We start from the raw sequence: 115,343 nt of genomic DNA, 5'->3' as shown, positions 1-115,343 counted from the left end.
AATGTTTTTCATCAAGTCATAAGATTCTGCAATCAATTGCATATCGCCATATTCGATGCCGTTATGAACCATTTTGACATAATGACCAGCACCATTAGGACCGATGTAGGTCACACAAGGGGCCCCGTCTTCTGCTTTAGCAGAGATTTGCTCTAAGATTGGCGCAACCAATTCATAGGCTTCTTTTTGCCCTCCAGGCATGATTGAAGGTCCTTTTAAGGCTCCTTCTTCCCCACCTGATACACCTGTGCCGATAAAGTTGATACCAGAGTTAGCTAGTTCTTCATTCCGACGAATCGTGTCTTTGAAGAAAGTATTTCCTCCATCGATTAAAATATCTCCTTTATCTAAATGCGGAAGTAATTCTTGGATGGTTGCATCCGTTGCCGGACCAGCCTTTACCATTAGAAGGATTCGACGTGGTTTTTCGATCGAATCGACAAATTCTTCGATTGAATAAGTTGCTTTAAATTTTTTGTCTGGGTGTTCTTCCACCACAGCAGTTGTCTTTGATCCAGTACGGTTAAAGAGGGCAACTGAATACCCACGACTTTCAATATTAAGGGCTAAGTTTTTACCCATTACGGCCATACCGACAACGCCGATTTGTTGTTTTGACATATGAACTCCTCCTACATATGGGATGTTCTCCCTAATCTCTATCATTATAGCTTAACATGGCGCTATTGCAAACCAAAGAAGCATATATTTTTATGACGTTGTTTCAATATTAATGGACGAGCTAGTAAAGTTTTAAAGTATCACAAAAAAATAAACCTCAAGGCTCCATGGTTAGCCTTGAGGTTTTTACATTTTCTAATTAAAATGTATTAAGCTTCTTTAGACATTACGTCCTTACCATCGTAGTAACCACAATTTGCACATACGTGATGGCTTTTTTTCATTTCACCACAGTTTGCACATTCGTTTAAACCTTTGATTGTCAATTTGTAGTGTGTACGACGTTTTGCTTTTTTAGCTTTTGATGTTCTTCTAGCTGGTACTGCCATTTTGCTACACCTCCTTGTAAAGTCTTGCACCTTAATTGATGCAATATATTCCAATCTTACGCTTTATCATCTTCATTTGATGGTTCATCAAAAAGTTCCGATAATTTTGCAAGACGAGGATCTACTTTTGTCTTGGCATCTTCTGATTTTCTACGCTCATATTCTTCTTCGGAAACGACTTCCCAATCTGTTCCTTTCGGTAGGTCAGTTGCGAGTTCTTCTTCCTCAGTTAATACGCGCATCGGAATTGCCAATAAAATGTTGTCTTCAATTGATTCTGTCAGGTCAAGTTTTGCATCTTCGATTAACAAAATCTCTTCTGCAGACAATTGGTCATCTCTGAGTTGATATTGTTCTTTTGTCATAAACAATTCGTCAACAGCAAAGTCCATCGGTAATTCAACCGGTTCTAAAGAACGCGTAGATGGAACAGTCAGAGTCGTCTGCACAGTGTAATGAACCAGATAGCCTTTTTTATCAACTGAGACTAACCCTTGGACTGCAACAGGCGCAACATCTAGTATTAAATTGTCTCGCTCCATGAGTTCCGCTTTAAGATCAAGGGTCTCATGAAATGTTAACGGTGTCTCTTGGTATTTTCTCAATTCGAGTAAGGACCATTTCATTTTTCATCACTCCTAAGCAACAAAAGCAATTATACAGGGCAAAAAGGTCCTTGTCAATGAAATTTTCTTGACACCTTACACTTCATTAAAAAACATTTTTTTTATTTATTCGTTATGTTGTCTTATTTTTATTTACGAACAAATTTCCATGGCAACTCGCAACAAATAGAGAAGCCATTTTTTTAACTAAACTTTTTCTCTATTACGTGAAAGACTCTCTGTAAATTTTGACTTTTTCTCCTTATTGTTTCGTAAACGATATGTTTACCCCAAAAATTAACTGATGATTTTTAGAATAACATTCGATCATTCCTACAGAAGAACGATTTTTACTAACCAAGAATGATAACTAACGATATAAAAACAGCAGTTTTGATCGTTTATCCGGCTAAATTCTTCTACAAGTTGTTCTGTGGCGTACATACTTGATGGTTTCTATTTGCTCAAGTATTCAAGATGAACTACAATAAACAATATTTATAAGAAAAAGGAGCAGACGCTTGTTATGAACACACGAGATATCGAATATTATGTTCAAATCGTCAAGCAAAAGAATTTTACCAAGGTAGCCAAGTACTTTCAAGTTAGTCAACCGACAATCACTTACGCACTTAAGCGCCTGGAAAAAGAACTTGACGCAGTTCTTATCACGAGAGATCGTTCACACCACGAATTAGTGATTACCCCTGCTGGCAAACAGTTATTTATCCATGCACAATCTATCTTGCAAGAGATCAAGATGGCAAAAGCAGAGATTACGCAATTACAGAAAAAGAAATTACGATTTGGAATGCCACCAATCATTGGCAATGAATATTTTCCGAAATTATCCAGTTATTTTATTAAATCTCAGCTAATGGACCAAATTGAGATTACAGATGGTGGCTCGAGAGATTTGTATGGCATGATCCACCAAGGAAGAATCGATTTAGCGATCCTAGGCTCCACCCAACCAATTATCGATCAAAAATTAGAGATCGAATTACTTTTAGACAAGCGTTTCATGATTGTTGTTGCTCCTACTCATCCTTTCGCTGACCGACAAATGATTTCTTTTAGCGACCTAACAGCTGAACAATTCGTTTTATTGAACGAGCATTACGTTCATCCTGCAGCTTTTAAAAAGTTAGCTAAACAGGCACATATTGAACCTAAAGTTGTTTACCAAAGCAATGACTTAGCCATATTGAAAAGCATGATTCGAGAAAATATCGGGATTGGTTTTTTAACTGAAATTGCTATTCACCCTGAAGATCATCTCGTGTCGATCCCTCTTTCCGATCAGCTCCAGCCGCACTTTCTGATTTCACTCGCTAAGCGTACTCAGCAAATCCCGACTCCTTTACAAGAAAATGTGGTTGAAGTGATCCAGCAATTTATGAAAACTCAAAAGAAGAACAAATCTTAACTTAGTGGCTATTAACAGAAATGAATAAAAATTAACACTTTTGAATAAACAATAAATAATGGTTGTACGGTAGTCTGCTCGTTCCCCTCTAATTGACACTTTAAGTAACATTAGAAAAAGGTCGTTTTAAAAACGTAGCTTAAACACCCCGACGATCATTCTGTTAAAATGAAGGTTGACGCATGATTCATCTAAAAAACAACGAAAAAAAGGATAAGACCTAGGTCTTATCCTTTTTTGATGATCAGCGGAGTCAATTAGATTGCTGTTGTTTCGCCACGGTATACAATACCACGACGTGAGTCTACAGTGACTAACTCGCCATCAGTGATTGTTGAAGTTGCATCTTGTGCACCAACGATTACAGGAATGTCTTGTGCAATTCCTACAACTGCTGCGTGTGAAGTCAATCCGCCTTCTTCAACGATAACTGCTGCTGCTTTTTCAATTGCAGGCATATATTCTTTATCAGTTGTTGGAACAACTAAAACCATGCCGTCTTTTGCTTTTTTGATTGCTTCTTCAGCTGATGAAGCAACAACTGCATTTGCAACGACTGATTTTTGACCAACGCCTTGAGCTTCTAATAATTTTGAACCAATCATTTGAATTTTCATTACGTTAGTTGTTCCACGTTCACCAACTGGTACACCAGCAGTGATCAAGATCAAATCGCCTTCTGAAGCAAAGCCTAAGTCAACCGCTTTTTGAGCAGCTAATTCAAACATTTCATCAGTTGTTGTTGGTTTTTCAGCAACTGTTGGGTAAACACCCCAGTTAAGCATCAAACCACGTTTTGTACGTTCGTCAAAAGTAACAGCCAAGATGTCAGCATCTGGACGGTATTTTGAGATCATTTTAGCTGTATAACCAGATTCAGTTGCAGCTACGATTGTTTTAACGCCTAAGTTTTTAGCAGCGCGTGCTACAGATAGACCGATTGTTTCAGTCACATCAGTTTTATCAAATTCGTTTAATTGGAAAGTACCTAATTCTGATAATGCATTTTCAGCTTGTTGGTCAATACGAGCCATTGTTGCAACAGCTTCTACAGGGTAGTCACCGTTTGCTGATTCTCCTGATAACATTGTTGCATCAGTTCCGTCAAATACGGCATTGGCAACGTCAGAAGCTTCTGCACGTGTTGGACGTGGGTTTTCTTGCATTGATTCCAACATTTGTGTTGCTGTGATTACTGGGATACCAGCTGCATTACATTTTTTGATAATGCGTTTTTGAACCATTGGAACTAATTCGGCAGGAATTTCAACACCCATGTCACCACGAGCGATCATTACACCATCAGAAACTTTGATGATTTCGTCGATGTTGTCGATTCCTTCTTGTGATTCAATTTTAGGGAAGATTTGAACGTGTGTCATATCTTTTTCTTCTAAAATTTCACGAATATCTAAAACGTCTTGCGCTTTACGTACAAAACTTGCAGCGATAAAGTCGATATCGTTATCTAGACCAAAACGAATATCATCTGCATCTTTAGGAGTAATCCCTGGTAAGCTGATTGAAACGCCTGGTGCATTAACCCCTTTACGAGATCCTAGCATTCCAGCATTTTTCACTTCTACAACTAATTCACGAGTTGCTTCGTCTTTTTCAATGATTTCCATATCGATCAAGCCATCATCGAATAAAATGTGTCCACCTACATGAACGTCTTCAAATAGTTCAGGGTAAGTAACAGCGATTTTTTCTTTTGAACCTACATGTTCAGGATCCATTGAGATACGAGTTTTATCTCCTACTTCAAATTTGATGTATCCTGCACGACCAAAATCAGCTTCAGTTGTGCCTTGAACAGTTGTACGAATTTCAGCACCTTTTGTATCTAAAAGGATACCTACATCTTTACCTGTTTTTTTAACTGCTTCACGGACCATTGTCATACGTGATAATTGTTCTTCATGATCACCATGTGAAAAGTTAAAGCGGAAGACATTTGCCCCAGATTCAATCAATTTAGAAATAGTTTCTACTGAATTACTTGCTGGTCCTAATGTACTAATGATTTTGGTTTTTTTCATTTTACAAAACTCTCCCATTCAATTTTGTTTATTTAAAGCTGGTTAAAGCCTAAATACAAAGATAACAAGCTATACCTATTTTTAACTATAGCTTAAATTTAAAATAACAGGCTTTCAATCTTAGAATGAAAGTGAGTTATTTAAGTCATAAAGTGATAAGTCTGGTTTGTGTTTGTTGCTTTCTAGTGTTTCGATGATATCTGCAGCGACCATTTCATTGTCGCGGATACCCACACATAGTCCACCTTTACCTGCACGAAGCAAGTCAACAGCATAAGCACCAAATTTGCTTGCTAACACACGGTCACGTGCGCTAGGTGAGCCACCACGTACTACGTGTCCTAAAATGGATACACGTGTATGGTAATCACCATATTCAGAAAGTTTTTCAGCAAATTCATTTCCGCCCATTACGCCTTCTGCTAAGATGATCAAGCAATGTTTTTTACCACGATCGCGGCCTTCTTGGATTTTTTTAGCCACAGATGCCATATCAAAATCATGTTCTGGAATGATAATTTCATCTGCGCCACCGGCAACACCTGACCATAATGCGATATCGCCAGCGTTACGTCCCATTACTTCAATAACAAACGTACGAACGTGTGAAGTTGCTGTATCACGAATACGGTCGATTGATTCTAAAACTGTGTTGATTGCTGTATCAAAACCGATTGTGAAATCAGTTCCTGGAATATCGTTGTCAATCGTTCCTGGAACACCAACAGCTGGAAATCCACGTCTTGTCAACGCCATTGCTCCATGGTAAGAGCCATCTCCACCGATAACAACTAAACCTTCGATACCGAATTTTTTCAATTGTTCGATCCCTTTTAATTGACCTTCTTCAGTCGCAAATTCAGGGTAACGTGCAGAGTACAAGAATGTCCCACCACGTTGGATTTTATCACCCACATCTGCAACATCTAGACGACGAATATCTCCTGCAACTAATCCAGCAAATCCATAGTTGATTCCATATACTTCGAGCCCTTCATAAATCCCTTTACGAACAACGGCACGAATAGCAGCATTCATTCCAGGTGCGTCTCCGCCACTGGTCAAAATTCCAATGCGTTTCATAATAATCATTCACCTCATTAAAATACTTTATCCTAAGCAATGCTTAGGTTAATAACCTTCTTTGCGTTAACCACGACTAACATTCTAACATTATTTTTAGCAATTGTCTTGATTTACTGATAAAAAAATGAAAAAAAATGAAAGCAAATAGTATATTTTACCGTAAGTTATTTGAAAACAACATTTTCTGGTTGGAGCAAGTAAGCTAATTGACTCTTCAAGCTCTTACTTCCATCGACCCAATAAGCTTCTGCCAGCACTACTTTCCGTTGATTCTTTTCATGGTACATCACGACTGGAATGTACCCAGAATGTTTCTGAAAAATAGTTTGCAATTGTTTCATCGTTTGTGGATCATCAAATTCTTCTTTGATTCGTAAGTAGCAAGTCTGATCTTGATATTGTTCTTCTAATTCTACAGGATCAGCAAAATTTTCGCCAATCAATTGCAACTCTTGGTTGTATTTACTCGTTTCTGTTCGTCCTTGAACAAAGATCACTTTATTCAACTCAAACAATGAACGAAATTGTCGATAGGATTTGGGGAATACAGGGATCGTGATTTCTCCACTGATATCTGTTCCTTCAACAAAAGCCATCAACTCCCCTTTTTTAGTTCTGATCTCACGGATATTTTTAATCATCACTAATACACTGACTGTTTGTTTCGGAATAACTTCAGTAATTAACCGGATTTTTTTAGCTAATTTCAAGCGTTCATAGCCTTCTGTTGGGTGCCCTGAAAGATAAACGCCTAAATATTCCTCTTCTAATTGCAGCTTTTCTTCTAAAGAATAGTCAGCCACTTCTTCTTCTTTTAAAGCCATGATCCCTAGGAGATCTAAGCTTCCACCACTATAAATGATGTTTTGTATTTTTCCTTCTAAATCGAGCATCAATTGTTTTCGGTTTGGTGCCAATTCATCAAACACACCTACTGCTACTAATGACTGGATCAACTCTAATTTTAGCCAGCGTTTATCTAAACGAATCAAGAATTGATCCACTGATTGATAAGCGCCATTTTCTTTTCGATCTTTTAAGATATCCTCAATGAAGTCTTTTCGGACACCTTTGATCGCAGTTAGACCAAAACGAATCTCTTCTGGATTAATCAGCTCAAAGCCATAATAGCTCTGATTAATGGAAGGTGCTGCTAGTTTTAATTTTTTCTTTCTTGCCTCAGCGATGTATTCTTTTAATTTGGTCGTATTGTGTCGAACCGAATTTAGTAGACTAACAAAAAATGCGCCTGGATGGTGGGCTTTGAGGTACGCCATTTGAAACCCAACGAATGAATAAGCAAACGCATGCGAGCGATTGAAACCATAATTGGCAAAACGTTCAATATAGTCATAGACTTCGACCGCTTTTTCTTTCGAATAGCCCTGACTTACTGCCCCACTGACAAAGTGTTCCCGCTCTTTGTCAATCACTTCTTTTTTCTTTTTACTGATTGCTCGACGCAAAATATCCGATTGGCCCAAAGAAAAACCAGCCATCTTTGCAGCGATTTGCATAATCTGTTCCTGATACACGATGACACCATATGTGTTTTTTAAAATAGGCATTAAGGAGTCATCAGGATAATGGATCGTTTCTTTTCCTTTTTTGCGGGAAATAAACGTATCGATATTTTGCATTGGTCCTGGACGATATAACGCATTGACTGCCGCAATATCTTCAATTGTTTCTGGTCCTAATCGGCGTAAAACATTGCGAATACCCGCAGATTCAAATTGGAAAACCCCTGTAGTATCTCCTTGTTGAAAGAGAAAAAGTGTCTTAGGATCATTTAAAGGAATTTGTTTCAATCGAATTTCTTTCTTTTCTACTTTTTTAATAGCTTTCAATGCGTAATCAATGATCGAAAGATTTCGCAATCCTAAAAAATCCATTTTGAGTAGTCCGATCGCTTCCACGTCATTCATCGTATATTGAGTTAAAAATGCTTCATCTGATCCTTTTTGTAATGGAACCAGATCTAATAGATTCTTATCACTGATCACAACACCCGCTGCGTGAGTCGAGACATGTCGAGGCAATCCTTCTAAAATCGAAGCTGTTTTAAATAGTAATTGATTTTTTTCACTTAACTGAACTAACTCCACTAAGGGTTTCGATGTCCGATATGCTTCGGGTAAGGTAATTTTCAACTGATTAGGGATCGCCTTTGACCATCGATTAGATTCGCTTTGTGATAAACCAAAGACACGAGCCACGTCCCTTAACACCATCTTAGCCGCCATCGTCCCAAACGTTGCAATTTGCGCCATATGGTATTGTCCATATTTTGCTCTGACATAATTCAAGACTTCTTCTCTACGATTATCAGGGATATCCAAATCGATATCTGGCATCGTATAACGTTCTGGGTTTAAGAAACGCTCAAAAAGCAAATCATATTGCAACGGATCGACATCGGTGATCTCCAAGATATATGCAACTAATGAACCAGCCGCTGATCCTCGTCCAGCGCCAGTCACGATTTTTTCTCGATGAGCAAACGCCATGACGTCCCACACGATCAAGAAATAATCATCAAAGCCCATTTGATGGATAATCGACAACTCATATGCTAGACGCTCTTGATATTCAGGAGTGATTTCTTCGACTCGCTCTGCTAATTTTGCGTGGCACAATTCATCAAGGTACTGACCAGCATTTTTCGGTTCTGGTACTGGGTAATGAGGCAGCAGCTTTTGATGAAATTGAAATCCAAAGGAAACCGATTGAACTAAACGTTGCGCACCCTCTAGCGCATCAACCAACTGTGCTTCATTAAACCGTTGGATCATTTCATTTTCAGCAAGTAAAAAACCTGTTTTCGTTTCTATCTTTTGTTGGTTGATTGCTTCCACAGAAAGTTGGCTCCCAGCTCGAAGATGTTTCATCGTCTCAAGCGCAAATAGTTCTTCTTGTCTTAAGCTGGCAATAGGTTGTAATGCACATAAGGAATAATTGTTTTCTGCTAGGAACGTTACCCAACCACTTGGTAGTTCTGAGAAACTTTCAGTGATTCCAACATAAAAATCTTGTCGACCTACTTTTTCTTTGAGTGCTTGCCAATGGGCAGTAAAGGTCTCCGTTTGATTAAATTCAGCTACCACAGAATGTTGGGGAGGAACGACGAAAATCAAATGATCTGATTCCGTAAATTCTGATAATGCGAGACTTTCTTGAATCATTTTTTTACTCGACAGCTTCATCAATTGCTGGTAGCCAACGCCATCTTTAGCATATACCAATAAATCAAAAGCTTGGGACTCATAAGTATAAGTAAGGAGCATGCCGACAATTGGCTTTATTCCTTCTTTGATACATGTTTGATAAAACTCAGGTATCCCATACAGTACATCTTGATCAGTTATTCCTAGGACTGTATAACCTAGTGCTTTTGCCTTTTGGACATAATCTTGGATCCTGATCGTGCTTTGCAACAGCGAATAGGAGGTTTTTGTATATAATTGTGGGAAAAACATGGTCATTCCACCTTTTGTATAGTTAGACAATTAATCAATGCGTTCATTTATCTACTATGAATATAGGATAGACGACAACGCATTTGTAATCATTCTCTTTGATTTGCATTTTTATTATTTTATCACATGGACTGGTTAAATCATAAAACTTGTTTTTTTACAACTAGCTTTCTTTACATTCAGCAAAATTCTGGTAAACTAAGCTTAGAAAAGAGGTGTTCTTTATGCGATATATCGTCACATTATTTTGGTCATTTGTCTTAGGTCAAGTCGTAGGTTACATTGGTGGGGCTCTTACAAGCGGTGGCTATGATTTTACTTTAACAACGATTATTTCATTGGTTGCAGGCGTTGTTGTCATTTTACTTGGTGCATTGGCAACTCCTAGAAAAGAAGCCTCATCACATTCATAAAAGCCAAATGAGGGTGGGACGCAGTCTCATCCTTTTTATGTATTTTGATAAAATCATTTCGCTTTCCATTAAATTTTTGGAGTGGAAAAGTTAAGCCTGGGACAAAAGGTCGTCCCGGGCTCTTTATCATGCGCAAAAATGAATAATTGTTGTTCCTTGAAATAAGCCTGAATTTCTCAAAACATGAGCGGTTATTGCAACAAATTCTTCCCTAGTGTCATCGGAGTTGCGAGGTTTTAACGAAAGCGACACACGATCTTTTCATCATCTGATCAGAAGCGTTGTCGAAGAACTTTTCTGAAGTTAAATAAAGATAATAAGATATTAGATAAAACAAAGAGGCTTGTAGCAATGAACACTGCGCGATAGTTAAAGGCATGCGCAACCGTCGAGCCCACCATCGGTCCAAAGACTTGTCCAAAATTACTACACATTTGATTGTAACTATAGATTCGACTCACTCCTTCTGGCGGCGTGATCTTACTGATGAGTGTATTGATGGATGGCATTAACGCTCCCGTTGAAAAACCAAGAATAAACCGTAAGATCCCCAACTGTAAAGGGGTCGCTACAATAGCCATGGGCAAGTAGCAACAAAAAGATAAGGTTAGCCCTGCAAGCAGTACTTTTTGGTTCCCTATTTTATCCCCTAATTTCCCTAGTTTAGGAGAGGAAAAAACTGCAGACACACCTGAAATCGAAACGATTAACCCACTAACAAATAAAATATTTCCTGAATTCCCGCTTAGCTCACGAATATATAGGGTCAAAATAGGACTGATAGTTGTGATACCAATTTGAAGAATCAAAGTGGTCACAAATAATCCGATCAGAATGGATAAATGATCCATTTTGGCAAAGATTTCTTTTGTACTGATCATATCATTTTTTTCTACTGGTTGAAAATCTTCTTTTACCAAGAAAATGGTTAAAAGTGTTGTCACAAGTAATAATACCCCAGTAATCAAGAAAACATTCTCCATACCAAACCACTGCGCCAACGCACCTCCCATTGATGGTCCGATCAAACTGCCGGCAATCGCTCCAGTCGATAAAGTTCCTAATGCCCAACCACTTTTTTCTTTTGGCGCTTGTGAAGCAATCATCGCAGTCGCGTTAGGAATATAACCTGATAAAATGCCATTTAAAAAACGCATGACCAGTAACCAATACGCATTGGGAACAAAGGCCAGCGATCCCATCGTTACCGTCATCCCTGCGGCAGCTCGGATCATCATGAGCTTTCGCCCTTTACGATCTGCCAAATTCCCCCATATTGGCGCTACGATAGCTGAAGCAAAGGCAGTAACCGATATCGCTAGACCGGAAAACAACTCAACTTGATCACTTGGTGTACCCAATTGTTCTACATATACAGGAATAAATGGCATAACTAAACTAAAACTAGCCCCTGTAAAAAAGCAGCCGATCCAAGCCACGAATAAATTTTTCTTCCATTGTATCTTCATTGATCATCCTCATTTCTTTATGTTTCTTTGCAAAAAATTTCTTTTTGAAACAGCATAAATTATGTATTGTTACTATATAGACGAAAGGTTTTGTTCCGAGCAGTACTATCTTCTACTTATTTACTATCTTAACAGTGAAAATCTTATGTTACAAAAAAACACTCTTAACAACTATATAAAATCGTTAAGAGTGCAAATACTACTTTTTTCGAATCATTCAAATGGTGATGGCAAAAAGCGTTTTTTCTTATTAAATTTGTGCTACTTTTTATTGTAAACTTACTCATGTTGCTGTTTCCTGACTTTTTAGCTGGTTCTTTAAGAAAATAGTTCAGCTACCAGTTAGGCTGGTTTACATCGTTGCTAAAATAATAAAGTTAAGGATAAACAAGACCACAACGATCCATAATGGAATTGAAATTTCTTTGAATTTCCCTTTGATTACTTTGACGATCGTGTAAAAAATGAAGCCGACAGCAATCCCATAAGAGATGCTATAGCATAATCCCATAAAGATTGAAGCAAAGAATGCTGGTAGTGCTTCTTCCAGGTCAAGCCAATTGATATCTGTGAATGAAGCCATCATCATCACACCAACTAAAATCAATGCAGGTGCAGTTGCTTGAGTTGGAACGATAGAAATCAATGGTGAAAAGAAACTACTTAATGCAAATAAGACTGCAACCACTACTGAGGTCAAACCTGTTCGTCCACCAGCACCGATACCTGCAGCAGATTCTACATAAGTCGTCGTATTTGATGTTCCAAAGATTGCTCCTACAGATGTCGCAATGGCATCGGCAAAGAGCGCTTTATCCATTTTTGTCTTGAAACCTTTGCCATCTTCTAATGCTTCTTCATCTTCTTTTGAGAAGATCCCCGTACGGCGACCTGTTCCAATGAACGTCCCAATCGTATCAAATGTATCCGATAAACTAAACGCAATGATCGTCATGATTACTTGTGGAATCTTTGAAGAATCACTAAATAATGATTGCATCCCCTCTGGTCCAAAAGCAGCACCAAAAGTCGTGCCTAATTCTTTGAATGAACTTCCTAATGAATTGGCTTGCCAATCAATCGTACTTAAATCAACGACCCCCATCATAATCCCTAAGATAGTGGTTGCCACGATCCCGATCAACATCGCACCACGAACATTTTTTACCACCAGGATCGCTGTTAAAATCAAACCGATCACAGCTAATAAAATCGGTGCATTATTGAAGTTGGCTAAAGCTGGAACGATCCCACCATTGATTGTGACATTCGTTGCCTTGCCTCCGTCAATCACCGAACTAGTGATTGCTGCCTGATCAGCTGAAAAAGAGAGAAATCCTGCATTTTTGATCCCAACATAAGCGACAAAGATCCCGATCCCGCCTCCAATCGCATGTTGTAGACTTTCAGGAATGGAATGAATGATCAATTTTCGTATTTTGGTCACAGTAATAAAAATGTTGACCATCCCACAAATAAAGACCATAGCTAAAGCTTGTTGCCAAGAATAACCTAATCCAAAAACTACTGTAAAAGTAAAAAAGGCATTTAATCCCATTCCAGGTGCTTGCGCATACGGTACATTTGCAAACAACCCCATTACCAAAGTACCAATGATCGAAGCGATGATTGTTGCTAAGAACACTGCCTGAAAAGGCATCCCTGATGCTGACAAAATGGTTGGATTTACAAATAAGATATAACTCATTGCAAAGAATGTCGTAACCCCAGCCATGATTTCTGTTGGTACATTTGTCTTATTTTTCTTTAATTGGAAAAACTTTTCCATAAAAAATTTCCACTCCCTGAATTTTTTTGACGTAAAATCAAATAATAAAATAAGTCAATTATTCCGTTTACGTCGAACAATTATTGATTATAATTATAGTTCGTTCGCTTTTCAATAAAATCATTAAAAAAAGCAATAAAAAAATGCTTAATGTTCGTGTTTTACCTTATAAATGGTTATTGAACAAAATGTATCCGTTCTCTTTAATTTAAAAAAGACTTCTTTTCCCCTTACATTTGCACCTTGTTAAAAAAAATATATGTGCTAGACTGAAACACATACTAGCATTGAAAGGAATGACATTTTTGAATAGAAAGCTCATTGCCATTGATTTAGACGGAACAACTTTAAATCCCGATTCAATCATTACTTCAAAAACTGAAGAAACATTAAAAAAAGCGATTAACGCTGGTCACCATGTCAGTATTGCTACTGGGCGCCCCTTCCGAATGAGTTATCATTATTATCAGCAATTAGGATTGTCTACACCGATGGTCAACTTTAACGGTGCTTTAGTACATATCCCTAATCAATATTGGGCTCATGAAAAAGAAACCTCGATCGATAAACGCATCGTATTCGAGATTTTAGCTCAAAAACGCCAATTGAATTTAGATTTCATTGCTGCAGAAAATCGTGAAACTTATTTTATTGACAGCTTTGATTTTTTTGATGAAAAAATTTTTGCTGCATCAAATCCCAGCCCTCAAAATTTATTATCGCCTAAAAATCTGACAACTGATCCAACCTCTTTACTGGTTCGAACAGAAAAATGCTATGCTGAACAAGTTTCAGCTGAATTAACCCGTCAATTCGGTAATTTTGTTGATGTTCGTACTTGGGGAGGACCAATGGCTATTTTAGAAATCGTTTCTAAAGGAATTGAAAAAGCCAAAGGCGTTCATCGCATTGCCAATTACCTTGATATCGATCAAAAAGATGTCATTGCTTTTGGTGACGAACATAACGATTTGGAACTATTAGAATATGCTGGCTGGGGAGTTGCAATGAAAAATGGTACCGATCAATTAAAAGGCGTTGCTAACGATGTCACTGAACACACCAACCAAGAAGATGGCTTAGCTACGTATCTAGAAGACTTATTAGCCCTTTAAAATCAAAAAAGACCGTTCCAGAGAAAACAAATTGTATTTCTCTGGAACGGTCTTTTTAGTTGTTGGTCTTTTTATTTTGCCATGAACATATCGTAGTAAGTGTCCATGATTTCTTTTGCAATGACTAGATTCATATGATCTTTTTCATCTAATAAGTTCGGTAGAACGACACTAATTGCAATTTGTGGGTTATCACTCGGACCATAGGCCACGATATTACTATTTACTGTGGTAATATCTGGATGACCTTCAGCTACAGTTTCGGCTGTACCAGTCTTAGCAGACAAATCCATTTTTGCACTAGCTAAAGGTTTAGCTGTCGTATACGCATCTGTTCCATGAACAACTTGATGGAATCCTTCACGAAGGATCGACATATCAGCTGGAGAAATATCAACGGTATCTTCGACTTTTGTTTCCAGCTCTTTTTTCACCGGACCAAGGTTCCCATTTTCATCATTTCCATAGATTCCCTTGACTAAACGAGGTTGGATTCTCTTACCACCATTGGCTACAGTTGAAGCATATTGCGCTAATTGGATCGGTGTATAGGTATCAAACTGACCAAAAGCTAAGTCAGTAAAGTTACCTGGTGTGTACCATTGAGCACCATTATCTGCATTAAATTTCTTCATAAAATCAACAGAACGAGAAATCCCTGGTGATTCATTTGGTAGATCAATCCCAGTTTTTGTTCCTAAGCCAAACTGTTTGAACGCTTTACGTAATTCTTCATAGGCTTTTGACTCTTCATTTAGTGAAGGAAGTCCCATATTTGGTGTATATTCCAATCCCAGCATTTTCAACGCAACTTTGATCATATACGTATTCGATGATAGTTCAAGTGCTTTGACTGCATTGATTGCAATACGCCCGCTTCGATTAAAGACCGAACTCTTTTCAGAAGAGCCTTGTAATTTGATTGGCTCATCGACTAACACTTGGTTACCTGAGATCACATTCGTTTGCCAACCAGCAGTTAACGTACCTGCTTTGACTACTGACCCTGGAGTAAAGGCGCTAGTAATATTCCCCAAAGCATTTTCTGTCAACTCTTTGGACCCTTCTTGGTGACTAAATCCTGTCATAGCCAATATTTCACCGGTTTGTGGATTCATCGCTACTGCATACGCCCCTGGCGAATAAGTCGCTTTTCCACTATCCACTAATTTTTGGTAGTTTGTCTTTAAGATATTTTCGACTTTGGCTTGGAAATCAGCGTTAAGAGACAACATGAGGTTGGACCCTTTTTCACCAGCAAAGATTTCTTTTTGATTCGTTACATTCCCATTACTATCGAGGGTTACTTCATATTGGGTTTTTGTTCCTTGTAAAACATCTTCATATTGCTTTTCAAGGTAACTTTGTCCCACACGATCATTACGAGAATAGCCTTTAGCTAAGTATTCATCTACTTCATCAGCTGGTAAACCTTGTTTTTCTGTTGTCACACTACCTAAAATACTTTTGATTGAGTCAGCAGCCGTGTATTGACGTGTCCAGTCGGTTCCTGTGGATACTCCAGGTAGTTCTGAAGCATGTTCGGAAACAACCGCTAATTCTTGATCAGTCACACCTGAATTTTTGATAAATACCGTGTTCAATTCATACGCACTATTCATGCGTTTAAAAATTGTCGCGATTTTTAATTGTTCTTCATTGAAGTTGATTTCACTATCAGTTACTTTGTCAACTAACGCTTTGTATTGATCGCTGGAATCAAGTTGTTTTTCCTTTGCTGTTAAGCGTTCCGTTGCTTCTTTCAAATGCTTAGGATCAGCTAACCAAAAGTCTTTTTTATCTCGTTCAGTTAAATTTTCATCAACTGGCACATTGATTAATTGATTTAGTCTTGTCGCTACTTTAAGCAGATCCTCTGCCGTCATTTTTGTTCCTCTGGTGAAAGTAATTGCTTGATTCGCTTGGTTCGTCACCAATGGTTTACCTGTCGAATCGTAAATCATCCCCCTCGGAGAACTGGTTTGGATCGTTAGTGTCGATGATGATTTCACTTTGGCTTCCATTGCTTCGCCATTAACGATTTGTAGATAACCTAATCGTGCAATCAATGCGACGAATAATGTAAATATGATGAAAAAAAGAAAATTCAACCGAAAAGGGACATGGGAACGTCGAAATGTTTTGTTTTTCGGCTCTTGTGCACCTTTTTTCAATTTATCCATCCATGAATTGTTTAATAGTTTTTTCATAAACTCTCTCATCATTCCTATCTTTTTCCTACTTACTGTTATGTTTCATTGTACCTAAATTTCTTGAAATAAAAAAGAAGAAACGAAAATCACTAATAAATTCTTTAACTTATTTCAAGTTGATATTCTTTTTTTGTTTCACAGGATAAAATCGTATCAAGTTTTCAAACAATTCAAACCTTTAAAAAATAAAGTTTTTTATTTAATTCATCATTTTCTTATCGTGAAACACAACAAATGATATTTTTACTGTGGAAAACTTTTTATAATGTTCTTACCGTTTTGAACCAAAGTATCCTTTAATTACTTGTCTGGTTTCACGAACTTTTTCCCCCAACTGTTCATTCTTTGTCATATATAAATAAAAAATAATATCGATAGTAACAAACTGAGCCAGCAAAGAATTTGTAGCAGCGCTTCGATTGGTAATTTCCTTTGGACGTGAGGTTTGTACAACAACATCCGCCAACTTACTTAAAGGATTATTTCCAAATTGCGTTAAAGCAATTACCTCAATGCCTAAATCTTTTGCGATTTCTCCAACTGCTACGACATCCGCGCTACTACCAGAATTGGAGACTAACCATAATACTTTTTTGGTTTCATTGCTTACTAATTGAGGAAGTAAAACATGGATATCTTTTTCAAAAATAATGGGTTTGCCTACTCTAGACCATTTTTGCAAAATGTCTTCCACCACTAAAGATGAAGCGCCCACGCCATATAAAAAGACTGTTTCAGCACTTTCCAGGGTCTCAACCACTTCTTGAATTTTTTCTTCATTTAAAATGTCCACCGTTTCTTTGATTGCCACTTGCGCATTATTTCCCAAAATGTGTTTGATCGAATAAAATGATTCGTTTGGATGAATATCACTGAAGCCTTCAACGATACCGGTTTGTAACTCGGTCGAAATATTTATTTTGAAGTCAGTCAAACTTTGAAACCCAATTTTTTTGGAAAATCGGACAACTGTGGGCGCACTTAACCCAGCAGCTTCTGCTAACTCGTTCGCAGTCATCGTGGGAATTTTTTCTACATTTTTGATGATATAATCAGCGAGCTTTTTTTCAGTTGAAGAATACTCCTCCATCATGCTCTCAATACGGCTAATAACGCTCATTTGTCTCACTTCCTTTTTCTCTTCCAGTCTAGCTAAGTATACCATATCCCACTAATAAGATCGTGACGTCTGACAATAAAATTTTGTCATCATCTGTAAATAAATGTTGGAGAAAAAGTATGAGGCTAAAAAATAATTGATGAGGTTCAGCTACAGCAATAAAGCCCAAGGCAAGCCTTGGACTCTAAGATAAAAGATTAATTTTTCAAGAAGAATGGACGATTGCAACTCCTGGTTATCCTATCATTCATATGATAGTTGCACTCTTTATCATGAAAATTTTGTTGTCTCACGTTGAATACTCTTGATAGAAGTCACGAGTATTGAACTCCAATTTATAAATGGATGTCATGACATAAGTTTTAGAGTTGGTGTTCCGCATGTGCTGCTCCTAATTGATTCCTAGAAGTTGAGAAGTTCATAGCATGTTGGATTTTCTCACTTATTTGTGCTAGTCTTTCTTCCTTAGTATTCTCGAATGGTTGTATTGATCGACTGAAAAGTTGTTCTGGCATATCATTTCTATTTGACGATCTTGCTAATATTTGTTCCATTGTTAACAACACTTGTTTTTCTTCATATTTTTCTTGCTGTATTTTTTCTACTACTATTTTATTCAAGTCTTGATTCCGCATTTTTTGGCTATTGGAATATAACAGTCGGTTGAAAAACTGCTTAAACAAATTTTTTCTGAGACCAAGTTTTGTCTGCTCTTCATTTCTTTGTTTCATTTTGATTTTCGTTATAGGTAAAATATTCTCCATTTCAGTCTTAGCACGAGGAGCTATTTCGATTTGATTCGTAAAATTACTTTTATGAGGAATCAAAGTTGTTTTGAACGCACGAATTTTTGTTGCCATTCTTTTCCGATCGTTTCTTATGTAACTGATCATTTTTATTCTGAAAGAGCGGTCAAGCTTATGGATTTCCTGGTAAGTATTATTTAGTATTTTCTCAAGCATAGAAAAATCTCGCCTAATCAATTCCAACATTCGTTTAGCGGGACCAACGGACTTCGAATTTTTTTGATTTGTGGATTTATGTTGACTCCTTTGTTTAATCGCATGTTCAATTTTTACGATTAAATTTACTGCTAAGTTCTTTTTTTTACGATTGGCTTGTTTTGACTGCATTTCATTTGTTTGCTCGCTTAACTCATTTTGAGCTACGTTATTTCCTTTTTTATTTAGCCTTTTATTTGTAAAAAAAGTTCCCATTTTCAGCCCTCCTTTTTTCCTTTTCAACCTAATAATAGCATAAGATGAAAGGCTTGCTTATTCATCTTTTCGTAATTTCAGAAAAAAAGATTCTCATTATCGCTTTGTTGTTTCAAATTGCACGATTTAGCTTTAACTCTTAAAAAGATATGGGAGAAGCGTAACAATCCGCTTAGTAAAAAACCGATGGTATCAAAAATCGTTTTCGATTTTCGACACCATCGGTTTGATCTTACATTCTAGGGTAGTCAGGTCACTTTTCCAACTATTGAAATTAACCTTGTCTACTATAATTTTGGACTTCAGCAACCATCGCATCAACGAACATGTTGAGATCTTCTACTGAAGTTTCTTTGCTACCATATCGGCGAATATTGACCGTTGCATCAGCCACTTCTTTATCACCAACGACTAGTTGATATGGTATTTTTTGTGTTTGTGATGCACGAATCTTATAACCCATTTTTTCATTACGATCATCTACTTCGACACGTAGACCTTTCATTTGTAGACGTTCCTTGATTTCATAAGCATAGTCACTATGCGCTTCAACTGAAACAGGAATGATCGTTGCTTGGATCGGTGCTAACCAAGTTGGGAAAGCTCCTTTGTAAACTTCAGTTAAATAAGCAACAAAACGTTCCATCGTTGAAACGATCCCACGGTGGATAACTACTGGACGATGTGTATTTTCACCATCTTCACCAACATAAGTTAAATCAAAGCGTTCTGGAAGCAAGAAGTCTAATTGGATCGTTGATAATGTTTCTTCTGTTCCTAAAGCTGTTTTGACCTGAACATCCAATTTTGGACCATAGAAAGCAGCTTCTCCTTCTGCTTCGAAGTAATCCAATTCCAATTCATCCATTGCGGCTTTTAACATCACTTGCGCTTTTTCCCACATAGCATCATCATCAAAATATTTATCCGTGTTGTTCGAATCGCGATAGCTCAAACGGAAACGATAGTCTGTAATATTGAAGTCAGCGTAAACTGCGACCATCAATTCCAACGTACGTTTAAACTCATCTTTGATTTGATCAGGACGTACAAAGGTATGCCCATCGTTCAATGTCATTTCACGAACACGCTGTAAACCTGATAGCGCACCTGATTTTTCGTAACGGTGCATCATGCCTAGTTCAGCGATACGGATTGGTAATTCGCGGTAGGAATGGATCGCATTTTTATAGACCATCATATGATGCGGACAGTTCATCGGACGAAGAACTAACATTTCACCATCACCCATATCCATTGGTGGGAACATGTCTTCTTGGTAATGATCCCAGTGACCTGATGTTTTATACAATTCTACATCTCCCATGATTGGTGTGTAGACATGTTGGTAACCTAAGCTGATTTCTTTATCAACGATATAACGTTCAATTGTTCGACGAATCGTTGCACCTTTAGGTAACCAGAATGGTAAGCCTGAGCCAACTTGTGGTGATACCATAAATAGATCTAGTTCTTTTCCTAATTTACGGTGGTCTCTTTCTTTTGCTTCTTCACGTAGACGAATAAATTCTTTTAAGTCTTTTTTATCAAAGAATGCTGTCCCATAGACACGTTGCATCATTTGATTGTTTGAATTTCCACGCCAGTAAGCTCCAGCTACAGATAATAGTTTGAAGACTTGGATACGACCGGTTGATGGGACATGTGGTCCACGGCATAAATCGATAAATTCTCCTTGTTGATAAGCAGTGATTACTTCTTCATCTGGTAATTCACTGATCAATTCTACTTTATAAGGATCACTTGCAAAGATTTCCAGAGCTTCTTCTTTAGAAAGAACTTTACGTTCGATCGGTAAGTTTTCTTTCACGATTTTCATCATTTCTGCTTCGATTGCTGGAAGATCTTCGGCACTGATTTGGTTTTCACCGTTGTCTGTGTCATAGTAAAATCCTGAATCGATTGCTGGTCCGACACCGAAATGGATATTTGGGTACAAGCGTCTCATAGCTTGTGCCATCAAGTGTGCGGTTGAGTGACGTACCAATGCTAATGCATCTTCGTGGTCAGGTGTAACGATCTCGATTGACGCATCTTCTTCGATCCCATGATTCAAGTCAATCAATTGACCGTTCACTTTACCGGCTAATGCTTTTTTAGCTAAACTTTTAGAAATACCTGCAGCAATCTCAGCAGTCGTGATTCCCGCATCAAACTCTTTCACTGCGCCATCTGGAAAAGTAATTTTTATCATTAAAATAGCCTCCTTTGATTTTTTGATTGAATGAGTTGACACCAATAAAAAAGTCCCAGCACCTCATAAAAGAGATACTAGGACGAAAGATTCGTGGTTCCACCTAATTTCGAACGTTTACACGTTCCTTGAGCGTTATAACGGTACGACCGCCTTTGTTTCAACAAAGGTTTCGAAAGTGGTCATCCTTTGGTTTTCTTCTGGAAAAGTTTCAGCCTGGCTTTTCCTCTCTTATCGAAGACTCTCAAATTCAGTTGTCTTTCTCATCAATCAACTATGTGTTTATTTAACCACTAATAAAAAGAAAAATCAAGTGTGGGTGTGACTTATTTTTTCCATTCACCATTTACACCATAAGTGCCTTTTTTCATTTCATTGATAATCACATGGATATGTTCTTTTGGTGCTTGGGTATTTTTATGAACAGCTTCTGTAATATCTTTCATCATATTTTCCAATTGTTCTGGACTACGTCCTTCAACTAGTTCTACGTGTACAAATGGCATTGTCTCGTCTCCTTTTAATGATTGCTATCTTAAATGTAAGTGGTCTTTTCAACCCTTCTTCTATGCTATGATCATACCGCAAAAAAAGCAAAGAGAAAAGGTCTTTTCTGATGTTACGTGTGGGATCGCTCATTTTTAGCCCGCAACGCACTTAAAATCGAAACAGTGTCTACCACTTCTTGGAGAACCGCTCCAAACAAAGCGGGGATTACCCCCGTACTAGCAACCAGCATTAAAAAAACACAAATAAAAATACCGATTAAAACAGATTGTTTCGCTACTTTCATCGTATCTCTGGAAATCGTTATAGCAGTAGCAACTTTTGTCAAATCATCTTTTAGTATCACCGCATCAGCACTTTCACTAGCTGCCGTTGATCCGTGTGCGCCCATGGCTATTCCAACATCTGCGATCGTCAAAGCTGGAGCATCGTTGACCCCATCGCCCACCATCGTTACGGGACGTTCACTTTCGGGAATACTCTCAAGGATATTCAATTTGTCCTGCGGCAAACAACGAGCATGAACAGCCGTGAGCCCAACCTCCTTTGCAATTGATTCAGCGATAGCCGGTCCATCCCCTGTGATCATCATCAAATCCGCTACACCCATTGTTTTCAATTGTTCAATCGTTGCTTGTGCTTCTGGACGCAGCACGTCTGAAAATAAGATCGTACCCGAAAAATGGTCATCAATTGCAACATAGATAGCTGTTTTAGTAGATTGGCTTTCTTTGGCACCGACAAATGAAGCTCTGCCAACTTTAACGAAATGTCCATCTACTCTAGCTTGTATTCCTTGCCCCGTGATCTCTTTTAATTCATTCACTGGCAATAATTTTTCGCTATCGACTTCATGGACTAGTGATCGGGCTAATATATGACTTGATTCTTGTTCGGCACTTGCCGCATAGACCAAGAGCGTTTCTGATGTTACACCAGCTTCTGGATGAATACTTGCTACTTCGAGGACCCCTTTAGTGATGGTACCCGTTTTATCAAATGCAACTGTCTTGGTTCGTGCTAATTTTTCCACAGCAGTTCCTGTTTTGATGACGATTCCGTTTTTACTTGAACGACTCATTCCAGCCACTAAAGCAATCGGTGCAGCTAAAATCAAAGGACAAGGTGAAGCAACAACGAGAACTTCTGCGAAACGAACAGGATTCTTCGTGACCCACCAGGAAATACCTCCGATCAAATAAGCGATCAATGTAAAAGGCACCGCATAACGATCCGCTAAGCGTACAAAATGAGCTGGTTTTTCTTTTGATTCTTCGACCAATTTAATAATTTGTTGGTATTGACTATCAGCTGCTCTTCTTTCAACGATCATTTGAACGGAACCGTCCCCATTGACTGAGCCAGACATCAGTTCATCGCCTGCTTTTTTTAATACAAGTTTGGCTTCACCCGTTAATGAAGACTCATCAAATTGCGACTCACCTTTTACTACTTTTCCGTCAACAGGCACTAATTCTCCTGGTTTCACCACTAACAAATCATTGATCTCAACAGCTTCTACTGGAATATCTTTCAATTGGTCATTCATCAATTGATGCGCTGTGCGTGGTGTATTGTCCAATAACGTTTGCAATTCTCGACTAGCTTTTTTATTGGCATAGTCTTCCAAACTGTCTCCGCCAGTCAACATGATCAGGATCATCAAACTGGCCCAGTACTCTCCTACCACTAATGTCGCAACAATCGCTGTGATAGCAAGAATGTCCACACCATATTTACCTGAACGTAATGTTTTAATCATCTCAATAAACATAAAGAAAGCCAAAATACCACCCGTGATTGCGATAATCAGAAATGCAAGTGTGGGTCGTTTAAAAATAAATTCGCAAATAAGTGCCGTCATTCCAATCAAAACGGTGATTGAAAATTTTTTAAAATGTGTCATATTGTTCACTCCCTACAATTTTAGGATACTGACTTAGAACTAGAATGAAAACTATTTACACTTAACTGAAAACAACTCTCACTCTCATTGATTTTCTTCTTTCACTTTCCTTCAAACGAATAGTCAAAGATACCTTTTTCTCACTTTTTGTGCTATACTTTTAATTCGTTATTTACGGCGGAAGGAGTAATATACGCAATGAATGAAAGACAACTAGAACAACAACACGTGGATGAAACCATTCAGTTGATCCAGCTTGAACAAAAGCTATTAAACACTAAACAACAATCTCTTACCCAAGAGATGCAAGATTCTACGAAAGACACCGCCAGCCATAAAATCAGAGGTGGGTCTAATGAATCCTTTTATGAATCAGCTGTCGAATACCGCCAACATGAGCAAGAATTGCTTTTAAAATACCATACGCTTGAATCGCAGCAAAAAAGGCTCCAAACGTTAACAGTTATGGAAGACAACCCTTACTTTGCCCGAATCGATTTTAAAGAAGAAACAGATGCAGAGACACTTTATCTAGGAATCGCTTCTTTAAGAGATCTCTCTGAAGAAACAATCGTAATCGACTGGCGTGCCCCAATTGCTAACCTTTATTACGAAGGGGAAATTGGACCAGCCTTCTATGAAACAGATACTGAAAAAATCAATGTTGAATTACTGCTGAAACGTCAGTTTAAAATCTTAGACGGAAAAATTATTTCGATGGTGGATACTTCTGAAGTGATCAACGATGATTTCTTACTAGAGATCCTAGACGATGCCTCAAGTGCGCATATGAAAAATATCGTCTCTACGATCCAAAAAGCCCAAAATGCCATTATTCGTGATACAACAAGTCAAGTGATGTTGATCGAAGGAATCGCTGGTAGTGGAAAAACATCCGCTTTATTACAACGGATCGCCTTTTTACTTTATCACAATCGAAAATGGTTAGATGCCGAGAACGTTTTACTTTTTTCTCCTAATCATCTTTTCTCTGACTATATTTCGACTGTTTTGCCTTCTTTAGGTGAAAGTGGTGTACCTACGCAAACCTTCAAGTCTTATTTGGAACAGTTATTACCTGAATTTTCATTGTTAGAAGAAGAGCAACAAGAAGTTGGTTTTTTATCTGGAGACAAGGACCCGATCCAAACCTTCAAAAGCGGTCTTCAACTAATCCATCAGATTGATCGTTATATCGATCATATTACTGGTTTTGGCCCCTTGTTTAGAGATATGAAAATTAACGGTCGGACGATTTTAGCAAAAGAATCGATCCGCAAATGGTATCAAGAAACCAATGAACTCTTACCGTTACATCAACGTCTCTCCTTGTTGCAAACAAAATTATTAAAAAAATTGGGTGGACTCCAAAAAGATGAGATGCGTCAAAAATGGGTCAAAGAATTAGCAGAAGAACAATTGCAAGACTTATATGCGAATGATCCGAACCTTGAGTATACGGAGCAAAAAGAACAGTCTTTACGGAAAAAACTAGCGAATCAAATCGTGAAGAAAAGATTCCGTCGAATCTACCGCGGAATCAATCAGTTTCAATTTGTCAATTTGACCAAACAATACCTTCACTTTTTACAAACCGTACCTCAGGCGCTGTTGGCTAAAAATGACATTAGCGCAACGATGTGGAACGATCATTCAGCCTTATTAAAAGAGAAGCTTCGTCAACGAGAACTACGACAAGAAGATGCAGTATTATTCTTCTTGCTGATGCGTCGCATCCATCCAGTGTCTGTGATGCAAAAAGCTCGCTATATCTTTATCGATGAAATGCAAGATTTCGCTCCCGCTCAGGTAGCTCTTTTACAAGCGATCTATCCAAAAGCTAATCTCACTTTTTGTGGCGATCTAAATCAAAATGTTTTCGGCAATGAAACGATTACTGGCTCTTTGGATCAACTATTTAAAGACCAAGAAATCACACACTTCCAGTTAACGACCAGCTATCGTTCAACAAAAGAGATCACGGATTTTGCGAATCATTTTCTTACTGAGAAAAATCAAGTAGAAACGACGGCTCGCAAAGGTACGCTTCCTTCTATCGTGAAAGGTTCCTCCTTAGAAGAACGATTAAATTGGTTAAAAACTACGCTTGAAACGACTCAAGAAAATACCCGTTACTGGCGTACCGCAATCATTGGTAAAACACAGACTGAGTGTGAAGAACTCTATGAACAGTTGCCCGAATACTTAAAAGATCGTGTCCAATTGATCTCTGATGAAACAGATTTTATGAAACGACAAATCGTCCTACTACCAGCATTCTTGGCAAAAGGGCTCGAGTTTGATCGCGTTTTCTTATGGGGAATCGATGATACTAACTTTGCCACTGACCAAGATCAATTAGTTCTTTACACCATGTGTACAAGAGCCATGCACGAACTCGTTTTAGTTACTTCTGAATCTGAAAGTCCTTTGATTGAATCCATGGACCCAGCATTATATACCACTATCAATATATAAAAATAAAGGGTTGTGACAAAATTTTTGTCACAGCCCTTTATTCTTAATAAACGGTGTTAAAGAAGTAGCTTCAAGAATAAGAAGCTAACCACTTAGTCACAACCTCGCCTTTTAAACAAATGATTCAGTATCTGGATACTTTAATTTAACTAATGAAATAATCATTCGCAATTCTTCTATATTTTCAGGATACTCAGGATCAAAGACTTTACTATGACGCCCAATCCCCCCGTTATCTATCAGCCGATAAATTCGATTCCAATCAATAAACTGTTCGATTGATCGGAAGTTACTGATCGGATAGCCTCCACTATCAAGGATTTCTGATAAACGAAAAGCTAGATAAGCACTGTCGATCACTTTTACTTTTTTAGAATCATATTTTTCATTTTTTTCAATTAAGATTTTTGTTGGTTGATGTTTTAAGCTCCATTCTAACAAACGAAAGAAAGCTTCCATACGATAATTTTCTTCAAATAATCGAAAGGTTGAATCTGAACGTCTAAAAAGTAAAGGGATTAAATAATTTCTTTTGTAAATCAACATGGGGACGCGATCAACCATACATTCCAGATAGCGATTAAGGTAACCAGTACCTACGTAATTTCCTAAACGATAACCTTCTACACCATAATGGGCATATTTTTTTGCTAATTTTGAACAGTCTGTGATATTCACAGCTAACTCTTCGATCTTTTGGTAACCGCTTAAAATACGTTCAAAAGGCTCTAAACTAATTTTTGCTTCCATAAAATTTCCCCGCCTACATCCACATTCCTATGTATCATTTTTCCAATAATACGTCTATATCAATAATAACACAGGACGAAACAGAATAAAAAATAAAACATACGAAAAAAAGATAAAATCATTGATTCGTCATAAACTACTGTTTTTTCAGAACGAATGATCTTCTTTTAAGCGTAAAAAAATAGTCTGAGAGACGAATCGTCCCAGACTATTAGCAGGTGTAAAAACGAAAAACGGATAAATCGCAAGTCGAAAGCTATCCGATGCTTTCACAACCTTCATTCGTTTTTATCGTTTAGTCTTCCAATGCTACATTATGGAAAACATGTTGAACATCTTCCAACTCTTCCAACGCATCAATCATTTTTTCAAATGTTTCTTGGTCTTCTGGTGAAAGTGTCACTTCATTTTGAGGAATCATTTGGATCTCAGCAATTGAAAAATCAGTGATTCCTTTTTCTTTCAATGCTTCTTGGATACTATGGAAATCAGCAACTTCACCATAAACGATGATTTGTCCATCTTCTTCCATGACATCACGTACATCAATCTCTTTATCCATCAAATATTCAAGGATCTCATCTGCATCTTCGCCGGCAAAACCAAAAATCGCTGTATTGTCGAACATGTAAGAAACAGCTCCAGAAACACCCATATTTCCGCCGTTTTTACCAAAAGCAGCACGTACATCAGCAGCTGTACGGTTCACGTTGTTTGTTAAGGTATCAACGATGACCATTGAGCCATTTGGTCCGAATCCCTCATAACGTAATTCAGAATAAGTTTCATCTCCCGCACCTTTTGCTTTTTCAATTGCACGGTCAATAATATGTTTAGGTACATTATAAGTTTTCGCGCGTTCAATGACGAAACGTAGTTTTTGGTTAGCGTGTGGGTCTGGATCACCTGATTTTGCTGCTGCATAGATTTCAATCCCGAATTTTGCATAAACTCGGCTATTATTTGCATCTTTTGCGGTTTTTTTCGCTACGATGTTTGCCCATTTACGTCCCATATTCTCACTTCGCTTTCTAATTTTGATCGTTCATTTCTGATAGTGGTTAAGCACAAAAACGTCCTGTTCCATTATACTTGTGAATCTGGATTCTGTGAAGTATTTTTTCTAAATCTAGTCATTTTTTAGGGAGGTGTTTCCTTGTATGATCGATTATAGTCGTCTTTTGGAATAGCTACTCAACAAGCTAGACAAAGAATTTTTTACAAAGCGACATATTCAAAATATTGAACTAAACTTTCATTCAGATTAGTCATTTCACTTTGTTCCCACCAACTAGGTTTATTTCGAAACATAAGGTCTTCTTCCAAAATTTTGTTCAGGTATAGCCCCACCGAGTTGATAGATTTGATCACTCCGAACCAAAAGGTGTGCCAATTCTGCTTCTTTTTTGCCGATTTTTGAGATCAAGGGTATCTCTTTCTTTTCTTTTAAAAACTGTTGTCCTGCCTTGGTGAATCCTAAAATATTCAAGTAACATTTGTCTTGTTGGTCATGGATTTCCTCATGATGGATGTTCAATAATACGTAACAAGCTAAACGTTGGATTCTCGTCCAAGTATATCTTTTCGTCTTGACTAAAGTGACAAATTCCTCGAAAGAACTGGCTTTCTTCGCAGCCGATTGCATTCTCACTTCAAGTCCTTCCGTCATCTGATAGATAGTTTTCAAATTGGCTAGCTCCGTAGAAAGCAAACGATAACGTAACAAGGGCCAATAATTCGCCCATGTTTGTTGCGAACCTGCTTCGATCATCGCTGCGGTGGCAGCAGGTATAAAATTCGTTACGGAGCGTTGTTCACTGAGCGCTTTGCGAATAGCGGTCGCACTTGCGATGGAGGAACTGCTCCATTCTTCATCGTGATAACCAGCACTTTTTCTGGTAATCGGTACTAATTTCATTGGCTGGGCATACTGGGCATTTTCTTTCGCATAGCTTAACCCTAAAATGTGATTAGGAGAAGAAAAATCGAGAGCGATTTCTGGATAAAGTGTGTTGAACACTGCTGTCATCTTCTGCGGATAGCTCATTCCTTGGTCAGATAAACGTTGAAATTCACGGTCAATCCTTAATTGGTTTTGCTGTACAAATTTCCCAAAAGCTTCGTAATTAAATGTCGACTCTTCTTCTGTACCAAAACAAAGATGTGTACAGCCGAGCATCTGTAATAATCGCACAGCTCCTTTGGCAAAGTAATCTGCTGATTGCACAGACCATTCTATCGGTAGTTCAATGACCAAATCCACTCCGTTTTGGAGGGCAGCAGTTGCTCTGGACCATTTGTCGATAATTGCAGGCTCACCACGCTGTAAAAAATTTCCACTCATCACTGCTATCACGATATCTGCGCCCGTTTGTTCACGAGCCATTTCCGCATGGTAGCGATGCCCATTATGGAAAGGATTATATTCAACAATAATGCCACAAATTTTCATCGCATTTCCTCCGTTTCTTAATAGGAATAAAACAAACAGTTCATTCTTTCGGTCAATCCTAAAATGATCAATTTGGTTTTTAACTGTAAAAAAATAAGCAGGAGAAATCGAAAAATCGTTTCTCCTGCTTTTCAAATGACGCTTCAGCTTATTTTTCATCAAGATATTTCTAAAGTGTTTTTTTCGTTTTTTAGCAGAAAAACGTCACTATTTGGCGCAGACTTTGTTGATGATTTACTCGTCTTGGCCATTATTCGTTACTTTTATACTATTATAATACTATCTGAAACAACGCGATTCACGACAGTTTTTTTGTGATTACACCTCGCGATAAGGTAATGTTTCGTATTCAACAAAAGACTTTTTTCGTGTCCTATTCCTTATATGCCACAAAAAAGAGACGTTTTGTATCTTCCTTTGGTTGTTCGTCGGTGAAATCACCAAATGCTTCTACCTTAGAAAAACCACTATTTTCTAACATTCTTAAATAATTATCTAAAGAATAAGTTTGTTCTTGATGCAGTTCGTCTTCTCGAATAAACTTACCTGCTTCTTCGGGATCTTCCACAAAGAAAGTCAAGAAATGTTCAATACTGTGCTTTTCCTTGCCTGGGTAGCTATCCCATAAAAAGGCAAACTGATCATTTTGATAATGGTAACTATATTCAGGAAAAACCGTGTCGATTTGATAGATAGAATGAACATCGAATATAAATCGTCCATTTTCTTCCAGCGCTTGATACACTTCGTCAAATACTTGCTGCACTTCTTGCTCATTCTTCATATAGCACAAAGAATCTGAGAAACAAGTGATTGCTTGGTATTGACCAATTTCTGACAGATCAAGCATGTTTCCTTCAACAAATTGGATTGGTGTTTCCTCTTCAAACGCACGTTGGCTAGCAATCATCAACATCTCTTCTGAAAGATCTAACCCTGTGACATGGTACCCAGCTTTAGCAAAGGCAACAGCTAGAGCACCTGTTCCGCAAGCTAATTCTAAAATATTACATGTTTCACTTGGTAAGTGTCGTTTTGAGAAATCTAACCATTGTTGATATAAGGTTTCATCCATTACCTCATCATAAACGAAAGCAAATGTTTCGTAAGCCATATTAATCGATCCATTCATTTAGGTCAACAAGTGGTGCATCTGACCATAATTTTTCTAAATTATAGAAACTTCTTTCTGGTGCATGGAAAACATGGATGATCAGATCTCCTAAGTCGATCAGGATCCATTTTCCGCCTTCTTTTCCTTCGATACGTTTTACTTCGTAATTGTTTTCTTCTTCTTTTTCAATGATTTCTTCTGTAATTGCATTTAGTTGTCGTTCACTGTTTGCCGAACAAATCATGAAGTAATCTGCTAGTAAAGATACTTCTCTCACATCTAAAGCAACGATATCTTCTGCACGTTTTGAATCGGCAGCTTGCACTGCAATTTGTAGTTGTTCTTTGCTATTTATAGTAATTTCCTCCTAATGGGTAGAGATTATTTTTTAGCTACCCAATGATTATATGTTTCAATTGTTTTTGGATAAATCTGTTGTTCTTGTTCAATCAAGTGAGCTAATGTGTGCTTTGTCTCAAAAGCTACCGCTTCGTCTAAATCAAGCAACGCTATTTCACGCGCATCTTGGACTCCAGGAAACGAACGACCAGGTTCAATATAATCTGCTACATAGATGATTTTATCTAATAAAGACATTTCAGCCGCACCAGTGGTATGAACCCGAATGGCATGAAGTATCTCTTCATCTGTGATACCAAGCTCTCTTTCAACAAAAGAGGCGCCAACTAAACCATGCCAAATCGCATTTCCATAATGAAGAAGCGCTGGGTCATAGCCATCTCGCTTGATAACTAAAATAAATTCATCATCAGGCCGTTCTTTCGCATAATCATGTGTCAAAGCAGCAATACTAGCTTTTTCTAATGAACAGCCGTATTTGCCGGCAAGGGCAATCGCCGTCTCTTCCACACCAAGAACATGCTTGAAACGTCGTTCACTCATTCGCATTTGGACTTTTTGCATCAACTCTTCTCTTGAGTAAGTTGTGTATTTATTACTATAGTCCATCTTGATATAGCCCTTCTTTCTCGATATACTCAATGACCTTATCAGGTACTAGATAACGAACGGAACAACCTTGCTGGATCTTCTGCCGTATTTTAGTTGAGCTGATATCAATGGTTGGCACATCGACCCAAATCACTGGGTAAGGCGTTTCGGTTGAGTAACCTGCTCGACGAATACCAACAAAATTGACCATTGTCACTAGTTCATCGATTTTATACCATTTTGGTAGATATTCTACCATGTCGCCACCGATAATAAAATAGTAATCGGTATTAGGGTTGTTTTGTGTCAGAGCTTTCATCGTATCATAAGTATAGCTTTTGCCTTTTCGAGATAACTCGATCGGTTCAATAGCTAAAAAAGGATTATCTGCTATCGCAAGTTCAAGCATGTTTAAGCGATGTTTGGCAGCGATTGTCGTTTTTTCATCCACATGTGGTGGTTGATAAGAGGGCATTAGATAGACCTCATCCAACCCTAAATTTTTCCCTGCCTGTTCTGCCATAACTAAGTGTGCCAGGTGAACTGGATTAAAAGTACCACCTAAAATCCCCACCTGTTTGCGTTTTTCAAAAATTTGAGGCATCTCTTGAGGAAATACTTGAGATTCGACAAAAGCTTCCGCTTGCGATTTCATATTAACCACTCCTTAAATTGCGTTTACTTCTTTAGAGATACGTTGATATTTTTCCTTTGAAGAGGGTTTGTATAATACAAGAACTCGTCCAATGATTTGAACAACTTGACATCTGACTGTTTCTTCTAAAATACCAGCTACCTCCTCAGGAATCTCATCGGTATTTTGTAATAACGTTACTTTGATTAATTCACGTTTTTCCAGCGCTTCTTCAATCTGAACCATCATGGCAGAATTGATTCCACCTTTACCAATTTGAAAAATCGGTTGTAAGTGGTGTGCCTGGCTTCGTAAAAATCTTTTTTGTTTTCCTCTTAAAGTCATATTCTTCCTTCTTCCTTAAATCAAGGCCTTTCGTTTCATCACATTCACACCTTTTGGCGCCCAACCTGCTACGACTGCCGGTTGTGTCACTGTGATCCATCCTAAGCCAGCAAATACGATATCTGTTTTTTCTTTTACCGAAAATTCAAAACGAACCAATTCGGGAAATTCATTTACTTCATCGGGACGAGGTGGTTGTAATAATCCACCGACGTGTTTCACATAAAATTCATCGGCTTTTGCTAATTTCGTTCGATGAATAGTGACATCATTTGAAACATAAGCAATAAATGAACCGCGTTGCCCACTGATAAAATCAAACCTTGCTAAACCGCCGAGAAAGAGTGTCTGTCCTTCATTCAATTGGTATCCTTTAGGCTTGATTTCTTTCGTTGGTGCAATGATCCTTAAATCTTTTTTTCCAAGATAATGCGCCATTTGATGTCGATGGATAATCCCAGGAGTATCAATCAAGAAGTGACCATCATCTAAAGGAATCTCGATCTTATCTAAAGTTGTCCCTGGAAATTGAGAAGTCGTAATCACATCTTTGACACCTGCTGTGTTCTTGATGATTTGATTGATCAATGTCGATTTACCGACATTTGTCACACCAACGATATAGACGTCACGACCTTCACGATACTCTTCGATTTTTTTGAGTAGATTTTCCATTTCATTCGCTTTTTTTGCGCTTGTCAATAATACTTCAACCGGACGCAATCCAGCTTCATGTGCACGCTCTTTCATCCATTGGATCATTTTTGGTTTCTTCAATGATTTAGGTAAAATATCCACTTTGTTTCCGACCAAGAGCACCGGGTTATTACCTACAAAGCGATGTAGTCCAGGGATCAAAGAACCATTAAAATCAAAGATATCGACAACATTGACGATCAAGGCATCTTCTTGTCCTAGTTCATTCAGCAGGCGCAAAAAATCATCATCTGTCAGTGAAACATCTTGGATCTCATTATAATGTCTTAACCGGAAACAACGTTGGCAATAGACCTCACCTGATTCTAGTCCTTTTTCTAATGCTGCTTTTGGTGTATACCCTAATTCATTAGGATGGTCGGTTTGGATCGTTGCTCCACACCCAATACACTGTAGTTCTTCGTTCATTCAATTCCACCTCGCCAGCCCATATCAGGATTGTGTGCTAATAAATAGGCCATGATTTTGCGTTCCCAAAAACGATTGAATCGTGTTTTCCAACTATCCGTTTCAATAATTGGTTTAACCAAGATACTTCTGATACCCGAACGATTAGCTGCTCGGATATCTGTCATGATTTGGTCACCGATCATCACAATTTCATCATCTGAAAGATTCAACATTTTTTTTGCTCGATTCATTCCTACGGCTAAAGGTTTTAATGCCCGAGCAACATACGTCAATTCAAATTTATCGATCGCTCGTGCTACTCGTTCAGAGCTATTGTTTGAAACAACCACTACTGGAATACCAGCATTTCTCATTTCTAAGATCCAGTCGAGTAATTCCTCTGTTCCATCAGGATTGTTCCAAGCGATCAACGTATTGTCCAAGTCAGTCAAAACTGCTTTAATCCCTAAGTTTTTTAATTGTGCAGGGGTTATCTTGTAGATGGCATCGACCATCCATGTTGGTTTATATTTTGAAAACATTTTGTCTCCTCATCTGCAAAAAATGAAGGAGCACGAAATGTACTCCTCAGCCCTATATTATACTTCATTCTTTCCAAAAAAACTACCTCTACACCTGAATCCTTCTGAATAAACAACTATTAACCTGAAATGATGAACAGACCGAAGTTACCAAACACTTTTAAAAGAGAAGAAATCATCCGTTTGACTACACTGATAAAATAAAAACTCTCCAAACACGAGAAACTGTTTCGAGAGTTTTCATTCGATTTTTTATTCTTTGGATGTTACTGACTTTTATAATATTTTGGATAAAAATGCGACTGTTCGTGGATGACTGGTTTGTTCAAAAATAGCCGTCGGTGTACCTTCTTCAAGAATGGTTCCTCCATCCATAAATAGAACTCGATCACTGACTTCTTTTGCAAAGCCTATTTCGTGAGTCACAATGATCATAGTCATCCCTTCACGAGCTAATTGCAACATGATTTCTAACACTTCTCCGACCATTTCCGGATCAAGAGCTGAAGTCGGCTCATCAAATAGCATGACGTCGGGTTGCATAGCTAAAGCTCTCGCAATGGCGACCCGTTGTTGTTGTCCCCCAGATAAAGACTGAGGATAAGTATCGGCTTTTTCTAACAGACCTACTTTCTTTAGCAGATCTCTAGCAATCTTTGTTGCTTCTTCTTTTGATTGCTTTTTGACTTTGATTGGTGACAAAGTGATGTTTTCTAAAACCGTCATATTAGGGAAGAGATTAAACTGTTGGAAAACCATTCCCATTTTTTCTCTTGTTTTAAAAATATCATTTTGCTTGTCGGTAATTGTCATTCCTTCAAACTTGATTTCACCAGAAGTTGGTATCTCTAATAAGTTGATGCATCTTAGTAAAGTGCTTTTTCCCGAGCCTGATGGTCCTAAAAGTACCACGACTTCTCCTGGATAAATTTCAGCGGAAACGTCTTTCAGTACTTCCTGTTCACCGAATTTTTTATTTAAATGTGTAATTTTGATCAATGATTTGGCCATTTATTTTCACCCTTCATCCTTGGTATCCTTTACCTAATTTTTTCTCCCAGCGATTTAGTAACCGAGAAGTAGCAAACGTCATGATGAAATAAACGGCTGCTGCTATAAAATAAGGCTCTAATGGAACATACGAATTGGATATGACGATTTGCGCCGCTCCCATCAGTTCATTGATTCCGATCGCAGTCAACAGGGAAGAATCTTTGATCAACGTAATAAATTCATTGCCTAAAGGAGGCAAAATATTTCTTAATGCTTGTGGTAAAATCACGTAACGCATCGTTTGTGCTGGACGCAACCCTAATGAATAGGAGGCTTCTGTTTGACCGTTGTTCACTGCCAGGATCCCCCCACGGATGATCTCTGCCACATAGGCACCGGAATTTAAAGATAACACGATCATTCCTGGAAGCAGGCGGCCAAGATCAACAGTTAAAACACCTACTTCTAGATCTTTTGAAGGAAAAAATCCTTGAAGCAATAAAAAGCCGATCATGATTTGTAGAAGCATCGGTGTTCCTCGTAACACTTCGATATAGACATTAGCTAAAACATTCAACGGTTTCTTTTTGGACAATTTTAGTAACGCCATCAGTAAACCGATACCCGTTCCCAAGATCACTGTGACGATCGAAATCATGATTGTTATTCCTGTACCTGATAAAAAATAAGGGAAATATTTATCTAAAAAAGAAAAATCCACTCTGCCTGACCTCTATTCTGTCGCTGTTTTTTCAGCTAATTCGTTATTTTGTTGAATAAATTCTTCAATTTTTCCTTCATCATTCAACTTTTTGATGATTTGGTTTAATTCTTTTTGTAGCTGATTGCTTTCTTTAGGTAACGCAATAGCAAAGGCTTCATCAGGAGCTGGCTCAAGTGAAATATCAGCGATCATCAGATCAGGATTTTGGGCGATATATGATTCGGCGATCGTTTTTTCAACGACTGTCGCAGCTAATGAGCCTTGGTTAACTTCAACGATCATGTTGGGAACTTTATCGATTGTCACAAGCTTCGCACCTTTCAGTTGCGTCTTGACTAATTCCTCTTGAATTGATCCCTTTTGAGCACCCACATTTTTATCTTTTAGGTCATTCGCATTGCGATAGATTTCTTTATTTTTTTTGTTGATGATCACAACTTGTGGTGGGTTGTAATAATTGTCTGTGAAGTCAAATTGTTGTTTTCTTTCATCTGTGGCAGAAATCGCAGAAATAGCAAGATCTGCTTTACCTTCTTTTAAGGAAGCTAAAACGGTATTGAAATTCATATCTGATACTTCAGCTTTTACTCCTAGTTCTTTCGCGATTGCTTTAGCTAAGTCAATATCAGATCCTACGATTTTATCTTTCCCGTCAACCATCGTATGAAACTCAAACGGCGCGTAATCAGCCGACGTAGCTACTTTTAGTACCCCGCTTTTTTTAATCGCTGCTAACTGATCCTTTTCCTGACCTTGAGCAGTCGTATTGCTGCTGCCACATGCACCTAAAGTCGCTAGTGCAAACAGTACCGTTAACATCCCAAAGAATTTTTTCATGTCATTTTCCTCCTACGTTAAAACTTTTGTATTAAGTGAAGTAATTATAGCATGAAACTTTCAAAAAAAAAGCATTTTTTGTATATTTATTTAAAAAAATGTATTTTAAGGCTAATATATTGTATATAAAACAAATAAAAGAATAATTATTTTAGAATAGTTTTCAATAAAATGAAAAAGAGCTAAGAACGAAAAAGTCATCTTAGCTCTTTTAAAGGTGTAACCACAGATAAGGTTAGTTAATCTCCCGCAAGAAGATAAAAGTCATCAAACATTCAAGAAGGAAATTTTGGAAATTCTACTTCTTGATGCGAAACACTCTTTATGTGCAAATAATATTTATCAGAGTTCAATTAGATCTGGGAATCAAATTCCATGTCTGATTACTAGTATTTTTCATTGTTCTACTGATAATAGGATTAAAATCAGTTAGATTATTGTCTTCTAGATCCTATCTACACTCACATTAGAATCCTTATTTTGATAACAAAAACAGCGGGAATCTAGTCCGTTTTAACCGCCGTTCACTCTGAGTGTATTCTAGTCTGCAGTTGGATTGTTTGCGCAAAATTCATTCACACTATAGGAATGCTAGTAGAACCTTGCACTTATCCAAAGAAAAGAAACGGAGACAAAAGTAGCATCTTCGGAAAATTAGTCGGAATTACTTGATACTAAACATGTTTGTTTCAACCCCTTCTGTGCTCAACTAAATTTCCTATTCTAAGTAATTCTCAATCAGCTTGTTTGACCAACTAATTATGCAACTGATTAATTCTAAATAATCTTAGAATCATCGTATGGTCTCTAAACAGATCTTATTTTACTAAATATAAACCTCTGTACACATTACGGTATTCCTCATTTAGCTCAACCTGTTTTAATTTTGAGCGTATCTTAAATCAAGAAAACTGAGACATTGATCAGATTTTTTCTAATCAATGACCCAGTTTTTAGACTTACATTAATTTGTTTTTTCCTTAATTAACAGAAACTGTTTGGTTTTCAGCCAATAAGTTGCCACTGCCATCATAGAAATTCATTGTTACTTGATCATCAGCTTTGATTAGGTCTGGCTTCACATAATAACTGATTGCCCCATCCTTAAAGTTCCCACCTTTACTGATCAGTTTACCATTGACAAACAAGATTCCTTGGTAAACATCGCCTGTGTAGTTTCCTTCGATCACTGTACTGATTCCCACACGATGGGCTTCTGTTAATTGCCCCAGTTGTTCTCCTATAGTCACTGGTTGTGGATCCCCTAGTGGTGTATCGAATTTATCATAGCCTTGAATCGTTGCTTGATCCCCTGCTTTGATGATTTGAGAGTTCACATAATAGCTAAACTTACCATCTTTATAGGTTCCGCCCCAGCTGATTACTTCCCCATTCACTACTAGTTTTCCTTTATGGATATCCCCCGTATAAGTTCCAGTAATGGTTGAATCACCTAGCTTATAAGTGTCCACCTGATCAATTGATCCTGAAGATTCGGAAATCACTTCAATCTCTTTGGAATCTATCAATTCCTTCTCTTTGTTGTAGCCATCTAATACGACTTTGTCGCCGACTTTTAATTTGCCAACACCGACATAATAGCTGAATTGACCATCTTTGAAGCTACCGCCCCAGCTGACAACTTTGCCATTAACGGTTAATCGGCCGAGAGACATATCTCCTGTGTAGGTTCCAGTGATATTGACATCTCCTACATGATATTCTTGTGGTTTCAACTCACTTTTCACTAGTTCTGCCACATAAGTTCCTGCCGTTAAATCCCCAGTTCCGTAATTTGTCATAAAGTCAGCAGGTGAATAGCCTTTGGACTGACCATCTTCACGAATCCAATTTCCTGTCAGCTGATCTCCATCGTTCAATGCTTTCGGTGCTGATAAACCAGTGTCTTCAACCGCCTTAAAGTGATCACCTAGTGTTAATTTAGCAAGAGGTGTATTCTTAAACATACTTTTCATCGTTGTTACTTTGCTAGTGTCAAAGCTACTTACATCTAGACTTGTTAAGTTATCCATAGCGTAAAACATTACACTCATATCTGTTACATTACTAGTATCAAAGCCACTTAGATCTAGGCTTGTTAAGTTACTCATACCTCGAAACATATTGCTCATAGTTGTTACGTTACTAGTATCAAAACCACTTACATCTAGACTTGTTATGCTACTCATATCGAGAAACACCCCAAACATATTTGTCACGTTACTAGTATTCCAACCATTTACATCCAAATTTGTTACGTTGTTCATACCTGAAAACATCAAACTCATATCTGTGACTTTACTGGTATCAAAACCACTTAAATCTAAACTTGTTACGCCGTTATTATAAAACATATAAGACATATCTGTTACTTTGCTGGTGTCAAAGCTACTTAAATCTAAACTCGTTAAGTTACTCATACCTCGAAATATATAGCTCATGTTTGTTACGTTACTAGTATCCAGTTGATTTAACCCTTCAATTTCAGTTAAATTATTAAGATACTTAGCTCCGGTAACATCACTACTAAATAAGTAGGCAGAATCTTCTGGCGCCATTACTTTTCCAGCCAAGACAATTTTCTTGATGGCTTCACTATCTACTTTGTCGCTGTTCCAAGGTGATTCTTCATAGCCACTTAATTCACCTGCTTCGATCGTCAATACCCCTGTATTTTCATCAAACATATACGGACTAGTCCCCCACGTGCCTGTTTCAACGGAAACATACGTGCCAGCAGTCAGATCACCGGTGCCATAGTTTTTCATGAAATCTTCTGCTGTATAAACCTTCCCTGTGCCATCTTCTCGCTTCCAGGCAGAAGTAAGTTTTGCATTTTCGGAGCCTGATTCTACAAATTTAAAGGTATCTCCTAGAATTAATTTCTTAAGTGGAGTATCAACAAACATATCACGCATATCTGTCACTTTGTGAGTGTCAAAGTTGCTTAAATCTAGACTGGTTACGCGACTTAAACCTTGAAACATCGTATACATACCTGTTACATTACTGGTATCAAACCCACTTACATCTAGGCTTGTTATGCTACTCATATTTTTAAACATATAATTCATAGATGTTACGTTACTAGTATCAAACCCACTTACATCTAGATTTATTACGCTACGCATATCGGAAAACATACAACGCATATCTGTTACGTTACTGGTATCTAGTTGACTCAACCCTTTGATTTCAGTTACATTCTTAAGTTGCTTACCAGTGTAAGTTGAACTAAACAAATAGCCAGAATATTTTGGAGCCACTACTTTCCCAGACAAGACAATTTTTTTGATTGCTTCATAATCCACTGTTCCGCTGTTCCATGGTGATTTTTCATAGCCACTTAACTCACCTGCTTCGATCGTCAATTTCCCTGTGTTTTCATCAAAATTATACGGACTGGTACCCCACCATCCTGTAGCAGAAACGTACGTGCCAGCAGTCAAGTCACCGGTGCCATAGTTTTTCATGAAATCTGCTGCTGTATAAACCTTCCCTTTACCATCTGCTCGCTTCCAGGCAGAAGTAAGTTTTGCATTTTCGGAGCCTGATTCTACAAATTTAAAGGTATCTCCTAGAATTAATTTCTTAAGTGGAGTATCAGCAAACATACCACCCATATCTGTCACTTTGCTAGTGTCAAAGTTGCTTAAATCTAGACTAGTTAAACTGCTCATACGGCGAAACATATCACCCATATATGCTACGTTACTGGTATCAAAGCCACTTATATCTAGACTGGTTAAACTTTGCATACCGAAAAACATAGAATCCATCACTGTTACTTTACTGGTATCAAAGCTATTTAAATCTAGACTTGTTAATCTACTCATACTGTCAAACATAAACGCCATTTCTGTTACTTTACTGGTATCGAAGCCACTTACATCTAGACTTGTTACGTTGCTCATACTGTAAAACATAGCATCCATATTTGTTACGTTACTGGTATCAAAACCACTTACATCTAGACTTGTTACGCTAATCATACCGTGAAACATATACTCCATATTTGTTACGTTACTGGTATCCAGTTGACTCAATCCTTCGATTTCAGTTACATTTGTAAGGTACGAATAAGAAAATAGGCGTCTAGAATCTTCCGGAGCAACTACTTTTCCAGACAAGACAATTTTCTTGATTGCTTTAGCATCTATTTTTTTGCTGTTCCATGGTGATTCTTTATAGCCACTTAACTCACCTGCTCCGATCGTCAATACCCCTGTATTTTCATCAAAAGTATACGGACTGGTACCCCACGTGCCTGTTATCTTAGAAGCTGCTGCCACATTCGCTGTTTGCGCTACTTTTGGTGCTTCAGCTGTTGGATTGGTTGCATCCTCTTCACTTTCGACAGTCGCTGCTGTTGCTTGGTCTTGAGTGTCATCCGTTGCTTCATCAGTTGTTGCTAACGAATCACTAGTTGTAGTGGTTGAATCCGTTGGGTTTACTAACGGATCTGTGACGTTTTGTATCGTTTGATCGATGACTTCTTTTGCTTCATTCGCCTGTGTTTGTTCAGTAGCAGTTTCAGCTGTTGGTGTCAAAGTATCCGCTAATGCCATCGTTGGTGCGATCCCGGTATTTCCCATCACCCCAGCCACCGCAAACATCGTTAATAGCTGTTTCTTACGTTTTGCTGTTAATTTTTTCTTACTCATATTTACTCCTTTTTTGCTCTTATTTTTGATCATTACTTTCTCGTCAATACCACTTCATCAGCTTTAGGTGTTTCCCCTGTTTTCAATTGATGTCTCTTTCCAATGTCCATTTTGTTACCGAAGCTGACAAAATCGTATGGATCATCTCCCCTGTAGCTTTTATTTTACTTGTTCTAATCAAGAGTAAACGCTCAATATAACTAATTAATATTCTTGAATCTTGATCGTTTACCATAACTGTTTTGTTGTATATATTTTTTTCATTGATTGAGGAAATCAATCAATCTTTCTACTACTTATCATCTGAAAAAATTTTTCATCTACATGTTACGATTTATGTAAAGGTTCATACGTGGCAGAATAACCTGCAACCTTTTAGACAGGAGAAAGATTTAAATACATCAAACAAGGTAGTGGAGACAAAAGTAGTTAGCATCAAGAAATAAGAAGAGATTCCCAAAAATTGACAAGAAACACAAAAACTAGTTTTTTGCTGTTGATTGTTACCTACTTGGTGCTTCTCAAATTTTTCGTAAATTTCAGCAGATTTTCCGAAGACGCTGCTTTTGTCTCATGTTTATTTGTTTTTTAGAGATACTAGATGAGACTGAGACAAGTTCTGTCCCAGTCTCCTTGAAAAATTATAGAGCCCATATTCATGCCAACCAAATGGTAGACACATGATTATATTCAACAGAGCGATTATCGCATTCCCATTTATAAAATCTCTGATGAATGATAGAGGATAATCTCCAATCCTTGTATTCAATGTTTTTTAAAAAAGCAGAAAGGGTAATAAAAAAACTATCAACGTGAAATAACAAAAAAATCTGAGACAGAATGAGATTCATTCTGACCCAGATTTGATTTTACACCATTCATCAGTCCTTATTGACAAAGAGCCGAAAAATTCAAAAAGCAATCGACCTCCAAAGCTGTTCCTGTCATCTAACAGGAAACGGTGGGTAGGTCGATTGCTTTATTCATTCAATTTGGTGCATAACTGTTTGTCTTATTCTTTATAACTGTTTAAAATTTACGGAATCTTTGATAACGTCGTTCAAGCAACTCTTCAGTGGAAGTTTGACATAGTTCGGTCAATTTTTCAATCAATGATTTTTGTAACATTCGACTGACTTTTTCTTTACTTAAAGCTTGCCCATTTACTGTTTCCGGTATCACACGATCGATGACATCTAATTCTAATAATTCAGCTGCCGCAACTTTCATTAATTCAGCCGCTTCAGCTGCTCGACTACCATCTTTCCACAAAATCGATGCAAAACCTTCAGGAGATAAGACAGCATAAATCGTCTGTTCAAGCATCCAAACTTCATCAGCTAAGCCAAGAGCCAATGCTCCTCCGCTTCCACCTTCACCGATGATGATTGCAATGATCGGTACTTTTAGATCAGACATCTCTAATAGGTTTCTGGCAATCGCTTCTCCTTCACCACGTTCTTCTGCACCGACACCACAATAGGCACCAGCAGTATTAATCAGTGTGATAATAGGACGATGGAATTTTTCTGCCTGTTTCATCAGACGAAGTGCTTTACGATAGCCTTCTGGATGAGGCGAACCAAAATTTCTGCGAATATTTTCTTGAAGGTCTCGTCCTTTTTGGATCCCAATAACTGTGACAGGTTTTCCATCTAATTTGGCAACCCCACCAACGACTGCTTCGTCGTCTCCAAATAAACGATCGCCATGAAATTCTTGAAACCCCTCAAAGATATCTTCAAAAAAATCAAGACTCGTCCAACGATCCTTTTCACGCGCCAGTTGAACGATCTCATGTGCTGTTTTATCCATGATTTATCCAACCTTTCTGCGTATGCATTTCCAACAAATGATGGATCGTTTCTTTTAGTTCTTTTCTAGGAACGATTTGATCAACAAATCCATGGGTAAGTAGAAATTCTGCTTTTTGGAAATCTTCCGGTAATTCTTGTTTGATCGTTTGTTCGATCACTCGTCTACCGGCAAAACCAATCAAGCTTTGGGGTTCAGCCAGGATCACGTCGCCTTCCATTGCAAAACTCGCTGTTACGCCGCCTGTAGTTGGATCGGTCAATACTGTTAGATAAAACAAACCGGCATTGCTATGACGTTTGACAGCTGCTGAGATTTTTGCCATCTGCATCAAAGAAAAAATACCTTCTTGCATTCTGGCTCCTCCAGAAGCAGTGAACAAGACAACGGGTAAGCCAGCTTTTTCAGCCCGTTCAAACAAACGGGTGATTTTCTCACCTACAACGGTTCCCATACTGCCCATGATGAAATTAGAATCCATGACACCAATCGCAAATGGCAGACCGTGAATCGTTGCTTTTCCTGTCAATACCGCTTCATGCAATCCTGTTTTTTCTTGCATAGTTTGGATCTTTTCTTGATAATCAGGGAAGTTCAAGGGATCTTTTGTTACTAAATCCGTGTCCCATTCTTCTAAACTTTTTTCATCGATGATCAATGCTAATCGTTGCCAAGCACCAATACGAAAGTTATAACTACAATGAGGGCAAACCTTCTCATCACCAATATCTTTTGTATAAATGATGTGTTTACAATTAGGGCATTTAGCCCACATATTATCTGGAATAGACGGCGCATTCGTTGGTTGTTCTGCTCGATTAGGATTAATTCGAATGTATTTTTTCTTTTTGAATAAAGCCATCTACTCTTCTCCTATCTCTGTTTCAGGTGTCCAGTTCGGTAAAAAATCTTCTTGTAAAAAGGCGGTACTATAGTCCCCTGCGATGACTGCTGGATGACTGATTAAATCCATTTGGAACTCCGCGTTCGTGATCACTCCATCGGTAACCACTTCGCTTAACGCTCGTTGCATTTTCATCAATGCCTCAAAGCGAGTGTCTGCATGAACGATCACCTTAGCGATCATTGAATCATAATAAGGTGGAATCGTATAGCCGGAATAAACGGCACTATCAACTCGAACACCCATGCCTCCTGCTGGCAACAAAAGGTTTTTGATTGTTCCAGGTGATGGTGCAAAATGAAAAGCTGGATTTTCTGCATTGATCCGACACTCAATGGCGTGACCAGAGAATCGCACATCTTCTTGTTTGATTTCCAACGGTTGCCCCGCAGCAATTTCAATTTGTTTTTTTACCAAGTCAATGTTTGTAACCATCTCAGTTACCGGATGTTCGACTTGGATCCGCGTATTCATTTCCATGAAATAAAATTCTCCCGCTTCATCCATTAAAAATTCAATCGTTCCAGCATTTTCATAATTAACCGCTTTGGCTGCACGAACTGCCGCAGCTCCTAATTCTTCTCTTTTATTCTGAGAGATGACCACTGAAGGGGATTCTTCTAATACTTTTTGATTATTTCGTTGAAGAGAACAATCTCGTTCGCCTAAATGAAGGACATGCCCATAATGATCACCAAGGATCTGTACTTCAATATGTCTTGCTGGATAAATGATTTTTTCTAAATACATTTCATCATTTCCAAAAGCCGCTGCTGCTTCTTGCTGCGCAGAAGAAAAATGTTGCGGTAATTCTTCTTTTGATAAAACTTTACGAATCCCTTTTCCGCCACCGCCAGCGGCAGCTTTAAGCATGACCGGATAACCAATCTTATCCGCTACTGTTAGTGCTTCTTCAACTGTTGATAATACGCCATCACTTCCTGGAATAACAGGTACATTGGCTTCTTGCATCAAGCGACGTGCATTGATTTTATTCCCCATCGCATCGATCGTTCGACTCTTTGGACCAATAAAAGCAATATTACATTCTTCACACATAGAAGCAAAACGGCTATTTTCAGATAAGAACCCAAAACCTGGGTGAATCGCTTCTGCTTTGGTCACAATGGCTGCACTCAAAACTGCTTGGACATTCAAATAGGAGTCCGTCGCTTTTGCAGGACCAATACAAATTGCTTCATCTGCCAATTGAGTATGCAATGCGTCAGCATCTGCTTGTGAGTAAACAGCAACAGTCTGAATACCAAGCTCACGACAAGCGCGAATAATTCGTACGGCGATTTCGCCACGATTAGCTATCAAAACTTTTGAAAACATAACTCACCTATCCAATCATAAAAGTTAATTCAGCTTCAGCAACTTTTTTGCCATCCACTTTTGCAATTCCTTTACCAATACCAGCAGAAGATTTGATTTTCGTAATTTCTACTTCAAGATACAGTGTATCCCCTGGAGTGACTTTTCGACGGAATTTTGCTTTGTCTAAACCACCAAAATAAGCAGTCTTTCCTTTAAATTGTTCCAAGGATAATAACGCAACTGCTCCTGCTTGTGCCATCGCTTCAACGATCAAGACACCTGGCATCACAGGTTCTTCTGGAAAGTGACCTTGGAAAAATGGTTCGTTGATCGTCACATTTTTCTTTGCAATGATTCGTTCGCCTTCCACCATTTCTTCGACACGATCAATCAGCAATAGCGGATAACGATGTGGTATGATTTCTTTAATTTCTTGAATGTTCATATTGCTCCTCTTTCCTCTTTTGCTTAATTTGGTTGAATTCTAAATAGTGGTTGATCGTATTCAACAACCGCTTCATTTTCAACAAGAATCTCAACGATTTTCCCATCGACTTCGCTTGTGATTTCATTCATCAATTTCATTGCTTCAATGATACAAATCACTTCACCTTTTTTGACACTATCTCCCACTGACTTAAATTGTGGTTTATCAGGGGCAGGTTGTAAGTAGACGATTCCAACAATCGGTGATTTTACCTCGACACCTTCGAAACTTTCTTGTGATGCTTCGACAGATGCTTGAGGTGCTTCACTAACTGGCGTTTGTTGGATTGGTGTTTGAGGTACTACCGTATCTCTAGGCGCTTCTGTAGCTACTGGCATTGGAGCCATTGTTCCCATTCCACGACTAGATTCATTTTTATTCATATATAATTCAAATTGACCTTCTCTTAAATCAAATTCAGTTAAAGTAGATTGATCGAATTGACTGACTAATTCCTTGATCTCATTGATATTCAAGATTATTCCTCCCAGCGTTTCATACACAAGACCGCATTGTGACCACCAAAGCCTAACGAATTGCTCATTGCATAAGTCAATTGCGCTGGTTTGCTTTCATTGATGACAACGTTCAAGTCAATTTCCGGATCTTGTTTTTGGACATTGATGTTTGGTGGAATAAATTGATGTTCCAGCGCCATTAAAGTAGCTAACGCTTCAATCCCTCCAGCTGCACCTAATAAGTGTCCAGTCATGGATTTCGTACTGCTGACATATGTTTCTTTGAATGAATCACCTAATGCCAGTTGGATCGCTTTTGCTTCTGCTTGATCATTAGCGGGTGTACTTGTCCCGTGGGCATTGATATAGCCAACATCTTCTGGCTTAATACCAGCTTCATCCATGGCTAATTTCATTGCTTTGGCAGCGCCTGAACCATCTGGTGTAGGAGCAGTCATATGGAACGCATCACAATTAGCGCCGTAACCAACGATTTCTCCATAGATTTTTGCACCACGCGCTTGAGCATGTTCTAAAGATTCGATCACTAAGATACCCGCTCCTTCGCCCATCACAAAACCGTTACGTTCTTCATCAAAAGGAATCGAACCACGAGTAGGGTCTTCAGCATTCGATAGAGCTGTTAGTGCAGCAAAGCCGGCAATTCCCATTTCACAAATTGTTGCTTCTGCCCCACCAGCTAGAATGACATCTGAATAACCATGTTTGATATTGCGGTAAGCTTCACCAATAGCATTCGTTCCGCTCGCACAAGCAGTAACGATTGCTGTACAAATCCCTTTAGCACCTACACGTAGTGCAATGTTGCCGGCAGCCATATTTGCAATAGCCATTGGAACAAACATTGGTGAGACACGTTGCGCGCCTTTTTCGTGTAATCGGATCACTTGGTTTTCGATCGTTGGCAATCCGCCGATACCGGAACCAACAATGACACCAAAACGATCTTGATCGATTTTCTCTTTATCTAGACCGCTCATCCCTAATGCTTCTAGTGCTGCATAGATCCCATAAATCGAGAACATGTCCATCCGTTTGCTGTCTTTTTTTACAAAATATTTATCGTATGGAAAATCTTTGACTTCACCTGCTAGTGTGATTCCAGTTTCTGTGGCGTCAAATTTAGTAATAGGAGCAATCCCATTCGTTCCTTTTTGCAAACTATCTAAAAAGCTTTCAGCATCATTACCGATTGGTGAAGTGACACCATAGCCTGTAATTACTACTCGATTCATTATTGTTTTCCTCCTTTTTATCCGTGCATCACGAGACCGCCATCAACATTGATGACCTGTCCTGTGATATAAGGACTCTCTGCTAAGAAAATCGCAGCATTCGCAACATCTTCCACGCTGCCAAAACGTTGCATTGGAATTTGTTTTACTACTTGCTCTTTGACTTTATCAGATAACACTTCGGTCATATCCGTAGCGATAAAACCAGGAGCAATGGCATTACATGTAACACCGCGTGCAGCCGCCTCACGAGCAACAGATTTTGTAAAACCAACGACACCTGCTTTGCTTGCTGCGTAATTGGCTTGTCCGACGTTACCAATCAATCCTGAAACACTTGACAAGTTGATAATTGCACCTTCACGTTTTTTCATCATTTTCTTTAAAACGTGTTGTGTCATATTGAATGTTCCTGTTAGATTGATATCTAAACAAGCTTTAAAATCTTCTGCTGACATGCGCATCAATAATTTATCGTTCGTAATCCCTGCATTATTGATTAGAATATCGATTGATCCTAATTGTTTTTCTGCTTCTTCTACCATCAAACCAGCTTTTTCATAATCTGAGATATCGCCAGAAACACCGATGCAGTTCACACCTTGAGCTTTGATCTCATTGATTTTTTCTTCTGGAATTGCTTTTCGTCCATTTAAAACGATGTTTGCGCCTGCTTTTGCAAAAGCTAGCGCCACAGCGGCACCAATTCCTCTTGTGCTACCTGTAATAAATACGTTTTTTCCTGTTAGCTCCATAACATGCCTCCGATACTTGTCATTGTTTCTTCTAAAGTTTGTTGATTTTCTACTCTTAAAACCGGAATCGTTTTATCGATTTTCTTCATAAAGCCACTTAATACTTTACCTGGACCAACTTCGATCACACGTTCCACACCAAGTTCTTTTAATTGATGGATGCTTTCATAAAAATGTACCGGCTTCATCACTTGTTGTTCAAGCAGAGTCGGTATCCGATCTTTGTTCATGATTTCAGTTGTCGTATTACTGATGACAGGAATTGTTGGCTCATTAAAAGTGATCGCTTTTAGCTCAACGGCTAATTTTTTTGCTGCTGGCGCTAAGATTGCTGTATGAAACGGACCACTCACATTAAGTGGAATCATTCGTTTGATGCCTTTTTCTTGCATGATTCTTACTGCTTCATCCACTGCTTGTTCTTCACCGCCAATTACGATTTGTTGGGGTGTATTATAATTTGCAGGCGAAACAATTCCTAATCGTTGAGCTTCCAAACAGCTTTCTTCAATAACTTCTACAGGTGCATTCATAACAGCTACCATTTTCCCACTACCAAGTGGTGCAGCTTCAGTCATATAAGCCCCTCGTTTTGCCACTAAAGCGACTGCTTCACTAAATGACAAAGCTCCACTAGCTACTAAAGCGGAATATTCGCCTAAACTTAATCCTAGAGCAGCTTGAGGTGTAATCCCTCTTTCTTTCAACAAACGATAAAAAGCAATGCTGACCGTTAAGATTGCTGGTTGTGTATAAGCGGTTTGATTGAGTCGTTCATTTTCTGAAAAACACAATTCCGCCATATCATAGCCTAGAATATCACTTGCTTCATCAAACGTTTCTTTGACGATAGTTTCTTGATAGAGATCTTGTCCCATGCCTGGATACTGAGCGCCTTGTCCGCTAAATAAAAATGCTGTCTTCATATATTTTCTCCAATATTTTTAGGATATATGCTCATGTCTTGATTTATTAAAAAGGACCAAGACACTCCTATTTAAGGAAAATGTCCCAGCCCCCAACCTAATCTTAATGATTATGCAGTTTGTTTTTCAACATAAGTTACTAAATCTTGAACTGTTTTGATGCCGTCTTCTGTTTCGATTTTCACGTCAAATTCGTCTTCGATTTCATTAATGATTTGGAATAAATCCAAGCTATCAGCTTCTAAGTCTTCTTGGATGTTTGTTGTTAATTTGATTTCTTCTGTTTCTTTTCCTAACTCTTCTGCAATAATTTCTTGAATTTTTTCGAATACCATACTATATATTCCTCCGATATTGTTTACAATTTTATGTTTTATCAGCTTACAGTTCCATGAGGATACTTCCCCATGTTAAACCTCCACCGTAACCTGTAAATACTACTTTTTGTTTTTTTCCTAAAGTGATTTGCCCACTAGCTACCGCTTCATCTAATAGGATTGGAATACTTGCAGCAGAGGTATTTCCGTATTTATCCATATTGGTTAAGAATTTTTCTTGCGGTATTTTTACCTTGCGTGCAATTTTCTCAATGATTCTAAGATTTGCTTGATGTAAAAGCAGATAATCAACTGACACATTTTGAGTGATGTCTTTAATGTTTTTTGCAACGTCTCTTACAGCAAAATCAAAGATATCTCTTCCCATCATTGATAAATAAAAAGAGCCTTTTGCATCCTTTACATACACCGGTGATCCGTTCGAATGATAGCCAGCTGTGAGTGACGATCCTCGAGTGCCATCTGCTTCCAGATGTTCTGCAATTATTTTCTGCTCTGTACCAGCTTCAAGTAACACACCACCAGCACCATCACCAAACAGGACAGCCGTTGAACGATCAGACCAATCGATTAATTTGGATAATGTCTCGCCACCAATCACTAATCCTTTATTTGAACCGCACCGAATCATTTTCTCTGCCATGCTTAAAGCATAAACAAAGCCTGAACATGCTGCACTAAGATCAAATGCAATTGCATTTGTTGCACCAAGTTTACCTTGAACCTGGACAGCCACAGAGGGTGTCGTAAAATCAGGAGACATAGTTGCTACAAGAATGAAGTCAAGTTCTGTCGGATCGATGTTCTTTTTTTTGATGAGCTTTTCTGCTACTAAATAGCAAAGATCAGAAGTTTCTTGATCTGTAACGCAACGCCTTTGTTTGATACCTGTTCGCGATGAAATCCATTCATCTGAAGTGTCCATCATTTTGGAAAGATCATCATTGGTAATGATTTTTTCGGGAAGGACACTAGCTGTTGCTGTGATCGTTCCAAATTGTTCCATTAAAAATCCTCACTTGTAATCTCGCAAAAAATCATGCAAGTTTTTCAATGCAGCCAGTAAAGCTTGCTGTTCGTCGGTAGCCATGCCATCCAAGATATTTTTGACCATTTCACGATGAAAGTGCTGATGGACACGATATAAAAGTTTGCCTTTTTTTGTCAGTCCTAATTTCACCACTCGTCGATCATCTTCACTTCGAATGCGTTCAACATAGTCTTTCTTTACTAACTTATTGATAGCAGTGGTCAAGGTCCCAACAGTAATCGACAGTTCTTTGGCTACTTCTGAAGTCGTTTTTTTCTTGTACATACCGATTGCCTCGATCGTATGCATCTCTGTAATTGACAAATCTTTGAACTGAGATTTTTTTAATTCAGATTCTTCGATTGTCAAAATATCATTGAAGACACTAACAAGATAATCATTTACTGTTTTCAAATCTGGTTCCATGTTCCACCATCCACTAATTAGTTTGATTATCAAATCATTTGATGTTCAAACTATATCTTAACTTTTTTCAAAATGCAACCTAAAAAGCTCATTTTTTCCAATTATGAACTTTTTCTAAGAAAAAATTCATTTTAAAATCCTATTAAATCAACAATCACCCATTTAAACATTAAAAATATTTCTCAAATAAATATTTTGATTATCAAACTATTTTTACTTAAGACTCAGCAAACGAAAAGGTTGTTCCTTTGCCGTAAATTTGATATAGTATTTTTTGATAAAAAAGGAGAAAGAACGTTGAAAGAAAAAGTAAAAAAACTCCCCTTGCTTCCTGGGGTATACTTGATGAAAGATCATACCGGAACTGTGATTTACGTGGGAAAAGCGAAACAATTAAAAAATCGTGTAAGTAGTTATTTTCGTCATAGTAAACAACATTCAAAAAAAGTTCGCCGATTGATTCATCATATCGCTGACTTTGATTTTGTCGTCGTGGATACTGAATTAGATGCACTATTGTTAGAATGTCAATTAATCCAGTACTACCGCCCTTTTTACAACCGTCAAATGAACTATTTTAGTAACTATAATTATTTACATATTACAAATAATGGTTTTTCCCTTTCGGATATGCCACTTGCCCGTACTTACGGTCCCTTTCGACTTTACAAAAAAATGCCGGCTATTTTACGCATCATTGAAGAAACCTATCAGATGCCGTGGCTGTCTGAAATCAGCCTTTTAGCTTTAAATACACAATTACCGGAAATGAATCAGTTGTCATTTGAACAAAAGAAAAAAGAGATTCAAAATCTGTTGCAAGGGCGCAATAAAAAACTAATCACTTACTTGAAGAAAAGGCAAAATCATTTTATCGAACAATTGAATTTTGAAAAAGCTGCCCAAATCCAACAAGATATTGAGTTATCCACAGCTTTCATTAAAAGAATACAGGCGCAGAAACTATTTCTAAGGACGCCTAAAATCACTTTCCATCTACCTCTGGCAGCGGACGAAACGAAACAAAAACATTATTTGATTTGTTACGGTCAACTGGCTGAAACGGCCATTACGTCTAATGATGAATCTCCTTATTTTTATTATGAAAATGCAAAAGTTGGTTTGTCCTTGAAGCGACAGTTGCAAAAAGAAGAAATTGACCCCGTCCTTATACTAATGAGTTACCATAAGAAAATTCTCGCCCAAAATGAATTGTAAAATAAAAAGAAACCTAGAACTACCAAACATTGGTCTACAGTTCACGGTTTCTTTTCGTTGTTTTATCCATTTAACCAATTATTCCCCTAATCTTCTCACTAGCCGAAAAAAATCTAAGGAAAAATAGGCGTCACACTTTTTCTTCTGTTCATCGGAGCAATCTCTTGCTGATACGAACGCTTGTGGATAGAACACGCCCATCCTGGTCACTTCAAGAAGACTTCTTACGAATGAAGCCTGATCCATTAAGCCATAAAAAAAGCAGCTCTAAAGCACCAAGAGAAGATTTTCTAAAAAATCCTCTCTTGGTTGCTCAGAGCTGAACGCTTCTTTCATGATCTTTTATTGGATCAAGTCATAAATTTCCATTGCAACGATATCGATATTGTCAAATTCATATTGTTGATGTGAATCTGTTTCAGTTAATTCAAATGTTTCAGTTGCTTTGTCATAAGTAACTGTACATTTTTCAACGCCCTCTTTTTCAAAACGACGGACTTGCAGTTCATTATCTGCTGATTCGACCATTGCCTCCAGTCGTTTAATGATTGCAACTAATTGTGAATGTGCCATCGGAGGTCCTCCTTTTCTTATTTCTGTTATATTGTAACAAAAGCACAGACGACTTGCATTGATTTTCTCCAAAAAAAGCGAGTTTTTTAAGATTTTTTTTCTGGGTTCTTTCCTTCAGGCCACCAAAGCTTAATCAATGCTTGAGTACCGTCATTTTCAAATCCCTGATCTGCTAATTGTTCATATAATTTTAAAGCTTGCGTTGTCGCTGGTAACTTCAATGCCATTTTATCTGCTTCATCTAACACAATTTTCAAATCTTTAATAAAATGTTTAACAAAAAATCCTGGCGTATAATCCTCTTTTAAAATACGAGGAGCATAATTACTTAATGACCAGTTTGCGGCACTGCCTCCTGAGACTGTTTCAATGACTTTTTCAAAGTCAAGTCCTGCTTTTGAAGCATATGCAAGTAACTCGGTCATACCTGTCATAGTCCCTGCGATCATGATTTGATTTGCCATTTTCGCATGTTGTCCTTTTCCTGCTGTCCCATGTAAAGTAAAAGTAGATCCCATCACTTGAAACAAAGGTAAAACTTTTTCATAGACACTTTTTTCACCACCAACCATGATAGTCAAAGTGGCATTCTTCGCACCCAGATCTCCACCTGAAACTGGTGCATCTAAAGCAGCTGCGCCTTTTTCTGTGGCTGTTTTTGCAATTTTTTCTGCAAGCGTTGGGGTACTAGTTGTTAGATCAACCAAAATTCGATCTTGGACATCCGTTGCAAAGATCCCATTTTCACCATAGTAAATTTCTTCTACATCTTGGGGATAACCAACCATCGAAAAGATGATCTCACTATTTTTTGTGACATCTTTAGGTGTTTCAGCCCAAATGGCTCCCTTTTTGACTAGCTCATCCGTTTTTGCTTTTGTTCGATTATAGACAGTTACTTCATGTCCTGCGTTCATAAGATGCTCAGTGATTGCGCGTCCCATGACTCCTGTCCCGATAAAACCTAATTTCATATTCGTGACCTCCTAAAAATCAAAAAATCTTTGTCTCTATGCTAAGTATACGCCAGAAACAAAGATTTTTTTAGGATAAATACCTAAAATTATCGTTTAAATGAATTTAATTTGATTTTTATTCTTTCGATGGATGCCTCTTCTTCTTTTCGTTGCATTTCTTTTTCATGATAGATAATCATATCTTCATAAAATTCAATCATCGCTTCGCCAAAGTGCGTAGAGGAAATATCATATAATTTTGATTCCAATACTTTTTGATCACGAGGGACTTCACTTTTTATATAATCAATAAGTGCTGGTGCGAAATCCTCATCGGTTTCAAATGTTTTCCCAAGGGAGGGATGATCAAACAAACGATTAAGATAAGCATTTCCCTCAATTACACAAGGTGTCCCTGAAGCCATTGCTTCCGTATAAGTTAAACCTTGTGTTTCTGAAGTTGAGGCACTAACAAAGTAATCAGCTGCTTTATAATACAATGCCACATCTTCGTTATCGACTTCTCCAGTAAATTGGACAAATTCATCCAATGCTAGTTCGTTGATTAGCTCTTGCAACTCTTCAAGGTAAGGCCCTTTGCCAACGATCACCATTCGTGCATTGGGATACGCTTTTAGAACTTGGGGAAACCCCTGGACCAATGCTTGAATATTTTTTTCATAAGAGATACGACTTAAAGATAAGATCATTAACTCATCATCTTTGATATTCAGCGATCCTCTGATTTCTTTGATAGCTTTTTGCGTGATTCCTTCCCTTTTAAATTTCTCAATATCGATCCCTGTAGGAATCACTCGAAGTGGTGCGACAACACCATAACTTCTTAATGTATCAATTACTCGTTCACTGGGACAGACAACCCCTGTTGTATGGTTAACAAATAAGCGGGAGAGATATCTGACATGAGATTGACGTATCACTTTGCCTTTAGCAATATAGTGTAGATAATCTTCATACATCGTATGATACGTATGGATCAATGGTATTTTCAGCTTTTTAGCAACCATTTTACCTAAAATCCCTGCACCAAATTCTGTATGAGTATGAATCAGTTCTAATTCAAGTTCCTTCGCTACTAAATAAGCGTACCACATACCTCGTACCACTATTCGCCGATCTTTAAAGGAAACGAATGGAACACTCGGCATACGAATGACGTCTTTTTCTATTTTATCAGCATTTGGATCGGTTGTCGTAAAAATATAGACTTCATGTCCATGTTTTTCTAGTTCATTTTTTAAGGTTTTGATCGATGTAGCAACTCCGCTTACCTGCGGAAAATAGGTATCGGTAAAAAAGCCAATTTTCATGATTTTTTGCCTCCAAACTACCCTTTATTATTTTGTCTTTCATTTATGGAAGAATCTGCTTCTTCTAACACTTGTGTATACACCAATTTCAGTTGCTCACCAATTTTCTCAATACTTCGTGCTTGGGCAGTCTGATATCCAGCTGCCACTAGACTAGGAACTTCTTCTTCCACGATCTTTTTGATCAATACGGTAAATTCTTCATTAGAGCGACCCATGTAACAATTTTTTTTATCTTCTAACCAGCCATCATAGACTGGAATGTCTCGTACAAGAACATTTTGCTTACTTGCTAGTGCCTCTAATACTACAATTCCTTCTGTTTCTTCATAAGATGGGAAGAAAAAAAGGTCAGCGCCTGAGTATGCACCCTCAATAATTTCTCCCCGAATATATCCTGGAAAGATCACATTATCTGGGTGTTCTTCTTTCACAATCTGTCGGATATTTTTTGGGATCGAATACATAGGTACATGTCCAAACCAAATAAATGTATATTCTGGAAGTTTTTTTGCAATTTCTACAAAATCAATGATCCCTTTACGAGCAAAAAAAAGGCCAACACAGATAATCACTTTCTGATCTGGTGATAATTTGAAATAGTCGCGAAATTTTTGTTCTTTGATTGGATCTGGTTGATATTTTTTTAGATCAATCCCATTTGATATCGATTGGATCGGTAAATCTATGCCGTAACTTTCCAGTAATCGTTTAGAATATGGCGTAGGTGTGATGAGATAATCCGCCTTTTGATATAATCCCACTAAATATTTTTTTACTAATGGCGATAATTGATTAGAGCCAATAAATGAGTTACGAAAATCTTCCTCTGTTGAGTGAGCATGATAGACGATCTTCTTGCCGTCTTTTCTTGCTTTATTGACCATATTGTGACTATTGATACCATATGTATTGATGTGTAAGATATCATAGTCATCTTTACTATCTAGCGTGTAGGGAATCCCCATTTCTTTTAGAGCACGTTTTTGGTGGTCAAGCGCTCGTCCAATACCAGATTTCGCAAGTATTTTTTCACTTTCAAAATATAATAATACCTTCACCTTACGTCCTCCTTCATTTATATAGTATAACATAGCGCTGAACCTGTCACTCAAACTTAAGCCCTATTTTAAAATAACTCTATTTTTCATTCCTTATTTTTACCTATATGTAAAAATCCCATTGTAAAAAGCTGATACAGCTACTATCGCTGTACCAGCTTTTACTCGTATTATTATTTTACGTATTCATTTACAAGTTCAACGACTTCTTCCATCGTGTCACATTCTTTCAAAGCACGATCAGCAAGTTCAGCCATCTTCGTTGTATCTAAACGTTTCATTAAACTACGTGTTTTCAAGATTGATGTTGCACTCATTGAGAATTCATCTAATCCCATACCTACAAGTAGCGGAACTGCGGTTTGATCCCCAGCCATTTCGCCACACATACCAGCCCATTTACCTTCAGCATGCGCTGCATCGATCACGTTTTTAATCAAACGTAGGATTGATGGGTTGTAAGGTTGATACAAGTATGAAACGCGTTCGTTCATACGGTCAGCTGCCATAGTGTATTGGATCAAGTCATTCGTTCCTACTGAGAAGAAGTCAACTTCCTTAGCAAACTTGTCAGCTAAGACAGCTGCTGCTGGAATTTCGATCATGATGCCGACTTGGATCGTATCAGATACTTCCACGCCTTCATTCAATAATTTTTGTTTTTCGTCTTCAAAGATTGCTTTTGCAGCACGGAATTCTTTAAGAGTCGCTACCATTGGGAACATGATACGTAAGTTTCCATGAACAGATGCACGTAATAATGCGCGCATTTGCGTACGGAACATTTCGTCACCTTGTTCTGACAAGCTGATTCGTAATGCACGATAGCCTAAGAATGGGTTCATTTCATGAGGCAATTGTAAGTAAGGTAATTCTTTATCGCCACCGATATCCATCGTACGCACGACAACCGGTTTACCTTCCATACCTTCAAGAACTGCTTTATATGCTTCATATTGGTCATCTTCAGTTGGGAAATCAGGAGAATCCATGTACAAGAATTCTGTACGGTAAAGACCAACCGCTTCCCCGCCGTTATTATGAACACCAACTAAATCTTTTGGTGTACCAATATTTGCTGCTAATTCAAAATGTTTTCCATCAGCAGTAACAGTTTCAGCATTTTTTAATTTTTCCCATTCTGCTTTTTGAGCAGCGTATTCAGCACCGATTTTTTCAAATTCAGCTTTTTGTTCAGCTGTAGGATCAACGATTACATCGCCTTCAATCCCGTTAACAGCTAACATGTCGCCTTCTTTGACTTTAGCAGTGATTTCTTTTGTACCTACGATCGCTGGGATTTCTAAAGAACGTGCCATGATCGCTGAGTGTGAAGTACGTCCGCCGATGTCAGTTACAAACGCTTTAACAAAATTGCGATCTAATTGAGCAGTATCACTTGGTGTCAAATCATGAGCAACAACAACTACTTCTTCGTTAATCATTGATGGATTTGGTAATGTCACACCTAGTAAATGCGCTAAAATACGTTTCGCAACGTCGCGGATATCAGCCGCACGTTCTTGCATATAAGCGTTGTCTTCCATAGCTTCGAACATACTGATATACATATCAGTTACTTCTTTTAATGCTGATTCAGCGTTTACGCTGTTATCATTAATGTTTTGTTTAATTTGACCAACCATTTCTGGATCAGACAGAACCATCAAGTGTGCGTCAAATACTTGCGCTTCTGCTTCACCTAAGCTTTGCGCTGCTTTTTCACGAATTTGTTGCAATTCTTCAGTAGATTTTGCTAAAGCATCATCTAAACGAGATGCTTCAGCTGCTGTATCTTCTACTGTTGTCTTACTGAATGTTAAATCCGGTTGAACTAGCAGGTAAGCTTTTGCAACGGCAACGCCGTCACTAGCGGCAATCCCTTTTAGCATTTCAACCATTATTCAGATAATCCTTCTTTCTTCATTGTATCAACGATAGCTGCCATTGCGTCTGCTTCGTCAGCACCTTCAGCTGTGATTGTAACGTCAGAACCTTGACCTACACCTAAAGACATAACGCCCATGATAGATTTCAAGTTTACTGATTTACCTTTATACTCTAAGTTTACATCAGAGTTAAATTTGCTTGCTGTTTGTACTAATAATGTAGCTGGACGTGCGTGGATTCCAGTTTCTGCTACTACGTGAAATTCTTTCTTTTCCATATTAATCGGTCTCCTTTAAGTGAGTGTTGTTTTTATGTGAGGGTTTTCTTTTTTAGCAGTTTACTAAGAACACTAATAAGTAGTACCCTTTCATTTGTAAAGATTACCATTTTTTCCCGATAGATACAACAGTTTTCATTTAAATTCAACTAAAAGTGTGGAAAATAATTAGCACTACTTTTAAAAATATGAATACATAGGATAACAACCGTATTCATTCTACCTCACTTCTTTTTTTAGTAGCTTTGATTCTCTTTACTGATCCCTCAGTAAACAAGCAAACAAAAATAGACTCTGCCAAGTGAAATATCTCCTTCTATTTATCATTTTTATCGAAGAACGACTTATTCATTTCTTCATTTATTTTGAAAAACTAAATACTTGCACGCGTCCTAAAATTTAGTATAATTATAGCCAAAGGTCAATAATGGTCAATAACATTTTTTGCCTTTTCAACTTTTGAGTAAATGAGGGTTATTCTTTTACCTTCGTAGTCACGCGTTGTAAAATAGAATGGAAACATGTGAATCATGTGAAAGGACGTGAATCATTTATGCTTTGTCAAAATTGTGGGAAAAATGAAGCAACGATCCACTTATATGCAACAGTAAACGGACAGAGAACGCAACTTGATTACTGCCAAAGTTGCTATCAAAAAATTAAAAATCAACAAAATGGAGGTCTGACTAGTATGGCTCAAAATGATCCTTTTGGTTTTGGCAGCTTGGACGACTTATTCCGCTCCATGTCCCGCCAAATGCAACAGCAAGGAAACTATGAACAAACTCCTCCAACCCAATTCGGTGGTAACAACAACTTTAACGGCGGTCAACCACCGCAACAAGGAAATTCCGAAGGTCTTTTAGGAGAATACGGAATCAACATCACCGAACAAGCTCGTCAAGGTGACATTGATCCTGTGATCGGCCGTGATGATGAAATCAAACGTGTGATCGAGATTTTAAACCGTCGAACAAAAAACAATCCGGTATTAATCGGTGAGCCTGGTGTTGGTAAAACTGCCGTAGTTGAAGGACTTGCACAAAAAATCGTAGATGGCGATGTGCCGCAAAAATTAATGGATAAAGAAGTGATTCGTTTAGATGTGGTTTCTTTGGTTCAAGGAACTGGTATCCGTGGACAATTTGAAGAACGGATGCAAAAATTGATCGAAGAAATTAAGCAGGCTGAAAATGTCATATTATTCATTGATGAAGTCCATGAAATTGTCGGTGCTGGTTCTGCCGGTGATGGGAACATGGATGCGGGAAATATTTTAAAACCAGCTCTAGCTCGTGGCGAACTACAAATGGTTGGTGCCACTACATTAAATGAATACCGCATCATCGAGAAAGATGCAGCTTTAGAAAGACGGATGCAACCGGTTCGGGTCGTTGAACCTTCTGTTGAGGAAACAATCAGTATCTTAAAAGGATTGCAAAAACGCTACGAAGACTACCATCACGTCAAATATACCGATGAAGCAATCGAAGCTGCAGCTATTCTCTCAAATCGTTATGTTCAAGATCGTTTCTTACCAGATAAAGCGATTGACTTGCTTGATGAAACTGGCTCAAAGAAAAACTTAACGATTCAAATCGTTGATCCTAAAACCATTGATAAAAAACTTGAAGAAGCACAGGAACAAAAAATCCAAGCTTCTAAAGAAGAAGACTTTGAGAAAGCCGCTTATTATCGTGACCAAATCAGTAAATTAGAAAAGATGAAAGAACGTCAATTAACAGATGAAGAAACGCCTGTTATCACAGAAAAAGATATGGAAAAAATTGTGGAAGAACGTACGGGCATCCCCGTTGGCGATCTAAAAGAAAAAGAGCAAACACAATTGAAGAATCTTGCGACTGATCTAAAAGCACATGTGATTGGACAAGACGATGCCGTAGATCGTGTGGCAAAAGCTATTCGTCGTAATCGGGTTGGCTTAAACAAGAAAAACCGCCCTATCGGATCATTTTTATTCGTAGGTCCAACTGGTGTCGGCAAAACTGAATTAGCCAAGCAACTGGCATTTGAATTATTCGGTTCCGAAGATTCAATGATTCGTTTTGATATGTCTGAATACATGGAAAAACACAGTGTATCTAAATTGATTGGTTCTCCTCCTGGCTATGTGGGCTATGAAGAGGCAGGTCAACTTACTGAAAAAGTACGTCGTAATCCTTATAGCTTGATTTTATTGGATGAAGTGGAAAAAGCACATCCTGATGTGTTACACATGTTCCTCCAAATTTTGGATGATGGCCGTTTGACTGACGCACAAGGTCGGACAGTAAGCTTTAAAGATACGATCATCATTATGACAAGTAATGCTGGTACAGGTAAAGTCGAAGCAAATGTCGGTTTTGGAGCAGCTCGTGAAGGGGTTACTCGTTCTGTTTTAAACCAACTAAACAATTACTTCACACCTGAATTCTTGAACCGTTTCGATGGAATCATCGAATTTAGTGCGCTATCAAAAGAAAACTTAATGACCATCGTTACCTTGATGCTAGATGAAGTCAATGAAATGTTAGCAGCACAACAACTGCATATCGAAGTGCCGACAAATGTCAAAGAAAAACTTGTTGACTTAGGCTATGACCCAGCAATGGGCGCACGCCCTCTTCGTCGAACGATCCAAGAACAAATCGAAGATGGAATTGCTGAATTTTATTTAGACCATCCTTCAATCCATGAACTAAAAGCAAAATTGGATAAAGAAGAAAAAATTGTGATCACTTCTAAACCAGAACGTTTAGTCAAAGAAACGACAAACGAGCCAACAAACTAAACATCTGACAAAAACTCCGCTTTGCGACTGATAAAAAATGAAGCACCCATGAAAAAGCGACAGCTTTTCTCACGGGTGCTTCATTGCTCAAAGCGGATTTTTGATTGTTTTTTGACAAAAAGCAAAATACTGTTCTTTTCATTAGAAAAAAATTATAATGAAATTAAGTTGTATCTAAAATCTACATAAAAGAGGTGAGCGCCATGAAATTTGTCAATGTAACGAATAGTCATTCACGTTTGGTTTTAAACCAATTGGAAAATACAGATGCTCATATGGTGAAGGTTTACACTGCAGGCAATACAATGATTGTTTACACTGAAGCACCGGAACATAACGAGATTTTACTGATTAATGAAAAACGAAAAATACAACCCAAAGAAATTGAAGAAGTCAAAACGTACTTCCTCAATAAAATCCATGACGCCCTATATCAAGAAAACGAAATCCAAGTAATTGAATTAGATGACTTAGTTGAAATCTCGATTCCGAAACATCATCCCCACACTGAGGTTGCAATGTGATGATTACAAATAAACAAAAAAAAAGAAACCTTTTTTAGAAGGATTGAAGGATAATGTTTGATTTTATCCTTGATCCAGCTCATTTATAGAGCTGGATCTTCTAAGATTGATTGGTTTCTTTTTTTGGTGTTTTTCCTAGCCGAACGATTGCTCTTACTTCGTTAACGATCGATTCATTATGCTCCCAACCTTCAACATCTAACAGCCTGCATAAACGCTGCATTTCTAACTTTTTTCTTGCTTTACGTTGTTTTCGTTGCTCCAGTGTTTCCATCCAACTCCCCCTTTTTTCTTTTTATATGTACACATCTTTATTTTAATTCATTTTATTTCAAAGAATTTACCAATTTTTTCTTTAAAATAAAAAAAACTTTCCAACAAAATTGTTGGAAAGTTTTTTTTGCTTTTTTGGTAACCTGTAATCAATGAAATGAGGCTGCGATAGCCTCTAAGATTCGTTGACTTGCGTAACCATCTCCATAAGGATTTTTTGCTTGTGCCATCTTTTCATAAGCCTTTACATCAGTTAATAATTGTTTTGTCTCGTCATAAACTGTCTCTTCGTCTGTACCAACGAGTTTTAAAGTTCCGGCTTTTACACCTTCCGGTCGTTCAGTGGTATCACGTAAGACAAGAACCGGAACACCTAAAGAAGGTGCCTCTTCTTGAACTCCGCCTGAATCAGTTAATATAAGATAACTTTTGGCTGCACAATTGTGAAAATCAATGACATCTAATGGTTCGATCAGCTGAACATTCTCATATTGTCCTAAAATAGTATCAGCTAATTCTCGTACTTTAGGATTTTTATGCATCGGAAAAATAATGGATACATCAGAAAATTCTTCAGCAATCCTTCCTAATGCTTGAAAAACGTTCGCCATTGGCTCGCCTAGGTTCTCACGTCGATGCATTGTTACTAATAATTGTTTAGTGGAGCTGCTCGAAAGATGATCGCTTTTTTGATCCGCCACGATCGTATACCTCATCGCATCGATCGCCGTATTGCCAGTAACGAAGATGTTTGCTTCATCGTGGTGCTCTCTTCTAAGATTATCAGCACTTTCATTGGTTGGCGCAAAGTAGAGATCCGCTAAAACATCTGTGGCTTGCCGATTGATTTCTTCAGGAAACGGTGACCATTTGTTCCAAGTTCGTAATCCTGCTTCGACATGTCCGACTTTAATTTGTTGATAAAATGCTGCGGTCGCTGCAGCAAATGTTGTGGTCGTATCTCCATGAACTAAGACGATATCAGGCTGTTCTGCTTGTAAGATTGGTTCTAATGATAAAAGAACTTTCGTTGTAATAGCGGTGAGTGTTTGATTGACACTCATCACATCTAGATCGTGATCAGGAGTAATTTCAAACACTTCTAACACTTGGTCTAACATTTCACGGTGCTGGCCTGTAACCGTCACGATTGATTCAAAGCGCTCATCTTTTTCCAGCGCTTTGATCAAAGGTGCCATTTTTATTGCTTCTGGACGTGTTCCAAAGATCGACATTACTTTAATCATCATTAAATTCCTCCGGATTATTTAGTTATTCTCTCCCGGCTATTTTCATAGTACTCCCAAAGCACCACCATGTGATGAGCGCTTTACATTAAACTTTTTAATTTGACATTTGGGTACTTGTCAGCAAACCAACGTTCAGCAAATTGGTTTTCGAACAAGAATAATGGCTGATCAAAACGGTCACGTGCCAAGATATTACGACTAGAACTCATCTTCTCATCTAAATCTTCGGGCTCGATCCAACGGGCAATTTTATGACCCATAGGTGACATAATCACTTCTGCATTGTATTCATTTAGCATCCGGTATTGGAATACTTCAAATTGAAGTTGTCCAACTGCGCCAATGATGTATTCTTCCGTCAAATAAGTTTTATAGAGTTGGATCGCACCTTCTTGGACTAACTGATAGATACCTTTATGGAATGATTTTTGTTTCATCACATTTTTAGCAGTGACTTTCATAAACAATTCCGGAGTAAAGGATGGTAACTCTTCATACGCCACCTTCAATTTTCCTTCATAAAGAGTATCGCCAATTTGATAATTTCCTGTATCATAGACCCCGATAATATCCCCTGCTACAGCATTCTCGACATTCTCTCTTGAGTCAGCCATAAACTGCGTCACATTACTTAACTTCAATTTTTTACCTGTTCGTTCTAATTGAACATCCATCCCACGTTCAAAAGTTCCAGAACAGATTCGCACAAAAGCAATCCGATCTCGGTGAGCTGGATTCATATTGGCTTGGATCTTAAAGACAAAACCTGAAAATTCTTCTTCATAAGGACTAACTTCTTGTCCTGATTGTGTTTGATGTCCGTAAGGTGAAGGGGCTAATTCCACGAAGGTTTCTAAAAATGTTTGCACACCAAAATTTGTTAACGCTGAACCAAAGAAGACCGGTGTCTGATCTCCCCGAGCAATTTTTTCTTCATTAAAAGAATCTCCTGCTTCTTTCAACAATTCTACTTCTTCAAGAACTTGTTCATACAATGAATTTTCCGTCAAAGGATGGCCTTCTGGCAGCAATCCTTCTTCATCCAAGGCAACAAGGCGCTCATCATTATAGTTTTCTGGACGATAAAACTCAATACGATTATGGTGGATATCATAGAGTCCTTCTAAGCCTTTCCCCATACCAATCGGCCAATTCATTGGATAAGACTCGATATCGAGCAACTCTTCCAATTCTTCTAAAAGTTCTAATGGTTCGCGACCATCTCGATCTAATTTATTGATAAAGGTAAAAATAGGGATTCCTCTTTTTTTAACGACTTGGAATAATTTTTTTGTTTGAGCTTCAATCCCTTTGGCACTATCGATGACCATAACCGCACTATCGACAGCCATCAATGTCCGATACGTATCTTCAGAAAAATCTTCATGCCCTGGGGTATCTAAGATATTGACTCTTTTACCATGATAATCAAACTGCATCACAGAACTGGTAACTGAGATTCCACGTTGCTTCTCAATTTCCATCCAGTCAGATTTTGCAAAGTTACCAGTCTTTTTCCCTTTGACAGTTCCTGCCTGACGTATTGCGCCACCAAATAAAAGCAATTGTTCAGTAATCGTTGTTTTACCAGCATCCGGATGGGAAATAATCGCAAACGTGCGTCGGTTATCTACTTGTTGTTTTAAGTTAGGGTTATTCATGTTTTACTCCATTTCTGTTACATCATTATCATCTTATTCGTCATCCTGTTCGAGGAATGATCGAACTAGCTATCTCAACTTACCAAGTATATCATGGAAACTATCAAAAAATAAACACTTGTTATGAGTCTTCTCTCTTTCTCTGTTGAATATCATATAAACGACTTTTTCAATAAGAGAAAATAAAGCTTTTCCTGCTACTATAACAACTGAAAACAGATTAAACGAAAAAAGTTGAACTTGGAACAGGCTTTTGTTCCAAGTTCAACTGTCTATTTCAATCATCTACAGACAAATGATTATTTATTTTACCTTGTGTTTTTCATCAGATTACTTGCCTAATTTATTTTGACTCCTCTTAGATTCCTTTCGACCTTTCAATAGGAACAAGCTAACGAATACCACTAATAAAATTGTATATCCTAATTTTTGAATAACTTGGTTATTTTTTTCACCTGTTTTTGGTAATAAACCTTCCTTACCAGTCTCTTCACTAATAGAAGATTTACCTATTTCATTGTTGCCCTCTTGTGTATTTTTACCTTGCTCTGCTTTATTATTGATGTTTTTATCTTCCTCAGAGGATGATGCAGTTTCTTTATTCTCTAATTGTTCGATGGCCTGCACCAAATCGTTCATCACTAGTTCGACTTCAGCTTGCGTAGTATTTGAATCAGCTAACACTGCTTGCGCTGCTTCTAGCGCTTTGCGGAACACTTGCCAACTTTCTGCCGTATAACCACTTGCAACTCGGTTTTGGTTTTCTTCGACCAATTTTTTTAATGCTATTTTGTCTACTTTAGTTACTTCTTGCAGTTGCTCGATGGCTTTATTCACTGCTTGGATTGCTTCGTCTACTTCAGCTTGCGTAGTATTTGAATCAGCTAACACTGCTTGCGCTGCTTCCAGCGCTTTGCGGAACACTTGCCAACTTTCTGCCGTATAACCACTTGCAACTCGGCTTTGGTTTTCTTCGACCAATTTTTTTAATGCTGTTTTGTCTACTTTAGTTACTTCTTGCAGTTGCTCGACGGCTTTTCTCACTGCTTGGATTGCTTCGTCTACTTCGGCTTGCGTTGCTTTTGGATCTGTTAACACCTCTTGAGCTAATTCCATTGCCTTAGTAAAGACTTTCCAACTTTCTTTTGTATAGTCGCTTTCGTTTCGGCTTTGGTTTTCTTCGACCAATTTTTTTAATGCTGTTTTGTCTACTTTAGTTACTTCTTGCAGTTGCTCGATGGCTTTTCTCACTGCTTGAACTGCATCGTCTACTTCGGCTTGCGTTGCTTTTGGATCTGTTAACACCGCTTGGGCTAATTCCATTGCCTTAGTGAAGACTTTCCAACTTTCTTTTGTATAGTCGCTTTCGTTTCGGTTTTGATTTTCTTCGACTATTTTTTCTAATGCTGTTTTATCTACTTCTGAAGGAACTTTGATAGTAATTGATCTCGAACTTCCTTTTAACCCTTTGCTATCAAATAGAAATGCTCCTGAATCCATGGTAATTTCGGACTCTTTTTCGATAACCTCAATGATCTCTTTCTCAATCGAAAATTCAATCACCTTATTATTTTGAACAGGATTCGCAATTGACAGTCGATAAGTATCATTACTCAATTTTTCTGCAATAATGGATGCAGGTTCAGATACGTGAACAAAAGCTGCCTGTTGATTTCCACTCCAAGCATTCAACATGAGATAGTCTTTTGTCTCAATCGCTTGGATTTCTGGTGTGTTTGCTAACACATTATAGCTTTTATGTTGCGCCATTTCTGCCATTTCTTCTGCTGTCTTTCCAGCAACAGTCAAATACTCATAAGTATCATTTTGAGCGTTACTTCCATGATTTTTGATGATTTTTACAAATTCTTTTGTATATGATTGATCATTGACAAAATATTCGTTGATATCCAAATATTTGCCAGATCGAATTTCTTTTTGAACGTCAACGTTCGACATGGTATTTGGAAAAATGTAACCTAAATTATTGAGTGGATTTGTCGAAGTAAGATTGATCCAAGTAGAATCAGCTGTTTTCTTTTGGATAATTTGCATGTTACTTGAATCCATCATTCGATTATCAAGGATCGTCTCAATTGTCGCATTCGTTGTTCCGCTGATTCCACTGCCTAAATTAATCAATTTATCTTCTAACAAAAACCATGATTTCTTTGCTACCAAATCCATATTTTCATTTTTCTTATCTAAAAACATTCCGACTGCAGCTACTTTGCCATTATTCGATCCTCCCACCCAAGACTGAGGACTCTTTTTACCAGTAGAAGCACCTTCTGCTAACACTCTTGTGTCTATAGTGGTACCTGGTAAGCGATAAGAATCAATAGTAACCCAATAACCTTCATCAAATTGAGCGAGGTCACCGTTATAAAGATAAACCATCCCATCAGCCGTATGCCATCCTTTTTTATTTTCAGTATTTCCATATTCATAATTTCCAATACGACTAGAGTACATACTTATTCCGAGACTATAACTCTCGTTTTTTTGAAACACCCGATCCATTGAACCATAAACATTCACGAGATTTCGTTCTTCTTTACTAGTTATCGAAGGCTCATTCATGATTTTCTTAAGATCAATCAACGCTTCAAAGTCTCTTGGGTTTTCAAAAAAATCATAAAAATAACTACTATGCTCAAGCCATGCTTTAATAGACGAATCAATTTTCTTGCGTAAAATTTCTGGCGAAAATTTCGCTACTAATGTAAGATTGGCGATTGTTTCCTTTCCAGATTCAAATTCAGAGGTAAAGGGATTCGTCCCAGGAGCTCTAGAAATACTTCGTCCTGATACCATTGAGGGCATTTTTCCATTTACCATCAATTGTAAATAACCTTTATCGGTTACTTGAAACAAGTTATTTATATTGTCATCTTTGATTTCCCAATGTGTCCCTTGCAAAATCGTTTGAACCCGTCCAAAGCCTTTCAGCAATTCATTTCCATAACTTCCGTTATATGGGAAATGACTATGTTGGATTAATGAGCCGTCTGAATATAAGCCATCTCCTCCTGTCACCATTTTTAAAACGAATGGAACAGCGCTTTGAACTGCCTCTACTCGGGAATCATTTTCTAATAAAATGGCTGTTCCTAAGACGGTAATAGATATATCTGTTAAGTTCGCTCCTGTAGCCGTATAGCTAGGCCATTGAACTTTAGGATCTTGCGCATAGTGGTTTAAAGGTTCAACAAATTTAGTTAAGATTGCATCATCTTTTTCGATTAAATCATCATGTAATAAAATCAGTGTATCTGTTAATGGCTGTGCTGATCCAATTTGCCAATCCCACCAATTCCCACTCCAGTAAGTTCCATTGTAGTTTTTGGTTTCAATCATAAAATCAATTGCTTTCAAAATTTGCGTAAAAACCTCTTGATTCTTATGTAGTGAACTCGAAGGATCATAATAACCTAATGTCAATTTTTTGATGTTGGTAAATTGAGTGGTGTAGTCTGCTGATAATGTGTCTGAACTTTTTTTCTCCCACAAATAAGTTCTATTTTCTGACTTATTAAGTGTTTGCCATAATTCTAAACTATCTTTGGCTATTCTCGCTCGATATTTTTTTACGTCCGAATCCTGATCAAATTCTTCATGATCTTCTTTAGATCCTAGCAAGCGTGCTTTCCATCTCTCACGCATTTCACGATACTCTGCTTTTTCTTGAATAACCGTAACTGGAATCGTATCACTTAAATCCGTATTTTTGATTCTCACAGTCACCTTTGCTTCTCCGGTTTTGAGTGCTTTCATTCTTCCTTGACTGTCTACATTGACAATACTAGGATCACTACTGCTCCACTCAATTTGTTTTTCAGGAACTTGGACGCCTGTTGGTGTTAATATGTAAGTTAATTGTTTGGATCTTTTCTCGCTGATTTCGGCTGAATCAATCGAAAACTTTATCCCATCAGGTAAACGTGCTTGACGATAAGCTTCCATTGAAATAATGCTCGAACCATAATATTGACCATTCGTGTGCTTCCACATTTTTAGTTGTTGGTATTTAATATATCGAGCTGTTACATTCGCTACTTCAATATATTTTTTTGCTTCTTTCCCGCCACTTCCACGCTCCTCCTTATAGATGGATTGATAATTTTGATTGTCGTTAGAAACTAATACCTCATATTCTGGACTCTCCGCATGAAAGTGTAAAACCACCTGACCAATTGTTTTTTCTTCTCCAATATCAACAGTCAGCCACTGATTATCTGTTTTATCCGCTGACCATCTCGTCGATACATCCCCATCAACCGCTTTTTCACCTACAAATTGCGGATATTTCCAATTATCTCCTTGTTTCCCACCTTCTACTCCTGAGTAGGTAACCTTCTTTTGAAACAAAAAATCTTCAGTATCTTCAGCACAAACGATTGGACTGTAAAAAGATGTAACAACAAGCGCCAATCCTGTTAAAGCAAAAATGATTGCCTTCTTCATTAAAAAATTCCTCCTTTAGTTAAATAGAATAGTCGATAAAAAATTTTAAGTCGTGAGGCAAAATGAATGATCATCAATTTTTTATCCATTCTTTGCAACTTTTGTACATACTACTTTTACTTGAGAAAACTACCTAATATTCGTTCTTAGTTTTTTAGTTTCAATTGAGATAAATCATTGGAAGAATCGCTCATATCTGCTTATTCGTAAAATATTTAAAATCTGTCTTTCTACTAAAAACACTACTTTACATTTTCCCCACCTCCTCACTGATTCACTTAAACATATAAAAAAATAGGCATGAAAAAACGACGGAAGACTCCGTACGTGTTTTCCATGCCTAGTATAACCTAGTCACATGAAACTTGTGTTTGCGTTTTCATAATACTCTAGCAAAAATTTATTGTCAACCAACAAAACATTTAAATATACTGGTTATATTATGTATAAGTTAACTGGGAGCATAGGATCTTATTGTATGTTTTAGTAATCTTTACAAAAGGGTAAAGCTCTGCCTCTCTTGCTTCTGACTACCCCTCAACTTAGGGAACCACACTGATTTACGTATCAACTTTGAAAAAAAGAAAAAACATCCTTGCACAAAATCTCTTCTGTGCAAGGATGAAACATATCTTATCTTCTCGGCTCATTTTCATCAAAATCTTTATAAAATAAACGACGTTCCTCATCTGGTTCCACAATTTCTTCTTTAGGATCATGGAACACCACGCGAATTTTTAAAATTCTAGAACCTTCCATTTCTTCAGAAGTCAAGGTAATGTTGTCTACATCAAATGATAATTTTTCTCCCTCATCAGGGATCATGCCCAAAGCAGTGATTAAATAGCCTGCCATCGTATCGACATCGCTCATGTGCAAGTTACTGTCAAATACTTCGTTGAACTCATCGATCAACATTCGTCCTTGGATCACGTATTCATGTTCAGCAACCTTTTCATATAATTTTTCGACTTCATCTGATTCATCATCAATTTCACCGACGATTTCTTCTAGTAAATCTTCTAAAGTTGCTAAACCAACGACTCCACCATATTCATCCAGTAAAATAGCCATCTGGTTTTGAGTTTTTTTCATTTCGTACAAGAGATCATCAATGAATATTGTCTCTGGTACAAATAAAGGTTCTTGCATGATTTTTTGAATATTTAAATGTTCAAAGCCAAATTTATGAGCAGCTTTCAATAAGTTTTTCGTATGAAGAATCCCAACAACTTTGTCTTTGTCTTCATTATAGACAGGAATCCTTGAATAATTTTCTGATAAAACTTCATTGACATTCTCTTCAACGGAGTCATTGATATCGATCATAAAAGCATCTGTTCGAGGAACCATTACTTCCCTAGCTACTTTGGTATCTAAAGAAAAAACACCTTGCAGCATTTCTAACTCTTCATTATCAAGTACACCTTCAGTTTCCAACATATACCGCATTTCATCTCTCGTCATTTTTGAATCTTCATCGTCAAAAGTCATTGGTGTGACACGAGCTAGTAAACTAGTCGATGCAGATAATAACCAGACGAAAGGTTTGGCAACCACACCGATCAGACGGATGATTCCTGAAGTAAAGTTGGCTACTTCTTCTGATTTGTTCAAGGCGATTCGTTTAGGATACAATTCACCAAAAACAATCGATACGTAGGTCAAAATAGCTAAAACAATAATATTGGCAATATTTCTTGCTGCTACACTACCACCTAATAACGGTGCTAATTTTTCTGATAATGTATTGGCTAACGAAGCACCGGATAGGATATTGACTAACGTGATTCCTACCTGGATCGTTGACAGAAAGTTATTTGGGTTCTGCAATATTTTTAAAAGCTTTTGAGATTTAACATCTCCTTCTTCCGCTTTTTGCTCGACTCGATTTTTGTTGATCGAAACAACAGCAATCTCGGAAGCAGCTAAAAAAGCATTGATCAAAGTTAAAATGATCAGTAATAAAATTTGCGCTAACAGCGACTGACTCTCAGGGTCAGCATTCATAATCGCATTCTCTCCTTATATTTTTTAATTTTTTTGTTTACGATAGAAAAAAAGCGTGACTATAAAGATAGCCACGCTAAAATGTTATCACAAAGAATTTTTCTTTGCAATAAAAACAACTATGAAGCAATTAATCGGAATTGCTGATACGTTATTCCAATGTCGTTGCAATTTTTTTCTTTTTTTCATTTTGCTGGTCTTCTTTAACAATTTTGATGACATAAGAAATAATCGTCTTACAAATGGCATAAAACGGTACACCTAAGAAAATCCCGATCAAACCAGCAATGTTTCCTGCTACTAATAACACAATGATGATCGTTAGCGGATGGATTTTTAATGATTTTCCGATGACATTTGGATAAATCACATTTCCATCCAATTGTTGAACGATCAAGACAACGACACAACAAAGCAGTGCTTTAACAGGATCATTGAATACTGTCACTAAAAATGCTGGAGCTAAGCCTAGGTAAGGACCTAGATAAGGAATCAAATTAGTCAAACCAGCGATGACGCCAAATAAAAAGGCATAATTGACCCCTAGAATCAGATACCCCAAAAAAGTAAATGTTCCGACAAAAAGACATTCAATCGCTTGACCACTAATGTAGTTAGCTAATGTTTTGTTCAATTGACCAAGTAATTCAACAATTTGATCTCTTCTCTTTTCAGGAAAGAACTTCTTGACTGTCGGAACCATTTTTTCTCCATCTTTCAACATATAAAACAAAATAAATGGAGCTGTGATGATCACGATTGTAGCAGAAGCGATCGTACCGACAAGCGATCCTAAGCTGTTTGAAATCCCGCTGAGGAACTGTTGGATAATCTTAGCATAAGAAATATCTAATTGATTCAAATAATGATTGATATCTACCTCTTTGAAGATCGGTAGTTGAGCCATATTATTTAACCAAGTCTCTACACGACTAATAAAGTCAGGAATATTCGATGCGATGGATGAAATTTGTTGGATCAAGCTAGGAATCACGCTGAGCAAAATCCAGATGATCGCTGCGACAAGCAAAAGTAATACGATTGCTACCGCCCAAATGCGTTTGATTTTGATCTTCATCAATAATTTGACAATAGGATTCAACAAATAATACAAAAATCCAGCAATCAAGACTGGTGCGAATAATGTTGAGAAAAACGTTCCAATTGGTTGAAAGATAAAATTGATTTTTGAAGAAACCAAGATCAACGTGGCGATAATGAGTAATTCGCAAGACCAAAACATCAATTTTGATTGTTTCAATTTTTCAAACAATATACTTCCTCCTTTCGTCTTTTTTACTAGTATATATTATTTGTGTGAAAATTTCTTTTATTCTTACTGATATTTGTTTTTTTATCCACTTTTCATTTTATTTTCTTTACAGTATACTAAACGAATGAAAGGTGGGTTTCGGATGAAAGTCGTTCAAACAAAAGATACATTAAGTGATATTTATCTTGATGCCGTTCGTATTAGAAACCAAGTTTTTGTCAAAGAACAAGGCGTTCCTATAACTAGAGAAATTGATCAAAATGAAGCACATTGCATCCACTTTGTTCTTTATTCAGACCAAAATCTACCTTGTGGGACTGTTCGGCTATTACCATTAGAAAATGGAAAAATGAAGTTACAACGAATGGCGATTCTTGCAGATTATCGTCATCAAGGATTAGGTCAAATTTTAGTAGCTGAAGCTGAAGCTTTCGCCAAAAGTCAAGGATATAATACGATTTTGCTAGGCGCCCAAGCAACAGCTGAGAATTTCTATAAAAAATTAGGATTCACTGCTTATGGAGAACCATTTGAAGATGCTGGTATTGCCCATATCGCAATGAAAAAAGGCTTTTAATTATTGACAGGCTATCAAAGCAAGGATCATCCCTTGTCCTTTTTCTTCCATCATCAGTGTCTATGTTAAAGAACCCATAGCAAAAAAGCAGTAAGCGCAAAACTTTTGCGCTTACTGCTTTTTTTTGTTTACTTGCGCGACAATTGCTTGTAACGGTTATACCAAATATCAATATAGCCTTCGGAGAAAGGGCCCTCACCATTATTGATCCAGTCAACCAAGATCTTCACGTTTTCTTTTAGGATGAAGTCGATATCATTCGGATAATTCATCATTTGGCTATGCATCTCATATTCATCGACATCTAGTAATCGTTTCTCTCCATCAGGAAAAACTTTGATATCTAAATCATAATCAATATACTTCAATGCCTCATCGTCCAGCAAAAAAGGTGAAGCTAGATTACAATAATAGGAAACCCCCTTTTCTCGAATCATTGCTATTACATTGAACCAGTATTTTTTGTGAAAATACACAATTGCTGGTTCTCGAGTCACCCAACGACGTCCATCAGACTCTGTAACTAGAGTATGATCATTGACACCGATCATCGAATGCTCACTTGTTTTTAATACCATGGTATCACGCCACGTTCGATGCAATTTGCCGTCATGTTTGTAACTTTGGATCGTTACAAACTCACCTTCTTTTGGGACTCCCATAGCAACCCTTCCTTACGCAGCATCTCATGCTTTGTGTTTGGGTGTTCATTACACCGACATCGTAATTATTATATCAATAAAAAAGAGCTTTGCCTAGAAAGGATTACTATTGTTTCGATTTTTCTCTAATTGTTCGTTTAATTTTACCTGTACTTTTGGAAAAGCCACGTTATCGAAGTCTTCTGGTAATAACCATTGTGTTATTTCAGTTTTAGGAAATTTGTCATTTGATTGAGAAGGTATTCGGCCGTAAAATAGTAATACGTGCCATTTCAAATGGCTAAAGATATGCGTTACCTCTCCCAAATGCCGCTTTTGCCAAATCAATTGTTCTTTAAAATGAAAGGGTAGCTCCGTTTCTTCTTCTGCAACTTTGTCTTGATCGAATAAGCTTGGTTCATGAGATTGAGCCCATTCAGCTTGCAACCATTCGTATTTCTCTTTTGTGACTTCGACCATCGGGAACGTCCACATGTTTGCTAATAACCTTTGCGTATGTCGTTCCTCAAAATAATAGGCTCCAGCCTCATTTTGAATCGCTGCACACACATAATAGACATCTTTCGGTTTGGCTTTCTTTGTTTTTACTGGAAACGAGGTTTGCTCATTTTTTTTGTAAGCTAAGCAAAATGATTGGATCGGACATGATTCACAATTAGGTGAAGTAGGTGTACAAATGGCCGATCCTAGATCCATCATTGCTTGGTTAAACTCACCAGGATGCTTTTCATCAATGATCTTACGCATCGCCTCATCAAAAATTTTCCGACTAGAAGCTTTGGCGATGTCAGCTTCAATACAAAATAAGCGACTCACGACTCTCATGACATTCCCATCGATTGCTGGTTCTGGCAAACCAAAAGCAATACTTGAAATAGCGCCTGTAGTATAAGGGCCAATCCCTTTCAATGAACTGATTTCTTCTGGTGTTTGCGGCATACGTCCATCAAATTCTGTCATGATCTGTTGGGCAGCAGCTTGGATATTTCGAACGCGAGAATAATACCCCAATCCTTCCCAAGCCTTTAAAAGTTTTTCTTCTGGTGCCGCAGCTAACGCTTCAATCGTCGGAAACCATTCCATAAAGCGATAAAAATAAGCAATTACCGTATCTACACGGGTTTGTTGAAGCATGATTTCAGAAATCCAGATACGATAAGGATCACGATCATAGCGCCAAGGTAGATTGCGTTTTTCTTTCTCGTACCAGCCAACAAATTGCGTTTGAAACTGTGCGATTTCCTCTTCTGTCCATTTTTCCCATTCTTTATTCACTTGCTTCTTCCTTTTCTACGATAAATCGTTGGATCATTTCTAAATCAAATCCTTTTTGATATAAGCTTTGTTTGATTTTTAAATTACGTTTTTTCGGTTCAAATCTCTCATTTTTACGCCATAACTTGTCTCCTTGTGAAACTAATGCTTCATATTCAGCGTCTTCATCCGTTTCTTGTGGTAAATGGGCGATGGCTTGTTGGATCGCCTCTTGGGTGAATCCCTTTGTCATCAAGTTTTGTTGAATTTTTCTAAAAAGTTCTTTATGACTTTTCCCATGATTTTTATTGAATAATTTTTCTGCCGTTTGCGATGCTATCGCTATTTGTTCTTCTTCTGGATATTGCAACAGTGCCTGCTCGACGATTTCCGGTTTCAAACCTTTTTGTTGTAATTGCTGAGCTATTTTTTTTGGTCCTTTGTCACTTAGTCGTACATTTGTCCGCACATAGCTTTCACCATAGACGAGGTCATTGATCAAATCTAATTCCTTTAAACGGTCCACGATCTTGTTACGGTCAGCTAGTTCAATCTCTTTTTCTTTCAAATAAGTTCTAATTTCTTTTTCCGAACGCAATTGATAACTCAGATAATTGAGCGCTTGTTGGAGACCAAAGTCAAACCCACTACTTTTCTTGATTTCCTCAATTGTTTCTTCTGTTAATTCTTGTCCCTTTAACAAGCGGTAACGCACCAAGATATCTTCTGAAACCTTCAAAGAATCTCCTTCAGATAATTCGACTTGATAAAATGGACCTTTGCCTTTACTGATCCTAGTAACTGTTATCATTGAGTTACCTCCTCGAACGTATATTCTTATCATAACATAGAAAATCCCCATCGCTATTAATAATATGTTAGAATAAAACCACACTATTAGAAAAAAGGAAGATACTTATGACAGAAACCATTGTCAAAAACGGCCAAACCATCCCTTTAAAAATCAAACGACTGGGTATCAACGGTGAAGGGATCGGTTATTTCAAACGTTTGATCATCTTTGTCCCTTATGCACTGCCCAAAGAAGAAGTTCTTGTCAAGATCACGAAAGCAACACCTCGCTATGCGGAAGCTCAGTTAATCAAAGTCAAAAAGCAAAGCAAGGATCGAGTGGTGGCGCCTTGTCCAGTGTATTATGAATGTGGTGGCTGTCAGCTTCAACATTTAGCATATCAGGCACAACTTGATTTCAAAAAAGATTTGCTTATGCAAGCGCTAGAAAAATTCAAACCGGCTGGCTTTCGTTCTTACGAATTACGTCCAACGATTGGCATGGAAGAACCATGGCATTACCGAAACAAAGCACAATTCCAATTAAGAAAAAATAAGAAAACACAACAAATCGAAGCTGGGCTATATCAAGCAAATTCCCATGAACTTGTGCCATTAATCGATTGCTTAGTTCAAGAACCACAGACACAGAAAGTGATGAATACGGTCGTCGAGTTATTGAATAAGTATGACCTTCCTATCTATGATGAACGGAGCAACAGTGGCATTTTTCGGACGATCATGGTACGTGTTGGAATAAAAACGGGTGAATTACAAGTTGTATTTATTACTCGTAGTCAAAAATTTCCACAAAAAAATGCAATCATCCGTGACATTAACCAACAATTGCCAGAGGTTGTTTCAATCATGCAAAATGTTCAACCTGCTAAAACTTCTCTCGTAATGGGCGATGAAACAATCCACCTTTGGGGAAAAGATGCTATTGAAGAACATCTCAATGAAGTTACTTTTGATCTCTCACCACGAGCTTTTTTCCAGTTGAATCCGCAACAAACAGAAGTCCTTTATAATGAAGGAATCAAAGCACTCGCGATCCAACCAAATGAAACGATCGTAGATGCTTACTGTGGTGTGGGAACGATTGGTTTAAGTGTAGCAAAACAAGCGAAAGAAATCCGTGGAATGGATGTGATTCCTCAGGCTATTGATGATGCACGTAAAAACGCTCAACGTTTAGGGTATACTAATACCCATTATGAAGTTGGAACTGCTGAAGAATTATTACCAAAATGGCTTGAAGAAGGATTTGAACCAGATGGGATCATTGTCGATCCCCCTCGTACAGGGCTTGATCCCCAGTTGATTCAATCGATCCTCAACTATCCGCCAACGAAATTAGTATATATTTCCTGCAACGTCTCAACCTTAGCACGAGATCTGGGACAATTAAGTAAGAAATTCAAAGTGGAATATTTGCAGTCAGTGGATATGTTTCCCCAAACGGCTCGATGTGAAGTCGTTGTAAAATTGACTAGAAGATCAAGTGTTACCAGCAAAAACTAGCTGAACTTTTTTCGGTACTTTTTCTGCTCGTCTGACTTAACCCAACCTAAGTAAATAAAAAACATCCAAAACACAGCTCTGTGTTTTGGATGTTTTTGTTATGCAATAGTTCATGATTGTCCACTTTTTTAACTCTTACTAATTCAATTTATCCACTAAATATTTACTTTTTGATACTTTTTAATGCACGAAACAATGTCTGGGATTGTCCTTTGAATGACATGACTTGTTCAAATATATCTTCCCCATCATTCAGCATCTTTACGGTGGTCCACCCTAGTGATTCGGTGATGGCACTTGCAACAGTGGCATTGATCGCTGCCCCTGTAACAGTTCCAACTGCTGGTACAAATTTGACAATATTTCCGACAGTACTTCTTCCTAAACTGACTACTACAAGTTCTTTAGAAACACTTTTCCCTAAACTTTCTGACCAAGGTTGTCCAAAAAGTTTATGTAGCCGAGCCATCATAATCAATTGAACTGGAACTAATAAAAACGCATCTGAAAAAGGGATCGGAGAGCAACCGATGATTGCAGCTGTTAACGAAGCCGCGTGAATGATCCTATGACTTTTTTTGCGTGTCGTTTCATCGACTCCTTTTAAGAAATCTTTAAATACATGATCAAATTTTTCTTGATTTTTTGCAAGGATTTTTTCTGCTACGATTTTCGATTGGTCATAAGCATTAAGGATCACTCTAGCTGATTTTTGTGGCATTTTTTTTAACACTTCAGCAAAGAAAGAGTCGAACTCTTGCTGGTCAAGTGTTTCTTTAGCAAGTGGTGCAACATGATTAGTTTCATCGCTTGTATCTTGCGTATTCTTCTTAAAAAATCTCATCATACTTTTCCCCCTACTAAAAACTACCAATACTCCATTTAATGAAGTATTGTTGTAGCTCTATCATACATTAAACCTTTCCTTAACCAAAATCATTCACTCATGAACAAAAGAAGGTTGAAACAACAATGTTTAGCATCAAGAATTTAGAACGAATTTCCGAAAACTGCTTCTCAAATTTAAAGATGAAAATCTCGAAACAGCTTCTCATGTTTTGAAAAATTCAGGCTTATTTCGAGGAGCTGATGATTGAACACCATTTACACATTTTTAGAAATAAAGAGACTGAAGCAAGTTTTGCCTCAGTCTCCTACACTTGTCTTTGAATAATTGGTATTTCTAGCACAGATTCGCTGAAATTGAACCCAAAAGATTCTTATGCTTTATTATTGAATATTCGCATCAATTACTTGATAAAAGGCATTGGTTGTATCACTAATATTCCATACAGCCAAGATCACGTGATAGCCTTTACGATCTTTTGGAATATTGATTGTTTGTTTGACAGTTTGTGGCGGTCTTGCACCTTTGTCATCAATTTTTGATATCAATTCAAAATCACTGATTTTCAATGGTGCATTAGGATTCCAACCAGTTTTAGTGATATAGTAATCCCAAGTACTTGTACTATGCTGCGCAGTTAAAAACCAAGTAATATTCAAGTTGCCAGTATTGATGATATTTTTATGCCATCTAGTTGCTGTTTGCTCATCTAGTGGCTCAAATCCAGTAACCCCAGCACTTGCTATTTTCCCATCGATAAAGGTATTTTTTGGTGCTTCAATACTTTGTGGCTCCCACTCTGCTCGTCCAACATTTTGGTTTAAATTACCAGCTGCTGCAGTTCCAAAATAAGCACGACTTCCAGGTGAGGTAATATAGCCATGAGCATAGCCAGATGCACCAAATCCAAACAAACCTAACATAACAACGCCAACAAACATTAAGATATTAACCTTTTTCATGATGAACCTCCCATTCATTGATAGGTTTATTGTAAGCGCTTTTAAAGAAAGAATCAAACATTATGCTTTTATAACTTTTAATAGATTCTTACCCATAAAGCTTCTGTAATATCTGGTTCCCATCCCTCAGTAGCTGGATGTGGTTGAATACAACGATAACGATGTCCTTTATAAGTAACGATATCGCCTATTTTATATGATTTTCCGATAACCCAAGGATCACCTTGCGTACTTTCACTTGTGGTTTTCACTGAGATTGCTTGGCTAAAGTCAGAGGTTCCTGCAGCGTTAACTGCTTTAACTTTAAAGCTGTAGGTTGTATTTGCTTGTAAATTTTGATCTTTAAATGTATTCGTTGCACTTGTAGCGATGCGAATATTGTTTCGATAAACTTCATAATGAGTGACTTTTTCTTTTGAAGCATTATTAGTCCAGTTTAAAGTCACTGAATTTTGCGTAACATTACTACTAGTTAAATTTACCGGAATTGATGGTTTAGTTAGCGTTTCTACTGGGTCATTTTCTCCACCAGTCGTTCCATCAGTGAATTGTTGGGCAACAGTTAAGAACTCATATTGATTTTTGACTTGACCTTGACCACCATCGACCATGGCATCACGGTTCATTGACCAATAAGAAACCATCCCGAGTTTTCTTGATTTTGCATGTTGGACGATTTTATTGAACATATCAGTTGTAAAGTATGGATGTGTGTCTCCTTCAAATCCAACGGAAGGGGTTGTTCCTAATTTAGCATAAGCTTGAGCATCAGTTAACGTTTTGTTCGCATAACGTTTGTAGTAATCTTGTAATTGTTTTTTCGTATTGTCCACTGCATCTAGTGAACCTTGCGCATAATCGGGAACAACGCTACCGTAACACATCGTCATGATATTAACGGTAGTTAGATCAACACCTGCCTCAAGATAGGCTTGCAAGACAGATAAACCTGTAGATACCAATCCAAAGTCCATCACTGGTAATGTAAGGGTCACACTAACACCTGTTTCATCTTGGACTTTTTTAATCGCTTTAGCATTAGCTAAATTATGCGCATAATTCATTGCCCCAGCTTCTACGTCGAAATCAACACGAGTTAATCCATAACCATCAATAATTTCTTTATAAGCATTTGCTAAAATGGTTGAATCTTGTGTTGTTTCCCAAAATGCGCCAGAATTTAGACCACCAAATGATACAGCAACATCGCCACCAACTTCTCTTAATTCGCGAATGGATTTTTTGATTCCTTCATATTGCCATTGATCGCTATCACTTTCGCTTAAGCCTCCAAATCCACCCCAGGCCCAGTCGATCTTACCATTTTTAATACCTCTTGATTGCATGAATCCTAAATTGAAGAATTTTTGTCCAGTGCTTTTTGCCACTGCAGCTAAATTAAGCGCTCCGTTATTTGATAGATTGCTGCCTGAAACATATGCCGTCATATCGACAAATGGTGCTACTACTTGATCCGCCCATTTGATCCCTTGACCAACGCCAAAACCAGCTTGCTTGTTCGTACTTTGTTCTGTCGCAAATGCCTCTTCCATGTTCAATAATAATGGCGCAATCATCAGACTACAAAGAGCTGCTCCCGCTAACATTTTTTTGATTCTTTTATTTCCCATATCTTCTTCTCCTTTCGTGATCAGTGCTATTATCATCTATTTTGTAATCGATTACATATATTATCTTATCAGATAAATAACATCAAAAATAACAATAAATTTGACAATTAACGTTATTTAATCTAATTGACTGTTTTCTTTAATAATGTTCGGAGTTACAACATTACAACGACAATGCTTTTCTTTATTCAATAAGAGATAGGGGTTAATATTCTAATATAATAACTGATTTAAAATAACTAAACCAAAAGCATAACCTTCCAAATCAAATTCAAGTATGTTTAAAACGTTCATGGTAAACTAGAATTATAGAAAGGAGTTAAAACAATATGGCTATACTGAAAGATTATCGTTTTTGGGTTTGTACTGTTGGCATAGTGATTTTAGGTTTCTTATCGGGGATACTAAGTGGTAATCCAGGTAGTTATTATTATTCACTTGAGCTACCTCCTTTTGCACCACCTAGTTGGATCTTTGGTCCTATGTGGACAGTGCTATATATTTTAATGGGAATTTCGTTATATTTACTATTGGTAATGAAAAACAAAAGGGTCAAACAAAAATTAATTACATTATTTGTTATTCAATTTGTATGTAATTTTATCTGGTCTGCTTTGTTTTTCAACTTGCAAAACACCTTAATTGCTGCACTAGATATTACTTTATTAGTGATCCTTCTCTCCATACTGCTTTATCAACTATGGAACCACTATCGCTTAGTGATGTGGTTACTGGTACCATATTATCTCTGGGTATTATTTGCTACGCTTCTCAACTATTCTATTTTATTTTTAAACTAGTAAAAAAAAGCATCCGCACAGTCGGTTATGACTGTTGCGAATGCTTTTTTTACTTAATACCCATTTCCATAATTATATCCTTGTTCATTGTTTTCTTGTTGGTAAGTTTGTTCATTGTTTTGGTTGTAATTCTGATTGTAGTTCTGATTGCCGTACTGATCATAATTTTGATCGGCGCTTTGATTGTATTCTTGATTATACTCGTTGTACTGATTTGTTGTTTGCGAATTTCCTGAATAAGTTGAATTATTCTCACTTGTCGCAGTCTCGTTCGAATCTTCAGCGGATTGCGAGTCATTGTAGAACATGATAGAAGCATTGTCATTTTTTAAATTAGGTAATGTCTTACTTGGTTTGATGTTTAATTGTTTTTTCAATTCGTTTTGGATACTTAATAAATCATTTTCACCTAAAATTTGATAGTAAATACTATCAATGGTTGCATCTTTACCTTGCAATTGATCTTGTTTGATCGTTTCAAATGCTGGTGTGTAATTAGTTGCTACATCTAGCATATCATCCCAATCTAGGTCAGTTGTGACATTTTTTTCGACCGCTTTTAAAATTTTCCGATAATTGCTGACACCATCTAAACTCAATACTTTATTAACAATTTTGGTAACGACTTCACGCTGTCGTGCTTGACGTCCGATATCCCCCTTAGGATCTTCGTGACGCATCCGTGAATAAGCAAGGCCTTTCTTACCATCTAATACTTGTTTACCTACAGGAACATGAACACCATCTAATGTAAAATCAATTTTATTATTGACTTCCACACCTCCGACAGCATTGATCAAATCTTCCATTCCATCTAAATTAATGGTTACATAATGGTCAATGGGGATATCGAGTAACTGTTCGATTGAGTCCATGGCCATTTCAACGCCTCCAAAAGCATAGGCGTGATTCAACTTATCAACAGTACCATGACCAACGATATTGGTATAGATATCACGGTCTAAGCTGACGATCGTTGATTTTTTTTGTTGGGGATTCACCGTTACCACCATCATTGTATCCGATCTTCCTTGTTCGGTTCTACCTAATCCGCCAGTATCCAGTCCTAACAAAAGGACAGAAAAAGGTTCTTTGTCGTCAATACTCACTTTATCTTTACGCTTTGTTGACTGACGATTCGATCCCTTGGATATTTGATTGACTGTTTGGTTTGCTTCACCCATGAGTTTAATTCCATAAGCTGAGACTCCGCCAATAAAAACAACAAGAATTCCCAGTAAAGCTATTACGACTTTTTGCCACCGCTTCATAATGCACCTCTATCTCACATTTTCTTAAAATATTTTCTCATACAACTAATAAATCAGCAAACTACCTATTTAATCATAATAAAACTTTAAAAAAATAGTCGTGAATAAAAAACTAATTAATATGTAATTTTTTGAATTCTTAATTATCATACCATAGCATCATTACAGAGAAAAGCTTGAATCTAAGTATTTCAAAACGCTTTTATTTTGAAGCACTGAAATGCCTCTTACTCGTTCTCTTTCTTAATTACAATGGTCATCTTGGATCTGTCGTTTTATTTGCAAAAAAAGAAACGATGCCATTCAGCAGACATTGTCTCTTTTTTACAAATTGATACCACCTATTTTATACAGCTTTTAACTGTTTTTTATTAGCGATTTTACGGATGTAACGATCTATATCATGAAAATCACTCCCTGTTACAGACCCCTTCGCTAAAATTAGACTGTCTTCGATTAGTAATTCCTCTAGATAATCACTTAACTCTTGTAAAGTAGCGAACCATTTGAATCGTTGATCTTGTATTTGTTCTTCCTCAAAAATCTTTTTAAAATGCTCACCATAACCTAAGATATGATCTGCTCCACAATGTTCCATCGAATCTTTCAGTGATTCATGGATTACTTGTGCAGTACTTCCTAAGTCAGCAATCTGTCCAAGTACCAAAATACTTTTTCCTTGATAAAAGGTTCGAACTTCATCAAAATAATCGATAGCATTCTTCATCGCAGGCAAAGAAGCATTATGGGTGTCGTCAATAAATGTGAAATTCGTTCCATTCAAGGAAGCATAATTCGTTTTATCGAGAATCTTAGACAATGGCTTAAATGTAGTAAATGCTGGCAGATACGATCGAATGTCGCCTTTTATTTTCCAGACTGTCAATAAAGCAGCAAAAGCATTAGAAATCATACCTGCAGAAGCAACTGACAAATTCATCGAAAATTCTTGTCCTAAAAAAGAAAATAAAATTTCACAATACTCTCTTTCTTGTCTCGTTTCAATTAAGAAGACATCCTTTGTTTGATCATACAAAGAGTACGTGAGAATCTCTGCTGTTCTTTTTTTGGCTGCTGTCATTAGAATCGCTAGTTCTTCCTCACCAATATCTGTATTGATGATTGCAGTGCCATCTTGCTTCAGTCCTTCAAAAATTTTTGCCTTATGTCGTGCCACTCCGATAGTATCTTTTAATGAACTAAGGTGTGCTTCTCCAATTGAGGTTACAATCGCAATCTCTGGTTGCACTAAATTAGACATTGATCCAGTGTCATAAGAGTTCAACGCATTGACAGAGACTTCTAAGTTCAACATATCTGGCTCACTTACTAGCTTGCTTAGATATAGAGGAATCGCAAAACGAACATTGTGTTTCCCACGATTTTCTAACACTTTTTCATTTTGGAATAAATGTGAGATCATCATTCGTGTGGATGTTTTTCCTGCCGAACCAGTGATTGCTACAATTGGTTGTACATAATTGCTTCGGATTTTCTCTGAAATTTGTAGTAAAAATTCCCAACTATTTTTAACAATAAATTGAGGCGTTCTAACAGCTGGGTCATCAATGGGGATTTCAGTAATGATTAAACCAAACTCATTTTCCCTTCCTTTGATTTGCTCGTTCCCATCTCGCCAAGCCACTGTCTTTCGATTGATGTAACTTCTTCTTTCTGGTGTCAAACAAACAAATGCTGTGGTATTATAATTGGTTCTTTTGTTTAAATGTCCAGAAAAGTACTCAAAGTTGTCAATTATTTGATCAAGATGGTCGTACTTTTGTAAATACGCACCATCGATATCAGCCAATAATTCTTGGATCTTCCACATTCTTTTACACCTACTTTGTTCTAGATTCTCTCTACCATTTTCCTCGTCTTGGTCTTGCTTGATTCACATACCTTGTTGCTGTTTTTTCAATTCTCTGTGGAGAGTCATCTTGGTCTTCTTCCCAAGGATACAACCCCTCTTCATTTTTTTGATACTGACTCCAATCATTTTCTAAAGTTTCTGATTGATGGTCTTTTTTCTTTTTCAGCCGAAACCCTAAATAGGAAAGACCAATCAATGCTAAAGCAGCAAATCGAATATAACCAACCATTATCTTCACTCCTCTTCTCTTTTTAAAGGCATAAGTAATTGATCAAACCAGATAGAAAATGCTCTGCATCATCTATTCTCATACGGAAACGATCATGACGCGCAAAAAAACCATATTTGATCACTTGCGGTTGTTTGAAAAACTGTGCAAACTCTGGAAACATGACTCCTGTTGTGATTTCATGTAACACTCTTTTTTTCATTACCGTATTGATTCGTGCTTTCGTTTCAAAAAATTCTTTTTCTATCGGAAAAAGCTTATCTTTTAAGGGACTTCTTTCTAATTTGCTGATCATTTTTGAGGCTGCTACTAGTAACTCAAGCATGGTTGGATAAGCTGTATCTCGTTGATCGATAAAGTTGATGTTGACCATTGCATTCTTAATACCAAATTCATAGTAAGTATCTTTTTCTTGATATTTAAGCATCTCATTCGTTGCATAACTTAACCAGTGGTCATGGTATTTTTGATAATTATTTGCGACAAATTGTTCCATCAATCCTTCACAAATCTCAAAAATCTCAATTTGTTTTAAAATCGCATGTGCTCTTAAGAGGGAAAACAGAATTTCACCATCATAATAAATAATTCTAAAACGCTCTTTTGTCATTAATTCGGCATTCAACACATGGATCGTCTGATCATCTGGAGTGATAAATTTTTCTGAAACAGTCGTGATTAAACGACTAAGGGAACTATGAAAGATGGTCTCTTTAGTCACTTCTGAATATTTTGCTAAAGCCAAGATTGCTGTCGCCTGGGCTCCTAACTTATACTCTACTTCTTTATTCAAGTAATCTTTAATCAACAGCTGACCATTGACTTCAGAAGTAAGATTTTCCAATCCCCATAGTAATCCTTCTTTGACTCGTTGCATCAATTCCTGGTCGGATAAATATTCTGCCGATTCAGCTAATGCGTACAAAGATGAAAAATGGCGAACCGAATTATACCCTTTTAGTAACTGATCATAGCAAGGATAATAGCCATAAATGAATTTACCAGTAGGAGTCAACTGTTTGGTTAAATAATTCGTTCCTTGTTCAATCACTAGTTCCGTAATCTCATCAAGATTTTCTGTAGTCACTTCTCTGACTTGATTGCCATTGCCATAATCTTTCAAAGGGAATACTTCACCATTTTCAAAATAGAAGGAGGCTGTTTCAAAAAAATAACACTTTGAACGCTCTAAGTAGCTCAAATCACTTTCTTCACGTCCATATTTACGCTTAACATAGCCACGGTAATTTTGGGAATCAATGTGTAACTCAGGATGATTTTTTCCAACTATATGTGCTTTACTTGGTTTAATGATTGCATTTGCTACTAATTCTTCTTTTAAAAAACTTCTTTTTCTGATTCCATCTATTCGCAAATTAAAATCGATGTAATTATTCCTTTTTATTTTGTTTAACCGTTCTTTGACTTGTTGAAAATCAACTTGCTCTTCTTTCGTCACTACATCCAACCTCAGATACGTTTCTGTCTCAAAATGATAGGTTCGATAAGCTGTTAGAAAATTATTCCAAATTGTTTTTAGATTGTTTCCGTAAAATTCATAAGTCTTACCACGCTTACTAAAATCTCCTACGGATACGATTAATAATTTTTTCTCCGTATGAATGACTACTTTTTCAAGTACTTCTTGGATGGTTGCTAAATCATTTTTATCTGTTTGAACTGGCATAGACTCACCCCTATCAAGAATAAAGAGGTTATAACTACATCCATTATGATTTTTAAATCTATTTCTATAGTTATAACCTCTCCGTTAATTATTAGTTATTCTTTTTATTTCTTTTCATTTTCCAAATACCCATTCCCGAAATCAACGATACTAAGCCACCTAACCAAGAAACAGATGAACTTACCGTATCAGAGGTTTTAGGATACATTTTTAGTGTTGAGCCGTCATGGTAATTCAATGGTTTTGTATGACTTGTCCCACCATAGTGCAAAGGTAATTGTGGTGGATTTGAACCTGATCCACCAGAAGTGTTGATCGGCACCATTCCTGGGTCGCCGTTCTGATCCGTATCTGTACCATTTCCTGCACTTCCCATGCCGGCATCCGCATCGGCATCAGCGTCAGCATCTGCATCGGCGTCAGCATCCGCATCGGCATCGGCGTCAGCATCGGCATCGGCATCCGCATCAGCGTCAGCATCAGCATCAGCGTCGGCATCGGCATCGGCGTCAGCGTCGGCATCAGCATCTGCATCGGCGTCAGCATCAGCGTCGGCATCCGCATCAGCGTCGGCATCAGCATCAGCGTCGGCATCAGCATCAGCGTCGGCATCAGCATCAGCGTCGGCATCCGCATCAGCGTCGGCATCAGCATCAGCATCAGCGTCGGCATCAGCGTCAGCATCCGCATCGGCATCGGCATCAGCATCTGCATCAGCGTCGGCATCAGCATCAGCGTCGGCGTCGGCATCAGCATCGGCGTCGGCATCAGCATCGGCGTCGGCATCGGCGTCAGCATCGGCATCTGCATCGGCATCGGCATCAGCATCAGCGTCGGCATCAGCATCAGCATCAGCATCAGCATCAGCATCGGCGTCAGCATCGGCGTCGGCTTCTTCATCGTCTGGGATCACAGCAGCAGCTGGTAAACTTGGATTGTCATTTTCATCATACGCGATTAATTGGATGTCTTCTAAAGGTGACACATCTGTGGCTGCAATTGGAATCGTAAAGTTTCCATTTTCATCAGCCTGTCCTTCTGCAATCAAATTATTCTCTTGATCATAAATACGAACTGTTGCATTAGGATCTGCCATCCCAGTTACTTCATAACCATCAGTTGAGTTCCCTGTAACTACAACATTATATGGTGGTGTTACTTCAGCAGCTTGATAAAAAACTGGCGAATAGCCATCAGAGCTAGAGGCGATATCGATAGATAAAACATCTGCTTTTACAATATTTCCAACGAAGCCAGCTTCATAAGGAACAGACATATCTACTCCGGCTGCCGCTAAATCACTATAATTAGGATCCTGAATCAATGTCGGAATCGTGACCGTCGTTTCACCTAATACGCTCGCATCAGCTAATGTTCCAATCAATGATGACCCCACACCAACTAAACCTGTTGCAGTAGCAAAAGTAAGATTAAACGCTGGTTTAATCGTTGCGGACAACGCTGTATTGATCGTACCTGCTGCTATCGTACCAAGAGCACCGCTTCCTGCATTCGGTGTCGCTTGGATTGCTTGGACAGCATCATTGATTCCATCTAAAATTTCAGTCAGCCCTTCTCGAATAATTGTTTCTAATGAGCCATCTAATTCACCATAGATATATTCGTCCCCTTGCATTTGAAGATTCAATGCTACTTCAGCTGACGTCAATGTACTAAGGTTCTCTAATAATGCTAGTTGAGCATACACTTCATCTAAATTGACTGATGCCAACGGGTTAAGGTTAACAATGTTTTCCACAGCAGACACTAGGGTAGTTACCGCCCCATCTACAATCGACAATAGTGGTTGTAGTTCTTCTCCTGGTAACAAAATATCTGTTTGGAAAGTACCCGTCCCATTTGGATTAACTAAACCTTGCATTTCAGTTGGGATTGCTAAAACTGCTCGTCTCGAGCCATTTAGAACACTTAGATCAATCCCATTATTAGCTGAAATAACAAAATCAACATTACGAGTCGTTCCAGCCAATGGAAAAGGTGCACTTGCTGTTGTTCCACTGGTATTAGACGTCGTTAGATTATTGAACAACTGGCCACTAATCAAGTCAGCATATACTTGTTGTGAACCCACAGTAAACAACGGTGTAGCAATTGAAATAGGTGCTGTCCCCAACAGCATCCCTGCAGCAATAGACGTTCCTACTAATAAGTATTTTTTGGATCGACGTTTAGCTCTAGCTTTTTGATCCATACTTTTTTTATAATCCTTTTTCATTTTTTTCCCCCTTAGATGCTTCCATTATTTACTTATGCTTTATCCCCCACTTAATCAATCACTAACAACAATTATTTCCGCTAGGAACTGGCCTCCTTTCTTTTTGTCAAAAAGATATCTTTCTGAAAAAACTTCAGTTAACTTAAGTTACAAAGATTTTAGCAATCGTTAAATTAAAAATCTATTATTAAGTTTTAATCTTTTTAAAATAACTTTATTATTTTAAAAATAAAAAGAAACTGTAGCAATTATGTAAAAATATTGCATAACATTTCGTTTTTATGCTTGGATAAATTATAATGTCATTAAGGAATTTCTCTATATGTCCATTCATGAAAAAAACTAACAGCCCAAATTAAAATAACGTATTTTCCACTTATTTTTTTGGCTATTTTTTATAAAAAATGATTATAATAAATTTTTTTCTCATTTTTCGTAAAAAAAATGATAAAATTTAATAATTTGTCATTCGGAAAATTTCGAGTATAAAAATATAGGAGGGAAAAATAAATGAATTTCTCTGTCATGTTAGAAAGGAATATCCAAGTCCAATTAACGATCTTGGACAACTTATATCGCTCACAAGTTACTTGTACGTTAGAGGAATTATCGAAAACAGCTCATTGTGACAAACGTTCTGTGCTTCATCAATGTGACTATCTTAAGGTTTTATCTGACGATCACATCACAAAAAGTACAAAAGGCTTCACTTTTTCTGGAACGATCAGTGAGTATCAACTATTACTACTAAAAATCTTGGAACATTCCGCCATCTTTCAATTGTTAAAAGACCTTTGTCTTCAACCTAGAGTTGATCTGGTTTCCTTTGCCACAGAGCAAAAGATTAGTATTCCCTCCTTAAGAAGACATCTTACTCGAATCAATCAGTTGCTTACTACCTATCAATTACAATTAAAGACTTCAAAAGGCTTCGTGTATCTCAAAGGTAGTGAACCACAAGTCCGTTATCTTATTTATTTATTTTTGTGGCAATACTATCAAGGGGTCGTTTGGCCCTTTCCAACCGTTGATTTTCATGAAACCTTTGCAGGGATTGAGTATGCTTTTCAGCTGACAAAACAAAAACCAAATAAACTGAAAATGATTGAATGGTGCTTTATTATTGCTATCACTTTCGTCCGATCAGCACAAGGAAATCAGATGAATCAGAGAGAACTTCCTGATTTTACAGAAGAGATTTGGGATAGCTTTGAAGAGATTACCCATTTCCTTAAACGAATGAGCGTGAAAGCCAAGCTCGATCTTTTGGAAGTCCAATTTTTATTTCTTTGGTTACAAGCACGCCCAGCTTTTTATTTAAAAGACGATCACTTAGAACGAGCCATGAAATTCCATCTAAAAAAAGCCACAGCGATCAAACAATTTCAAAATAGTTTCTATAGCTATATTTATGAAATTGGGTTTAAATCTACACAAATCAACGTAAAGAAAAAATTACTAAATAGTACGATCTTTGCCAACGGGATGAGCGGGTTGTTGTTCCACCGATTTTCCACCATTAAATATGACTTATCAGTCTTTGTAGAAGAAAATTACCCAGCATTCAATCGAGAAATCAATCAATTAGCTTCCCAATTCCAAAAACAGCAACAAGAGCTGTATTGGGTACAATCCTGTCATTTGATCGAAGCTTTTATGATCATTACTTCTCCAACATACTTTGATAAAGAAATAAAGATAAAGTACGAAAGTGACTTGCCATTAAGTATTGAACTGAGTTATATGAGTATGTTACAAGAACAATTACGAGTTTACTTAAATGTGGTTTTTACAAATGATCTTTTGTTTGAGCCAGACTTAATCATTCGAACAACCGATATGCCGTTAAAGATCCTGACCTATGAAGAAACAATCCCGTGTTTAGTCGCTCCGACTGATATGTCTAGTGAGCAGATTTATCTATTAAGCCAAAAAATCAAGAAACTAGTCAACGAATAACTAACTTGGGTTTTTATAAAATAAAAAAAAGATGGCAGACGCCATCTTCTTTTTATTATTTGAATAGACCGCTAAGCGGGCTTTTCTTCAACAAGTTATTATAATTTAGTCACTTCAGCAGCTTGAGGGCCACGTGCGCCTTCAACAATTGCAAATTCAACTTCTTGACCTTCTTCTAAGCTCTTGAAGCCGTCTCCTTGAATTGCTGAAAAATGTACGAACACATCGTCTCCGCCGTCTACTGTAATAAACCCAAATCCTTTTTCATTGTTGAACCATTTAACTGTTCCATGTTCCATAAATGTATAGCCTCCAAAAAAGTTCTTGCAAGAAACCTTGCATAAATATTATACCGAATTTAGAAAACGCTCGCAAGACTTGCTCAATTTATTTTTCATTCTTTTTTTTAGGCTTGAAAATGATTATTTGGCAGTTGATAATCGATTGTTTACTTCTTCCCAGTTCACAACGTTCCAGAAAGCTTCAATGTAATCAGGTCGTACATTCTTATATTTCAAATAATACGCATGTTCCCAAACATCTAAACCTAAAATAGGTGTTTTGCCTTCCATTAATGGTGAATCTTGATTGGCTGTTGAAGTGATCGCTAATTTACCATTTTCCATCACTAACCAAGCCCAACCTGAACCAAAACGGCCAGCTGCAGCTTTTTTAAATTCTTCCTTAAATGTTGCAAAATCACCAAAGGCTTCATCAATCGCTTCTTTAATTGCACCAGTTGGTTCGCCACCAGCATTTGGTGCCATGATTTTCCAGAAGAAAGAATGGTTTGCATGTCCGCCACCATTATTACGTACAGCAGTCTTGATATCTGTAGGGACAGCATCCATATCAGAAAGTAGTTCTTCGATTGTTTTTTCACCTAGTTCTGGATGTTTTTCAATCGCTGCATTTAAATTTGTTACATAAGTATTATGGTGTTTGTCATGATGCAAGTGCATCGTTTCTTCATCGATATAAGGTTCTAACGCATCGAATGCATATGGTAAATCTGGTAATGTGTAAGTCATAAAAAAATTCCTCCTCAATGTGTTTGTTCATAGTGTCTACACTACAAAGAGTAACAAAGAGCAAGGAATTCTTCAAAAATTATGCCTACTGTGGATTTTACTTCTCTTTTTCAGGAAGTTCTTCCTCAATAATGGTTGTCCCTTTAAAAATAAACAATTTACTAAAGACATAATTGGCGACTACCACGATGACTTGGGTAATAATCTTAGCCACATAATCATTTGTGTGCATCACCTGAATCAGCAGCAACATGGAACCCATATCCATACCATAAGAAAGAATCCGATAGAACAAAAATTTACTAAATTCAATAACTAAATGGAAAAAATTAGGTGACTTGGAATGAAATACCCATAATTTGTTCGTTACAAAAGCAAATAAAACAGAACAAATCCAAGAAATAGTATTTGCTATCGGCATACTTAGATGGAGCATCTGTAATGCAATTGCAAAAGTAACGATATTCACGACTGTTGCTAAACCACCAAAAAATAGGTAAATAAATATTTCCCAGTAACCTTTTTCTTCTAAAAATTGTCTCACTCGATAATAAAAATTCATCGTTCATCCTACCTTACTAATCAATTCTTATTCATCATACCTTATTTGTCTCTGGTTTTCATCTTTATTCCTTAAATTCATCTTTGTAACTAGCAAATTTTAACATTCTCGTTATTTTTTATAAAAGCAGGTTCTCACATGAACCTTAAAGGAAGATTGCCAATTGGTATTTCCCCTTGTATTTCTTCTAAGACTTCGCTAGAATTGCTAATGATGACATTATGTATAGAAGGAGTAACTATGACAACAAAACAATTAATTATCAGCTCATTCACGCAATTTAAAGAGCTCAAAAATGCTAGAAAAACCCCGTTTGCTAAATCGGTTCTTTATCTTTTGGTCCTTAGCATCATCATGGCTTTGCCTATTTCCTATCAAGTGTTTCAAGTGCTAGAAAACATCAAACAAGATGGTCAGAAAATTGCCACCAAGATTCCAGATTTTTCCATAAAAAACGGGAAAATTGATGCAGCAGATCATGAAGGTTTCATCTATCAAACAAATTCTATCATCTTTACTTTTGATCCGGAAGGTAAACGATCTGAAAAAGATATTACTTCTGACTTAGTCGGAAATTTTCTTAGTGTTGGACTACTAAAAAATAAACTCGTCGTAGCTTTGCCTAATACCGGTACTACTTTTCTAAACAATAACTCACTTGAACTTGACTATAAAAATGATGCCTTAAAAAATCTAACAGGAAAACAATTGCGTACAACCTTAAGTGAAGCAACAATTCCATTTTGGATCAAGATAGTGACTTTCTTAATTTCTATTTATCCAAGCTTTTTGAATTTGATCGTTACTTTACTTTTAGCTAATTTTGCAGCTTATATTTATGCGCGTTTACGTTTGACTGGCGCTTCTTTTCTTGACTGTTTAAAAACGATGATCTATTCAATCACCCTACCAACAGTCTTAGCCACGATCTTAATGATTTTCTTACCGGCTTTTGACACAAGTGCTTTTATCGCAATAGCAGGACTTTTTATTTTTGCACAGGCGGTAAAAGGCTGGCCGAAAAGCCAAATGATGTAGTTCACGAATGTCAAACATAGGAAACGACTTTCTTCGATTAGGCGGCAACGCTAGTCAAAGAAAGTCGTTTTTTAATATCAACTATTTTTCTAAGTAAGGATCAATATCCTTTTTGTAATGCCACTTCATTTATCTTAAGCTCTTGATTTGTGACATAGCTTTTAAGATTGGCTAGAAAGATTGTCATTAACTTATTTTGAAAATCTGAGGTTAAGCCAGCGATATGCGGCGTAATCAATACTTGATCCATTTCCCACAATGGGCTTTTTTCAGGTAATGGTTCTTCTTCAAAAACATCCAATGCTGCAAAGGCGAGTTGTTCTTCATTTAATGCCTGAACTAAATCAGCTGTTTTTAAAGAAGCCCCACGTCCAACGTTGATGAATAACGCATGGGAAGCGAATTTTTTGAATAATTCATAATTAAAGAAGCCCTTAGTCTGCTCTGTCAGAGGCAAAATATTTACAATGATATCCATATCAGCTACTACTTTTTCCACTTCGTTTAAGGAATACGTTTGACTGAATCCTTCTACTGGATGCCCGGTAGTATTTATCCCATAACTGACCATAGAAAAGCTGTCTGCTTTATCAGCAACCATCTTGCCGATTTGCCCCGTTCCGATGATCAATAATTTTTGTTTTTCTAATGGCTGATAATGGACATGAGTTCCTAACCATTCTTTCTTTGCTTGTGCTTTTTGTGCTTGGAACAGCCCTCGAGAATAGCCTAAAATCACTCCCATGATGTGTTCAGCTATTGATTCACTATGAATACCACTACCATTTGAAAGTAAGATCCCTTTTTCAGAAAATGCCGTTAGTGGTAAAGTATCTACCCCTGCCGAGATCGAATGTACCCATTTTAACCCTGAAGATGCTAATAGCTCTTTTTCGTATTGGCGATTCCACCCTAAACTAATTTCAACATTCATCAAATCTGTAGGTTCAAGCTCAGTTTTTATGACATAATTAGGCGCTAATTCAGTCATTTTATCAATAAATTCTTGTCTAAATCCTCGATCTAAATAAATAATTTTTTCTGCCATCTTAGTTACGCATCCCTTCTATTACTAATTGTAATCAAGTGTTTCGTGACTCAGTCTTATGAAAAAAGAGGTAAATATAAAAAAGGAGTTTTCCAAGCTAATGGTAGCTAAAGAAACGCTCCTTTGTTTTATTGTTCTTTGAAATGATAAGTTGGCTCATTTAAAGATGCATCATAATCAACAACAAGATCATACCCCTTGAAAAACCAGTCATCTGCTTCTTCAATAAAAAACAGCATCCCGTCAATGGTTTCTTCTTTGATTGGTCGTTCAGGCTGTTCGACAGACATTCCGATAGAAAAACCATCATGTACTTCTGTCTTGCCGTAGACTTTCCCAAAAAAACGAATCCCATAATTTTCAGGGATGGTTACTTCCTCTTCGAACCATTTACGTGCATTATCTGTTACTGATAATTTCATTCCTGCATCTCCTTATTGATTCATTTTATCGTCTAATATATCTACATCTTCGGTTTCCCCAATTACTAATAAATTATCATTTTCTCTGACATATTCATCTGCTGAAGGTGAAACAACGACCGAACGATCAAAGCGTCGAATTGCTACAACTGTTAGATCATAACGTTGCCTAAAATTCAGCTCCGCTAATGTTTTATTAAAAAATTTGGGATTAGAAACTCGAATTTCTGCAAGAGAAAATTGATCCGATAGTTCTAAGTAATCCAATATATTTTTTGAAACAAGATTATGAGCAATACGAATCCCCATATCTCTTTCCGGGTGAACCACACGATCTGCTCCAATTTTTTCTAACACTCTTGCATGATATTCATTTTGAGCTTTAGCTAAGATGTTGGGAACTCCCATCTCTTTGACCATTAATGTAACGAGGATACTTGCTTGGATATCTTCACCGATTGCAATGATCACATGATCAAAATTTCTGATTCCTAGTGAACGCAATGTCATTTCATCTTGTGCATTTGCTACAACTGCATGAGTAGCGATATTCATATATTCATTGACTCGATCTTCATTGCTATCAATAGCTAATACTTCTTGTCCTGCTTCAACTAAGGTTCGGCAAATACTGCCACCAAATCGTCCAAGCCCGACAATTGCAAAATTTTGTTTCACTTGCTTCCTCCCTTACCTATTTTATTTAAGTATAGCAAAGGCTTTCTAAAAACGAAAGTAAGCTTTCTTTTGTAGAATAAACAATTTATTTAACTAATCCATGTTTGAAAGCATAAATAGCTGCTTGCGTTCGATCTTCTACTTCTAATTTTGCTAATATATTTGAGACATGAGTTTTGACTGTTTTTAAAGTAATAAATAATTCATCTGCGATCTCTTGATTGCTTTTTCCTTCTGCTATCAGCATCAGGATTTCATTTTCACGTTTTGTCAATTCTTCATGAAGAATTGGCTCGTTTCTCTTACTTATTTTTTCCATCATTTTTGTTGTTACTTCAGGTTCTAGCACTCGTTCCCCTCTTTGAGTTGCTCTGATCGCATCTGCAATTTCATGAGCGGTAGAAGTTTTTAATAGATACCCAGCTGCACCAGCTTCAATGGCTGGATAAACTTTTTCATCATCGATAAAGCTGGTCACAATAATTATTTTTGCTTCAGGCCAGTCTTTTAAAATAGCTTTAGTTGATTCAATCCCATCCATTTCTTCCATAACAAGATCCATCAAAATCACATCAGGTCGTAATTCCATTGCTTTTTCATAGCCTTCTCGACCATTTTCTGCTTCACCGATCACTTGAATGTCTTCTTGAATCGATAAATAAGAGGATACTCCTAAGCGAACCATTTCATGATCATCTACGAGTAATACTTGTATCATTTTCAATTATGCCTCCTTGATCAAAGGAACTTTGATCTCAATACTGGTGCCTTGTCCTTTAAAACTAATAATTTTAACTGTTCCACCAATACCTGCTACTCGTTCCCTAATATTATTTAATCCATAACTACCTGTTTTCGTTTCGTTCATATTAAACCCGGTACCATCATCAATCACTCGTAACAATAAGTTATTATTGATTTTGTGTAAATAGACTTCTAATTCATTTGCTTTAGCGTGACGTAAGGTATTCGATAATAATTCTTGCACGATACGAAAAAGATGATCTTCAATCGAATTGGACAATTTTACGTCTTCGATCTCCCATTTCAATGAAATTTGAATTTTATTTTGTAGTTCTTTTAATAATTGCTCAATTCCTTGTTTCAAACTCTTCTCCTCCAGATTCACTGGGCGAAGATGAAGTAGGAGCGCACGCATTTCAGATTGAGAAGCATTGATGATATCAGCAACCATACGTAATTGTTTGCGAAATATTTCTGAACTATCTGTTTTTTCGGCTTGTTCTGTTAAAGCAGACATCATCATCATCGCTGCAAATAATTGTTGTGAGACAGAATCATGGAGTTCCCGGGCTAAACGATGCCTTTCTAGTTCTAAGATTTCTTCTCTTGTCTGTCCATCCACATACTGGGGTCTGCTAGTGATAATTTGTAGTTCACTAGAAACTTCAATCATTTTTTCTTTTATTTTGGTTATTTCTTTATCAATATCTTGTACATAAATATCATCATTTGCACTGGGAATGGGTTCATTCAAATGACTAGACTCATAATTACCAGAAGATAATGCTCTTAATTTTTCTTCAATTTTACCATACTTTGCTTTTTGGATAAGTGATACTATCAAAAAAACCACTAATCCGACACCTAAGGCAATAGCAAACAAATGAAAAATCAGCGGCACATACAATAGTCTTGCACTTAAAATGGCACGCCACCAATTCGTTTGGTTACTTGCATAAAAATAAGTGAACAACGAAAACAAGATGATTAAAAAAGAAGCCGCTGAGGCATAGATTGCCATCATTAATTTTGATAATCTGCTCATCATACACGTATCACCTCAACGTCACCAAGTAATGTATTCGTGATGATTTTTAACCGTCTTGGGTTTTCATCATAATTGTTACTATAAATTTTGATGGATTCATTTTTTAATGAAAATTGTTCCTCTTCAAATAAAACATTTCCAACAAGTGTCGCATGCTCTAAACTGATGGCAATCCCTAAAGGTACCAAAATTCTCGTTCTACCAATCCCTTTTCGCACAATAACGATATTATCATCCTTTGGTAACAATGTATTGCCAAGATCAATGATCGTATCCCCTGAAATTAAAGCAATATTGATGTCATCCCATTCATAAACATCATTACCAATACGTTGATTTCCAAATAATTGTTGTTTTTTTCGTTCATTATTATGTGTTTTTAATTGATCGGTTTGTACCATGATCATCTGTTTCTTTCGCCAAAAGGTATTTTTTGTTAGATCAATCCCAGAAATTTCAACCCCTTTTAGTCCGATAAACAAGATCGCAAATACTGCCATCAACCATAGTGCAGGGCTATTGACTAAACTAAAGAAAACGATCAAACTCCCTATAATCAATTGAAAATTTCGAAATCCAGATCGTGGATATTTTCTTAATGCTAAATATATGTTCAATGCACCAAACAATACGAGAAGAAGTAATTCTACGTTGTTCACAATTTGCCAAACTGCAAATAGTAATAATAAAGCCTCGACTACGATAAAAAAACGCCAAGAACTATTCATCTTTATTCTCCTTTCATGCACATTCTCATTCTATCATAGCTATTTTTTTAGAAATATACTATAGGACTTGAGATGTAAAGTTTGTCCTAAGTCAAATGGTTCTGGACACTCATTCCTTAGAAAAATAAATAAGCCGAAGAATCCCAAAAATCGGAGAAACGATTTTCTGATTCTTCGGCTTATTGCTCAAAGTTGTAGATGTCACAACTTCATTTTTGTTCAAGTATTTCTTATGCTTGCTCTACTTTAACGATTTTAACTAACATATCGCCACCAGGGGTAGCAATCGTTACTTCATCATTGACTAATTTACCAATCAAAGCTTGAGCAATTGGTGAATCATTAGAAATTTTACCAGAAAATGGATCAGCTTCTGCACTTCCTACGATTGTGTATTCTTCTTCTTCACCATCCGGTAATTCAATAAATGTCACTGTCTTACCAATTGATACTTCATCTGCATCAACACCGTCATTGTCAATGATTTGAGCAAAACGAATCATATTTTCGATTGTTGTGATTCGACCTTCAACAAACGCTTGTTCATCTTTAGCAGATTCATACTCTGAGTTTTCAGATAGATCACCAAATCCACGAGCGATTTTAATGCGTTCAATGATTTCTCCGCGTTTAACTGTTTTTAATTGTTCTAATTCTTCTTCTAGTTTGGCTTTGCCTTCTAGAGTCATCGGGTAAACTTTCTCAACCATGTATAACGTCTCCTTCTTGATCTATGGAATACCGCAAAAAGTAATCTTTTGAGGAATATAATCCAAAAAAGATTACCACGCTTTTCCTAAAATGTAAATGTTTTTCTATTTTAAATAAATAGTCGATGATACAAATACTATTCTACGAATTATTGACATATTTATCAACTAATTCCAAATGTTCTTCGTAAGTTTTTGCAAAATAAACATCGCCTTTTTTGATATCTGCCACAAAATAGTAGTAATCATTTTGAGTCGGCTCTAATACGGCTTCGATAGCTGCTTCACTAGGGTTATCAAATGGTCCAGGACCATAGCCTGTGTTCGTATATAGATTATATGGAGAGTCGACAGCCGTATCTTTATAAGAGACCGTTTCTTTGTGTTCTCCCAAGGCATATAAAACAGAGATATCTGATTGTAAAGGCATATCTGCCTTGATACGGTTGAAAAATACTTGGGCGATGTTTTTACGATCGTTTTCTTTAATCCCTTCTTTTTCAACTAATGAAGCCAACGTCAAGACTTCTTGAACCGTCATATTTTTTTGTTTGATGGTTGTAAAATAAGGCTGTAACACGCTATTTGTCTTGTTTACCATCTGAACGACTAAATCTTTCAACGACATTTTTTTGTAGTAATCATAAGTAGCCGGGAACAAATAACCTTCTAAGCGATATTTGACATTTTGAGCTTTGCTCGCACTGTCCAATAAATCTGGGAATTTTTTATACAGCTCATTGAAAAACGTTTCATCTTTCATCAAATCTAAAAATTCTTGTTTATCTTTTCCAGTGACTTTCGCTACTCTAGCAGCAATTTGTTCAATGTCGTATCCTTCGGGTATCACGACTTTGCCATCTGCTACTTTAGTTGGCTCTGAGGTGCCACCTTCTTGCAATTGTTTTCCGATCTCATCCAAAGTCATATTTGGTGCCATTTGATAATATCCAGCTTGAAAGCCAGTCATATTTTTAAATTTAGTATAGTAATTGAACACGATGCCGCTTTTAATCACTTGATCTTGTTCGAGTATCTCACCTATTTGTTTATTTGATGAACCGCTAGGTATTTCAATTTGAACAAGTTGATCATTTTTAGGATCCAATGGTTTCAACCCGCTATCCACATAGCGGTAAATGGTGAATCCAAGGACGCCTCCAATGATTAGCAACGTCAAAACGATCACTAAAATGATTTTACCAACGATTTTTTCTTCTTTTTTTCGCAAATTTTTTCTCTGATTAATGACTGCATTCTTTTCAGCAGATTGGTCTGATCTGTTTTTTTTCTCTTCTGGACGTTGTTTGTTTTCTGACAAAACAACTCCTCCTTACTATCAACTTCGTAACTTCATCTATTATACATGATATTTTGATTGACGTGAATTAATTTATTTAAATATTCTATCAAAATTGTAAGTAGTAAATCAAATAAAAACAGATTAAAATTAATATCAATAAATACAATAGTTATTTTAACTATTAGCGAAAATGAAAGGACCTTATGACACAATGATAAAAAAAGGCAAACATGCAAAAAAAGGCTCATTTCCTTTTTTCTCTATCATTCTAGTATTGCTCAGTATCAGCGTACTTTCCACCGGTATGATTATAGGATGGAGTATTTATACGAAAGAACAAGCTAGAAATGATTCCGATTCACTAAAACCTAAACAGACATTATCGCTTACACCTGAAGAAAAAAAATTATCAGAAAAAATCAACCACCTGTTAATTAAACATGATTACATTGGCTCAATTTATGTAAAGAAAAATAATCATGTGATTTTTGAGCGTGGCTATGGTTATGCGAACAAAGAAAATGATCAGTTAAACCGCCCTTATCTTTACTATCAAATTGGCTCGATTCAAAAAGCGATGACAGCTCTGTTAATTCTCAAACAAGTAGAATTAGGACACCTTTCTTTGAATACGAAATTGGCTAAGTTTTATCCTCAAATTCCGAATAGTCAAAAGATTTCCATTGAAGATCTACTTTATATGAGATCTGGGTTGAAACCTACAGCTAAACCTACTACCCCATTATCAGATACAGAAGTCGTTCAATTTGCGGTTCAACATCTAAAATTAGTTGACTACCATACTTATCGTTATGAACCATTAAACTTTACAATTTTAGCGGGTATTTTAATCAACTTAACTCACCAACCTTATGAAAAATTAGTAGAGAATGAGATTATCAAACCTTTGGATTTGAAACAGACCGCTTTTTATGATCAAGTCAAAAACTCTCCGCATCATGCCGTTTCCTATCAGATGTCTGCTAGTGATGATTACTGGAAGCCATTAACTGAATCGCAAACAGCGATCCATAATGAATTAGGGACTGGAAATATCAGTATGTCGGTGCTTGATTTAAATACGTTTTTCACTAAAGTTTTATCAGGTAAAATGATCCCACAGAAATTACTTTTTACATTATGGAAACCCAGTCCTACTGGCCACCCATATCGTGGTGGTGTCTATTGTGGTAATGATTATGTTTTGGCACAAGGAAACATCAATCGTTTCCATTCAGTCGCTGTTTTCAAACGTGATTTGAAAGATGCGGTTGTCATGGAAAGCAACGACCAATCAGATAAAAAAATAAAATTAACTGCTCTAGACTTGCGAAATCGAATTTATAATTTAATTGAAGGGTCCAAGATATTAGAAGAAAATTAATCCTGAAAACGAAAAAGATTATCGTCCCAAAAATTAAGTACGTCATAGTTCAAAAATTTTTTTATTAAAAAAAATCGCCATGCAAAAGTTAGAATGTTATCTGACTTTTGCATGGCGACTGTATTTAGCCGACTATCATAGTTCTATTTCTCAAAGTTTAAGATTTCGTTCCATCCACTTTTCAAGTGTACGAATAAGAACTGTCGACTCTTATTATTCACTATATTTCAGTTTTTAAATAGCTTTTCATACCACTTAATACATCATATTTTGGTAGATAACCAATAGACTGAATCTTAGAAATATCTGCTAATGAATCGTGAATATCTCCTGAACGTTCTGGCTGATATTCTAAAGCTAATTCCGTCTCTAAAATTTGATCAATCGTCTGGATCAATGTTAATAATGTAGTTGCTTTTCCCGTTCCGACATTAAATTGTTCGCCTAAAGCCGCTTCTTTGTTAGCTACCAGAAGTAAAGCTTGGATCACATCATCGATATAGACAAAGTCTCTTGATTGGCTACCGTCTCCATATAAAGTAAATGACGTTTTTTCTCCAGCTAATTGTTTTTTATAACGATCAACTAAGATTGAAATCACACCACTGTAAGGTGAATTTGGGTTTTGGTTTGGTCCGTAAACATTGAAGAAACGAACTGCACTTCCTGGAACATCATATAAATGACAGTAATCCAAAACATATTGTTCAGCTGCAAACTTATCGATTGCATAAGGGGTTAATGGACGAATAATGGATTCCTCTTTTTTTGGTAAAGTTGGTTCATCCCCATAAACTGCTGCTGAAGAACTAAATACGATTCGTTTTAAGTTTGGTTGATATTTCCGGATCAATTCTAACAGCATCAGCACACTTTCAAAATTAACTCGATGTGTTTCTACTGGCCGGGCAACCGAATCTGCCACACTAGCAACTGCCGCTAAATGGAAAATGTAGTCAAATTGATTGGCACGGATGATTTCTTCCATCAATACTGAATCCGCTACATCACCTTCGATGAACGTGATGTTTCTATCCATCTCAAGATTTTCTACTTTTCCCATTGATAAATCATCAACAACAATCACTACATTTTCTTTACCTAAGTGATTGGCTAAGGTAGAACCGATAAAACCAGCCCCACCGGTAATCAATATTTTTTCCACTATTTTCACTCCAATTATTGATTTACATAAAAGATAAGTTTAGTGTAACACGTTTATTCTGAGAATACTATCTTATATATATGCCCTAAATAGAGCGATCATAGACTAATTGTTCCCTTTCCAATAGTTATCTCCTGTCTAACAAGAAAACCATACCATGCATAAAATATTCTAATAGTAGATAATATTTTTCTTATTTAAACGCTGCTTCTTTGTTATTGCCTTGGCAGAAGTTGGTCAAGGATGTATTTCTCTATCACCTTTTGCAAGAATAAGGGACTGTGACAAGTCTTTTGTCACAGTCCCTCACTGTCTTCTTTATATTAATGGTCTTTGACTAAGTATCGCAAATCTTTTAAGTCGCTCAAAAAACCACGATGGACAATCACTAAATAAATGATATATATCACAATATAGGCAACCATACTCATATAAGTGCCATCAAACCAAAGATTACTAAAAATGAATAATAAAGTTAGACAGGTTTCTAAAAACATTTTAGCACCAATTTTAATATTCATATCTCTACACAAGAAAAATTCAGCTAAATTACAACGGAATGCTAAACTAGCAAGTATTAATCCGACAGTTAAGTTTAAATTCCCTATGATGAAAATGACGAATAGAGAAAGAAGTAAGGATAAGGTCAACGTCAAGACGTTTACCATTAGAATCGTTTTTTCTTTACGCAATGTCTTCAAATAGGTATTGATTAATAAGGACATTCTTCCTTCATAGATAACGATTGGAAATAAGATCCCCATGAATCTTAAACTAACTTCATATTCAGGTAGCCACATGCCTAAAACGATTTTTGCTGGAATATAAAAAATCAAAATAGCATACGTCAAAGGAACAAATACACCTCTTAGTGTTTGAAACAAAGAAGAGAGACGATCTCGATTTGTTCTTCTTAAAAGCGGGAACATGACGATCCCCACCGCATTGATAAAGGTCAAAAACATATTAGAGATACTTAAAGTAAAAGATAATTTACCAAAAGTCTGGATTGACCATTGTTGTTGAACAAAGAAACGGATCGTACCCATAATTAACATACTAGCAATACTACTCAACATTAATTTGCTACCAATATTAATGTTATCTAAGATTTCAGGTACTAGTTCTTTTAGACCAATCATTTTAACTTGTAGCATATCTTTTATTCGGGTCATTCCCCAAATTGTAATCACTAATTTTGAAATGATATCCATAATGATCAACCAGTAAAATTCCCGCCCACCTGTGGCAAAATATATACCGATTAAGACAACATATAAATAGCGATCATTTCTTGATAACTGGGCATACTCTTTAATCCTATTTGTTGATTGGAAAATATAGAGAATAAATGTTTTAACGATAGTCACTACAGAAACAACAGCTGTCAAAATCAAGATCAGTGCTTGGTATTCTCCAGGCATAAAGAAGTAAGCCCATAAAATAACGAAAATCGAAACAAAAAATTCAAATATCGCTAAATACCAAAACTGCGATCCTAAAGAACGTTTATCAATGTCTTTGTAGTCTTCTCCACCGATTTTCAAGTAAATACCATCAATCCAACCAAAATGTAAGAATCCTACATAAGAAGAATAAAAGACATAGAGTTGCCAATAACTATATTCAGTCACTCCTAATAATTTTGGAACAAATAAATTTAAAAGGACAGAAATACCTAATGTAGCAAAGTTAGCTGCTACGGTATAATATAGATTTTTTGCGACAGCTTTTGCTTTATGGTTCATGCTGATACCTCACTTTCCTGACTTATATTTTATAAGATGATAGATATCAGTACCAAAATAAAATTTACGCTTATAGCGGAAGAAAGAAGCAAGAATTGTTGATAACTGTTCCTTTTCTAATATAGCAATACGCATTTCTAGTTCATCAATCATTGACAAGAGCATTTTTTGTTTCTTCTCAAAATCATCTATATCAGTTAAATTAGCTAAATAGTTATTGGCTGCATGTACACGTTGCAATCTTCGCCGTAACGTATTTAGTCTTTTTTGGTAGGCTGTTACTTTGTTTGCTTGGTCAATTTCTTTTTTAAAAGAGCTTTGACCATGTTTACGCCATTCAATCAATGGTTTTCTTAAGAGAAATAACCCATTGCTTAAAACAGCACTTCCCCACATGGACATATCATGGACTGCATTCTCCATTCTTGAAGCATAAAGCATCACATTCGCAATAAAGCTTTGGCGAATAGCATAGACACAGCCTGGACGTCTTAGGAATAAGTTGTTTTCATTAAAAACCACTCGTTCTTCTGATTGTCCCTCTATTTTTTCTGTATCAACCCGTTTTAACTCTTCTGCTAAACCACCTGGCTCTACTAATTCATGATAATCTGATACTAAAACTTGAACTTGTTGATTCGCAAAAGTACGACTCATTTCTTCAATCTTTTTTTCATGCCAAATATCATCTTGGTCACAAGTAAACACAACATCTTTACTTGCTAAATCCAGCAGTTTAAAAAAGTTTTTTCGCCATCCAACGTTCTCTTCATTAACAATCAATTGCCAGGTAGCCTGTAACTGATTTTCTTCAATGAATTTTCGTACAATATTGACTGTCTGATCAGTTGAGCAATCATCTTTTATGATAACTTCATCAATTTTTTGAGATTGATTTTTCAAAGAATTGAGCTGTTCTATAATATTTTTTTCGCCATTATATGTAGCCATTACAACAGTTGTTTGCAGTTTTTCACGCATTTACTTCACTCCTTCTAAGATATAGTATTAAAGATGCTACTTTGTTGTTTCGTCTTACTTTTTGTAACCATTTCGAGAGGCTATTTTTCGTAAAAGTTATACGGATGGTGTGTCACGCGTTCATTTTCCGGTGGCATTGTCATGTAATCTCCGTAACGCAATGTAAGAAAATCTCCTCTATTTTTGATAGCCATTACTTTGTGTCCTTCAAATTCGACGTCTTCATATTCAGTAAACCATTGCGTTGGAAAAACACCCCAATCAATATGAATCCATTCTAAATAACCACATGTGTCCGTATCTCCAAATCGGATTTTTTTAGCAGCTTCTTGATATTTTTTTTGCCAATAGACATTATCTCCGATTTTCAATAATTTTTTATGATGAGGATAACGCACTACTAATTTTACGACTGCTTTCAAAAAATCAAAGCTTCGAGCATAAGCTAATCCCAAAGTGTCCATTAAGTTTAGACGATAATTCTCTGTTGTCTCTCTTAGAGCTTGACGTTCTGTAGCAGAATCTGGAATGCCGTCAATAGGAAAAATATCAACAAAAACGCCTAAATCAGGTTCTTCCCCACTAAAAAACTGCTTTGTTTTAGCTACAGTTTTTGGGTCAATCACTTTTGCAAATGGATATCTAAAATTTTCTCTTGTTTCAAAGGACAACAACTTGTAATTTGTATCATTTTTTAAGATCAAAAGCAATTCTTCATAATCTGGTCGGGGCATCACGATATCAATATCATCATCCCAAGGGATAAAACCTTGATGGCGTTCAACACCAATCAGACTTCCATAAAATATGGTATATTTTAGGTTGTTTTCACGACAGATTTTATCAATATAAACTAAAATATCAACTGCTTTTTTTTGTACCTCTGCCATTGTTAATTCTCTCATAAGAAGTCTCCTATATCCAATTAAATTTTTTACTAACGAACGGGAATATTTATTTGCCTTTGATCATCAAATTGACCAATAATAGAAAATATCCTTGCATCCTTTGTTTCTCTGCAAGGATTTTTCCTATTACCTTAATTATTTTTCCAGTCTGTTCAATTGTTTTTGTTGATCGAAATCATATTGAAGTTTTCCTAAATACAACCAGAAAATAAATGTTGCAGAACGTCTAGTTAGTATAATTTCAGTAATCAATAAACTAGAGACTAAGATGATCAACACAATTTGATTATCTATCAGAAATTCTAGATAATTTTTTTGCTTTGTAGCAAATAGAATCCGCAAAGACTGCCACATTTTTGATAGTAAAAACAGGACAAAAACAATTGTTCCAGAGATACCAGTTGCTGCTAATAGATAGAAAAAGGCACTGTGAGGTGTTTGCCCCGTTTTAGCAATATGAGTCTCTGGGATTTTAGCTTTGGCAATTGCCACAAAACCTTTTGGTGTTGTTCCGAAAATGGGTTCAAGTCGCATCAATTCAGTTGCACTTTTCCATAAAGCAAAACGACTGTTAGAAATATCTTTATTTCCAACAACATCCGGTCTTTCGGTAGTGACCAATTTTTCGTCAGGAATTTTTTTCTCTGAATCTTTTTCAAAAAAGTCAACGACCTTAGGACTTGTGATTTCCACACGGTTTGCTACATTGACGTAACCTGTTTTCATCAATGATACGCCACCAAAAACAACGGCTGAACTAATCGCAGCTAGGACTGTTGCTCCTACTACTTTCAATACTAACGATTGATTTTTTTTCGACTGATAAAATAAGTAAAAGAAGAAAACACCAAAAAAGGCCGCAACTACCAATTGGATCATACCAGATCTTGAACCTGAGAGAGAAATATAGCTAAATTGAACGAACATAACAAAAATAGAAAGAACTTTCACCCATAGCTTTTGATTAAAAATAGCTTTTCTAAGGGCAAAAATAATACAAACCAATGAAATAGTTGTCGCATAGTTTGGATCAACAAAAATCCCATAAAGACGATTTTCAAAAAAACCGATTCGCATGCCATAATACAATGATTTAACTGGCGTAGAAAAACTTACACGAGCAAAAAACAAATAAAGAGAAAATAGGACAAGTGCAGACCAAACAACTAAAAGAATCGTTTCAAACACAGTAAATAGTTTTTTATTATTTTCTCTTCCCACTTCAAATACACAAAAGAAAAAGATACATTGCCAAATAATCAGTTTGATGTTTTCCGTGAAAGCATATTCTCGATTCAACAATGTACTGATTGCTAAAATTACTATAAAAACAATTAACCAATATTCAATTTTTATTTTCTTTTTTTCGAGAATCATTGGTAAAAAGTGGCTAAGGAAAATGACTCCTGATAATAACATGATAATCATCGAAAAGATGGAATCGATTTTTGGTGGTAGTGTGGAATAAACACTAACCATCCGACAGATTAAGACAAGCTCAAAAAAAACAATATAGGGCAATGCTATTTTTTGTCCTATACTATGGAATTGCTTTGAAAATTTAGTAAACATTTTATCCTCCATTAGTATAAAAGATCAATCACCGTAACGGTTAATCTTTAGTTTTAGTTATATGTTTCCTTCTAAATTCTACTGGAAACTTATATAAATGTAAGCTAATCATTAAGAGTAATGTAGAAAACTTACGACTCTTGGTAAATATCTCATTCTCCATAATGAATCGAAAGTTATGTCTTAAATAACTTACGATTTCTTTTGTTTCCGGACGATCCGTTACGTTTGCTACTATAATCTTATCGAGAACTAAAAAGTTAGCAAAACAAACACGTTGATGTGCTGCTTTTTTGATTTCTTGACTTCGGTCTTTGAGCTTTATTTCATTGTTTTCCCAAGCTTCAATAAATTCAAATTGTTTTTCTGAAAAACTTTCTGTATTGATACTTCCAAGACGATGATAATAATAGTACTTTTGTTCAGAGTCAATGGCTACTTTGTGGCATTGATTCAATAAATCTACAATAATAAAAGAATCTTCATGATATTTTCCCTCTGGATAGCGGATAGTTGAAAACAGTTCTCGCTTATAGAGTTTGTTCACTGCATGAACAGAGATGATATTTCCTTGTAAAATTAATAATAACGCTTCTTCAGCGGTTACTGTTTTTTTGATTGTGGGTTTGATTATCGGATCTTTTCCCTCGTAGACATCATAAATACCACAGATCGATAAGTCTGCCTCTTCTTTGATGATTGCTTTATATAAAAGTTCATACATATCTTCTGCGATATAGTCGTCACTGTCAACAAAGCCCAAATATTTTCCCTTTGCTACTTCGATTCCCGCGTTTCTTGTACTACTCAATCCACCATTTTGTTTGTGGACGACCCGTACACGAGCATCCTTCTTTGCATAGTCATCACAAATACGTCCACTATTATCAGGTGAACCGTCATCCACTAAAATCAGTTCAAAATCGGAAAAAGTCTGAGCGAGAATGGAATCTACACATTTTTTTAAATATTTTTCAACTTTATAAACAGGTACGATGATACTAATTTCACACATGTATTTCATCCTTAACTAACTGTACTGTATGCTTCAGTGATTCTTCTAGACTAAAGATCGGGAACCAGCCAGTATCTTTAATTTTTTCATTATTTAAAATAGCCGTATTTGCTTTAGAAAAGCCTTGTTGTTCAATTGCATCAGGTAATTCAAAAATGACTTGCTTCCCACTAATTTCAGCAAGTTTTTGAGCAAGCTCTTTTAGATGCAAATCAAAACTGTCATTAGAGATGTTATAAGCTTCTCCAATCTGACCGTGAATAAGAAGATGAAGCATTGCTGAAACAGCATCTCCTACATAAATATAGGAAAAATACTGGTTTCCTTCACTCTTTAATACAATATCTTCTTCATGCACTGCATTCAAGATAAATTGAGAAGAAGCCTTAGAGTCAGATAACAGCATCGTTGGGCCAAATGTACGGCATAATCTTGGAATCACAATATCTAATTGATGCTTCGCAATATATGCCTGACAAAGGGACTCACTGACTCTCTTACCTTCCGGATAGCCGGCACGTAAAGTATTGCAATCAATATAACCACAATAATCTTCCGAAAACTTTTCAACGTCTCCACGATTTTCGCCATAGATCTCTACAGTTGAAAGGAAAAGCACTCTTTTCGGTTCTGTTGCTACAGCATGTTTCAATACTTGTTCTGTACCTGCAAGATTCGTCATAATCGTGCCAATTGGATCGGTTGCATAAGCTTTTGGATGGGTATTGCTTGCACCGTGGATGATATAGTCAGCCTTAATAGAAAAAGGCAACGGATCTGTCACGTCTCCTTCGATGATCTCAAAATTTTGATCAGAGATATACGGAGAGAATCGTTCTTCCAATCTTTGACGATTTCTTCCCATTGCATATACTTTAATATTAACCCCTAAATACTGGTTTGCTAACATTAACGTATCGACTAAAAAAGAACCAATCATACCTGAGGCACCAATCATGAGTAAAGATTGACCATCCAAACTTTTTAAATCAGGAGTATGTTCGACTACCTTCAGCAAATCATCTTTATATAGTGGATTATTTATTAAAGACATCCTCTTCACCTAATCTTTCATTTTTAAATATGCTTTGAAAAGCTCTAAATCATCGGTTGTGGTCAATTTGATATTTTTATCAGAACCAGCCGCAAAATACAAGGTTTCACCTAAGTCCACCATCATCGTATTGGTATAAGATGAGTCTGTCATTCCAATATTTTCTTTGACCGCCCGATTATAAGCAGAAAGTAATTTACCATATTGGTATGCTTGTGGAGTTGAAACACGTCGTAACGTATTACGATCCACATATTGTTGTGTCGTTTCTTCGGTTTTCTTAATAAAAATCTGTTCATTATATGGTAATGAAGTCACACCATTTCCATATTCCTTACATTTCACAATCACATCTGATAGGACGAGTTCATCCACCAATGGACGGATACCGTCATGAATGATAATTGTGTCATCATCCTCTGAATAATCTTTTAAAAATTGTACACCGTTATTGATTGATTCTTGTCCTTTAGATCCGCCAGTAATCACCCATTGGACTTTACTGATATTGAACTCTTTGATATAAGCCCACATGGTTTCTTCCCAACCTGATTTACATACAACAAGAATTCGATCAATCTGTGGATGGTGTTGGAATGACTCCAATGTATAAATAATGATGGGCTTCCCCTCGATATTAATAAATTGTTTTGGTATATCCTGCCCCATTCGTTTGCCAACGCCACCGGCAATAATTATAGCTGTAATCATATGAGATAAATTCCTTTCTTTTATGTGTATTTATACTAAATAGGTATTGAAAACTTGCCTATTATTTCACTATCCGTTCAATAAAAACCATATTTAACCTTTTACATTTTCTCACAACTGCCAATAACTTTCAATGTTTTCCACTGAGCCTCGGTGAAATATAAGTATTATACAAAAAAACAACACATCAAAAGAATGATAGAACATTCGATTGATGTGTTGTTTTATTTATTTTTAGTTTACTTTTTGAACATACTTTTTATTTGCAGTCACATAACCATCAGCTGTTTTTAATCGTGGAAGTCCTGATGGGGTATATTCGATTGATTGGATCTCTACGATCGTTCCTTTACTAATTGCTGCTCCTTTTTGCGTAAAACTGAGATCTTTATAGTAGTAATCATTCATCAACAGTTGAACTCTTTTAGGATTCGTCACAAAATAATTATCATTTGCATTCGCAGCAGCTGTAACATACCCTTTATTAGCTGTAACATATCCCTTATTGGTTTTTAATCGTGGGATTCCACCAGCTGTATACTCGATACCTAAGACATCGATCACCGTACCTTTCGCAATTGCGGTACTTGGTTGTTTAAAGTCTATGTCAGAATAATAGCGATCATCCCTCAACATAACAATTTTTCTTGGATTTTCGATAAAGTAATTATCACTGTCACTCACTAATTGTGTTACATAACCTCTATTTGCTGTCAAATAGCCTTTTGCCGTTTTTAACCGTGGGATTCCACCACTTGTAAATACCACATTTTGCACTTCAATCAATTCATTTTTAGAGACTGCCTCCCCTTTTTGACTGAAATTGACATCATGATAATACGTATCATTTGTCTTCATGACCACATATCCTGGATTACTATAATAATAGTTTGAGATATTATCTGGCACTTCTTGCACATACTCTTTATTAGCCGTCAAATAGCCATCGGGCGTAAGCAATCGCGGTACTTGACCTTCACGATATACGACACCTGTAACAGATACAAGCGACCCTTTCGTCACTGCTTTTCCTTTATGGAGAAAGTCTGTGTCTCGATAGTAAGTATCATTGGCTTTCATGACGATTCGAACAGGGTTTTTCGTATAGTAATTATCAATTGATGCTACAGTTGCGATCACGTAGTCTCTATTTGCTGTATAAAAGCCTTTATTTGTTTTTAATCGAGGTATCCCACTCTTTGTTTTTTCAATTCCCGTTACTTTGATGACCGTACCAGCTGAGACTGATTCTCCTGGTTTTGTAAACTCGACATCTTGGTAAAAACGATCATTTGTCTGAGCAATGACTTGTCCTGGATTTGTCATATAGTACATATCAGAGATATCACGATACTGTTCGACCAAATTTTTATTCGCAGTCAAATAGCCATTTTTTGTTTTTAAACGGAAAATACCAGAGTCCGTGTAAGCTAAGCTTTCTACTTCCACCACTGTACCTTTCGTGACTTTATTCAAACGTTGGGTAAAAGCTGTATCTGCATAAAAATAATCATCGGTCTTCAAACGGACTTTTTTAGGATTCGTTGTAAAATAAGAATCAATATTGCTTTGAGCCGCTACAACATATGATTTATTTGCTGTTAAATAGCCGTGATCTGTAAATAAGCGCGGAATCCCACTAGCAGTTGTTTGAATACTCTTCACAGTAACTAAAGTATTTTTCTTAACAGTCATTCCAGGACTGGTAAAATTCACATCATTGTAAAAACAATCATCACTCTTGAGGATGACTCTTCCAGGATTGGTCGTATAGTAATTATTTAGATCAGGTCCGGTTCCTGTATTTGGCGTTCCAAAAAAAGAACTGTAAATCATCGACATGTCAAAGGGACGTGATTGATAATTAGCCAAACCTGGGAAATACATTTTAGACGACCACTGCCAAGCGCCATAATCATTGTTCCACTGCATCGATTGTGTTGGAGTATAAGGATATTGTGCGACCCATATACGTTCTTTATTAAAGGGAGCAGGATTGATGTACCCACTATCTAGCCAGCCTCTACTAAGATATAGTGCAGCATTAGAATACCCAAGATTTTTTAGTTGTTGATTAAAAGCCAAAGCATTTTTTTGCGTATCGCGTCCGTTGGAAATCAAGTTTGGGTCTTCTGCGTCATCGAACATGATCGCATTTTTGGGCAAACCGAATTTTGACGCTGCTTGTGCAAAATATTTTGCCTCTGCTTGAGCCGTCTGGACAGATGTATACAAGCTATAATGATAAGCGGACACGCTTAGTCCTGCAGCTTTAGCATTGTTGATTTGACTTTGCGCATACGGATTAGTATAAGATGTTCCTTCAGTGAGCTTGACGGTTACTCCCGTAACCCCGTAACTTTTAATTTTTTGATACTCAGCAACAGAGATTGTTCCATTCCAACTAGCGACATCAATGAAGTCTTTTCTTGGTAAATTAGGATTATCGGCATATACACTATCAGGTTCCCTCATTCTCGTCATAATCCCATACTGACTGCCAGACGGTTGCATGGCATAAGTACCTTTTTTATGGTTTGTCCCTCTTTTCCCGAGTTCAGCATCTTCTCTTGAATCACCTTGACTAGCATCTGGTTGGACCTCGGTAGAATCACTCGTAGAATTGGCGGTCTCGGAACCCGAAGTGCTGGTACTTTCTTGAGTGGGGATTGTCGAGCTGCTGGTCATACTGGATTCTGTCGAAGAAGTCTCAGCCGTAGATGTTTCCGTAGTTGTCGAACTATCCGATTGTTTTGTATCGTTAGTTGTGGTAAGTGTTGCTGAATCAGACGAGTCGTTCATTTGCTTTTCTTCAGTTCCCACTTCATTCATAGCCTTCTGTTCTTGACTAGATTGAGAAGTTTTAGCTATATTTTCAATTGCATAAGTATTGGAAATAGAGCTATTTAATAATAATGTACATAAAAGTACACCAGAAAAAATCCGTTTCATCTCTTTTCTCCTTCATACTGTATCGTTTACTTTGTAAGCTTTTTTAGTATCAACAAGAACAGCTTCATGATGAGGCTGTTGTTCTTCTTCAGGGGGCAATTGCATGTAGTCACCAAAGACCTGTTTCAAATAGCGGTCATACCCAACAGGAATTGGCATTTTTGTCTCTTCAAAGGGAACAACAATCGCTGATTTAAAATCTTCCAAATGGTAAATATTTCCCATATATTTAGGTCCGACACATAATTCTGTGACATAAGGTGTCGATCCGAATGAGTACTTACTCATTTGTTTTTCTGCAAAACGCCAAATCTTATAGCGGATTTTGGGCGAAGAGAACGTACTTAAAAGCACCTTGCTACCTGTTGCCATCATTCCCCCATGTTTTTCGGGCACAACCTGAGAACAAAACAATGCATAAACGAGCGCCCACATTTTTTGGATTTTCCGTTGCGCACTTTTTTCAGGCGCACCGTCCAAAGGAAAAATATCAATCGGTATACCATGAGGAATAGCCATTCCTTCTTGATACGTTTTGACAAATGTGGTATTTGCATCTCGAATGGTCATAAATGAATTATGATCATTGTAATTCTCAGAAGCAACCAATAGCGGATAGCGTTCAACATCAGCATATTTTGGCCATAGTTCTTTTATTTTTTCATAATCTTGTCTAGGCATAAAAAAATCCAAGTCATCATCCCAAGGAATAAAACCTTGATGACGGATAGAGCCAATACAGCCACCGCCACAAAAATAACAAAGTAGGTCGTGTTTATTACAAAAATCGACAAAATATTGAGCGATTTCTAACACTACCTGCTGGACATTTCTTAATTCAGGATCATTACTATACATACTTACAGCTCCCTCTATTTTTATTTTATCATAACTATTTTTTTATCCGAAATAGAATCTGTCTAAATTTGCAAAAAAAGAGTGTGGGTCAAAAGGAAAACCTAAAGACCCAAACTCGAATAAATAGTGTGTTAGAAGAAACTTTTATCCTAACACTTTTATAAATGTGAGAATAAAGCCATGACAGCTGTCACTGCTTTTTTATTTCGATTGAAAAGCAAATGATATCACCCTGCTATTCCGGTCGCTTATTTAATACACTCGTTTTAGTGTTGCCATCAATCCTGGCATCTTTATTTCAACAAAACTTCCGATGCGTACAGCAGTTAAAAAGAATGAACAAGGCAGGTTATACAATTGCTTCGTTACTTTTTTTACTGTAGAGTCGGTGCAAGCAATTTTTTTCGCCTCAACAATAGTTGGATCCGTTAATATTTGCTTTGCTTCAGCTTTTTTTTCTTTTGCTGTCCGTGTCGAAGTGCCATAGATAGAAAAGATGACCGACGTCGTTCCTTTTAAATGGAGAGCTGCCATTCCTGGCTTATCGACTTCATTCGTCACTTCATTTGCTAATTGGTAGAACTCTTTGAAGGTACTAAATTTATTGGGACGGTACTGATTCGTGATTCCTTTGCCACCTTCAAATTCATAGATATAAGAAATTTTCGGGTTCATCAGGACATTTTGACAATATTTATAATAATGCAAATTAAAAATACGGTCTTCACAGCTATTGTATCCTTTAAAAAGAAGCTGATTCTGTTTTAAAATATCCCTTCGATAACATTTATTCCAAACTACATACATCAACTGATCGTTCATTAATCGATACATGTCTTTTATAAAACTATCATGACTTTGATAATGATGCTCCGTCACTAAATTTTCTTTTTCTGAAATAAT

The 115,343-nt window shown here is 37.0% G+C and carries 97 protein-coding genes (2 of these 97 cut by a window edge); 13 read left to right on the top strand and 84 right to left on the bottom strand.

Translation table 11 applies throughout. The features are described from left to right. The 3 genes from gndA to AB3H90_RS05245 all read right to left on the bottom strand — a co-directional run. On the bottom strand, positions 1–621 hold the 5' end (the start) of the coding sequence (gene gndA, locus AB3H90_RS05255) for an NADP-dependent phosphogluconate dehydrogenase (protein WP_010738115.1). 801 nt of this gene lie to the left of the window's left edge; 621 of the gene's 1,422 nt are visible here — the first part of the coding sequence; the start codon lies at positions 619–621; its stop codon lies off the left edge, out of view. A 209-nt stretch (positions 622–830) separates the two neighbouring features. Next, positions 831–1,010 carry a 50S ribosomal protein L32 gene (gene rpmF / locus AB3H90_RS05250; RefSeq protein WP_010719637.1) on the bottom strand — a complete coding sequence of 60 codons (180 nt, stop codon included), beginning with the start codon at positions 1,008–1,010 and terminating at the stop codon, positions 831–833. A 56-nt stretch (positions 1,011–1,066) separates the two neighbouring features. Continuing rightward, positions 1,067–1,636 carry a DUF177 domain-containing protein gene (locus tag AB3H90_RS05245; protein ID WP_010719638.1) on the bottom strand — a complete coding sequence of 190 codons (570 nt, stop codon included), beginning with the start codon at positions 1,634–1,636 and terminating at the stop codon, positions 1,067–1,069. Positions 1,637–2,141: 505 nt separating this feature from the next. Between AB3H90_RS05245 and AB3H90_RS05240 the strand changes: the two genes are divergently transcribed. Continuing rightward, positions 2,142–3,044 (top strand): LysR family transcriptional regulator, encoded by a 903-nt coding sequence (locus AB3H90_RS05240; protein ID WP_010719639.1) that lies wholly within the window; start codon positions 2,142–2,144, stop codon positions 3,042–3,044. A 257-nt stretch (positions 3,045–3,301) separates the two neighbouring features. Here AB3H90_RS05240 and pyk read toward each other — a convergent pair whose 3' ends face one another. The 3 genes from pyk to dnaE form a co-directional block, all read right to left on the bottom strand. Next, entirely contained in the window at positions 3,302–5,086 is a 1,785-nt protein-coding gene (gene pyk, locus AB3H90_RS05235) for a pyruvate kinase (protein ID WP_368016304.1), read from the bottom strand. Between the two features lie 120 nt (positions 5,087–5,206). Further along, a complete protein-coding gene (gene pfkA, locus AB3H90_RS05230; RefSeq protein ID WP_010719641.1) occupies positions 5,207–6,169 on the bottom strand; it encodes a 6-phosphofructokinase in 963 nt (320 codons plus the stop codon). A 167-nt stretch (positions 6,170–6,336) separates the two neighbouring features. Next, positions 6,337–9,651, bottom strand: coding sequence for a DNA polymerase III subunit alpha (gene dnaE, locus AB3H90_RS05225; protein ID WP_368016303.1), 3,315 nt, complete (start codon positions 9,649–9,651; stop codon positions 6,337–6,339). Between the two features lie 224 nt (positions 9,652–9,875). On the opposite strand from dnaE, the gene AB3H90_RS05220 reads away from it, so the two are divergent. After that, positions 9,876–10,064 (top strand): YjzD family protein, encoded by a 189-nt coding sequence (locus AB3H90_RS05220; RefSeq protein ID WP_010719643.1) that lies wholly within the window; start codon positions 9,876–9,878, stop codon positions 10,062–10,064. Between the two features lie 272 nt (positions 10,065–10,336). Here AB3H90_RS05220 and AB3H90_RS05215 read toward each other — a convergent pair whose 3' ends face one another. Further along, the gene (locus AB3H90_RS05215) at positions 10,337–11,533 is read right to left on the bottom strand and encodes a multidrug efflux MFS transporter (protein WP_010738119.1); all 1,197 of its coding nucleotides are present in this window, start codon (positions 11,531–11,533) and stop codon (positions 10,337–10,339) included. A 352-nt stretch (positions 11,534–11,885) separates the two neighbouring features. Beyond that, complete coding sequence (locus AB3H90_RS05210) at positions 11,886–13,322, bottom strand: NCS2 family permease (protein ID WP_368016302.1); 1,437 nt, start codon at positions 13,320–13,322, stop codon at positions 11,886–11,888. Between the two features lie 305 nt (positions 13,323–13,627). Here AB3H90_RS05210 and AB3H90_RS05205 point away from each other — a divergent pair, with 305 nt between their 5' ends. Next, positions 13,628–14,437: a Cof-type HAD-IIB family hydrolase gene (locus tag AB3H90_RS05205; protein WP_010738121.1), complete on the top strand. Its 810-nt coding sequence runs from the start codon at positions 13,628–13,630 to the stop codon at positions 14,435–14,437. Between the two features lie 71 nt (positions 14,438–14,508). Here the strand turns inward: AB3H90_RS05205 and AB3H90_RS05200 are convergent, their stop codons facing one another. From AB3H90_RS05200 to AB3H90_RS05175, 6 genes are all read right to left on the bottom strand, one after another. After that, a complete protein-coding gene (locus AB3H90_RS05200) occupies positions 14,509–16,662 on the bottom strand; it encodes a penicillin-binding protein 2 (protein WP_010738122.1) in 2,154 nt (717 codons plus the stop codon). Positions 16,663–16,921: 259 nt separating this feature from the next. Next, positions 16,922–17,770 (bottom strand): MurR/RpiR family transcriptional regulator, encoded by an 849-nt coding sequence (locus AB3H90_RS05195; RefSeq protein ID WP_034700537.1) that lies wholly within the window; start codon positions 17,768–17,770, stop codon positions 16,922–16,924. Positions 17,771–18,132: 362 nt separating this feature from the next. Next, positions 18,133–18,987, bottom strand: coding sequence for a hypothetical protein (locus AB3H90_RS05190; protein WP_034700538.1), 855 nt, complete (start codon positions 18,985–18,987; stop codon positions 18,133–18,135). A gap of 274 nt (positions 18,988–19,261) precedes the next feature. Further along, positions 19,262–21,202, bottom strand: a complete 1,941-nt coding sequence (gene thrS / locus AB3H90_RS05185) for a threonine--tRNA ligase (protein WP_368016301.1) — start codon at positions 21,200–21,202, stop codon at positions 19,262–19,264. A gap of 326 nt (positions 21,203–21,528) precedes the next feature. Next, the gene (locus AB3H90_RS05180; RefSeq protein WP_002287649.1) at positions 21,529–21,708 is read right to left on the bottom strand and encodes a 2-hydroxymuconate tautomerase; all 180 of its coding nucleotides are present in this window, start codon (positions 21,706–21,708) and stop codon (positions 21,529–21,531) included. 113 nt (positions 21,709–21,821) lie between these two features. Continuing rightward, entirely contained in the window at positions 21,822–23,615 is a 1,794-nt protein-coding gene (locus AB3H90_RS05175; RefSeq protein ID WP_053765620.1) for a heavy metal translocating P-type ATPase, read from the bottom strand. Positions 23,616–23,813: 198 nt separating this feature from the next. On the opposite strand from AB3H90_RS05175, the gene helD reads away from it, so the two are divergent. After that, complete coding sequence (gene helD, locus AB3H90_RS05170; protein ID WP_368016299.1) at positions 23,814–26,093, top strand: RNA polymerase recycling motor HelD; 2,280 nt, start codon at positions 23,814–23,816, stop codon at positions 26,091–26,093. Between the two features lie 111 nt (positions 26,094–26,204). On the opposite strand, the gene AB3H90_RS05165 is transcribed toward helD, so the two are convergent. The 25 genes from AB3H90_RS05165 to AB3H90_RS05045 form a co-directional block, all read right to left on the bottom strand. Further along, entirely contained in the window at positions 26,205–26,843 is a 639-nt protein-coding gene (locus AB3H90_RS05165) for a hypothetical protein (protein ID WP_010719653.1), read from the bottom strand. A 295-nt stretch (positions 26,844–27,138) separates the two neighbouring features. Further along, positions 27,139–27,858 carry a YebC/PmpR family DNA-binding transcriptional regulator gene (locus AB3H90_RS05160; RefSeq protein WP_063626840.1) on the bottom strand — a complete coding sequence of 240 codons (720 nt, stop codon included), beginning with the start codon at positions 27,856–27,858 and terminating at the stop codon, positions 27,139–27,141. Between the two features lie 282 nt (positions 27,859–28,140). Then, complete coding sequence (locus tag AB3H90_RS05155; protein ID WP_010719655.1) at positions 28,141–29,295, bottom strand: nucleotidyltransferase; 1,155 nt, start codon at positions 29,293–29,295, stop codon at positions 28,141–28,143. 373 nt (positions 29,296–29,668) lie between these two features. Next, on the bottom strand, positions 29,669–30,409 hold the full coding sequence (locus AB3H90_RS05150) for a class I SAM-dependent methyltransferase (RefSeq protein ID WP_010719656.1): 741 nt from the start codon (positions 30,407–30,409) through the stop codon (positions 29,669–29,671). Between the two features lies 1 nt (position 30,410). After that, positions 30,411–30,734 (bottom strand): ribosome silencing factor, encoded by a 324-nt coding sequence (rsfS, locus tag AB3H90_RS05145; RefSeq protein ID WP_010719657.1) that lies wholly within the window; start codon positions 30,732–30,734, stop codon positions 30,411–30,413. Positions 30,735–30,790: 56 nt separating this feature from the next. Further along, a complete protein-coding gene (gene yqeK / locus AB3H90_RS05140; protein WP_010719658.1) occupies positions 30,791–31,378 on the bottom strand; it encodes a bis(5'-nucleosyl)-tetraphosphatase (symmetrical) YqeK in 588 nt (195 codons plus the stop codon). Next, complete coding sequence (locus tag AB3H90_RS05135; protein ID WP_034700547.1) at positions 31,368–32,015, bottom strand: nicotinate-nucleotide adenylyltransferase; 648 nt, start codon at positions 32,013–32,015, stop codon at positions 31,368–31,370. The genes yqeK and AB3H90_RS05135 overlap by 11 nt, the downstream gene beginning before the upstream one ends. Before the next feature lie 12 nt (positions 32,016–32,027). Further along, complete coding sequence (gene yhbY, locus AB3H90_RS05130) at positions 32,028–32,339, bottom strand: ribosome assembly RNA-binding protein YhbY (protein ID WP_010719660.1); 312 nt, start codon at positions 32,337–32,339, stop codon at positions 32,028–32,030. Between the two features lie 15 nt (positions 32,340–32,354). Then, a complete protein-coding gene (gene yqeH, locus AB3H90_RS05125; protein ID WP_010738128.1) occupies positions 32,355–33,464 on the bottom strand; it encodes a ribosome biogenesis GTPase YqeH in 1,110 nt (369 codons plus the stop codon). Then, entirely contained in the window at positions 33,461–33,988 is a 528-nt protein-coding gene (locus AB3H90_RS05120; RefSeq protein ID WP_010719662.1) for a YqeG family HAD IIIA-type phosphatase, read from the bottom strand. Before AB3H90_RS05120 ends, yqeH begins: the two co-directional genes overlap by 4 nt. Positions 33,989–34,264: 276 nt before the next feature. Next, positions 34,265–34,999, bottom strand: a complete 735-nt coding sequence (locus tag AB3H90_RS05115; protein WP_010738129.1) for an amino acid ABC transporter ATP-binding protein — start codon at positions 34,997–34,999, stop codon at positions 34,265–34,267. A gap of 13 nt (positions 35,000–35,012) precedes the next feature. Continuing rightward, on the bottom strand, positions 35,013–35,702 hold the full coding sequence (locus AB3H90_RS05110; RefSeq protein WP_010719664.1) for an amino acid ABC transporter permease: 690 nt from the start codon (positions 35,700–35,702) through the stop codon (positions 35,013–35,015). 12 nt (positions 35,703–35,714) lie between these two features. Continuing rightward, complete coding sequence (locus AB3H90_RS05105) at positions 35,715–36,542, bottom strand: transporter substrate-binding domain-containing protein (protein ID WP_368016298.1); 828 nt, start codon at positions 36,540–36,542, stop codon at positions 35,715–35,717. Positions 36,543–37,522: 980 nt separating this feature from the next. Continuing rightward, positions 37,523–41,206 (bottom strand): BspA family leucine-rich repeat surface protein, encoded by a 3,684-nt coding sequence (locus tag AB3H90_RS05100; protein WP_368016297.1) that lies wholly within the window; start codon positions 41,204–41,206, stop codon positions 37,523–37,525. A gap of 1,029 nt (positions 41,207–42,235) precedes the next feature. Beyond that, complete coding sequence (locus AB3H90_RS05095) at positions 42,236–43,021, bottom strand: acetyl-CoA carboxylase carboxyl transferase subunit alpha (protein ID WP_010738133.1); 786 nt, start codon at positions 43,019–43,021, stop codon at positions 42,236–42,238. Beyond that, on the bottom strand, positions 43,014–43,883 hold the full coding sequence (gene accD, locus AB3H90_RS05090; protein WP_010719670.1) for an acetyl-CoA carboxylase, carboxyltransferase subunit beta: 870 nt from the start codon (positions 43,881–43,883) through the stop codon (positions 43,014–43,016). The genes AB3H90_RS05095 and accD overlap by 8 nt, the downstream gene beginning before the upstream one ends. Beyond that, positions 43,884–45,263: an acetyl-CoA carboxylase biotin carboxylase subunit gene (locus AB3H90_RS05085; RefSeq protein ID WP_010738135.1), complete on the bottom strand. Its 1,380-nt coding sequence runs from the start codon at positions 45,261–45,263 to the stop codon at positions 43,884–43,886. A 7-nt stretch (positions 45,264–45,270) separates the two neighbouring features. After that, positions 45,271–45,690: a 3-hydroxyacyl-ACP dehydratase FabZ gene (gene fabZ / locus AB3H90_RS05080; protein ID WP_010719672.1), complete on the bottom strand. Its 420-nt coding sequence runs from the start codon at positions 45,688–45,690 to the stop codon at positions 45,271–45,273. Positions 45,691–45,713: 23 nt separating this feature from the next. Further along, complete coding sequence (gene accB / locus AB3H90_RS05075; RefSeq protein ID WP_010738136.1) at positions 45,714–46,208, bottom strand: acetyl-CoA carboxylase biotin carboxyl carrier protein; 495 nt, start codon at positions 46,206–46,208, stop codon at positions 45,714–45,716. A 2-nt stretch (positions 46,209–46,210) separates the two neighbouring features. Beyond that, positions 46,211–47,446, bottom strand: coding sequence for a beta-ketoacyl-ACP synthase II (fabF, locus tag AB3H90_RS05070; protein WP_010719674.1), 1,236 nt, complete (start codon positions 47,444–47,446; stop codon positions 46,211–46,213). Positions 47,447–47,463: 17 nt separating this feature from the next. After that, a complete protein-coding gene (gene fabG, locus AB3H90_RS05065; RefSeq protein WP_010719675.1) occupies positions 47,464–48,201 on the bottom strand; it encodes a 3-oxoacyl-[acyl-carrier-protein] reductase in 738 nt (245 codons plus the stop codon). Then, a complete protein-coding gene (fabD, locus tag AB3H90_RS05060; RefSeq protein WP_010738137.1) occupies positions 48,192–49,127 on the bottom strand; it encodes an ACP S-malonyltransferase in 936 nt (311 codons plus the stop codon). The genes fabG and fabD overlap by 10 nt, the downstream gene beginning before the upstream one ends. A 110-nt stretch (positions 49,128–49,237) precedes the next feature. Then, positions 49,238–49,462, bottom strand: coding sequence for an acyl carrier protein (locus AB3H90_RS05055; RefSeq protein WP_005876288.1), 225 nt, complete (start codon positions 49,460–49,462; stop codon positions 49,238–49,240). Between the two features lie 46 nt (positions 49,463–49,508). Beyond that, positions 49,509–50,471, bottom strand: coding sequence for a beta-ketoacyl-ACP synthase III (locus AB3H90_RS05050; RefSeq protein WP_368016296.1), 963 nt, complete (start codon positions 50,469–50,471; stop codon positions 49,509–49,511). A gap of 9 nt (positions 50,472–50,480) precedes the next feature. Further along, complete coding sequence (locus AB3H90_RS05045) at positions 50,481–50,921, bottom strand: MarR family winged helix-turn-helix transcriptional regulator (protein WP_010719678.1); 441 nt, start codon at positions 50,919–50,921, stop codon at positions 50,481–50,483. Positions 50,922–51,266: 345 nt separating this feature from the next. Here AB3H90_RS05045 and AB3H90_RS05040 point away from each other — a divergent pair, with 345 nt between their 5' ends. Further along, on the top strand, positions 51,267–52,139 hold the full coding sequence (locus AB3H90_RS05040) for a GIY-YIG nuclease family protein (RefSeq protein ID WP_179287098.1): 873 nt from the start codon (positions 51,267–51,269) through the stop codon (positions 52,137–52,139). Positions 52,140–52,481: 342 nt separating this feature from the next. Here AB3H90_RS05040 and AB3H90_RS05035 read toward each other — a convergent pair whose 3' ends face one another. The 6 genes from AB3H90_RS05035 to AB3H90_RS05010 form a co-directional block, all read right to left on the bottom strand. Then, entirely contained in the window at positions 52,482–52,712 is a 231-nt protein-coding gene (locus AB3H90_RS05035; RefSeq protein WP_010719680.1) for a YkuJ family protein, read from the bottom strand. Positions 52,713–52,798: 86 nt separating this feature from the next. Continuing rightward, positions 52,799–53,686 carry an NAD(P)-dependent oxidoreductase gene (locus AB3H90_RS05030; RefSeq protein ID WP_368016295.1) on the bottom strand — a complete coding sequence of 296 codons (888 nt, stop codon included), beginning with the start codon at positions 53,684–53,686 and terminating at the stop codon, positions 52,799–52,801. A gap of 89 nt (positions 53,687–53,775) precedes the next feature. After that, positions 53,776–54,999, bottom strand: coding sequence for a glycosyltransferase family 4 protein (locus AB3H90_RS05025; protein WP_010719682.1), 1,224 nt, complete (start codon positions 54,997–54,999; stop codon positions 53,776–53,778). Between the two features lie 17 nt (positions 55,000–55,016). Further along, positions 55,017–56,060: a glycosyltransferase gene (locus tag AB3H90_RS05020; protein ID WP_014834761.1), complete on the bottom strand. Its 1,044-nt coding sequence runs from the start codon at positions 56,058–56,060 to the stop codon at positions 55,017–55,019. Between the two features lie 173 nt (positions 56,061–56,233). Further along, complete coding sequence (gene ptsP / locus AB3H90_RS05015; RefSeq protein ID WP_010719684.1) at positions 56,234–57,961, bottom strand: phosphoenolpyruvate--protein phosphotransferase; 1,728 nt, start codon at positions 57,959–57,961, stop codon at positions 56,234–56,236. Further along, complete coding sequence (locus tag AB3H90_RS05010; protein WP_010719685.1) at positions 57,961–58,227, bottom strand: phosphocarrier protein HPr; 267 nt, start codon at positions 58,225–58,227, stop codon at positions 57,961–57,963. The genes ptsP and AB3H90_RS05010 overlap by 1 nt, the downstream gene beginning before the upstream one ends. A 553-nt stretch (positions 58,228–58,780) precedes the next feature. On the opposite strand from AB3H90_RS05010, the gene AB3H90_RS05005 reads away from it, so the two are divergent. Then, a complete protein-coding gene (locus AB3H90_RS05005) occupies positions 58,781–61,018 on the top strand; it encodes an ATP-dependent Clp protease ATP-binding subunit (RefSeq protein ID WP_034700562.1) in 2,238 nt (745 codons plus the stop codon). A gap of 203 nt (positions 61,019–61,221) precedes the next feature. Next, on the top strand, positions 61,222–61,542 hold the full coding sequence (locus AB3H90_RS05000; protein ID WP_010719687.1) for a DUF1827 family protein: 321 nt from the start codon (positions 61,222–61,224) through the stop codon (positions 61,540–61,542). A gap of 100 nt (positions 61,543–61,642) precedes the next feature. Here the strand turns inward: AB3H90_RS05000 and AB3H90_RS04995 are convergent, their stop codons facing one another. From AB3H90_RS04995 to AB3H90_RS04970, 6 genes are all read right to left on the bottom strand, one after another. Further along, positions 61,643–61,816 (bottom strand): hypothetical protein, encoded by a 174-nt coding sequence (locus AB3H90_RS04995; RefSeq protein WP_010719688.1) that lies wholly within the window; start codon positions 61,814–61,816, stop codon positions 61,643–61,645. A 148-nt stretch (positions 61,817–61,964) separates the two neighbouring features. Continuing rightward, positions 61,965–63,065, bottom strand: coding sequence for a non-hydrolyzing UDP-N-acetylglucosamine 2-epimerase (gene wecB, locus AB3H90_RS04990; protein WP_010738142.1), 1,101 nt, complete (start codon positions 63,063–63,065; stop codon positions 61,965–61,967). An 80-nt stretch (positions 63,066–63,145) separates the two neighbouring features. Continuing rightward, positions 63,146–64,726, bottom strand: coding sequence for a peptide chain release factor 3 (locus tag AB3H90_RS04985; RefSeq protein WP_010738143.1), 1,581 nt, complete (start codon positions 64,724–64,726; stop codon positions 63,146–63,148). A 330-nt stretch (positions 64,727–65,056) separates the two neighbouring features. Further along, positions 65,057–69,193 (bottom strand): polysaccharide lyase family 8 super-sandwich domain-containing protein, encoded by a 4,137-nt coding sequence (locus AB3H90_RS04980; RefSeq protein ID WP_368016294.1) that lies wholly within the window; start codon positions 69,191–69,193, stop codon positions 65,057–65,059. A gap of 633 nt (positions 69,194–69,826) precedes the next feature. Beyond that, positions 69,827–71,203 (bottom strand): hemolysin family protein, encoded by a 1,377-nt coding sequence (locus AB3H90_RS04975; RefSeq protein ID WP_010719693.1) that lies wholly within the window; start codon positions 71,201–71,203, stop codon positions 69,827–69,829. Between the two features lie 151 nt (positions 71,204–71,354). Beyond that, complete coding sequence (locus AB3H90_RS04970) at positions 71,355–72,446, bottom strand: AI-2E family transporter (protein ID WP_223603381.1); 1,092 nt, start codon at positions 72,444–72,446, stop codon at positions 71,355–71,357. A gap of 172 nt (positions 72,447–72,618) precedes the next feature. Here AB3H90_RS04970 and AB3H90_RS04965 point away from each other — a divergent pair, with 172 nt between their 5' ends. Beyond that, complete coding sequence (locus AB3H90_RS04965) at positions 72,619–73,053, top strand: GNAT family N-acetyltransferase (protein WP_088745762.1); 435 nt, start codon at positions 72,619–72,621, stop codon at positions 73,051–73,053. Between the two features lie 128 nt (positions 73,054–73,181). Here AB3H90_RS04965 and AB3H90_RS04960 read toward each other — a convergent pair whose 3' ends face one another. The 3 genes from AB3H90_RS04960 to recX all read right to left on the bottom strand — a co-directional run bounded on the left by AB3H90_RS04960 (position 73,182) and on the right by recX (position 75,780). Further along, positions 73,182–73,715: a DUF402 domain-containing protein gene (locus AB3H90_RS04960; RefSeq protein ID WP_010719696.1), complete on the bottom strand. Its 534-nt coding sequence runs from the start codon at positions 73,713–73,715 to the stop codon at positions 73,182–73,184. Positions 73,716–73,808: 93 nt separating this feature from the next. Further along, a complete protein-coding gene (gene mutY, locus AB3H90_RS04955; protein WP_034698908.1) occupies positions 73,809–74,990 on the bottom strand; it encodes an A/G-specific adenine glycosylase in 1,182 nt (393 codons plus the stop codon). Beyond that, complete coding sequence (gene recX / locus AB3H90_RS04950) at positions 74,983–75,780, bottom strand: recombination regulator RecX (protein ID WP_034698905.1); 798 nt, start codon at positions 75,778–75,780, stop codon at positions 74,983–74,985. Before recX ends, mutY begins: the two co-directional genes overlap by 8 nt. A 107-nt stretch (positions 75,781–75,887) precedes the next feature. On the opposite strand from recX, the gene rlmD reads away from it, so the two are divergent. Then, entirely contained in the window at positions 75,888–77,285 is a 1,398-nt protein-coding gene (rlmD, locus tag AB3H90_RS04945) for a 23S rRNA (uracil(1939)-C(5))-methyltransferase RlmD (protein WP_010719699.1), read from the top strand. A gap of 163 nt (positions 77,286–77,448) precedes the next feature. Here the strand turns inward: rlmD and AB3H90_RS04940 are convergent, their stop codons facing one another. The 3 genes from AB3H90_RS04940 to AB3H90_RS04930 form a co-directional block, all read right to left on the bottom strand. Further along, positions 77,449–78,129, bottom strand: a complete 681-nt coding sequence (locus AB3H90_RS04940; RefSeq protein WP_368016312.1) for a YcjF family protein — start codon at positions 78,127–78,129, stop codon at positions 77,449–77,451. Positions 78,130–78,515: 386 nt separating this feature from the next. Beyond that, positions 78,516–79,094: a lytic polysaccharide monooxygenase gene (locus tag AB3H90_RS04935; RefSeq protein WP_010719701.1), complete on the bottom strand. Its 579-nt coding sequence runs from the start codon at positions 79,092–79,094 to the stop codon at positions 78,516–78,518. A 77-nt stretch (positions 79,095–79,171) separates the two neighbouring features. Then, positions 79,172–80,725 (bottom strand): carbohydrate-binding protein, encoded by a 1,554-nt coding sequence (locus AB3H90_RS04930; RefSeq protein ID WP_368016293.1) that lies wholly within the window; start codon positions 80,723–80,725, stop codon positions 79,172–79,174. Positions 80,726–81,054: 329 nt separating this feature from the next. Here AB3H90_RS04930 and AB3H90_RS04925 point away from each other — a divergent pair, with 329 nt between their 5' ends. Beyond that, positions 81,055–81,525, top strand: a complete 471-nt coding sequence (locus tag AB3H90_RS04925) for a TspO/MBR family protein (protein WP_010719703.1) — start codon at positions 81,055–81,057, stop codon at positions 81,523–81,525. 53 nt (positions 81,526–81,578) lie between these two features. Here AB3H90_RS04925 and AB3H90_RS04920 read toward each other — a convergent pair whose 3' ends face one another. The 5 genes from AB3H90_RS04920 to AB3H90_RS04900 form a co-directional block, all read right to left on the bottom strand. Next, positions 81,579–82,796 carry an LCP family protein gene (locus tag AB3H90_RS04920; RefSeq protein WP_010738153.1) on the bottom strand — a complete coding sequence of 406 codons (1,218 nt, stop codon included), beginning with the start codon at positions 82,794–82,796 and terminating at the stop codon, positions 81,579–81,581. A gap of 346 nt (positions 82,797–83,142) precedes the next feature. Then, positions 83,143–84,627, bottom strand: a complete 1,485-nt coding sequence (locus AB3H90_RS04915) for a Mur ligase family protein (protein WP_368016292.1) — start codon at positions 84,625–84,627, stop codon at positions 83,143–83,145. Between the two features lie 31 nt (positions 84,628–84,658). After that, positions 84,659–84,898, bottom strand: a complete 240-nt coding sequence (locus AB3H90_RS04910; RefSeq protein ID WP_034698894.1) for a hypothetical protein — start codon at positions 84,896–84,898, stop codon at positions 84,659–84,661. Positions 84,899–84,920: 22 nt separating this feature from the next. Next, positions 84,921–86,585 carry a hypothetical protein gene (locus AB3H90_RS04905; protein WP_368016291.1) on the bottom strand — a complete coding sequence of 555 codons (1,665 nt, stop codon included), beginning with the start codon at positions 86,583–86,585 and terminating at the stop codon, positions 84,921–84,923. 91 nt (positions 86,586–86,676) lie between these two features. Next, positions 86,677–88,821 carry an adhesive domain-containing protein gene (locus AB3H90_RS04900; RefSeq protein ID WP_368016290.1) on the bottom strand — a complete coding sequence of 715 codons (2,145 nt, stop codon included), beginning with the start codon at positions 88,819–88,821 and terminating at the stop codon, positions 86,677–86,679. 510 nt (positions 88,822–89,331) lie between these two features. Here AB3H90_RS04900 and AB3H90_RS04895 point away from each other — a divergent pair. Then, a complete protein-coding gene (locus AB3H90_RS04895; RefSeq protein WP_034698884.1) occupies positions 89,332–90,780 on the top strand; it encodes a helix-turn-helix domain-containing protein in 1,449 nt (482 codons plus the stop codon). Between the two features lie 98 nt (positions 90,781–90,878). Here the strand turns inward: AB3H90_RS04895 and AB3H90_RS04890 are convergent, their stop codons facing one another. From AB3H90_RS04890 to AB3H90_RS04880, 3 genes are all read right to left on the bottom strand, one after another. Beyond that, complete coding sequence (locus AB3H90_RS04890) at positions 90,879–91,079, bottom strand: cold-shock protein (RefSeq protein WP_010719711.1); 201 nt, start codon at positions 91,077–91,079, stop codon at positions 90,879–90,881. Between the two features lie 123 nt (positions 91,080–91,202). Next, positions 91,203–91,811 (bottom strand): superoxide dismutase, encoded by a 609-nt coding sequence (locus AB3H90_RS04885; protein WP_010719712.1) that lies wholly within the window; start codon positions 91,809–91,811, stop codon positions 91,203–91,205. Between the two features lie 97 nt (positions 91,812–91,908). Continuing rightward, the gene (locus tag AB3H90_RS04880) at positions 91,909–92,373 is read right to left on the bottom strand and encodes a GtrA family protein (protein WP_010719713.1); all 465 of its coding nucleotides are present in this window, start codon (positions 92,371–92,373) and stop codon (positions 91,909–91,911) included. A 240-nt stretch (positions 92,374–92,613) separates the two neighbouring features. Between AB3H90_RS04880 and AB3H90_RS04875 the strand changes: the two genes are divergently transcribed. Continuing rightward, positions 92,614–93,411, top strand: a complete 798-nt coding sequence (locus tag AB3H90_RS04875; RefSeq protein ID WP_025480226.1) for a DUF1189 domain-containing protein — start codon at positions 92,614–92,616, stop codon at positions 93,409–93,411. Between the two features lie 100 nt (positions 93,412–93,511). On the opposite strand, the gene AB3H90_RS04870 is transcribed toward AB3H90_RS04875, so the two are convergent. The 8 genes from AB3H90_RS04870 to mltG form a co-directional block, all read right to left on the bottom strand. Beyond that, the gene (locus tag AB3H90_RS04870; protein WP_368016289.1) at positions 93,512–94,459 is read right to left on the bottom strand and encodes a phosphoglycerate dehydrogenase; all 948 of its coding nucleotides are present in this window, start codon (positions 94,457–94,459) and stop codon (positions 93,512–93,514) included. A 128-nt stretch (positions 94,460–94,587) separates the two neighbouring features. Continuing rightward, entirely contained in the window at positions 94,588–94,881 is a 294-nt protein-coding gene (locus tag AB3H90_RS04865) for a HesB/YadR/YfhF family protein (protein WP_010719716.1), read from the bottom strand. 12 nt (positions 94,882–94,893) lie between these two features. Then, positions 94,894–95,559, bottom strand: coding sequence for a TrkA family potassium uptake protein (locus tag AB3H90_RS04860; protein ID WP_010719717.1), 666 nt, complete (start codon positions 95,557–95,559; stop codon positions 94,894–94,896). Between the two features lie 85 nt (positions 95,560–95,644). Further along, entirely contained in the window at positions 95,645–96,277 is a 633-nt protein-coding gene (locus tag AB3H90_RS04855) for a response regulator transcription factor (protein ID WP_010719718.1), read from the bottom strand. Positions 96,278–96,283: 6 nt separating this feature from the next. Next, a complete protein-coding gene (gene liaS, locus AB3H90_RS04850) occupies positions 96,284–97,351 on the bottom strand; it encodes a two-component system sensor histidine kinase LiaS (RefSeq protein WP_010719719.1) in 1,068 nt (355 codons plus the stop codon). Further along, the gene (gene liaF / locus AB3H90_RS04845; protein ID WP_368016288.1) at positions 97,348–98,079 is read right to left on the bottom strand and encodes a cell wall-active antibiotics response protein LiaF; all 732 of its coding nucleotides are present in this window, start codon (positions 98,077–98,079) and stop codon (positions 97,348–97,350) included. The genes liaS and liaF overlap by 4 nt, the downstream gene beginning before the upstream one ends. 230 nt (positions 98,080–98,309) lie before the next feature. After that, positions 98,310–98,789, bottom strand: a complete 480-nt coding sequence (gene greA, locus AB3H90_RS04840) for a transcription elongation factor GreA (RefSeq protein ID WP_010719721.1) — start codon at positions 98,787–98,789, stop codon at positions 98,310–98,312. 142 nt (positions 98,790–98,931) lie between these two features. Next, positions 98,932–100,110, bottom strand: coding sequence for an endolytic transglycosylase MltG (mltG, locus tag AB3H90_RS04835; protein WP_010738164.1), 1,179 nt, complete (start codon positions 100,108–100,110; stop codon positions 98,932–98,934). A gap of 193 nt (positions 100,111–100,303) precedes the next feature. On the opposite strand from mltG, the gene AB3H90_RS04830 reads away from it, so the two are divergent. Beyond that, entirely contained in the window at positions 100,304–101,476 is a 1,173-nt protein-coding gene (locus AB3H90_RS04830; protein ID WP_179287099.1) for a serine hydrolase, read from the top strand. Positions 101,477–101,696: 220 nt separating this feature from the next. On the opposite strand, the gene AB3H90_RS04825 is transcribed toward AB3H90_RS04830, so the two are convergent. The 11 genes from AB3H90_RS04825 to AB3H90_RS04775 form a co-directional block, all read right to left on the bottom strand. After that, positions 101,697–102,641 (bottom strand): NAD-dependent epimerase/dehydratase family protein, encoded by a 945-nt coding sequence (locus AB3H90_RS04825; RefSeq protein WP_034698875.1) that lies wholly within the window; start codon positions 102,639–102,641, stop codon positions 101,697–101,699. A 323-nt stretch (positions 102,642–102,964) separates the two neighbouring features. Further along, complete coding sequence (locus tag AB3H90_RS04820; RefSeq protein WP_010719725.1) at positions 102,965–104,389, bottom strand: lipopolysaccharide biosynthesis protein; 1,425 nt, start codon at positions 104,387–104,389, stop codon at positions 102,965–102,967. 9 nt (positions 104,390–104,398) lie between these two features. Next, positions 104,399–105,370 (bottom strand): glycosyltransferase, encoded by a 972-nt coding sequence (locus AB3H90_RS04815; protein ID WP_010719726.1) that lies wholly within the window; start codon positions 105,368–105,370, stop codon positions 104,399–104,401. Positions 105,371–105,450: 80 nt separating this feature from the next. Then, the gene (locus tag AB3H90_RS04810) at positions 105,451–106,275 is read right to left on the bottom strand and encodes a phosphorylcholine transferase LicD (protein ID WP_034698873.1); all 825 of its coding nucleotides are present in this window, start codon (positions 106,273–106,275) and stop codon (positions 105,451–105,453) included. A 138-nt stretch (positions 106,276–106,413) separates the two neighbouring features. Further along, positions 106,414–107,850, bottom strand: coding sequence for an O-antigen ligase family protein (locus AB3H90_RS04805; RefSeq protein WP_368016285.1), 1,437 nt, complete (start codon positions 107,848–107,850; stop codon positions 106,414–106,416). A 40-nt stretch (positions 107,851–107,890) separates the two neighbouring features. Beyond that, positions 107,891–108,865, bottom strand: coding sequence for a glycosyltransferase family 2 protein (locus tag AB3H90_RS04800; RefSeq protein WP_368016284.1), 975 nt, complete (start codon positions 108,863–108,865; stop codon positions 107,891–107,893). Next, positions 108,858–109,919 carry an NAD-dependent epimerase/dehydratase family protein gene (locus AB3H90_RS04795; RefSeq protein ID WP_010719730.1) on the bottom strand — a complete coding sequence of 354 codons (1,062 nt, stop codon included), beginning with the start codon at positions 109,917–109,919 and terminating at the stop codon, positions 108,858–108,860. Before AB3H90_RS04795 ends, AB3H90_RS04800 begins: the two co-directional genes overlap by 8 nt. Before the next feature lie 9 nt (positions 109,920–109,928). After that, positions 109,929–110,630, bottom strand: coding sequence for a 2-C-methyl-D-erythritol 4-phosphate cytidylyltransferase (locus AB3H90_RS04790; protein WP_010719731.1), 702 nt, complete (start codon positions 110,628–110,630; stop codon positions 109,929–109,931). Positions 110,631–110,864: 234 nt separating this feature from the next. Next, positions 110,865–113,582: a DUF5776 domain-containing protein gene (locus AB3H90_RS04785; protein ID WP_368016283.1), complete on the bottom strand. Its 2,718-nt coding sequence runs from the start codon at positions 113,580–113,582 to the stop codon at positions 110,865–110,867. A 12-nt stretch (positions 113,583–113,594) separates the two neighbouring features. Then, positions 113,595–114,440: a phosphorylcholine transferase LicD gene (locus AB3H90_RS04780; RefSeq protein WP_010719733.1), complete on the bottom strand. Its 846-nt coding sequence runs from the start codon at positions 114,438–114,440 to the stop codon at positions 113,595–113,597. A 252-nt stretch (positions 114,441–114,692) separates the two neighbouring features. Next, positions 114,693–115,343, bottom strand: partial view of a glycosyltransferase family 2 protein gene (locus tag AB3H90_RS04775; RefSeq protein WP_010738173.1) — the 3' portion only. The gene runs 390 nt beyond the window's last position; 651 of the gene's 1,041 nt are visible here — the last part of the coding sequence; the start codon falls outside the window, past its right edge — the gene reads right to left on this strand; it ends in the stop codon at positions 114,693–114,695.

It is taken from the genome of Enterococcus sp. C63 (assembly GCF_040887215.1).
Taxonomy (GTDB): domain Bacteria; phylum Bacillota; class Bacilli; order Lactobacillales; family Enterococcaceae; genus Enterococcus_B; species Enterococcus_B hirae.
The sequence above is the reverse complement of the archived record's forward strand: the minus strand, read 5'-3'. Positions and strand labels throughout refer to the sequence as shown.

Coding starts and splice junctions, on each gene's coding strand:
- rpmF (WP_010719637.1), bottom strand. CDS start 1,010: ATGGCAGTACCAGCTAGAAGAACATCAAAAGCTAAAAAAGCAAAACGT.
- AB3H90_RS05245 (WP_010719638.1), bottom strand. CDS start 1,636: ATGAAATGGTCCTTACTCGAATTGAGAAAATACCAAGAGACACCGTTA.
- AB3H90_RS05240 (WP_010719639.1), top strand. CDS start 2,142: ATGAACACACGAGATATCGAATATTATGTTCAAATCGTCAAGCAAAAG.
- pyk (WP_368016304.1), bottom strand. CDS start 5,086: ATGAAAAAAACCAAAATCATTAGTACATTAGGACCAGCAAGTAATTCA.
- pfkA (WP_010719641.1), bottom strand. CDS start 6,169: ATGAAACGCATTGGAATTTTGACCAGTGGCGGAGACGCACCTGGAATG.
- dnaE (WP_368016303.1), bottom strand. CDS start 9,651: ATGTTTTTCCCACAATTATATACAAAAACCTCCTATTCGCTGTTGCAA.
- AB3H90_RS05220 (WP_010719643.1), top strand. CDS start 9,876: ATGCGATATATCGTCACATTATTTTGGTCATTTGTCTTAGGTCAAGTC.
- AB3H90_RS05215 (WP_010738119.1), bottom strand. CDS start 11,533: ATGAAGATACAATGGAAGAAAAATTTATTCGTGGCTTGGATCGGCTGC.
- AB3H90_RS05210 (WP_368016302.1), bottom strand. CDS start 13,322: ATGGAAAAGTTTTTCCAATTAAAGAAAAATAAGACAAATGTACCAACA.
- AB3H90_RS05200 (WP_010738122.1), bottom strand. CDS start 16,662: ATGATGAGAGAGTTTATGAAAAAACTATTAAACAATTCATGGATGGAT.
- AB3H90_RS05195 (WP_034700537.1), bottom strand. CDS start 17,770: ATGAGCGTTATTAGCCGTATTGAGAGCATGATGGAGGAGTATTCTTCA.
- AB3H90_RS05190 (WP_034700538.1), bottom strand. CDS start 18,987: ATGGGAACTTTTTTTACAAATAAAAGGCTAAATAAAAAAGGAAATAAC.
- thrS (WP_368016301.1), bottom strand. CDS start 21,202: ATGATAAAAATTACTTTTCCAGATGGCGCAGTGAAAGAGTTTGATGCG.
- AB3H90_RS05180 (WP_002287649.1), bottom strand. CDS start 21,708: ATGCCATTTGTACACGTAGAACTAGTTGAAGGACGTAGTCCAGAACAA.
- AB3H90_RS05175 (WP_053765620.1), bottom strand. CDS start 23,615: ATGACACATTTTAAAAAATTTTCAATCACCGTTTTGATTGGAATGACG.
- helD (WP_368016299.1), top strand. CDS start 23,814: ATGAATGAAAGACAACTAGAACAACAACACGTGGATGAAACCATTCAG.
- AB3H90_RS05165 (WP_010719653.1), bottom strand. CDS start 26,843: ATGGAAGCAAAAATTAGTTTAGAGCCTTTTGAACGTATTTTAAGCGGT.
- AB3H90_RS05160 (WP_063626840.1), bottom strand. CDS start 27,858: ATGGGACGTAAATGGGCAAACATCGTAGCGAAAAAAACCGCAAAAGAT.
- AB3H90_RS05155 (WP_010719655.1), bottom strand. CDS start 29,295: ATGAAAATTTGTGGCATTATTGTTGAATATAATCCTTTCCATAATGGG.
- AB3H90_RS05150 (WP_010719656.1), bottom strand. CDS start 30,409: ATGGCTTACGAAACATTTGCTTTCGTTTATGATGAGGTAATGGATGAA.
- yqeK (WP_010719658.1), bottom strand. CDS start 31,378: ATGGACTATAGTAATAAATACACAACTTACTCAAGAGAAGAGTTGATG.
- AB3H90_RS05135 (WP_034700547.1), bottom strand. CDS start 32,015: ATGAAATCGCAAGCGGAAGCTTTTGTCGAATCTCAAGTATTTCCTCAA.
- yhbY (WP_010719660.1), bottom strand. CDS start 32,339: ATGACTTTAAGAGGAAAACAAAAAAGATTTTTACGAAGCCAGGCACAC.
- yqeH (WP_010738128.1), bottom strand. CDS start 33,464: ATGAACGAAGAACTACAGTGTATTGGGTGTGGAGCAACGATCCAAACC.
- AB3H90_RS05120 (WP_010719662.1), bottom strand. CDS start 33,988: ATGTTTTCAAAATATAAACCAACATGGATGGTCGATGCCATCTACAAG.
- AB3H90_RS05115 (WP_010738129.1), bottom strand. CDS start 34,999: ATGGCCAAATCATTGATCAAAATTACACATTTAAATAAAAAATTCGGT.
- AB3H90_RS05105 (WP_368016298.1), bottom strand. CDS start 36,542: ATGAAAAAATTCTTTGGGATGTTAACGGTACTGTTTGCACTAGCGACT.
- AB3H90_RS05100 (WP_368016297.1), bottom strand. CDS start 41,206: ATGAGTAAGAAAAAATTAACAGCAAAACGTAAGAAACAGCTATTAACG.
- AB3H90_RS05095 (WP_010738133.1), bottom strand. CDS start 43,021: ATGGATAAAACAGCACATGAGATCGTTCAACTGGCGCGTGAAAAGGAT.
- accD (WP_010719670.1), bottom strand. CDS start 43,883: ATGGCTTTATTCAAAAAGAAAAAATACATTCGAATTAATCCTAATCGA.
- AB3H90_RS05085 (WP_010738135.1), bottom strand. CDS start 45,263: ATGTTTTCAAAAGTTTTGATAGCTAATCGTGGCGAAATCGCCGTACGA.
- fabZ (WP_010719672.1), bottom strand. CDS start 45,690: ATGAACATTCAAGAAATTAAAGAAATCATACCACATCGTTATCCGCTA.
- fabF (WP_010719674.1), bottom strand. CDS start 47,446: ATGAATCGAGTAGTAATTACAGGCTATGGTGTCACTTCACCAATCGGT.
- fabG (WP_010719675.1), bottom strand. CDS start 48,201: ATGGAGCTAACAGGAAAAAACGTATTTATTACAGGTAGCACAAGAGGA.
- fabD (WP_010738137.1), bottom strand. CDS start 49,127: ATGAAGACAGCATTTTTATTTAGCGGACAAGGCGCTCAGTATCCAGGC.
- AB3H90_RS05055 (WP_005876288.1), bottom strand. CDS start 49,462: ATGGTATTCGAAAAAATTCAAGAAATTATTGCAGAAGAGTTAGGAAAA.
- AB3H90_RS05050 (WP_368016296.1), bottom strand. CDS start 50,471: ATGGAACAATTTGGAACGATCACAGCAACAGCTAGTGTCCTTCCCGAA.
- AB3H90_RS05045 (WP_010719678.1), bottom strand. CDS start 50,921: ATGGAACCAGATTTGAAAACAGTAAATGATTATCTTGTTAGTGTCTTC.
- AB3H90_RS05040 (WP_179287098.1), top strand. CDS start 51,267: ATGAAAGATCATACCGGAACTGTGATTTACGTGGGAAAAGCGAAACAA.
- AB3H90_RS05035 (WP_010719680.1), bottom strand. CDS start 52,712: ATGGCACATTCACAATTAGTTGCAATCATTAAACGACTGGAGGCAATG.
- AB3H90_RS05030 (WP_368016295.1), bottom strand. CDS start 53,686: ATGAAATTAGGTTTTATCGGGACAGGAGTCATGGGACGCGCAATCACT.
- AB3H90_RS05025 (WP_010719682.1), bottom strand. CDS start 54,999: ATGAAAATTGGCTTTTTTACCGATACCTATTTTCCGCAGGTAAGCGGA.
- ptsP (WP_010719684.1), bottom strand. CDS start 57,961: ATGGTTGAAATGCTAAAAGGGATTGCCGCTAGTGACGGCGTTGCCGTT.
- AB3H90_RS05010 (WP_010719685.1), bottom strand. CDS start 58,227: ATGGAAAAGAAAGAATTTCACGTAGTAGCAGAAACTGGAATCCACGCA.
- AB3H90_RS05005 (WP_034700562.1), top strand. CDS start 58,781: ATGCTTTGTCAAAATTGTGGGAAAAATGAAGCAACGATCCACTTATAT.
- AB3H90_RS05000 (WP_010719687.1), top strand. CDS start 61,222: ATGAAATTTGTCAATGTAACGAATAGTCATTCACGTTTGGTTTTAAAC.
- AB3H90_RS04995 (WP_010719688.1), bottom strand. CDS start 61,816: ATGGAAACACTGGAGCAACGAAAACAACGTAAAGCAAGAAAAAAGTTA.
- wecB (WP_010738142.1), bottom strand. CDS start 63,065: ATGATGATTAAAGTAATGTCGATCTTTGGAACACGTCCAGAAGCAATA.
- AB3H90_RS04985 (WP_010738143.1), bottom strand. CDS start 64,726: ATGAATAACCCTAACTTAAAACAACAAGTAGATAACCGACGCACGTTT.
- AB3H90_RS04980 (WP_368016294.1), bottom strand. CDS start 69,193: ATGAAGAAGGCAATCATTTTTGCTTTAACAGGATTGGCGCTTGTTGTT.
- AB3H90_RS04975 (WP_010719693.1), bottom strand. CDS start 71,203: ATGAATGCTGACCCTGAGAGTCAGTCGCTGTTAGCGCAAATTTTATTA.
- AB3H90_RS04970 (WP_223603381.1), bottom strand. CDS start 72,446: ATGTTTTGGTCTTGCGAATTACTCATTATCGCCACGTTGATCTTGGTT.
- AB3H90_RS04965 (WP_088745762.1), top strand. CDS start 72,619: ATGAAAGTCGTTCAAACAAAAGATACATTAAGTGATATTTATCTTGAT.
- AB3H90_RS04960 (WP_010719696.1), bottom strand. CDS start 73,715: ATGGGAGTCCCAAAAGAAGGTGAGTTTGTAACGATCCAAAGTTACAAA.
- recX (WP_034698905.1), bottom strand. CDS start 75,780: ATGATAACAGTTACTAGGATCAGTAAAGGCAAAGGTCCATTTTATCAA.
- rlmD (WP_010719699.1), top strand. CDS start 75,888: ATGACAGAAACCATTGTCAAAAACGGCCAAACCATCCCTTTAAAAATC.
- AB3H90_RS04940 (WP_368016312.1), bottom strand. CDS start 78,129: ATGAGATTTTTTAAGAAGAATACGCAAGATACAAGCGATGAAACTAAT.
- AB3H90_RS04935 (WP_010719701.1), bottom strand. CDS start 79,094: ATGAAAAAGGTTAATATCTTAATGTTTGTTGGCGTTGTTATGTTAGGT.
- AB3H90_RS04930 (WP_368016293.1), bottom strand. CDS start 80,725: ATGGGAAATAAAAGAATCAAAAAAATGTTAGCGGGAGCAGCTCTTTGT.
- AB3H90_RS04925 (WP_010719703.1), top strand. CDS start 81,055: ATGGCTATACTGAAAGATTATCGTTTTTGGGTTTGTACTGTTGGCATA.
- AB3H90_RS04920 (WP_010738153.1), bottom strand. CDS start 82,796: ATGAAGCGGTGGCAAAAAGTCGTAATAGCTTTACTGGGAATTCTTGTT.
- AB3H90_RS04915 (WP_368016292.1), bottom strand. CDS start 84,627: ATGTGGAAGATCCAAGAATTATTGGCTGATATCGATGGTGCGTATTTA.
- AB3H90_RS04910 (WP_034698894.1), bottom strand. CDS start 84,898: ATGGTTGGTTATATTCGATTTGCTGCTTTAGCATTGATTGGTCTTTCC.
- AB3H90_RS04905 (WP_368016291.1), bottom strand. CDS start 86,585: ATGCCAGTTCAAACAGATAAAAATGATTTAGCAACCATCCAAGAAGTA.
- AB3H90_RS04900 (WP_368016290.1), bottom strand. CDS start 88,821: ATGAAAAAGGATTATAAAAAAAGTATGGATCAAAAAGCTAGAGCTAAA.
- AB3H90_RS04895 (WP_034698884.1), top strand. CDS start 89,332: ATGAATTTCTCTGTCATGTTAGAAAGGAATATCCAAGTCCAATTAACG.
- AB3H90_RS04890 (WP_010719711.1), bottom strand. CDS start 91,079: ATGGAACATGGAACAGTTAAATGGTTCAACAATGAAAAAGGATTTGGG.
- AB3H90_RS04885 (WP_010719712.1), bottom strand. CDS start 91,811: ATGACTTACACATTACCAGATTTACCATATGCATTCGATGCGTTAGAA.
- AB3H90_RS04880 (WP_010719713.1), bottom strand. CDS start 92,373: ATGAATTTTTATTATCGAGTGAGACAATTTTTAGAAGAAAAAGGTTAC.
- AB3H90_RS04875 (WP_025480226.1), top strand. CDS start 92,614: ATGACAACAAAACAATTAATTATCAGCTCATTCACGCAATTTAAAGAG.
- AB3H90_RS04870 (WP_368016289.1), bottom strand. CDS start 94,459: ATGGCAGAAAAAATTATTTATTTAGATCGAGGATTTAGACAAGAATTT.
- AB3H90_RS04865 (WP_010719716.1), bottom strand. CDS start 94,881: ATGAAATTATCAGTAACAGATAATGCACGTAAATGGTTCGAAGAGGAA.
- AB3H90_RS04855 (WP_010719718.1), bottom strand. CDS start 96,277: ATGATACAAGTATTACTCGTAGATGATCATGAAATGGTTCGCTTAGGA.
- liaS (WP_010719719.1), bottom strand. CDS start 97,351: ATGATGAGCAGATTATCAAAATTAATGATGGCAATCTATGCCTCAGCG.
- liaF (WP_368016288.1), bottom strand. CDS start 98,079: ATGAATAGTTCTTGGCGTTTTTTTATCGTAGTCGAGGCTTTATTATTA.
- greA (WP_010719721.1), bottom strand. CDS start 98,789: ATGGTTGAGAAAGTTTACCCGATGACTCTAGAAGGCAAAGCCAAACTA.
- AB3H90_RS04830 (WP_179287099.1), top strand. CDS start 100,304: ATGATAAAAAAAGGCAAACATGCAAAAAAAGGCTCATTTCCTTTTTTC.
- AB3H90_RS04820 (WP_010719725.1), bottom strand. CDS start 104,389: ATGAACCATAAAGCAAAAGCTGTCGCAAAAAATCTATATTATACCGTA.
- AB3H90_RS04815 (WP_010719726.1), bottom strand. CDS start 105,370: ATGCGTGAAAAACTGCAAACAACTGTTGTAATGGCTACATATAATGGC.
- AB3H90_RS04810 (WP_034698873.1), bottom strand. CDS start 106,275: ATGAGAGAATTAACAATGGCAGAGGTACAAAAAAAAGCAGTTGATATT.
- AB3H90_RS04805 (WP_368016285.1), bottom strand. CDS start 107,850: ATGTTTACTAAATTTTCAAAGCAATTCCATAGTATAGGACAAAAAATA.
- AB3H90_RS04800 (WP_368016284.1), bottom strand. CDS start 108,865: ATGTGTGAAATTAGTATCATCGTACCTGTTTATAAAGTTGAAAAATAT.
- AB3H90_RS04795 (WP_010719730.1), bottom strand. CDS start 109,919: ATGTCTTTAATAAATAATCCACTATATAAAGATGATTTGCTGAAGGTA.
- AB3H90_RS04790 (WP_010719731.1), bottom strand. CDS start 110,630: ATGATTACAGCTATAATTATTGCCGGTGGCGTTGGCAAACGAATGGGG.
- AB3H90_RS04785 (WP_368016283.1), bottom strand. CDS start 113,582: ATGAAACGGATTTTTTCTGGTGTACTTTTATGTACATTATTATTAAAT.
- AB3H90_RS04780 (WP_010719733.1), bottom strand. CDS start 114,440: ATGTATAGTAATGATCCTGAATTAAGAAATGTCCAGCAGGTAGTGTTA.